99 protein-coding genes, 3 tRNA genes, 1 other RNA gene, 1 pseudogene and 1 riboswitch (2 of these 105 cut by a window edge) are annotated in these 112,890 nt (G+C 63.1%); of the genes and pseudogenes, 50 read left to right on the top strand and 54 right to left on the bottom strand.

What is annotated here, in order from left to right:
- The 7 genes from radA to ACT6QG_RS11375 form a co-directional block, all read right to left on the bottom strand.
- Positions 1–1,409 carry the 5' portion of a DNA repair protein RadA gene (gene radA / locus ACT6QG_RS11405; RefSeq protein ID WP_444977685.1) on the bottom strand. The gene continues 49 nt to the left of window position 1, outside the view, so only the first 1,409 of its 1,458 coding nucleotides appear in the window; the start codon lies at positions 1,407–1,409; the stop codon falls past the left edge of the window.
- Positions 1,410–1,498: 89 nt separating this feature from the next.
- Positions 1,499–1,762, bottom strand: coding sequence for a type II toxin-antitoxin system ParD family antitoxin (locus tag ACT6QG_RS11400; RefSeq protein ID WP_444977684.1), 264 nt, complete (start codon positions 1,760–1,762; stop codon positions 1,499–1,501).
- Positions 1,763–1,903: 141 nt separating this feature from the next.
- Positions 1,904–3,049 carry an alanine racemase gene (gene alr / locus ACT6QG_RS11395; protein WP_444977683.1) on the bottom strand — a complete coding sequence of 382 codons (1,146 nt, stop codon included), beginning with the start codon at positions 3,047–3,049 and terminating at the stop codon, positions 1,904–1,906.
- A gap of 67 nt (positions 3,050–3,116) precedes the next feature.
- Positions 3,117–4,598, bottom strand: a complete 1,482-nt coding sequence (locus tag ACT6QG_RS11390) for a replicative DNA helicase (protein ID WP_444977682.1) — start codon at positions 4,596–4,598, stop codon at positions 3,117–3,119.
- A gap of 181 nt (positions 4,599–4,779) precedes the next feature.
- Positions 4,780–6,183, bottom strand: coding sequence for a M20/M25/M40 family metallo-hydrolase (locus ACT6QG_RS11385; RefSeq protein WP_444977681.1), 1,404 nt, complete (start codon positions 6,181–6,183; stop codon positions 4,780–4,782).
- Between the two features lie 125 nt (positions 6,184–6,308).
- Positions 6,309–6,740 carry an ANTAR domain-containing protein gene (locus ACT6QG_RS11380; RefSeq protein ID WP_444977680.1) on the bottom strand — a complete coding sequence of 144 codons (432 nt, stop codon included), beginning with the start codon at positions 6,738–6,740 and terminating at the stop codon, positions 6,309–6,311.
- Between the two features lie 239 nt (positions 6,741–6,979).
- Positions 6,980–8,569: a helicase HerA-like C-terminal domain-containing protein gene (locus ACT6QG_RS11375; protein WP_444977679.1), complete on the bottom strand. Its 1,590-nt coding sequence runs from the start codon at positions 8,567–8,569 to the stop codon at positions 6,980–6,982.
- 199 nt (positions 8,570–8,768) lie between these two features.
- Here ACT6QG_RS11375 and ACT6QG_RS11370 point away from each other — a divergent pair, with 199 nt between their 5' ends.
- The 3 genes from ACT6QG_RS11370 to ACT6QG_RS11360 all read left to right on the top strand — a co-directional run bounded on the left by ACT6QG_RS11370 (position 8,769) and on the right by ACT6QG_RS11360 (position 9,888).
- Entirely contained in the window at positions 8,769–9,149 is a 381-nt protein-coding gene (locus ACT6QG_RS11370) for a hypothetical protein (protein ID WP_444977678.1), read from the top strand.
- Positions 9,150–9,243: 94 nt separating this feature from the next.
- Complete coding sequence (locus ACT6QG_RS11365) at positions 9,244–9,651, top strand: DUF4332 domain-containing protein (protein ID WP_444977677.1); 408 nt, start codon at positions 9,244–9,246, stop codon at positions 9,649–9,651.
- A gap of 161 nt (positions 9,652–9,812) precedes the next feature.
- A tRNA-Thr gene (locus ACT6QG_RS11360) sits at positions 9,813–9,888 on the top strand.
- Positions 9,889–10,217: 329 nt separating this feature from the next.
- On the opposite strand, the gene ACT6QG_RS11355 is transcribed toward ACT6QG_RS11360, so the two are convergent.
- Positions 10,218–10,448, bottom strand: coding sequence for a hypothetical protein (locus ACT6QG_RS11355; protein WP_444977676.1), 231 nt, complete (start codon positions 10,446–10,448; stop codon positions 10,218–10,220).
- A 104-nt stretch (positions 10,449–10,552) separates the two neighbouring features.
- On the opposite strand from ACT6QG_RS11355, the gene ACT6QG_RS11350 reads away from it, so the two are divergent.
- The 4 genes from ACT6QG_RS11350 to ACT6QG_RS11335 are packed head-to-tail and all read left to right on the top strand — an operon-like array spanning position 10,553 to position 13,832.
- Complete coding sequence (locus tag ACT6QG_RS11350) at positions 10,553–10,864, top strand: gamma-butyrobetaine hydroxylase-like domain-containing protein (RefSeq protein WP_444977675.1); 312 nt, start codon at positions 10,553–10,555, stop codon at positions 10,862–10,864.
- 4 nt (positions 10,865–10,868) lie between these two features.
- Complete coding sequence (locus ACT6QG_RS11345; RefSeq protein WP_444977674.1) at positions 10,869–12,611, top strand: fumarate reductase/succinate dehydrogenase flavoprotein subunit; 1,743 nt, start codon at positions 10,869–10,871, stop codon at positions 12,609–12,611.
- A gap of 10 nt (positions 12,612–12,621) precedes the next feature.
- Positions 12,622–12,855, top strand: coding sequence for a 4Fe-4S dicluster domain-containing protein (locus ACT6QG_RS11340; protein ID WP_444977673.1), 234 nt, complete (start codon positions 12,622–12,624; stop codon positions 12,853–12,855).
- 8 nt (positions 12,856–12,863) lie between these two features.
- Positions 12,864–13,832: a HEAT repeat domain-containing protein gene (locus ACT6QG_RS11335; RefSeq protein WP_444977672.1), complete on the top strand. Its 969-nt coding sequence runs from the start codon at positions 12,864–12,866 to the stop codon at positions 13,830–13,832.
- A 56-nt stretch (positions 13,833–13,888) separates the two neighbouring features.
- Here ACT6QG_RS11335 and ACT6QG_RS11330 read toward each other — a convergent pair whose 3' ends face one another.
- Positions 13,889–14,623 carry a Crp/Fnr family transcriptional regulator gene (locus ACT6QG_RS11330; protein WP_444977797.1) on the bottom strand — a complete coding sequence of 245 codons (735 nt, stop codon included), beginning with the start codon at positions 14,621–14,623 and terminating at the stop codon, positions 13,889–13,891.
- 400 nt (positions 14,624–15,023) lie between these two features.
- On the opposite strand from ACT6QG_RS11330, the gene ACT6QG_RS11325 reads away from it, so the two are divergent.
- The 3 genes from ACT6QG_RS11325 to ACT6QG_RS11315 are packed head-to-tail and all read left to right on the top strand — an operon-like array spanning position 15,024 to position 18,153.
- Positions 15,024–16,436, top strand: coding sequence for an ABC transporter substrate-binding protein (locus tag ACT6QG_RS11325; RefSeq protein WP_444977671.1), 1,413 nt, complete (start codon positions 15,024–15,026; stop codon positions 16,434–16,436).
- A 14-nt stretch (positions 16,437–16,450) separates the two neighbouring features.
- Positions 16,451–17,302, top strand: a complete 852-nt coding sequence (locus tag ACT6QG_RS11320) for an ABC transporter permease (RefSeq protein WP_444977670.1) — start codon at positions 16,451–16,453, stop codon at positions 17,300–17,302.
- A complete protein-coding gene (locus ACT6QG_RS11315) occupies positions 17,299–18,153 on the top strand; it encodes an ABC transporter ATP-binding protein (RefSeq protein ID WP_444977669.1) in 855 nt (284 codons plus the stop codon). The genes ACT6QG_RS11320 and ACT6QG_RS11315 overlap by 4 nt, the downstream gene beginning before the upstream one ends.
- A gap of 12 nt (positions 18,154–18,165) precedes the next feature.
- Here ACT6QG_RS11315 and hisI read toward each other — a convergent pair whose 3' ends face one another.
- On the bottom strand, positions 18,166–18,642 hold the full coding sequence (gene hisI, locus ACT6QG_RS11310) for a phosphoribosyl-AMP cyclohydrolase (protein WP_444977668.1): 477 nt from the start codon (positions 18,640–18,642) through the stop codon (positions 18,166–18,168).
- A gap of 64 nt (positions 18,643–18,706) precedes the next feature.
- A pseudogene (folE, locus tag ACT6QG_RS11305) lies at positions 18,707–19,279 on the bottom strand (GTP cyclohydrolase I FolE); the annotation flags it as partial.
- 424 nt (positions 19,280–19,703) lie between these two features.
- Between folE and ACT6QG_RS11300 the strand changes: the two are divergent.
- The 8 genes from ACT6QG_RS11300 (at position 19,704) to ACT6QG_RS11265 (ending at position 27,673) form a co-directional block, all read left to right on the top strand.
- Complete coding sequence (locus ACT6QG_RS11300; protein ID WP_444977667.1) at positions 19,704–20,171, top strand: iron-sulfur cluster assembly scaffold protein; 468 nt, start codon at positions 19,704–19,706, stop codon at positions 20,169–20,171.
- Positions 20,168–20,689, top strand: a complete 522-nt coding sequence (yidD, locus tag ACT6QG_RS11295) for a membrane protein insertion efficiency factor YidD (RefSeq protein ID WP_444977666.1) — start codon at positions 20,168–20,170, stop codon at positions 20,687–20,689. Before ACT6QG_RS11300 ends, yidD begins: the two co-directional genes overlap by 4 nt.
- Positions 20,680–22,152, top strand: a complete 1,473-nt coding sequence (locus ACT6QG_RS11290; RefSeq protein ID WP_444977665.1) for a hypothetical protein — start codon at positions 20,680–20,682, stop codon at positions 22,150–22,152. Before yidD ends, ACT6QG_RS11290 begins: the two co-directional genes overlap by 10 nt.
- A gap of 229 nt (positions 22,153–22,381) precedes the next feature.
- The gene (bioB, locus tag ACT6QG_RS11285) at positions 22,382–23,368 is read left to right on the top strand and encodes a biotin synthase BioB (RefSeq protein WP_444977664.1); all 987 of its coding nucleotides are present in this window, start codon (positions 22,382–22,384) and stop codon (positions 23,366–23,368) included.
- 2 nt (positions 23,369–23,370) lie between these two features.
- Positions 23,371–24,579: an 8-amino-7-oxononanoate synthase gene (locus ACT6QG_RS11280; protein ID WP_444977663.1), complete on the top strand. Its 1,209-nt coding sequence runs from the start codon at positions 23,371–23,373 to the stop codon at positions 24,577–24,579.
- 41 nt (positions 24,580–24,620) lie between these two features.
- The gene (gene bioD / locus ACT6QG_RS11275) at positions 24,621–25,292 is read left to right on the top strand and encodes a dethiobiotin synthase (protein WP_444977796.1); all 672 of its coding nucleotides are present in this window, start codon (positions 24,621–24,623) and stop codon (positions 25,290–25,292) included.
- The gene (locus ACT6QG_RS11270; protein WP_444977662.1) at positions 25,289–26,569 is read left to right on the top strand and encodes an adenosylmethionine--8-amino-7-oxononanoate transaminase; all 1,281 of its coding nucleotides are present in this window, start codon (positions 25,289–25,291) and stop codon (positions 26,567–26,569) included. Before bioD ends, ACT6QG_RS11270 begins: the two co-directional genes overlap by 4 nt.
- A gap of 99 nt (positions 26,570–26,668) precedes the next feature.
- Positions 26,669–27,673 (top strand): beta-ketoacyl-ACP synthase III, encoded by a 1,005-nt coding sequence (locus tag ACT6QG_RS11265; RefSeq protein ID WP_444977661.1) that lies wholly within the window; start codon positions 26,669–26,671, stop codon positions 27,671–27,673.
- Positions 27,674–27,763: 90 nt separating this feature from the next.
- Here the strand turns inward: ACT6QG_RS11265 and ACT6QG_RS11260 are convergent, their stop codons facing one another.
- Together ACT6QG_RS11260 and ACT6QG_RS11255 are read right to left on the bottom strand one after the other, a co-directional pair.
- Positions 27,764–29,755, bottom strand: coding sequence for a BCCT family transporter (locus ACT6QG_RS11260; protein ID WP_444977660.1), 1,992 nt, complete (start codon positions 29,753–29,755; stop codon positions 27,764–27,766).
- A 321-nt stretch (positions 29,756–30,076) separates the two neighbouring features.
- Positions 30,077–30,152, bottom strand: a tRNA-Ala gene (locus tag ACT6QG_RS11255).
- A gap of 311 nt (positions 30,153–30,463) precedes the next feature.
- Here ACT6QG_RS11255 and nth point away from each other — a divergent pair.
- From nth to ACT6QG_RS11240, 3 genes are all read left to right on the top strand, one after another.
- On the top strand, positions 30,464–31,282 hold the full coding sequence (gene nth / locus ACT6QG_RS11250; RefSeq protein ID WP_444977659.1) for an endonuclease III: 819 nt from the start codon (positions 30,464–30,466) through the stop codon (positions 31,280–31,282).
- Positions 31,283–31,913: 631 nt separating this feature from the next.
- Entirely contained in the window at positions 31,914–34,427 is a 2,514-nt protein-coding gene (locus ACT6QG_RS11245) for an alpha/beta hydrolase (protein WP_444977658.1), read from the top strand.
- A 16-nt stretch (positions 34,428–34,443) separates the two neighbouring features.
- Positions 34,444–35,310, top strand: coding sequence for an alpha/beta fold hydrolase (locus ACT6QG_RS11240; RefSeq protein ID WP_444977657.1), 867 nt, complete (start codon positions 34,444–34,446; stop codon positions 35,308–35,310).
- 87 nt (positions 35,311–35,397) lie between these two features.
- Here the strand turns inward: ACT6QG_RS11240 and aroB are convergent, their stop codons facing one another.
- Positions 35,398–37,191 (bottom strand): 3-dehydroquinate synthase, encoded by a 1,794-nt coding sequence (aroB, locus tag ACT6QG_RS11235; protein WP_444977656.1) that lies wholly within the window; start codon positions 37,189–37,191, stop codon positions 35,398–35,400.
- Between the two features lie 247 nt (positions 37,192–37,438).
- Between aroB and ACT6QG_RS11230 the strand changes: the two genes are divergently transcribed.
- From ACT6QG_RS11230 to ACT6QG_RS11210, 5 genes are all read left to right on the top strand, one after another.
- On the top strand, positions 37,439–38,395 hold the full coding sequence (locus ACT6QG_RS11230; RefSeq protein ID WP_444977655.1) for a site-specific tyrosine recombinase XerD: 957 nt from the start codon (positions 37,439–37,441) through the stop codon (positions 38,393–38,395).
- 18 nt (positions 38,396–38,413) lie between these two features.
- Positions 38,414–38,761 carry a VOC family protein gene (locus ACT6QG_RS11225; protein ID WP_444977654.1) on the top strand — a complete coding sequence of 116 codons (348 nt, stop codon included), beginning with the start codon at positions 38,414–38,416 and terminating at the stop codon, positions 38,759–38,761.
- A gap of 49 nt (positions 38,762–38,810) precedes the next feature.
- Positions 38,811–39,176, top strand: a transfer-messenger RNA (tmRNA) gene (gene ssrA / locus ACT6QG_RS11220).
- 127 nt (positions 39,177–39,303) lie between these two features.
- Complete coding sequence (locus ACT6QG_RS11215) at positions 39,304–39,906, top strand: SspB family protein (protein ID WP_444977653.1); 603 nt, start codon at positions 39,304–39,306, stop codon at positions 39,904–39,906.
- Between the two features lie 115 nt (positions 39,907–40,021).
- Positions 40,022–40,582, top strand: a complete 561-nt coding sequence (locus tag ACT6QG_RS11210; protein WP_444977652.1) for a dihydrofolate reductase — start codon at positions 40,022–40,024, stop codon at positions 40,580–40,582.
- Positions 40,583–40,609: 27 nt separating this feature from the next.
- Here the strand turns inward: ACT6QG_RS11210 and ACT6QG_RS11205 are convergent, their stop codons facing one another.
- From ACT6QG_RS11205 to ACT6QG_RS11175, 7 genes are all read right to left on the bottom strand, one after another.
- The gene (locus ACT6QG_RS11205) at positions 40,610–44,392 is read right to left on the bottom strand and encodes an AsmA family protein (protein ID WP_444977651.1); all 3,783 of its coding nucleotides are present in this window, start codon (positions 44,390–44,392) and stop codon (positions 40,610–40,612) included.
- A gap of 160 nt (positions 44,393–44,552) precedes the next feature.
- Positions 44,553–46,292 (bottom strand): D-lactate dehydrogenase, encoded by a 1,740-nt coding sequence (gene dld / locus ACT6QG_RS11200; protein WP_444977795.1) that lies wholly within the window; start codon positions 46,290–46,292, stop codon positions 44,553–44,555.
- A complete protein-coding gene (gene lldD, locus ACT6QG_RS11195; RefSeq protein WP_444977650.1) occupies positions 46,292–47,470 on the bottom strand; it encodes an FMN-dependent L-lactate dehydrogenase LldD in 1,179 nt (392 codons plus the stop codon). The genes dld and lldD overlap by 1 nt, the downstream gene beginning before the upstream one ends.
- Complete coding sequence (lldR, locus tag ACT6QG_RS11190) at positions 47,467–48,240, bottom strand: transcriptional regulator LldR (RefSeq protein ID WP_444977649.1); 774 nt, start codon at positions 48,238–48,240, stop codon at positions 47,467–47,469. The genes lldD and lldR overlap by 4 nt, the downstream gene beginning before the upstream one ends.
- Before the next feature lie 432 nt (positions 48,241–48,672).
- The gene (locus ACT6QG_RS11185) at positions 48,673–49,581 is read right to left on the bottom strand and encodes a 50S ribosomal protein L11 methyltransferase (protein ID WP_444977648.1); all 909 of its coding nucleotides are present in this window, start codon (positions 49,579–49,581) and stop codon (positions 48,673–48,675) included.
- A 176-nt stretch (positions 49,582–49,757) separates the two neighbouring features.
- The gene (locus ACT6QG_RS11180) at positions 49,758–52,070 is read right to left on the bottom strand and encodes an ATP-dependent helicase (RefSeq protein ID WP_444977647.1); all 2,313 of its coding nucleotides are present in this window, start codon (positions 52,068–52,070) and stop codon (positions 49,758–49,760) included.
- A gap of 286 nt (positions 52,071–52,356) precedes the next feature.
- Positions 52,357–53,142 (bottom strand): class I SAM-dependent methyltransferase, encoded by a 786-nt coding sequence (locus tag ACT6QG_RS11175; protein WP_444977646.1) that lies wholly within the window; start codon positions 53,140–53,142, stop codon positions 52,357–52,359.
- Positions 53,143–53,341: 199 nt separating this feature from the next.
- Here ACT6QG_RS11175 and gloB point away from each other — a divergent pair, with 199 nt between their 5' ends.
- Together gloB and ACT6QG_RS11165 are read left to right on the top strand one after the other, a co-directional pair.
- Entirely contained in the window at positions 53,342–54,115 is a 774-nt protein-coding gene (gloB, locus tag ACT6QG_RS11170; protein WP_444977645.1) for a hydroxyacylglutathione hydrolase, read from the top strand.
- A gap of 72 nt (positions 54,116–54,187) precedes the next feature.
- Positions 54,188–54,616, top strand: coding sequence for a cupin domain-containing protein (locus tag ACT6QG_RS11165; RefSeq protein WP_444977644.1), 429 nt, complete (start codon positions 54,188–54,190; stop codon positions 54,614–54,616).
- Positions 54,617–54,637: 21 nt separating this feature from the next.
- Here the strand turns inward: ACT6QG_RS11165 and ACT6QG_RS11160 are convergent, their stop codons facing one another.
- Positions 54,638–55,225 (bottom strand): sigma-70 family RNA polymerase sigma factor, encoded by a 588-nt coding sequence (locus ACT6QG_RS11160; protein WP_444977643.1) that lies wholly within the window; start codon positions 55,223–55,225, stop codon positions 54,638–54,640.
- A 225-nt stretch (positions 55,226–55,450) separates the two neighbouring features.
- Entirely contained in the window at positions 55,451–57,256 is a 1,806-nt protein-coding gene (locus ACT6QG_RS11155) for a sensor histidine kinase (protein ID WP_444977642.1), read from the bottom strand.
- Positions 57,257–57,422: 166 nt separating this feature from the next.
- Here ACT6QG_RS11155 and ACT6QG_RS11150 point away from each other — a divergent pair, with 166 nt between their 5' ends.
- Together ACT6QG_RS11150 and ACT6QG_RS11145 are read left to right on the top strand one after the other, a co-directional pair.
- Positions 57,423–58,265, top strand: a complete 843-nt coding sequence (locus ACT6QG_RS11150) for a response regulator (protein WP_444977641.1) — start codon at positions 57,423–57,425, stop codon at positions 58,263–58,265.
- Positions 58,249–58,539 carry a hypothetical protein gene (locus ACT6QG_RS11145; protein WP_444977640.1) on the top strand — a complete coding sequence of 97 codons (291 nt, stop codon included), beginning with the start codon at positions 58,249–58,251 and terminating at the stop codon, positions 58,537–58,539. Before ACT6QG_RS11150 ends, ACT6QG_RS11145 begins: the two co-directional genes overlap by 17 nt.
- Positions 58,540–58,636: 97 nt before the next feature.
- Here ACT6QG_RS11145 and ACT6QG_RS11140 read toward each other — a convergent pair whose 3' ends face one another.
- Together ACT6QG_RS11140 and ACT6QG_RS11135 are read right to left on the bottom strand one after the other, a co-directional pair.
- Positions 58,637–59,053, bottom strand: a complete 417-nt coding sequence (locus ACT6QG_RS11140) for a response regulator (protein ID WP_444977639.1) — start codon at positions 59,051–59,053, stop codon at positions 58,637–58,639.
- A 225-nt stretch (positions 59,054–59,278) separates the two neighbouring features.
- A complete protein-coding gene (locus ACT6QG_RS11135; protein ID WP_444977638.1) occupies positions 59,279–60,280 on the bottom strand; it encodes a 2-hydroxyacid dehydrogenase in 1,002 nt (333 codons plus the stop codon).
- 162 nt (positions 60,281–60,442) lie between these two features.
- On the opposite strand from ACT6QG_RS11135, the gene ACT6QG_RS11130 reads away from it, so the two are divergent.
- The 3 genes from ACT6QG_RS11130 to cysG all read left to right on the top strand — a co-directional run bounded on the left by ACT6QG_RS11130 (position 60,443) and on the right by cysG (position 65,787).
- Positions 60,443–60,970 carry an SH3 domain-containing protein gene (locus tag ACT6QG_RS11130; protein ID WP_444977637.1) on the top strand — a complete coding sequence of 176 codons (528 nt, stop codon included), beginning with the start codon at positions 60,443–60,445 and terminating at the stop codon, positions 60,968–60,970.
- A 191-nt stretch (positions 60,971–61,161) separates the two neighbouring features.
- Positions 61,162–64,164 (top strand): DNA polymerase I, encoded by a 3,003-nt coding sequence (gene polA / locus ACT6QG_RS11125; protein ID WP_444977636.1) that lies wholly within the window; start codon positions 61,162–61,164, stop codon positions 64,162–64,164.
- A 123-nt stretch (positions 64,165–64,287) separates the two neighbouring features.
- Positions 64,288–65,787: a siroheme synthase CysG gene (gene cysG, locus ACT6QG_RS11120; RefSeq protein WP_444977635.1), complete on the top strand. Its 1,500-nt coding sequence runs from the start codon at positions 64,288–64,290 to the stop codon at positions 65,785–65,787.
- A 129-nt stretch (positions 65,788–65,916) separates the two neighbouring features.
- Here the strand turns inward: cysG and ACT6QG_RS11115 are convergent, their stop codons facing one another.
- The 3 genes from ACT6QG_RS11115 to ACT6QG_RS11105 form a co-directional block, all read right to left on the bottom strand.
- Positions 65,917–66,699 carry an SDR family NAD(P)-dependent oxidoreductase gene (locus ACT6QG_RS11115; RefSeq protein ID WP_444977634.1) on the bottom strand — a complete coding sequence of 261 codons (783 nt, stop codon included), beginning with the start codon at positions 66,697–66,699 and terminating at the stop codon, positions 65,917–65,919.
- Between the two features lie 85 nt (positions 66,700–66,784).
- Positions 66,785–67,768: a magnesium transporter CorA family protein gene (locus ACT6QG_RS11110; RefSeq protein ID WP_444977633.1), complete on the bottom strand. Its 984-nt coding sequence runs from the start codon at positions 67,766–67,768 to the stop codon at positions 66,785–66,787.
- Between the two features lie 201 nt (positions 67,769–67,969).
- Complete coding sequence (locus tag ACT6QG_RS11105) at positions 67,970–68,185, bottom strand: hypothetical protein (RefSeq protein WP_444977632.1); 216 nt, start codon at positions 68,183–68,185, stop codon at positions 67,970–67,972.
- A 379-nt stretch (positions 68,186–68,564) separates the two neighbouring features.
- Here ACT6QG_RS11105 and ACT6QG_RS11100 point away from each other — a divergent pair, with 379 nt between their 5' ends.
- A complete protein-coding gene (locus ACT6QG_RS11100; protein ID WP_444977631.1) occupies positions 68,565–69,101 on the top strand; it encodes a L,D-transpeptidase in 537 nt (178 codons plus the stop codon).
- 261 nt (positions 69,102–69,362) lie between these two features.
- On the opposite strand, the gene ACT6QG_RS11095 is transcribed toward ACT6QG_RS11100, so the two are convergent.
- The 3 genes from ACT6QG_RS11095 to ACT6QG_RS11085 form a co-directional block, all read right to left on the bottom strand.
- A complete protein-coding gene (locus tag ACT6QG_RS11095; RefSeq protein ID WP_444977794.1) occupies positions 69,363–70,232 on the bottom strand; it encodes an extensin-like domain-containing protein in 870 nt (289 codons plus the stop codon).
- 294 nt (positions 70,233–70,526) lie between these two features.
- A complete protein-coding gene (locus ACT6QG_RS11090) occupies positions 70,527–71,441 on the bottom strand; it encodes an MBL fold metallo-hydrolase (RefSeq protein WP_444977630.1) in 915 nt (304 codons plus the stop codon).
- A gap of 108 nt (positions 71,442–71,549) precedes the next feature.
- The gene (locus ACT6QG_RS11085) at positions 71,550–72,266 is read right to left on the bottom strand and encodes an outer membrane protein (RefSeq protein WP_444977629.1); all 717 of its coding nucleotides are present in this window, start codon (positions 72,264–72,266) and stop codon (positions 71,550–71,552) included.
- A gap of 324 nt (positions 72,267–72,590) precedes the next feature.
- Here ACT6QG_RS11085 and ACT6QG_RS11080 point away from each other — a divergent pair, with 324 nt between their 5' ends.
- Entirely contained in the window at positions 72,591–72,947 is a 357-nt protein-coding gene (locus ACT6QG_RS11080; protein ID WP_444977628.1) for a hypothetical protein, read from the top strand.
- A 65-nt stretch (positions 72,948–73,012) separates the two neighbouring features.
- On the opposite strand, the gene ACT6QG_RS11075 is transcribed toward ACT6QG_RS11080, so the two are convergent.
- Positions 73,013–74,929: a propionyl-CoA synthetase gene (locus ACT6QG_RS11075; protein WP_444977627.1), complete on the bottom strand. Its 1,917-nt coding sequence runs from the start codon at positions 74,927–74,929 to the stop codon at positions 73,013–73,015.
- A 256-nt stretch (positions 74,930–75,185) separates the two neighbouring features.
- On the opposite strand from ACT6QG_RS11075, the gene ACT6QG_RS11070 reads away from it, so the two are divergent.
- The 3 genes from ACT6QG_RS11070 to ACT6QG_RS11060 all read left to right on the top strand — a co-directional run bounded on the left by ACT6QG_RS11070 (position 75,186) and on the right by ACT6QG_RS11060 (position 79,467).
- Positions 75,186–76,814 carry an acyl-CoA synthetase gene (locus ACT6QG_RS11070; RefSeq protein ID WP_444977626.1) on the top strand — a complete coding sequence of 543 codons (1,629 nt, stop codon included), beginning with the start codon at positions 75,186–75,188 and terminating at the stop codon, positions 76,812–76,814.
- A 258-nt stretch (positions 76,815–77,072) separates the two neighbouring features.
- A complete protein-coding gene (gene clcA, locus ACT6QG_RS11065; RefSeq protein WP_444977625.1) occupies positions 77,073–78,461 on the top strand; it encodes a H(+)/Cl(-) exchange transporter ClcA in 1,389 nt (462 codons plus the stop codon).
- A 178-nt stretch (positions 78,462–78,639) separates the two neighbouring features.
- Positions 78,640–79,467, top strand: coding sequence for a universal stress protein (locus tag ACT6QG_RS11060; RefSeq protein WP_444977624.1), 828 nt, complete (start codon positions 78,640–78,642; stop codon positions 79,465–79,467).
- Between the two features lie 115 nt (positions 79,468–79,582).
- Here the strand turns inward: ACT6QG_RS11060 and ACT6QG_RS11055 are convergent, their stop codons facing one another.
- From ACT6QG_RS11055 to ACT6QG_RS11035, 5 genes are all read right to left on the bottom strand, one after another.
- Positions 79,583–80,353 carry an ABC transporter ATP-binding protein gene (locus ACT6QG_RS11055; protein WP_444977623.1) on the bottom strand — a complete coding sequence of 257 codons (771 nt, stop codon included), beginning with the start codon at positions 80,351–80,353 and terminating at the stop codon, positions 79,583–79,585.
- Complete coding sequence (locus ACT6QG_RS11050; protein WP_444977622.1) at positions 80,350–81,384, bottom strand: FecCD family ABC transporter permease; 1,035 nt, start codon at positions 81,382–81,384, stop codon at positions 80,350–80,352. The genes ACT6QG_RS11055 and ACT6QG_RS11050 overlap by 4 nt, the downstream gene beginning before the upstream one ends.
- Complete coding sequence (locus ACT6QG_RS11045; protein ID WP_444977621.1) at positions 81,384–82,259, bottom strand: ABC transporter substrate-binding protein; 876 nt, start codon at positions 82,257–82,259, stop codon at positions 81,384–81,386. The genes ACT6QG_RS11050 and ACT6QG_RS11045 overlap by 1 nt, the downstream gene beginning before the upstream one ends.
- 119 nt (positions 82,260–82,378) lie before the next feature.
- Positions 82,379–84,385, bottom strand: coding sequence for a TonB-dependent receptor plug domain-containing protein (locus ACT6QG_RS11040; RefSeq protein ID WP_444977620.1), 2,007 nt, complete (start codon positions 84,383–84,385; stop codon positions 82,379–82,381).
- A gap of 124 nt (positions 84,386–84,509) precedes the next feature.
- Positions 84,510–84,718: riboswitch (cobalamin riboswitch) on the bottom strand.
- 122 nt (positions 84,719–84,840) lie between these two features.
- On the bottom strand, positions 84,841–85,641 hold the full coding sequence (locus ACT6QG_RS11035; RefSeq protein WP_444977619.1) for an enoyl-CoA hydratase: 801 nt from the start codon (positions 85,639–85,641) through the stop codon (positions 84,841–84,843).
- Between the two features lie 173 nt (positions 85,642–85,814).
- Between ACT6QG_RS11035 and ACT6QG_RS11030 the strand changes: the two genes are divergently transcribed.
- Complete coding sequence (locus tag ACT6QG_RS11030) at positions 85,815–86,621, top strand: proteasome-type protease (RefSeq protein ID WP_444977618.1); 807 nt, start codon at positions 85,815–85,817, stop codon at positions 86,619–86,621.
- Positions 86,622–86,672: 51 nt separating this feature from the next.
- Here the strand turns inward: ACT6QG_RS11030 and ACT6QG_RS11025 are convergent, their stop codons facing one another.
- From ACT6QG_RS11025 to coaD, 3 genes are all read right to left on the bottom strand, one after another.
- Positions 86,673–87,128, bottom strand: a complete 456-nt coding sequence (locus tag ACT6QG_RS11025) for a peptidylprolyl isomerase (RefSeq protein WP_444977617.1) — start codon at positions 87,126–87,128, stop codon at positions 86,673–86,675.
- A 164-nt stretch (positions 87,129–87,292) separates the two neighbouring features.
- Positions 87,293–87,859 carry a peptidylprolyl isomerase gene (locus tag ACT6QG_RS11020; RefSeq protein WP_444977616.1) on the bottom strand — a complete coding sequence of 189 codons (567 nt, stop codon included), beginning with the start codon at positions 87,857–87,859 and terminating at the stop codon, positions 87,293–87,295.
- A 42-nt stretch (positions 87,860–87,901) separates the two neighbouring features.
- Positions 87,902–88,423 carry a pantetheine-phosphate adenylyltransferase gene (gene coaD, locus ACT6QG_RS11015; protein ID WP_444977615.1) on the bottom strand — a complete coding sequence of 174 codons (522 nt, stop codon included), beginning with the start codon at positions 88,421–88,423 and terminating at the stop codon, positions 87,902–87,904.
- Positions 88,424–88,756: 333 nt separating this feature from the next.
- Between coaD and ACT6QG_RS11010 the strand changes: the two genes are divergently transcribed.
- Entirely contained in the window at positions 88,757–90,388 is a 1,632-nt protein-coding gene (locus tag ACT6QG_RS11010; protein ID WP_444977614.1) for a Na+/H+ antiporter, read from the top strand.
- 34 nt (positions 90,389–90,422) lie between these two features.
- Here ACT6QG_RS11010 and ACT6QG_RS11005 read toward each other — a convergent pair whose 3' ends face one another.
- The 3 genes from ACT6QG_RS11005 to ACT6QG_RS10995 form a co-directional block, all read right to left on the bottom strand.
- Positions 90,423–91,268, bottom strand: coding sequence for a DODA-type extradiol aromatic ring-opening family dioxygenase (locus ACT6QG_RS11005; RefSeq protein ID WP_444977613.1), 846 nt, complete (start codon positions 91,266–91,268; stop codon positions 90,423–90,425).
- Positions 91,269–91,514: 246 nt separating this feature from the next.
- Complete coding sequence (locus tag ACT6QG_RS11000; protein ID WP_444977612.1) at positions 91,515–92,444, bottom strand: histone deacetylase family protein; 930 nt, start codon at positions 92,442–92,444, stop codon at positions 91,515–91,517.
- Between the two features lie 147 nt (positions 92,445–92,591).
- Positions 92,592–93,611, bottom strand: a complete 1,020-nt coding sequence (locus ACT6QG_RS10995) for an L-threonylcarbamoyladenylate synthase (RefSeq protein ID WP_444977611.1) — start codon at positions 93,609–93,611, stop codon at positions 92,592–92,594.
- Positions 93,612–93,819: 208 nt separating this feature from the next.
- On the opposite strand from ACT6QG_RS10995, the gene ACT6QG_RS10990 reads away from it, so the two are divergent.
- Positions 93,820–95,616, top strand: coding sequence for an acyl-CoA dehydrogenase family protein (locus tag ACT6QG_RS10990; RefSeq protein ID WP_444977610.1), 1,797 nt, complete (start codon positions 93,820–93,822; stop codon positions 95,614–95,616).
- A gap of 90 nt (positions 95,617–95,706) precedes the next feature.
- Here the strand turns inward: ACT6QG_RS10990 and pdxH are convergent, their stop codons facing one another.
- Positions 95,707–96,348 (bottom strand): pyridoxamine 5'-phosphate oxidase, encoded by a 642-nt coding sequence (pdxH, locus tag ACT6QG_RS10985; RefSeq protein ID WP_444977609.1) that lies wholly within the window; start codon positions 96,346–96,348, stop codon positions 95,707–95,709.
- A 109-nt stretch (positions 96,349–96,457) separates the two neighbouring features.
- On the opposite strand from pdxH, the gene ACT6QG_RS10980 reads away from it, so the two are divergent.
- The 4 genes from ACT6QG_RS10980 to pap all read left to right on the top strand — a co-directional run bounded on the left by ACT6QG_RS10980 (position 96,458) and on the right by pap (position 100,214).
- Positions 96,458–96,868 (top strand): RT0821/Lpp0805 family surface protein, encoded by a 411-nt coding sequence (locus ACT6QG_RS10980; protein WP_444977608.1) that lies wholly within the window; start codon positions 96,458–96,460, stop codon positions 96,866–96,868.
- Between the two features lie 136 nt (positions 96,869–97,004).
- A complete protein-coding gene (locus ACT6QG_RS10975) occupies positions 97,005–97,946 on the top strand; it encodes a DnaJ C-terminal domain-containing protein (RefSeq protein ID WP_444977607.1) in 942 nt (313 codons plus the stop codon).
- 130 nt (positions 97,947–98,076) lie between these two features.
- Complete coding sequence (locus ACT6QG_RS10970) at positions 98,077–98,526, top strand: MaoC family dehydratase (RefSeq protein WP_444977606.1); 450 nt, start codon at positions 98,077–98,079, stop codon at positions 98,524–98,526.
- A 185-nt stretch (positions 98,527–98,711) separates the two neighbouring features.
- On the top strand, positions 98,712–100,214 hold the full coding sequence (gene pap / locus ACT6QG_RS10965; protein WP_444977605.1) for a polyphosphate:AMP phosphotransferase: 1,503 nt from the start codon (positions 98,712–98,714) through the stop codon (positions 100,212–100,214).
- 54 nt (positions 100,215–100,268) lie between these two features.
- Here pap and ACT6QG_RS10960 read toward each other — a convergent pair whose 3' ends face one another.
- Positions 100,269–100,445: a hypothetical protein gene (locus ACT6QG_RS10960; protein WP_444977604.1), complete on the bottom strand. Its 177-nt coding sequence runs from the start codon at positions 100,443–100,445 to the stop codon at positions 100,269–100,271.
- 283 nt (positions 100,446–100,728) lie between these two features.
- Between ACT6QG_RS10960 and ACT6QG_RS10955 the strand changes: the two genes are divergently transcribed.
- Complete coding sequence (locus tag ACT6QG_RS10955; RefSeq protein WP_444977603.1) at positions 100,729–100,890, top strand: hypothetical protein; 162 nt, start codon at positions 100,729–100,731, stop codon at positions 100,888–100,890.
- A gap of 129 nt (positions 100,891–101,019) precedes the next feature.
- On the opposite strand, the gene ACT6QG_RS10950 is transcribed toward ACT6QG_RS10955, so the two are convergent.
- Positions 101,020–101,094 (bottom strand) — tRNA-Gln (locus ACT6QG_RS10950).
- A 165-nt stretch (positions 101,095–101,259) separates the two neighbouring features.
- On the opposite strand from ACT6QG_RS10950, the gene ACT6QG_RS10945 reads away from it, so the two are divergent.
- Positions 101,260–101,835 (top strand): hypothetical protein, encoded by a 576-nt coding sequence (locus ACT6QG_RS10945; RefSeq protein WP_444977602.1) that lies wholly within the window; start codon positions 101,260–101,262, stop codon positions 101,833–101,835.
- Between the two features lie 155 nt (positions 101,836–101,990).
- Here ACT6QG_RS10945 and ACT6QG_RS10940 read toward each other — a convergent pair whose 3' ends face one another.
- The 6 genes from ACT6QG_RS10940 to folP all read right to left on the bottom strand — a co-directional run bounded on the left by ACT6QG_RS10940 (position 101,991) and on the right by folP (position 107,763).
- Positions 101,991–102,794 (bottom strand): enoyl-CoA hydratase-related protein, encoded by an 804-nt coding sequence (locus tag ACT6QG_RS10940; RefSeq protein ID WP_444977601.1) that lies wholly within the window; start codon positions 102,792–102,794, stop codon positions 101,991–101,993.
- Between the two features lie 474 nt (positions 102,795–103,268).
- Entirely contained in the window at positions 103,269–104,084 is an 816-nt protein-coding gene (locus ACT6QG_RS10935) for a TIGR02186 family protein (RefSeq protein ID WP_444977600.1), read from the bottom strand.
- Positions 104,081–105,007 (bottom strand): sulfite exporter TauE/SafE family protein, encoded by a 927-nt coding sequence (locus tag ACT6QG_RS10930; RefSeq protein ID WP_444977599.1) that lies wholly within the window; start codon positions 105,005–105,007, stop codon positions 104,081–104,083. The genes ACT6QG_RS10935 and ACT6QG_RS10930 overlap by 4 nt, the downstream gene beginning before the upstream one ends.
- Before the next feature lie 243 nt (positions 105,008–105,250).
- Positions 105,251–106,240, bottom strand: a complete 990-nt coding sequence (gene meaB, locus ACT6QG_RS10925) for a methylmalonyl Co-A mutase-associated GTPase MeaB (protein ID WP_444977598.1) — start codon at positions 106,238–106,240, stop codon at positions 105,251–105,253.
- Positions 106,241–106,357: 117 nt separating this feature from the next.
- Entirely contained in the window at positions 106,358–106,900 is a 543-nt protein-coding gene (gene folK / locus ACT6QG_RS10920; protein WP_444977597.1) for a 2-amino-4-hydroxy-6-hydroxymethyldihydropteridine diphosphokinase, read from the bottom strand.
- Complete coding sequence (gene folP, locus ACT6QG_RS10915) at positions 106,897–107,763, bottom strand: dihydropteroate synthase (RefSeq protein WP_444977596.1); 867 nt, start codon at positions 107,761–107,763, stop codon at positions 106,897–106,899. The genes folK and folP overlap by 4 nt, the downstream gene beginning before the upstream one ends.
- A 171-nt stretch (positions 107,764–107,934) precedes the next feature.
- On the opposite strand from folP, the gene ygfZ reads away from it, so the two are divergent.
- The gene (gene ygfZ, locus ACT6QG_RS10910; protein ID WP_444977595.1) at positions 107,935–108,849 is read left to right on the top strand and encodes a CAF17-like 4Fe-4S cluster assembly/insertion protein YgfZ; all 915 of its coding nucleotides are present in this window, start codon (positions 107,935–107,937) and stop codon (positions 108,847–108,849) included.
- Entirely contained in the window at positions 108,849–109,448 is a 600-nt protein-coding gene (locus ACT6QG_RS10905; RefSeq protein WP_444977594.1) for a DNA-3-methyladenine glycosylase I, read from the top strand. Before ygfZ ends, ACT6QG_RS10905 begins: the two co-directional genes overlap by 1 nt.
- A gap of 25 nt (positions 109,449–109,473) precedes the next feature.
- Here the strand turns inward: ACT6QG_RS10905 and ACT6QG_RS10900 are convergent, their stop codons facing one another.
- Positions 109,474–110,037, bottom strand: coding sequence for a nitroreductase family protein (locus ACT6QG_RS10900; protein ID WP_444977593.1), 564 nt, complete (start codon positions 110,035–110,037; stop codon positions 109,474–109,476).
- A 276-nt stretch (positions 110,038–110,313) separates the two neighbouring features.
- Here ACT6QG_RS10900 and ACT6QG_RS10895 point away from each other — a divergent pair, with 276 nt between their 5' ends.
- Positions 110,314–111,279, top strand: a complete 966-nt coding sequence (locus ACT6QG_RS10895) for an RgsD C-terminal domain-containing protein (protein WP_444977592.1) — start codon at positions 110,314–110,316, stop codon at positions 111,277–111,279.
- Between the two features lie 180 nt (positions 111,280–111,459).
- Here ACT6QG_RS10895 and thrS read toward each other — a convergent pair whose 3' ends face one another.
- A protein-coding gene (gene thrS / locus ACT6QG_RS10890; protein WP_444977591.1) for a threonine--tRNA ligase crosses the window boundary here: on the bottom strand, positions 111,460–112,890 show its 3' portion. Its footprint extends 546 nt past the window's final position; 1,431 of the gene's 1,977 nt are visible here — the last part of the coding sequence; its start codon lies beyond the right edge, outside the window; the stop codon is at positions 111,460–111,462.

Genomic DNA, 112,890 nt, shown 5'->3' with positions numbered 1-112,890 from the left:
ACCTGACGTGGGCCATCGTCACGCGATTTTGAACGGCGCGGGGCCTGCGCGGCGATGCTCGCGACAAGCTGGGCGAGGGACGAGACGGCATTCAGCTCCACCAGCCCATCCGCGCCATCATTGCTGCCGGCCGGAATGACAGCGCGGGCGAAGCCGAGTTTCGCGGCCTCCTTCAGGCGGGCAGGTGTCTGCGAAACGGGGCGCACGGCGCCGGTGAGGCTGGCCTCGCCAAAATAGACCGCATCGGCCGGCAGGGGGGCGCCCGTAAGGGATGAAACCAGCGCCGCCGCCACGGCAAGGTCTGCCGCCGGCTCGCCAATGCGCAGGCCGCCGGCCACATTGAGATACACATCATGCCCGCCCAGACGCACGCCGCAGCGCGCATCCAGAACCGCCAGAACCATGGAGAGGCGGGCCGGGTCCCAGCCCACCACGGCGCGGCGCGGCGTGCCGAGGGAGGAGGGGGCAACCAGCGCCTGAATTTCCACCAGCACGGGGCGGGTGCCCTCCATGCCGGCAAAGACAGCGGTGCCCGGCGCACCCAGATCACGATTCGAGAGGAACAGTTCGGAGGGGTTGGCAACCTCGCGCAGGCCACCGCCCGTCATTTCGAACACGCCGATTTCGTCCGTTGGGCCAAAGCGGTTCTTCTGCGCGCGCAGAATGCGGAACTGGTGTCCGCCATCGCCCTCGAACGAAAAGACGGCATCCACCATATGTTCCACCACACGCGGGCCGGCAATCTGCCCATCCTTGGTGACATGGCCGACAAGAATGACACACGCCCCGGCCTGCTTGGCATAGCGCACCAGAAGCTGGGCGGATGTGCGCACCTGCGTGACTGTTCCGGGGGCGGATTCCACGCTGTCCGACCACATGGTCTGGATGGAATCGATCACCACGAACTGCACCGGCGGCCCGGAGGCGAGGGTGGCGAGAATGTTCTCGGCATTGGTTTCGGCGGCAAGCCCCACATCCGCCTGGGCAAGGCCAAGGCGCTGGGCGCGCATGCGCACCTGATCCACCGCCTCTTCGCCCGAAACATAGATGACGCGCTGTCCGCGTTGCGCCAGAGCGGCTGAGGCCTGCACCAGAAGGGTGGATTTGCCAATGCCCGGATCCCCGCCAATCAGCAGGATGGAGCCGGGCACGAAGCCGCCACCGGCCACCCGGTCGAGCTCCCCGATTCCCGAGATCAGCCGGGGGGCGGCCTCGCCCGCGCCTTGAAGGCTTTGCAGGGCCACCGCGCGCCCCTTGCGGCTGGCGCGCTGGGCCGCGGGAACACTGGCGACAACGGCGGTTTCTTCCGAAACCGTATTCCACGCGCCGCACGCGTCACACTTGCCCTGCCAGCGGGAATAGACCGCGCCGCAGGACTGGCACACAAAACTATGATCACGCTTGGCCATGATGCGCTGTTGTTACGGCATCAGACCGTTTGAACGCAACTCCATGGCCTTGTGCACGGCGCGGGTTTTTCCCGCACCATGCTCCGCCCTCAGGCGCTGAGGCGGGTGATGGCCTGCGGGGCCAGACGCGGAAGCGGGGCTGCCGCCGCATCACCAGATGCATGGGCTGAGGAAAGCTCCGCGGCCAGAACCGCATGCAGGGCCGAAAGACGGGCGGCGCGCTCACGCTCCTTTTCCTGCAGCAGGGCCAGCGCAGCGGTGAGAACCGCATGCGGCCCCTCATAGCGCCCGGAGGAGACGAGGCTCTCCACAAGGTTCTGGTGTTCTGGCAAAAGCGCGGTCTGGTTCGCCATGGGTCCTCTCCGGCCGGTGAGAGAGCCGAGGGTGCGGATCAGGCGCACCCCGCGGCTCTGCGGTCATCAGATTTCACCTCAGGCTGCACCTGTTCTGGTTTCCAAAACCTTTATGGGTGTTCGCTTTTGGCGGGAGAGTGTTCAGGGCGCAAGGTAATGGCGCTGATAGCGCGCCCCAAGGGAGGTGAGTACCTCATAACTGATGGTGCCGGCCTTCTGCGCCAGTTCGTCCACATCTATGCACGCACCAAGGAAAATCGCGCCCATGCCACGGGCGACGGCATCTTCCGGCAGATCCGTGATGTCGACCGCGCACAGATCCATCGAGATGCGGCCGACAAGCGGGCAGCGCTGATCGGCGATAATGACCTGTGCGCCCTTGCGCGCGTCGGTGGAGCCGGCGGCGCGGAACAGGCCATCCGCATAACCGATGTGAAGGATGGCAAGGCGGCTGTCGCGCCGGAGATGTTCGGTTGCCCCATAGCCGACACTCTCGCCCGCCTTCGCATGACGGACCTGGATCACCGGCGCCTCAAGCCGCACCACCGGCCGCAGCGGGGGGGCATGCTCGATGGCCCGGCCGCCATACAGCAGGATACCGGGGCGCACGAGATCCATATGATAGGAGGCATCAAGCTGCGTGCCGGCGGAATTGGCGAGGGAGGCCCTCACATCCGGGAACAGCCGGGTGACAGCAAAAAACCTGTCGCGCTGGATCGGGGTAAGAGGGTGGTCCGGTGTATCGGCGCAGGCCAGATGGGTCATGATGAGGCTGGGCGTGAAGCGCAGCCCCGCGCGTTCCTGCGCGATATGCGCCGCCTCCTCCAGCGAGAGGCCGAGGCGGTTCATGCCGGTATCCACATGGAGAGCGGCGGGGAGATCCGCCTTCATGCTGCGGCACAGGCTGCTCCATTCGCCGATTTCCGGCAGAGAGCCGAGAACGGGGCGGAGCTGATGGGTGGCAAATTGTGCTGTTGTCCCCGGCGGCAGGCCATTGAGCACATAAATCACCGCTTCCGGCAACAGGGCGCGCAGGGTGATGGCCTCAGCCAGATGCGCCACGAAAAAGGTGCGGGCACCTGCCAGCCACAGGGCCGGTGCAACCTGCCCGATACCAAGACCATAGGCATTGGCTTTCACCACCGCTGAACATTCGGCCGGGGCGACGCGGGCGGCGATCGTTTTCCAGTTCTCGACAATCGCCCCCAGATCGATGGTGAGCCGGGTGCGCGTGTCGTGAAGGTCCTGCGGGGCGGGCTGGGTCTGCGCTGTTTGTGCGGCCGTCATGTTTCTCTCCGGGGGAGGCGGATTGTCGCCCGCCGCCATCATGGCGGCACATGATTCATCTGGTCTTTTATCTGCGATCCGGCAGGCGGTCATCCTGCGCGAGATTCGAGAAGCGGGTGAATTGCGGCTCGAAATGTACCTTCACCGTACCCGTCGGGCCGTGGCGCTGCTTGCCAATGATGATTTCCGCCGTGTTTTCGGCTGCCTTCATCTCGGTTTCCCACTGGAACCACTCCTCGGTGCCGGGCTTCGGCTCGCGGCTCTTGAGGTAATATTCCTCTCGATACACGAACATGACCACGTCCGCGTCCTGCTCGATAGAGCCGGATTCACGCAAATCAGAGAGTTGTGGGCGCTTGTCATCGCGCGATTCCACCTGACGCGAGAGCTGGGACAGCGCCATGATGGGCACCTGCAGCTCTTTCGCCAGCGCCTTGAGGCCGGTGGTGATCTCGGTGATTTCCTGCACGCGGTTCTGGGAAGAGCTCTTGGAGGAGCCGGACAGGAGCTGGAGATAGTCCACCACCATGAAATCCAGCCCGCGCTGGCGCTTCAGACGCCGCGCGCGCGCCACGAGCTGGGCGATGGAGATGCCGCCCGTGTCATCAATATAGAGCGGGATGACAGACATGGTCTGCGCCGCCGCCGCAAGCTTCGAGAATTCCGCTTCGGAAATGTCGCCGCGCCGGATCTTGTAGGAGGCGATTTCCGCCTGCTCGGCCAGAATACGGGTGGCGAGCTGCTCCGCGCTCATTTCCAGCGAGAAGAAGCCGACAATGCCGCCGGAAACCGTTTCCATTCCGCCATCCGGCCGCACTTCCCCGCGATAGGCCGCGGCGATATTGAAGGCGATATTGGTGGCCAGAGAGGTTTTGCCCATGGCGGGACGGCCGGCAAGGATGATCAGGTCGGACGGCTGGAGGCCGCCCATCTGCTGGTCCAGATCATCGAGCGCCGTGGCGATGCCGGAGAGGTGGCCATCGCGCTGGAAGGCCTTCGAGGCCATGTCGACAGACTGGTTCAGCGCCTCGGCAAAGCGCTGGAAGCCGCCATCATAGCGCCCGGTCTCGGCAATCTCGTACAGGCGCTTTTCGGCCTGCTCGATCTGCTGGTTGGGCGAGACCTCGACATTCGCGTCATAGGCTTCATTCACGATCTCCTCGCCGATCGCGATCAGGTCGCGCCGCACCGAGAGGTCGTAGATGATGCGCCCGTAATCCTGCGCATTGATGATGGTGGTGGCTTCGGCGGCAAGGCGGGCGAGATATTGCGGGCCGGTGAGGCCGGCCACGTCCAGATCCGCCGGCAGGAAGGTTTTGAGGGTCACCGGTGTGGCCAGCTTGCCGGCGCGCACCAGTGCGCCGATCAGCTCGAACAGGCGGGCATGCAGCGGCTCATGAAAATGGCGCGGTTCCAGAAAGTCCGAGACCCGGTAAAAAGCTTCATTGTTCACCAGAATGGCGCCGAGCAGGGCCTGCTCCGCCTCCATATTATGGGGGGCCTGGCGAAACTGGGGGTCAATTCCCCCCTTGTCGGGAATATCGAGCATGGTGCCGTGGGTCCATTGCCTTGAGGGGCTCCTCTAGCAGACAGAACCTTAATGACCTCCTCACGCTGCCGCCCCTGATTCCAGAAGCACAAGAGCGCTGAAAATATCCCCGTGGATGAATTGTGGGGATAGCGGCGATAACCGGGCCCTGACCGGCCGGTTATCGCCCCCATTGCCGCTCTCAGGCCAGTGCTTCGAGAATCCGCACCCAGCTGCGGGTGCCCTTGTGGAAGCTGCTGAGCTCATATTTCTCATTGGGTGAATGCACGCGGTCATCATCCAGCCCGAAGCCGATCAGCAGCGTATCCACGCCGAGCAGCGCCCGGAACTGCCCCACCACGGGAATGGAGCCGCCGGACCCCACCTTCACCGGTGCCACCCCCCATTCCTGCTCCAGCGCCGTGGCGGCGCGGGTGAGATCGGCGCTGTCCGGGGCAACCATGAAGGCGCGCGCACCATCGCCCTGCGAAAGGGTGAAGCTGCAATCTGCCGGAACACGGGCCTTCACAAAGGATTCGAAACCGGCGCGAATCTTCGCCGGGTCCTGATCCGCCACCAGACGGAAGGAGATCTTGGCCGTGGCCGTGGCGGGAATGACGGTCTTGGTGCCCTGGCCGATATAGCCGCCAAACATGCCGTTCACCTCGAAGGTGGGGCGGGACTGGACCTGCTCGATCAGCAGCCGGTCCTTTTCCCCCGAGGGTATGGACAGGCCAACGGGGCCCAGAAACGTCTCTGCGCTCAGCCCCAGCGCCGCCCATTGGGCATGCTGTTCGGCTGTTGGCTCCACCACATCGTCATAGATGCCGGGAATGGTGATGCGGCCGTTTTCATCATGCGCATCGGCAATGATCCTGGCGAGCACATGCAGCGGGTTCCGTGCGGCCCCGCCAAACAGGCCGGAGTGCAAATCCCGGTCGGCCGCCGTGATGGTCAGCTCGGTATGCAGGATACCGCGCAGGGAGGTGGTGATGGCCGGGGTATCCGCATTCCACATGCCGGTATCGCAGACCAGCGCGACATCCGCCTTCAGCTCATCGGCATGGGCGGCAAGGAAGGCCGGCAGGCTGGGGGAGCCGCACTCCTCCTCCCCCTCCAGCAGAACGGTGACATCCACGGGCAGGCGGCCGCTGGTGGTTTTCAGCGCGCGCAGGGCCTCGATGAAGGTCATCACCTGCCCCTTGTCATCGGCCGCCCCGCGCCCGACGATGATGCGCCGCCCCTGTGCGCTTTCTGCAAGACGCGGCTCGAAGGGGGGAGACTGCCACAGTTCAAGCGGGTCCACGGGCTGCACATCATAATGGCCGTAGAAGAGGACGCGCCGCGCTGCGTCCGTATCCGTGCGCCCCACCACCACGGGATGCCCGGGGGTGGCGTGTACGGTTGCCGTAAAGCCCAGCTCCACCAGCGCATGGGCAGCCCAGGCCGCGGCATTCTGGCAGGGCTGCGCATAGTCCGGGTCCGTGGAAATGGAGGGGATGCGCAGAAAATCGAACAGCCGCTCCAGCGCGGCATCCAGCCCTTCATCCACGGCCTGCAATGCGTTTTCGATCACAGGCGTGGTGGCGGCAGTGCGCGCGGTCATGGGGCTTATCTCCGGTCAGGCGGCGCACAGATGCGCCGATTCACCCGCATGGTCGCGCCCCGCCTCTCCTCTTTCAAGAGGGGAAGCGGAAGAGGAGCCCTGCATGCGCCGGTGCTCCGGGCGGTTCAGAGTCCGATCCGGTCTGCGGGGCCGGGAGCGGGCAGGGGCGTGGTGGCCCGCCGGGCCCGTCTGACGAGCTGGAGCACCGATCCGATCCGGCGATAGAGCATACGTGGCACCAGCGGCATGCCGAGGGCTGCATCATAGCCTGCCTGTGCACAGGCGCGCTCAAGGGCATGGGAGGGCAGATCGGCCACCAGAATGGCAGGCAGCCCGGCGCCATCACGACCGGGATTTTCAGGAATACGGTCCGCATCCTCTGCCTGCACGACGATCAGGTCCGCATTGTCGTACAGGTCCGGGGCCAGGGCGTCCTCAAGCGTATCCGCTTCCAGAAGAACACCGACACCAAACTGGCTGAGAGCCTTGCGCAAGTCTGCGCGCCGCTCCTGCTGGCCATCAACAAGAAGAATGCGGGAAACCGGCAACACCTTCATGAGGCGCTCCATCAAACGTGCATGTTGCGGTGCGTCGACAACATGACAGTTCAGGATCGACCGGCAGAACCCCGCATTTCCACCGGAACATGCGCAAATAATACGCATTCCGAAGATGGGAGGCAACAGAACCAAGGTTGAATATGTTGCAGGTGCGAAATACCTGCCGGATGGCGGGCAAAGGCCCGTCACCCGGGGGTGATGACATGGCTTCCGGCAGGATGCGCCAGCCCTGTCCGCTATTTGCGCATCGTGCCGAAAATGCCGCGCACGATCGCCTGGCTGATCTGCCGGCCGACCTGTGAGGCCACGGAGCGGGCCACCTGACGGACCATCACCTCCGTCGTCGTCATCCGCGTGGAGGTGCGCCCCTTTGTGGCTGTGCCGCTGCTGCCGGTGCCGAGAACCGAACCGAGAACGGAATCCAGAAAACCGCCACCGCCTTCCTGCTGCGGGGTCTGTTCGGCCACGGTCTTGCTCTCGGCCCGCGCCTGGAGGATCTCGAAAGCGGATTCACGGTCTACCGCCGTATCATAGCTGTGCCCCACCGGGCTTGTGGCCATGACAGCCGCACGCTCCTGCTCCGTCACCGGGCCGACCCGCGCCGCCGGCGGGCGCACCAGCGTGCGCTGCACGATGGAGGGCACGCCATTGCCTTCCAGCGTGGAGACCAGCGCCTCGCCCTTGCCAAGTTCGGTAATGACCTGGGCGGTGTTCAGTTCCGGGTTGGGGCGGAAGGTTTCGGCCGCCGCGCGCACGGCCTTCTGGTCCCGCGGGGTGAAGGCGCGCAGCGCATGCTGCACGCGATTGCCGAGCTGGGCCAGAACGGTATCGGGAACATCCAGCGGGTTCTGGGTCACGAAATAGACGCCCACACCCTTGGAGCGGATGAGACGCACCACCTGTTCCACCTTTTCCAGAAGCACCTTGGGGGCGGAATCAAACAGCAGGTGCGCTTCATCGAAGAAGAACACGATCTTCGGCTTTTCCGGGTCGCCCACTTCCGGCAGATGCTCGAACAGTTGGGAGAGCATCCACAGCAGCACGCAGGAATACAGCTTCGGGGAGGCGATCAGCTTGTCAGCGCTGAGGATGGAGATGACGCCATAGCCGGAGCGGTCAATGCGCATCAGGTCCTGAATGTTCAGGGCCGGTTCACCGAAGAACTTTTCGCCCCCCTGGTTTTCGAGAACCAGCAGGCGGCGCTGGATGGCCCCGACGCTCTGTGCGGCCACATTGCCATATTGCGTGCCGATGGCAGCTGCATTCTCCGCCACATAGCCGAGCATGGCGCGCAGGTCCTTCATGTCCAGCAGCAGCAGGCCCTGTTCATCCGCCACGCGGAAGACGATGTTCAGCACGCCTTCCTGGGTCTCGTTCAGGTCCAGCAGCCGGGAGATGAGCAGCGGCCCCATTTCCGAAATGGTGGTGCGGATGGGGTGCCCCTGCTCGCCGAACACATCCCAGAAAATGACCGGGAAACTGTCCGGCTGATAGGTGATGCCGACCTCTTCCGCACGCTTCACCAGAAAGTCTTTCGGCTCACCCTGCACCGCGATGCCGGAGAGGTCACCCTTGATATCGGCGGCAAAGACGGGAACGCCGGCGCGCGAAAAACCTTCCGCCAGCACCTGAAGCGTCACCGTCTTGCCGGTGCCGGTTGCCCCGGTCACCAGCCCGTGACGGTTGGACAGGCGCAGGGCCAGATATTCTCCGGCCTCGATCGCCTGCGCTTGCGCACCTTCCGCTGCCTGGGCCGCATCGGTACGCCGGCCGATGAAGATCCGACCATCGGTATCAGGATCGACGAGTGTGGCGGGCATGGACATTACGGACTCCTCGAAGCGGCGCGGCATGCGGCGAATCTGCTTTGTCTTTTGTCGCCCGCTCCCCCCTTGCGGGCAAGAGGGCTGAAGTCTTTTGAGAGGGCTTTCCGGCGGGGCGCGACATTGCCGGGGCTTGCGCTCGTGCCGCAGCGGCGGCAAGCTGTCAGTGCCTGCTCAATGAGATGCGGTGCGTGGAGGCCCCATGGATGACCTGATCGCCCGTCTTGTGGCGCGACACAAGGTGAATGAAGAAACAGCCCGCGCTCTGGTGTTGATTGTATTGCAATACCTTGTGCGTGAGGCGCCCGAAGACAAGCTCGCCCCCATCATTGCCGCCCACCCCTGGATTCCGGAAGTTCTGGCCGGTGCCGGGCCCGAGCAGGAGGCAACACCCGCCAGCCACCATTTCGGCGGCATGGCGCGCCTGATGGAAGTGGCGGACCGGATGATGACGCATGGCCTGACCATGTCTGAAGTGCAGTCCACCGTGCGCGATACGGTTGATTATGCCCGCGAGAATGCGGGTGATGAGGCGGTGGATGCGCTGGTGCGCGCCATTCCGGGTTTGAGGCAGGTGGTCTGAAGCTATTCTTATGTTGTCGCATGAAGACCTCAGGCCAACTGGTGTCTTCATCTCCTGTTCAAGGTTCATGCCGCTGGCATCGAGGGAGAAGCACATGTCTTATCCGATCATCAATATTGAAGGTATCGGTGCCATCTTCGCGGAAAAGCTGAAGGCGGTGGGCATACAGACAACGGCAGCATTGCTGGATGAGGCAAAGACCCCGAAAGGGCGGCGTGAGCTGGCCGAGAAAACCGGCATAGCGGAGCACAGCATCCTCAAATGGGCCAATATGGCCGATCTGATGCGCATCAAGGGGGTGGGCGAGGAATATTCCGAGCTGCTTGAGGCGGCCGGTGTGGATACGGTGAAAGAGCTGAAAATGCGCAATGCCGCCAATCTCACCAAGGCGATGGCGGAGGTGAACGCCACCCGCAAGCTGGTGCGTGCCTTGCCGGCGGAAACCGTTGTGGCGCGCTGGATCGAGGAGGCCAAGACCCTTCCGCCCATGCTGACCTACTGACGCATGCCTGCCGTGTGCGCGGCCGGCCTGTTGTGATCTGGCCGAATTTTCGCCTGTGAAGGCGTCAAAAGGGGCGGCTGCCATTCTTTCGCGGGGAAAAGAGCGCTCTCTTTGCGGGAGCGCTTGAAAATCTGCGCCACTGCCCTTAATAGAAGCCGCGTGCCGCGGTAGCTCAGCTGGTAGAGCAACGCATTCGTAATGCGTGGGTCGGGGGTTCGAATCCCTTCCGCGGCACCATTGCCTGATTCATTCGCCCACATTTCAAATGAACCGTGCTGCTGAGCGCTCTTCGTGTTTGTCAGCGCTGCTTGGCGACTGTAGCGCGCAAAATCGAATGTCAGTTAGCGCGTGCCGCTTTGAAATGTCATTCCAAGACGTTTAAATGGTTTGGGATGTACTCCATCGTCCTGCCTTATTCAGACGCTCCTGCGGGCGCAGATATAGCGTGCGAAGAGCCTGGCTTCGCCGGTTGATAGCTCTTTTCCCTCAAGGCACTGCCCAGCACCCTGCTGTCCGCGCTTCAGGGCTCAGCACGGAAGTGTTGGCTACGTAAAAATCAGGCCACTTCACCGGTAACCCAGTCGCGTCTCGCGCCCAATTGGCCAGTTGAGGCAGAATTCTTCCATGGAGTGAATCTGCAGGCCACCACTGGCCAGCCAGATGGCTGGAGCGAGCGTCATCTCATTTTCCCGGAAGTGCCGGTTGCCCAAGCGGTTCATGGTTTCATGAAACCGGATGGGCTCTCCTTCCGGTGAGCGCGCGATATTCAGGCCGATGAAGGCAGGCTGGAGATGCATTTGCCCTGTCCGGGGCCTTCCCTCGTCATGAGAAGGGTCCAGTCTGGAATCATCGCAGCAATTTATTGCGCGAGTTGCCTTCGGCCTTCTGCAATCATGAAGGCATGACACCACTGGAACTCAAACTGGCCGATGCCCGCCGCCTTCTCATCATCACATGGGATGATGGCGTGGTATCCCGCCTTTCCGCCCCGCAACTGCGCCGCCACAGCCGTTCCGCCACCGCAATCCGCGCGCGGCTGGATCATCCGGATGCGCCCGGGCATGGCGGGCTGGACGGGCTGAGCGTGACCGGCATCGAGCCCATTGGCGGCTATGCGGTGCGTCTGCATTTTTCTGATGGACATGACCGGGGCATCTACCCGTGGGCACATTTGCGCGCCATCGCGGACGGCCGCGCCGAAACGGCAGCGTGAGGATATGAGGATGGATGAAATCCGTGATGGCGTCTCGCAGGTGGAATGCGATGTGCTGGTGATTGGCGGCGGCACGGCCGGCCCCATGGCGGCGCTGAAAGTGCGCCAGAACAACCCGCAGGCCCGTGTCATTCTGCTGGAAAAGGCGAATGTGAAGCGCTCGGGCGCGATTTCCATGGGCATGGACGGGCTGAACAATGCCGTCATCCCCGGCTATGCGACGCCGGAGCAGTACACCAAGGAAATCACCATCGCCAATGACGGGATTGTCGATCAGGCCCCCGTCTTCAAATATGCTCAGCGCTGCTATGACATCATCCAGGAGCTGGACAGTTTCGGCATCCGTTTCCAGAGAAATGGCAATGGCGATTATGATGTGAAGAAGGTGCACCATATGGGCACCTATGTGCTGCCCATGCCCAATGGCGAGACGGTGAAAAAGGCGCTCTACCGCCAGCTTCGCCGCCAGCAGGTGCTGATTTCCAACCGCTATATGGCCACCCGCATTCTCAAGGGGCGCGATGGACAGGCGGCGGGCGCGATTGCGGTGAACACACGCAGCGCCGAGCTTCTGGTCATCCGCGCCAGGGCGGTGATCTTGTGCCTGGGGGCCGCCGGGCGGCTGGGCCTGCCCCATTCCGGCTATTTGTGGGGCACCTATGAAAACGCCGCCAATTCCGGTGATGGCTATGCGCTGGCCTATCATGCAGGGGCGGCGCTCGCGAACCTGGAGTGCTACCAGATCAACCCGCTCATCAAGGATTATAACGGCCCGGCCTGCGCCTATGTTGCAGGGCCATTTGGCGCATACACCGCCAATTCGGAAGGCAACCGCTTTATCGAGAGCGATTACTGGTCTGGCCAGATGATGCAGGAGTTCTACAACGAACTGCAATCCGGGAAGGGGCCGGTTTTCCTCAAGCTCAGCCATCTTCATCCGGATACGGTGGGCGAGATCGAGGAGATCCTGCACAAGGTGGAGCGGCCCACGCGCGGGCGTTTCCATGAAACGCGCGGCACCAATTACCGCACCAGGATGATCGAGATGCACATCTCGGAAATCGGCTTCTGCTCCGGCCACAGTGCTTCCGGCGTGTTTGTGGATGCCGATGCCCGCACCACGGTGGATGGCCTTTATGCCGCCGGAGACATGGCGAGCGTGCCGCACAATTACATGCTGGGCGCTTTCACCAATGGCGCGGTGGCGGGCGAACATGCGGCCGGCTATGTCGCCGAGACGGAGCTGGCGGAATTCGAGGCCGGGCAGGTGGAGGAGGAGCGCGAACGCGTGCTGGCCCCCACCCGGCGCGAGGATGGCATTCCCCCCAACCAGATCGAGTACAAGACCCGCCGTTTCGTGAATGACTATCTCCAGCCGCCCAAGGTCTCGGCGCGCATGAAGATCGGGCAGGAGCGCTTCGCCGAAATCCGCGAGGACATGACCTCCGCCATGGTGGCACGCGATGCCCATGAGCTGATGCGGGCGCTGGAGACAGCTTCCATTCTCGATTGCGCGGATATGGCGGCCCATGCCTCGCTGTTCCGCACCGAGAGCCGCTGGGGGCTGTATCACAACCGTGTCGAATATCCTGAAAAGGATGATGAAAACTGGTTCTGCCACACGCTTCTTTCCAAGCGTGACGGGCGGATGGTGTCGGAGAAGCGCGCCATCGAGCCCTATATCGTGCCTGTCGAGGATGACGAGCGCGGTGCTTATGACCAGTTGCGCGTGCGCAAGCAGGCCTGAGGATTTCACCATGCCCCTCGCATCAAACCCTTCCACCGTGCCTGTCGTGATTGATGAGGCCAAATGCATTGCAGACAAGGGCTGCACCGTGTGTGTCGAGGTGTGCCCGCTGGATGTGCTGCGCATCAGCGATCTCACCGGCAAGGCCTTCATGAAATATGACGAGTGCTGGTACTGCATGCCTTGCGAGACCGATTGCCCCACAGGCGCGGTCACCGTCAACATTCCCTATCTCTTGCGCTGAGGCTGGCTGTGCTGTTCGAGCCTTTCGAGGAATTTGGCGATGTGGACACCATCGCCGCCCGCCTGAATGATGCAGACGCGGCCGTGCGTCGCCTTGCCGTGCTGGAGCTGGCCGAGACGGCCAATGCCGATGCGGTGGCCCCGGTGCTGTCTGTGGTGGATGATCCCGATGCCGGTGTGCGCCTTCAGGTGGCGCAGGCGCTGGGCGAGTTTGTGGAAGAGGCGCAGGCGGGTGCGGTGACGCGCGCGCTGGTGCATCTGGTGCAGGATGAGGCCAGCGAGGTGGCGCAGGCTGCCGCCGCCAGCCTTGCCGAGCAGAAAGCCCCCACCGCCGGCCCGCCTTTGCTGGCTCTGGCCGATGACAAGCGCCCGTTTGTGCGCGCTGCCATTCTGCATGGCCTGCGCGGCCTGCGTTTGCCCGAGGCGCTTGGCCCCGCCTTGCTCGCCTTGCAGGACCAGAACGCCTCTGTGCGGGTGGAGGCCATTGGCGTGATTGCCTATCTCAAGCGGGAGGACGCCTTGCCCTCGCTCATTTCCGCGTCGCGGGATGAGGATGTGCAGGTGCGCGCGGCAGCCATTCAGGCTCTCGCCTTCACAAGGCAGGATGGCGCGGCGCTGGCCATTGGTGAAGCCTTGCAGGATGCCGACTGGCAGGTGCGGGCGACGGCTGCTGAAACGCTCGGGCGCATCGGGCTGGCCTCGGCCATTCCGGCGCTCACTGCCGCGCTGGCAGATCCGTTCTGGCAGGTGCGGCAGAAGGCGCTGCGCAGCCTTGGCGTGCTGCGGGCAAAGGGGGCGGTGGCCACCATCATTCCGCTGCTGGGGCATGATGTGGCGCTGGTGCGCAAGGAGGCTGCCGCGGCACTGGGCGAGATTGCCGAGCCGGTGGCGCAGGATGCACTGGCCGCATGCAGCGCCGATGTAGACCCGGAAGTGCGGAAAACCGTGCGCTGGGCGCTGGGCCGTATCGCGGCCTGAGGGGGTTAAACCAGAACAGCCGGCCTCCCGGGGCCGGCCGTTTGCATTTGCGTGGCTCAGATTTCCTTCGACACGAGATCCAGCAGCAGGTCCGGCCGGTCTATCCGCACGTAACGCGGGGTGACAGAGAGCACGCCATCCTTGTGAAAGCGTTTCAGCATCATGGTCACCCACTGGCGGGTGGAGCCGACCATGGCGGCGATCTGGTCATGGGTGATGCGCCGGTGGATGACAATGGCCCGCCCTTCCGCCTCGCCATACAGCTCGCCCAGATTCACCAGAAGCTGCGCCAGCCGCTCGATGACGGAGCGCGTGCCCAGCATCTGCGCCATGGCTGAATAGCTCTTGCCCTTGGCCACCAGCCCCTCGATCAGGCAGAGCGCAAAATTGGGTACCTGCGTGATCAGCGTGTGCAGGGCCGCGCTGGGAATGAGGGTCATCTTGCAGGAATCCAGCGCCTCGCCAGACCAGATATGCGTGCCGCGACCGGTGATTTCCGGCCCGCCGCAAAAGTGCCCGGGCGTCCAGTAGGCCAGGGTGATCTGGCGGCCGGAAGGTGCGGTATAGAACACCCGCACCCGGCCTTCCTCGATGATGAAAATGCCAGAGTGCGCCTCACCCTGCGTGAAGATGGCATCACCCGCCTGAAGCTCGATCTGCCGCCCCAGCTGGCGGATGCGGGCGCGCTCCTCTGCGGTGAGGCGGTGCAGGAAATGGGCGCCCTCATTGAGCCCATCCACGCCCTCGCTGAGAAACAGGGCATGTTCGCCCGGCAGGATGGCGGCGGGCATCGGCGGCTCACTCTCCACCCGGCGGGTACGGCGGGGAGATGCGCCGCTGTTCTTGATATCATGTCCCAGCAGCATCAACGCCTCCTGAAACCGGCGCGGAACAGGCCGGCGCCGGCAGGGTCCTGCCCGTGCCCTGTGGCGGGCCGGGCGCGCTTTTCAGCGCGGTTTATAAAACAAAGTTATTTTATTGATTTAATAAGAACAAGTTATTTTTGAGGCGTTCGCAACTGGCCTCAAGCTGTGATGCAAAGCGGCAACATGCTGCACACGCTGCAATTTATTGCTTCATCCCGCTGGCTGCACATGTAACCACATTGAACAAGCGGGGATGTTAATATTCACATGTGAAATGCGGATATGCCGGATGCCCGCCTGCATCACAAAAGCCATGAGGGATGACATGCGCATTCGCACAACGCTTGCTGCCGCGCTTCTGGCGGCCACCAGCCTGATCTCCGCCGCCCATGCCGAAACCATCCGCGTGGCCATTGGCACGCAGGACCCCACCATCAATACCGCCACCGGCGGCCTGCTGGTGCGTGAGCTCGGGTTGCTGGAAAAGTATCTGCCCAAGGATGGCAAGTACAAGGACGCAACCTATGAGGTGGTGTGGAAGAACTTCACCACCGGTGCACCCATCACCAATGAACAGGTGGCGGGAAAGCTTGATTTCGGCATCATGGCGGACTTTCCCGGCGCGCTGAACCGGGTGGCGCACCAGAAGGCCGGCAAGCAGAGCCAGTTCATCGCCGTGCTGGCCGGCAATGTGAACGGCTCCGGCAATGGCATTGTGGTGCCCGCTGTCTCGCAGGTGCAGTCTCTGGACGAGCTGAAGGGCAAGACCATCTCGGTACCCTTCGCCTCCACCGCCCATGGCCTGCTGCTGCGCGCCGTGGCCGCACAGGGCTGGGACCCGGAAAAGGATGTGCGCATCATCACCCAGGCCCCGGAAGTGGCCGGCTCTGCGCTGCGCTCCAACCAGATTGACGCGCACGCCGATTTCGTGCCCTTCGCCGAACTCTTCCCCTGGCGCGGTTTCGCCCGCAAGATTTATGACGGTTCACAGGCCAGGGGCGCGACCTTCCATGGTGTGCTGGCCGATGGTGAGTATGCGGAAAAATATCCGGAAGTTGTCGCCGCCTATATTCAGGCCGTGAATGAGGCTGACCGGCTGGTGAGCGCGGAGCCGGAAAAATATTCCGAGCTGATCGCCAAGCATTCCGGTGTGGAGCCGGAAGTGGTGTACCTGTTCCATGGCCCGCTGGGTCTGCAAACCCGCGGCACGGACTGGAAGCCGGAATACAAACAGGCGGTTGCCACCTCGCTGGAGACGCTGAAGCTGCTCAAGCGTGCCGATCAGGATGTCGATCTCGACAGTTTCGTGGTGGATACATACGCCCGCGCCGCTGCCAGCCAAGGCGGACAGGATTATGAGGCCGCTCTCAAAAACTATGCGCAAAGCCCGCTCAACGCCAAGGATGCCCTGACCGGAGAGGACATTACCGACCCGAAGCGCGTGGCGCAGATCTGGGTGCAGGGTGAGCCGAAGGTGCGCCATTACGCATCCGCCGAAAATGCCTTCAAGGCCCTGAAGGCGCTGGAAGGCGAGGAGAAGTCCGCCCGTGCCGTCTATGCGCAGGATCGTGAAAGCGGCATCAAGCTGCTGGCTCCGCAGGCGTGGTTTGTGGTGGCCGATAATGGCGAGGTCAGCGCCTTCCTGCTCCGGCAGAATGCCGAGAGCTGGGCGAAGGACAAGGGCGGCAAGGTGCTGGACTTCTCAGGCGTGAAGTCTGTCCAGCTCGCCAGCAAGTGATGGCGGCCGCGCGCATGGCTCATCTTTCCTCCGCCACCCCTTCACAGCCCATTCCCGCCCGGCAGGCGGGTGCGGGGCGCAGTTTCCGCACCCGTGGAAGCTGGCTGCTGCGCGCGGCATCTCTCGTCCTGTGCATCCTTCTGTGGCAGCTCTTCTCATGGCTGCCGCTGGATCTGGGCTTCATCACCTTCCGCAATGTGCCGCCACCGACAGAGGTGGCGGATGCGGCCCTGCATCTGTTCAGCTCCCCCAAGCTGTTCAACCATGTCTCCAGCAGCCTGTGGCGCGTGCTGTGCGGCTATGGGCTGGCGGCGGTGGCGGGCATTGCGCTGGGCCTTCTGGTGGGGCGCTCGCGCCTTGCCGGCCAGGTGCTGATGCCGCCGCTGGAACTGCTGCGGCCCATCCCCGCCGTGGCGTGGATTCCGCTGGCGATCCTGATGTTTGCCTCATCTGAACTGTCGATGATCTTCATCACCTTCACCGGCGCGCTGTTCCCCATTCTGCTCGGCACCATTCACGGGGTGGAGAGCGTGGACCCGCGCCTTGTGGCCTCTGCCCGCAGCCTTGGGGCCGGCCCGCGCGCCATATTGCTGGAGGTGGTGCTGCCCGCCGCCGCGCCCGGTATCGTGACCGGACTTGCCATTGGCATGGGCACATCATGGTTCTGCCTTGTGACGGCGGAGATGATCTCCGGTCAGTATGGCATCGGCTATTACACCTGGGAGTCCTACACGCTTCAGAACTACCCGGACATTGTGGTGGGCATGATCCTGATCGGCCTGCTGGGCATGGGCAGCAGCGCCCTGCTGCGCCTTGCCGGGGCGCGACTGATGCCATGGCATAAAAGCGGGGAGGCCCGTCGATGACCGCCCCCCTCCAGACCCCATCTGCCGCATCTGCCGCCGCACCCGGGCGCATTGATGCCTCCCACCTGTTCATCCGCCTTGGCGAAGGGCCTCAGGCCTTTGAAGCGGTGCGTGATGTGAGCTTCACCGTGCCGGGTGGGCAACTGGTGTGCATTCTCGGCCCCTCCGGTTGCGGAAAATCCACCCTGCTGGGGGCGCTGGCCGGCCATATTCCGGTGTCCGAGGGCGCGCTGCTGGTGGATGGCGCCCCCATCTGCGGCCCCCATCCCGAGCGGGGGATCGTCTTCCAGCATCACACGCTGTTTCCGTGGAAGAGCGTGCTGGAAAATGTCGCCTTCGGTCCGAAAATGCGTGGGGTGCCCAAAGAGACGCGCAGAAAACAGGCGCAGGATATTCTGCATTCCGTGGGGCTGGCCGATTTTGCCGGGCTTTATCCGCGCCAGCTTTCCGGCGGCATGCAGCAGCGGGTGGAGATTGCCCGCGTGCTGGTGAACAATCCCCGCCTGCTGTTGATGGATGAACCTTTCGGGGCGCTGGACGCCCTGACCCGCATGATGATGCAGGAGCTGCTTCTGGAGATCTGGAGCCGGGTGCGCACCACCATCATTTTCGTGACGCACGATATTGATGAGGCGCTGTTTTTGGCAGACCGCGTGCTGGTGATGAGCCCGCGACCGGGACAGATCATCGAGGACATCACCGTGCCATTCCCCCGCCCGCGCCAGAGCGAGATCGTCTCGGAGCCGGAGTTTGGTCGCCTCAAGCGCCATTGCCTGGAGCTGTTGCGCCCCAGTGTGCCGCGTGAGCCGCTGCCCCGCCTCAGCCCTATCGGCAATGGGCTTTCGGCTTGATGTGATGAGCGCCTAGTGGCCGTGGTCCTTGCCATAAACCGCTTTGGGGTCGAAGCGCGGCGTATCGCCCGTGAAGCCGAGGCGGGTTTCGGCGCTGGCCGCGGCCCCGAGCGGCACGGTGCGATAGAAGCAGGAGCGCCGGCCGGTGTGGCAGGCGGCGCCCGTGCCGCCCATCTCCACCTTGATCACCACCGCATCCTGATCGCAATCAATCAGGATTTCCCGAACCTTCTGGGTGTGGCCGGAGGATTCGCCCTTCTTCCAGAGCTTGCCGCGGGAACGGCTGAAATAGTGCGCCTCGCCCGTTTCCATGGTGAGGGAGAGGGCCTGCGCATTCATGTGCGCCAGCATCAGCACTTCACCACTGGCGGCATCCACCGCCACACAGGTGATGAGCCCGGCGGCATCAAAGCGCGGGCTGAGAAGGGTGCCTTCCTCCAGCGCCTCGCCGGTCTGCGGGGCAGGGAAGGGGGAGTGGGAATCACACATGGCGCAAGCCCGGTTGGGGAGGCCCGTCTCCGGCAGGAGGGGCTTGTCTGGATGAGTGCCGCGCTCAGCCTTTCGAGCGCAGCATGGTCATGAAACGCACCTGCTCGGCAGGGTTGTCGCGGAACATGCCGGTGAACTGCGTGGTGAGGGTGGTGACACCCGCCTTGGCCACGCCGCGCATGGTCATGCACATATGCTCGGCCTCGATCAGCACCGCCACGCCGCGCGGGCGCAGGCCCTCTTCGAGCGTGCTGGTGATCTGCGAGGTGAGATGCTCCTGCGTTTGCAGGCGCCGTGCGTAAATATCGACGATCCGCGCGATCTTGGACAGGCCCACCACCCGCTCCACCGGGAAATAGGCCACATGGGCCTTGCCGAAGAAGGGCACCATGTGGTGCTCGCAATGGGAGTGGAAGGGAATGTCGCGCAGCAGAACGAAATCGTCGAAATTGCCGATTTCACCAAAGGTGCGCTCCAGCAGTTCCTCGGCATCTTCCCGATAGCCGGAGAACAGCTCATCATAGGCCTTCACCACCCGCTTGGGGGTATCCAGAAGGCCCTCTCTGGCCGGGTTCTCGCCAATATAGGCCAGAAGCGTGCGCACCGCGGCCTCTGCCGCCTCCCGCGAGGGGCGAGGGGGCGCCTTGCCGGCAACAAGGGCTGCCGCCGTGGTCTTGTCTGAGCTGTCGCTGTGTGTCTTGAGCACTCTATTCACCGCATCCATGGCGTTCGTTTCTCGCCAACCCCGTCCGACCGCCTCGTTTCCGAAGCGGGAGTGTCACCGGTCGTCGGCCACGCACGCGGGAAAATCCGGTTGCGCGCCACTGGATGTGCCAGCGGTGTGCCGTCGTCCTCATACGCCTGTCTGACCCAGGCTGAACCTTGGTATGATGGGGACGAAGCCGACCCTTCGCAAGTGCGAATGTCCATAAGGCACGGCACATGCGAACGGGCCTTCATCATGCCCATTGCTGCGCTATATAAGACGATAAATCGCGACGGCAACTGCCCGGCCATTCTGGAGGGGCAGAAAAGCGGCCTCCTGCGGCTGGAAAAGGCTGATGATCAACGACGTTTACAATGCGCGCATTCTGGCTCTCGCGGCTGAAATCCCGCGGCTGGGGCGCCTTTCCGCCCCGGATGCGAGCGCGAAGGCCCATTCCCGGCTGTGTGGCTCCACGGTCACGATCGACCTGGTGATGGACGGGGACAAGGTGGCCGATTTTGCCCATGAGGTGCGTGCCTGCGCCCTCGGGCAGGCCTCATCCTCGCTGATGGCGCGTCATATCGTGGGCATGAGCGCGGATGAGCTGCGCACATTGCGCGAGACGATGCGTCGCATGCTGAAGGAGGATGGCCCGCCACCGGAGGGGCGCTGGGCGGATTTCGCGGTGCTGGAGCCGGTGCGCGAATACAAGGCGCGCCATGCCTCGACCCTCCTGACATTCGATGCGGTGGTGGACGCGCTGGACCAGATCGCGGCCGCCCGCGCGCAGGCTGCATCCGCGCCCGGCCATATCGCGCCATGACGAGCGACGGGCCGCAGGAGAAGTCCCCGGGCCCGCTCTCCGGCCTGCCATGGAAGGCCCCTTCACCAGCTCCCCGGCAAGAGGATGGGGCAAAGCGGCTTGTGCGCTTTGTGACCCATCTTCCGCGTTATGTCCTGCGGGTGCCGATATGGATATATCGCTATAGCCTCTCCGCCTTCATGGGGCGGCAGTGCAGATATCTGCCCACCTGCTCGCAATATGCGGATGAGGCCATCGCCCGGCATGGAGCATGGCCCGGCCTGTTCATGACAACGGCGCGGATCTGCCGGTGCAACCCGTGGGGCGGGCATGGCTATGATCCTGTGCCACAATGCCTGCCGGCGCAGGCGCGCTGGTATATGCCCTGGCGTTATGGCATCTGGCGCATGCCCCGGCGGGAGCATGCCGATGAGATGACCAGGTGCGAGGGGGAGGGCGCTGATATAGCCTGCCCCCAGGACAGGACAGACGTGAGCAGGCCGGCAGGCCGGGATGGGGAGATACGCGCATGGCGCTGATTTTCAGCGGGGCGGACGCGACGGATGCGCGTGGATGGGTCTCTCGCCTGTCTGGGGCAGAGCTGTTCATTCTGGGGCCGGAAGGGGCGGGCGCACCTGTTCTGGCAACGATTCGCGTGCCGGTGGTGGAGCCGTTCCGGCCCCTTTCGAATGGAGACTATGCTCCTGCCGGTGCCTGGCTTGGCACGGTGCTGCGTCCGGGTGTCGCGGAAAGCTTCCGCCTGAAGGCGCTGGAAGGCACGCTGGTCATCACCGGCGCCATCACGGCCACAGGCGGTGGGGGCGAGCTGGAGCTGGATAGTCGCACCCTGTCATTCGGTGACCTGATCACCTTGAGTTCCGGCCATCTGGCTGTGGATGGCAGTCATTCCCCATCGCGGTTGCACCTCAAGCTTTTGGGCGCCGCATCCCCGGCCCGGCCCGATGGACAGCGCTTCAAGGTGCATTGGGACAGCTGGTACGAGAAGAAGACGGTGACCTATCCCGAGATCTTCTATCTCACCAATCTGCCCGCTTATGTCCACACGGTCACATTGTGCATCCTGCACCCGCAGTTTCGTTATACGGGGCTGGACGACAATGTGTTCGAGACCACGGGGATGCAGTTTTATGGCTCCGGCCACCAGCTGCGCAATGCGCTGGATGTGCTGCGCCTGCGCCAGCCGAAGATCCGCATCGGCATGGGAATCCAGCAGGGCGGCGCGCTGGGGTTCGAGCCTTATGACCCGAAGGGCTGGGCGGGCATGACCAGCGCCCATCTGGCCTCCATGCGCCGCTTTGCGGATGACATGGGCATTCGCGAGATCGATGTGATCTGTGAAACCATCTCCTCCGTGATGGAGGAGCAGATGCACTGCGTCACGGGGGCGGATGGGGAGGTCTCGTGCTTTACGGATGCCGAGCTGGTGGGGGTGATCCGCGCCTTCCGCGAGCGTTTTCCCCGCCCGCATTATACGCTGGCTTTCGATGGCTATAATACCGGGGCCTATTTCGGCCCCTATCGCCGCCAGCGTCCGCTGGGATGGAACCATGGCTATGTCGCGGCACTGACGCGCAACCCGGAGACGCGGGATGCGCTGGATGTCATCAACATCATGTCGTTTGACGAGCAGGCCGGTTATGATCCGGTGCGGGCGCTGGAAGCCTACAGCTACGCCTTTCCCGGGGTCGAGATCTATCTGGGCCTGCGCTCGGGGCCGCCATGGCACGGCACAAGGAGCATGAGCCTCCTCAACTGCCTTGATTATATCAATGCCACCATTGGCCTTGGCACGGCGGGAATCTGGCTTTATTCGCTGTTGTGGGATGTGGGCGAATACAAGCCGCCCTACAGTGCGACCAAGCCGGACAGCAACATGATGGCCCGTCTGGTGGCGGAGCGCTTCAACCTGCCGGAGGCGGACAAACCCCTGGTCACAGGGCTTGCGGACCAGTTGCCGCCCTTGCCATGGTGGACACCGTGAGTGGGCCGCGGCCGCGTGCGACGCGCTGACCTGAAGGCGAGGGCGTTGACGAATGGGGCCGTTCGGGCGCACATGTTGTCTGTAGGAATACTGAACAGATGCCGGCTGAAGCCGGGGGTTCAGGCAAATGAGATGAGCGACCCCGGAGGGGATCGCACAGTGAGGGTGGAACGAGATGACACTTGCTGCGCTGGCAACGGAAACAGATGCGCATCAGGACAGCAGGGGCATGGCAGCCGCCATTCGCACCATTTCTGTTGATCCCTCGCGCAAACGCTGGACCCGTGAAGAGGCTGCAGCCCTGTATCGCGCGCCGTTCAATGATCTGCTGTTCAAGGCGCAGACCATCCACCGCGCGAATTTCGATCCCAATGCCGTGCAGGTGAGCCGTCTGCTCTCCATCAAGACTGGCGGTTGCGCCGAGGATTGCGGCTATTGCAGCCAGTCTGCCCGCAACGGGGCGGACCTGAAGGCCTCCAAGCTGATGGAGGTGGAGCGCGTCATCAATGAAGCGCGCAAGGCGCGTGAGGCCGGTTCCACCCGCTATTGCATGGGCGCGGCATGGCGCAGCCCCAAGGAGCGGGACATGGAAACCCTGCTCGCCATGGTGAAGGGCGTGAAAGAACTCGGCATGGAAACCTGCATGACGCTGGGCATGCTGAATGTGGATCAGGCCATGCGCTTCAAGGAAGCCGGGCTCGACTATTACAACCACAATATCGATACGTCGGAGAACCACTACTCCAACATCATCACCACCCGCACCTTCGCGGACCGGCTGGAGACCCTCTCCAATGTGCGCGAGGCCGGTTTGAAGGTATGCTGTGGCGGCATCATCGGCATGGGTGAGGGGGAGGTGGACCGGGTGGACATGCTGGTCACCCTCGCCAATCTGCCCGAGCCGCCGGACAGCGTGCCGATCAACATGCTCATTCCCATTCCCGGCACCCAGCTTGAGGATGCCGAGCCGGTGAACCCCATCGATTTCGTGCGCACCATTGCCCTTGCGCGCATCATGATGCCGAAATCGCATGTGCGCCTCTCCGCCGGCCGCACCGAAATGAGCGACGAGATGCAGGCCCTCTGCTTCTTTGCCGGCGCCAATTCCATCTTTGGCGGTGAAGTGCTGCTGACCGCCGACAATCCCGGCGAGGACAAGGACGAGGCGCTGTTCTCCCGTCTCGGCATCCGGCCGATGGAGTTCAGCGAGCTTTGAGCATGGGCGCGAATGACGATCATCCGGCCGGGATGCAATCCCTGCCGGACGGTGCGTCTGAAAGCCCTCTCAGGCGGTTTGAGGTCACGCTGCGCGGGCTGGAGCGCAAGGCCCGCCTGCGCACCCTTGCGCCCCGCACCGGGCTGGATTTCGCCTCGAACGATTATATCGGCCTTGCCGGTTCGGCCCGCATGGCCGATGCGGTGCGGCGTGCTCTGGATCATGGCACGCCTGTCGGCGCAGGCGGCTCCCGTCTGCTGCGCGGCAATACGCTGGAGCATGAGGCGCTGGAGCATGAGGCCGCCCGCTTCTTCGGGGCGGAGAAGGCTCTGTTCTTTGGTGGCGGCTTCATTGCCAATTATGCCGTGCTCACCACCCTGCCGCAGAAGGGCGATCTGCTGGTGATGGATGAGATGATCCATGCCAGCGCCCATGAAGGCGCGCGGGCCGGGCGTGCCCATGTGGTGGAAGCGGCGCATAATGATGTGAACGCTTTTGAGGATCGCATTCGCGAATGGCGCGCGGCCGGTGGGGTCGGTCGTGTCTGGATGACGGTTGAAAGCGTCTACAGCATGGATGGCGACACCGCCCCGCTGGCGGAGCTTGCCGCGCTGGCCGACAGGCATGACGCCTTTCTCTTTGTGGATGAAGCCCATGCGACCGGCGTTTTCGGGCCGGGTGGGCGCGGCCTCGCCGCTCCCTTCGAGGGGCGGGAAAATGTGCTGGTGCTGCACACTTGCGGCAAGGCGCTGGGGTCTTCCGGTGCGCTGGTGGCCGGGGCAAGGGTGTTGTGCGATTTCATGGTGAACAGGGCGCGCCCCTTCATCTATGCCACAGCTCCCTCGCCACTGGTGGCCGTGGCCACGCAGGAAGCGCTGGCCATGGTGCGGGATGAACCCCAGCGGCGCGAGAAGCTCGCCCGGCTCATTCGCTTTGCCGGGCAGGAGATGGAGCGCACGGGCCTGCTGGCGCGCGGCGTGGGCCTGAGCGGCACGCAGATCCAGCCGGTGATTGTGGGCGACAATGCCCGGACGATGCAGCTTGCCGCCGCGCTTCAGGCCCGCGGGTTTGATGTGCGCGGCGTGCGTCCGCCGACTGTTCCTGAAGGCACGGCCCGCCTGCGGATTTCGCTGACCCTGAATGTGGATGAAGCCGCCGTGACGCGCCTGTTCGACGCTCTGGCGGAAGAATGGGAAAGGCACGAGCCCTAGCCGGCGTGCGGCATCACGTCTGCTGGTTCGCGGAAAACATGATGAAGGCAAGTGAGCAGGCGGCCCCTGCTGTTTCCGGGCGGGCGCTGGTGGTGACGGGGACCGATACGGGTATCGGCAAGACAGTCTTCAGTGCGGGCCTCGCCGCATTTCTGGACGGGGCCTACTGGAAGCCGGTCCAGTCCGGTCTTGATGAGGAAACCGACACGCAGACCGTGGCCCGCCTTTCCGGTCTTGCGCCAGGGCGCCTGCTGCCGGAAGCCTGGCGCCTGAATATGCCGGCCTCCCCGCATCTCTCGGCCGCGCTTGACGGGGTGAGGATCGATCCCGCCCGTCTGGAACCGCCGCCGGCGGATCGTCCGCTCATCATAGAAGGCGCTGGCGGGCTGATGGTGCCGCTGACAGATGATGTGCTGTTTCTGGATGTGTTCGCCCGCTGGCAATTGCCTCTCGTGCTGTGCGCGCGGGCCGGGCTGGGCACCATCAATCACACCCTCCTTTCGCTTGAGGCATTACGCCGCCGTGCCATTCCCGTGCTCGGTGTGGCATTGATCGGGGAGTATGAGGCTGAAAATGCCCGCATCATCTCGCATCTGGGCGCGGTGAAGGTCCTGGGCTGTCTGCCTCCGGTTTCTCCACTGGATGCGCCCGCGCTGCGGACCGCATTCGAGACCCATTTCCGGCGGAACGATTTTCTGGAGGTGCTGACATGAGCCGCTCCGATACACCGGCATCGCGCCCGGCTTCCCCCATCTGGCATCCCTTCACCCAGCATGCCCTGCAAGGAGAGATGACGCCCATCGTGCGGGGGGAGGGGGCCTATCTCTATACGCCGGGGGGCGAGCGCATCATCGATGCCATCGCCTCATGGTGGGTGGTGACCCATGGGCACCGCTATGCGCCCATCATCAATGCCATCAAGGCGCAGGCGGATCAGCTCGATCAGGTCATCTTCGCCGGTTACACCCACCCCCCGGCAGAGGCGCTGGCGGCAGGCCTTGTGGCGGTGACGCCGGAGGGGCTGGACCATGTGTTCTTCTCGGACAGCGGCTCCACCTGTGTGGAGGTGGCGCTGAAGATGGCGCTGGGCTACTGGCGCAATATCGGGCAGCCCCGCAACGGCATCATCGTGATGGAAGGCAGCTATCACGGTGACACCATCGGCACCATGTCTGTCGGTGCGCGCGGGGTGTTCAATGCCGCCTATGCGCCGCTGCTGTTCGATGTGGCGCAGGTGCCCTTTCCGGAGAAGGGGCGCGAGGATGAAACGCTGAAGGCGCTGGAGACCCTGTGCGCGCAGGAGCCGGCGGCCTTCATCGTGGAGCCCCTCATTCTGGGCTCCGCCGGCATGAAGATGTACGGGCCGGATATTCTGGCTGCCATGAAGCGGATCTGCGAGGCCCATGGCGTTCTCTTCATCGCGGATGAGGTGATGACGGGCTGGGGCCGCACGGGCACTCTGTTCGCCTGTGAGCAGGCCGGCGTGGTGCCTGATATCGCCTGCTACTCCAAGGGGCTGACGGGCGGCTCCCTGCCTCTGGCCGTCACCATGTGCGGGCATGCGATTTTTGATGCCCATTATTCCGAGGACCGCACCCGCACCTTCTTCCACTCCTCCTCCTATACGGCCAACCCCATCGCCTGTGCGGCGGGCCATGCCAATCTTCAGGTGTGGCGCGATGAGCCGGTGCCGGAGCGCATCGCCACATTGCAGGCGCGGCAGGCCCGGCATCTGGAGCGGTTTCGCGCGGATGCCCGCTTTGATGACGTGCGCCAGTGCGGCACCATCACGGCGCTGGATCTGAAGGTCTCTGATGCCGGCTATCTGGCCGATGTCGGGCCGCGTCTGCGGGCATTCTTCGCAGAGCGCAACCTGCTGCTGCGCCCGCTGGGCAACACCATTTATGTGATGCCGCCCTATTGCGTGACAGAGGAGGATCTCGACCTGATCTATGGCGGCATTGCCGCCGCGGCGGACATGATCGGCTGAGGCCTCTCTCCTGTTTGATGCGTGCAGGCACATGGCCCTGAATGATATAAGCCCAGCTCAGGCTTCACCTGATGGTGTTGCGGTGAGGGAATGGAAGTCATGAATCTTGCGCTGAAGGGCCTGCGCGCCACCCAGATTGCCGGCACAGGCCGTTATGCGCCGGCGCGGCGTGTGGAGAATGCCGAGCTTGAGGCGCGGCTGGGGCTTGAGCCGGGCTGGATCGCCCGCCGCACCGGAATCATTGCCCGCCGCTATGCCGCTGATGGTGAGGCCCTGACAGATATTGCCCTCCATGCCGGGGAACAGGCCCTGCAAGCCGCCGGAATAGACCGCGCGGATGTGGCGCTGACCCTGCTGGCGACCTCGACGCCGGATCATCTCCTGCCGCCTTCCGGCCCTCTTCTGGCGCATCGTCTGGGCCTTTCCCGCTCCGGTGCCGTGGATCTGGCCGGGGCCTGTGCGGGCTTTCTTTATGCACTCTCGCTGGGTGACAGTTTCGTGCGCACGCAGGGCCGGCCGGTGCTGGTGGTGGCGGCCAATATTCTCAGCCGTCGCACCAATCCGAAAGACCGTTCCAGCGCCGTGCTGTTTGCAGATGCCGCGGGGGCGGTGGTGCTGGTGCCGGCCGGGCAGCCGGGCGCGGGTGTTCTGGGGGTGGATCTGGTTTCGGACGGGGCCTTTTATGACCTCATCCGCATACCTGCCGGGGGCAGCCGCGTGCCCTTCTCGCCGGATGTTTCTCCCGAGAGCCTGTTGATGGAAATGCCGGATGGCAAGGCGGTTTTCGCCAAGGCGGTGGAAATGATGACCGGCTGCTCCCGCATCGCCATGGAGCAGGCTGGCGTCACGGCGGGCGAGATCACCCGTTTTGTGCCGCATCAGGCCAATACCCGTATCTTTGAGCTGGTGCGCAGGGGACTGGATCTGCCAGAGCGGACTCTGGTCTCCAGCATCGAGGAATTCGGCAATTCCTCGGCCGCGACGATCCCCTTCTCGCTGGCCGCCAGTGTGGAGCGCAGTCCCCTGAAATCCGGCGAAAAAATCCTGATGACAGCGGTTGGCGCGGGGCTCACCGCAGGCGCGGTCGTTTTCGGCGTTCCCTGAGCGGCAGGAGGGGCAGGGCGCTCTTGCGCGCCGGTTGCTTCATGTGCAAGGCGCCGGCCCACAAGGCAAGGCTTGCGGGCCGGCGGATCATCAGCTTGCGCTCACATGTTCCGGCGCTTCGGTCGCCAGTTGTGAGGCCGGAGACTGGACCATCAGCAGATAGCGTTCCAGCTGCACCAGAATATCTGCGATGATCTGCTCGCGTGTCATGCCCATCACGTCATATCCGCGCGCGCCGTTTGAAAAATAGGTGCGCGCTTCAAAACGATAATCCGGATGTGCGGTTTCAAAGGGGGACAGGCTCGCCAGTGGCTGTGAGGTGGTGGTGACCCCATAGATGAAATCCCGCACCCCTTCTGCCGGACAGTGCAGGACGAGGCTGTCATCCTCTTCCACCACCTGGGCGGGGCGTCCGGTGCGGGTCAGCTCCCGCGCCACCTGCTCCATGGCCGGTTTCACATCATGGGCAATGAAGCGCTTCACCTCCTTTTCGCTGGGCGAATGAAGGATAAGGGCAAGGCGCCTTTGCCATGTCAGGCCGGAGGCCGGTGTGGCCGGCGGGGTCATCGGCAGGGCGGATTGCGCCTCCCGCTGCGCCAGATCGGCCCGCATGCCCTTGAACAGCGACCAGAGCAGGATAAGCATCACGACAGCAAAGGGCAGGGCGCTGGCAATGGTGGCCGATTGCAGGGCTCCGAGCCCGCCCGCGAGCAGCAGCCCGGCGGCCACAACGCCCGAAAGCGCGCACCAGAACACCCGCTGCACCAGGGAGGTCTGCGTTGCGCCACCTGCGGCAATCGAATCCATCACCATCGAGCCGGAATCCGCGCTGGTGACAAAGAAGATGGCGACAAGAAGAATGGCGAGCGAGCAGGTAACCGGCGCCAGAGGCAGATATTCAAAGAAACGGAACAGGCCAACCGAGACATCATTGACGACATTCGCCGCAAGGGCGCCATCGGCGATGGTCGTGTCAATGAAGATCGCCGTATTCCCGAACACCGTCATCCAGAAGAACGTGAACCCGGCCGGAATGAACAGCACGGCCAGAACGAATTCACGCACCGTTCTCCCGCGCGAGATGCGCGCAATGAACATGCCTACAAATGGAGACCAGGAGATCCACCAGGCCCAGTAGAACAGGGTCCAGCTGTCAATCCACGGGGTGGGTTCATAGGCATAGATATTGAATGTGCGCAGCAGCAGGCTATCGAGATAAGAGCCGATATTCTGCACGAAATCACGCAGCAGCAGGCTGGTGGGGCCAACAATCAGCACGAACAGCATCAGGGCGATGGCGAGCAGAAGGTTGGTTTCGGAAAGGATGCGCACGCCCCTGTCCAGCCCGCTGAGGACCGAGAGGGTGGCGCAGGCCGTGATGACCGCGATCAGCGGCACCTGGATCATCGGCCCGACAGGCGCATCCAGCAGATAGGCCAGCCCGGCATTGATCTGCATGACGCCCAGCCCAAGGGAGGTGGCCAGGCCGAACATGGTGCCCACCACCGCAAAAATATCCACCGCATGGCCAATAGCGCCGTTGATCCGGTCTTTCAGCAGGGGATACAGGCCGGAGCGGATGGTGAGCGGCAGATTGTACCGATAGCCGAAATAGGCCAGCGCCAGCCCCACCACCGCATAGGTTGCCCAGGCATGAATGCCCCAGTGGAAGAAGGTGATGGACATTGCCTCACGCATGGCTTCAACCGAGCGGCTTTCGGCTGCTGGCGGCTTCATGAAATGAGTAATGGGCTCACCAACCGCATAGTACATCAGGCCAATACCCATGCCGGCGGCAAACAGCATGGCGATCCACGATGTGAATTTGAAATCTGGCGTGGCATCATCCGGACCGAGCTTGAGGCGGCCGAAGCGTCCGAGGGCCAGAATAAGTACTCCGAAAAGAAAAATACCTACGGATAGAATATAAAACCATCCAAATAGTTCAATTATATTTTTATGTATGTGGCTAAATATATCTGCTGCACGATCTGGAAATATAACTCCGATCATGAGGAATAGAGCGATAATAATAACCGAACCAAAAAAGACAGGCGGATTAAGCGTAAGTTTCCCGAACATGCCACCCCGTGCGTTTGTGTCCATCTAAATCACGGCGATTAAAACGCATTTGCCATGAAATTGCCACCCTTTGGCAGGTTTGCTTGCTAAGCGCATGGGTTTCCTGAATTTTATCGAGGCGAGGAGGGTGCCGGAGGGGCAGGTGGTGGGCACATGCCAGGAGGTGCGCTGTATCCCGCATGCGGGTGGGTCATGCTGATAGGGCTGGCCGGAATGCTGTGGGGGTGCAGCGACAGATGCGCACGAGAGATCGCACACAGGATGCGCCGCTTGCTATCTGTCTGTCTGGAATTCAAGCCTGAACCGGCTTGCGCTTGGACATGGTGGAGCCGAGGGGAATCGAACCCCTGACCTCTGCAGTGCGATTGCAGCGCTCTCCCATCTGAGCTACGGCCCCGTGTCCATGGGAGGCGTCATTTAGTGTGGGATGGTTGATCCTGTCAAGCAGCCCGCAGGGGCAGAAGTGCGCGGACTGGTGAAGTTGTCCACTGCTTTCAGAAAAAAGCAGAGTTTTGCGGCTGGCGAGAGGGGCGATGCAGTCATGCCCCGGCACAACTCCCCTTCAATAACAATCGGTTGGAAATGTTTCCCGCCAAATGCGTGATGCCGGCTTCAGCATGGTCGGGACGTCTGCTCGGAGCCGCCGAAAGATGGGGCGCTCAGTGATCTGTGGGTGACATTCCGGGCTGTCCCAAGATATAGGCAGGCATGCCTCGCAAGATTTCCAAGAATCCACCGTCTTCGGAGCGTGCTTCACCCGCAGGCAAGGTGCCGCCGGCAAAGCCGCGCAAGGCCAGCCCCGTGGTGGCGCAGAAGGCGCCGCGCCGGAACAAGGCGGTTGCCAATGCCGCTGCGGCCTCTCATGGCAAGACGCTGGCGCAGGGCGCCGGAATCTGGAGCGAGGCCGAGATTTTCGAGGCATTCAGCCGGTTTGAAAAGCAGAACCCGGAGCCGAAAGGTGAGCTGGACCACAGCGATGCCTATACGCTGCTCGTGGCTGTCGTGCTTTCCGCGCAGGCGACCGATGTGGGGGTGAACAAGGCCACCAAGGGGCTGTTTGCGGCGGCCTCCACCCCGGCGGCCATGGTGGAGCTGGGTGAGGAGCGGGTGGCGAATTATATTCGCACCCTCGGCCTGTTCCGGGGGAAGGCCCGAAATGTGGTGGAGCTGTCCCGGTTGCTGCTGGAGCGTCATGGCGGAGAGGTGCCATGTGACCGGGCGGCGCTGGAGGCATTGCCCGGGGTGGGGCGCAAAACCGCGAATGTGGTTCTGAATATTGCATTTGGCGTGCCGACCATTGCGGTGGATACGCATCTCTTCCGTGTCGCAAATCGCACCGGCCTCGCGCCCGGCGCAACGCCGCTGGCGGTGGAGGAGGGACTTGAGGCGCGGGTGCCGGACCGCTTCAAGCTGCACGCCCATCACTGGCTCATCCTGCACGGGCGTTACATCTGCAAGGCACGCCAGCCGGAATGCGCGCGCTGTATCATCGAGGATCTGTGCCGCTGGCCGGAGAAGCATTTCTGATATCTGCCTGAATACAGGCATGGCCCCTGTGCTGCGGCCGGCTTTCGGGCCGGATGGGCCTTTGCTGGCGCGGTTCGGGTGGGGCGAAAGTCAGACGGCGGATCTGTCCGCGCCTGTTCCACTCAGCCACTTGCCCGCCTGGGGTGGATTATTCTTATGGATGACCTTTTCTGTTATCCAGCACTGTGGGGGGTGTCCCACTCAAAAAGGATCGGCACATATTTATATATTCATGAATCTGTTTTGTATTTTCGGGATTGTGAAGATTATAAATATATCAAGTGCAATCCATCCGAGGAAATCGCCGGCCTCTTCACTTGCAACCGGTTCGGTTCTGCACCGGTGATGCGGGATTGGCGGGCGCATATTGTGCGTTTTCCACCATCACCTGAAATGCAAGGCTTCTCCTGCGCGTGAGACTCTGCTTCAAATTGCAGAATGAAGGGCGAAGTTGTCATGGGTGGAGATGCGGGCGGGGTGGCCCATGCTCGGGGTGGTCCTTTTACCCTCCTGTCAGCAGTGCAGATCACCTGATGGTCTGAAGTCCTCCATGTGGTGTGGTTGCGCATGACGGGGGCTTCATGTCCTGATCATCAGGACATGAAAAATGCAGAACAGCAGGAGGAGCGACATGCGGCACAAACTGATCCTGGCGACGCTGTTCATCATGGCGGCAAGCCCGGCTGTGGCCCGTGAGGCAGCCCGGGAGGTGGCGAAGGCGCCATTGACCGCATTGTGCGCTCTGGAAAAGCTGTGCCATCTGAAGAAATATTATGAGGTGCCGGAATTCCGCCTCGGCGGAAGCTACGACCTCGATGCCCCTGCCAAATGGGAAAATGGCGGAGAGGGCGGCGTGACGCTGGAATCCCTGGGAGGGGACAAGCTGCGCACAGCCTATATTGCCATTGGCACCCCCCGTTACAATGATGCGGGCGAGATCACCAATGCCATCATCATCAATTCCTATTATTCCGGCGATGCCACCAATATGTATGCCCAGTGGGTGGAGGGCACCTCCCTTTCGGGCGGCCCTGTCATCGGCCCGAACCGGCTGCTGGATACCAACCAGTATTATGTGGTGATGGTGGATGCGCTGGGCATGTGGGGAGCCAGCAAGCCATCGGACGGGCTGGGGCAGAAATTCCCGCAATACAGCTTCATGGACATGGTGCAGGCCAATTACCGGATGCTGCGCGACCATTTGAAGATAGGTCGCGCGGCTCTTGTCAGCGGCGTGTCCATGGGCGGCACCCAGAGCTATGTCTGGGGTGTGATGCATCCCGGTTTCATGAATGGCCTCATGCCCATCGGCGGCTCCACACAGGGAGATGGCGAGGATCCGGTGGGGAGCTGGACCTTCCAGCTGATGTCCTCGGCCATCGAGTCCGATCCCAACTGGCGCGCCACCAATGGGAATTACTATGACCTGCCGAAGGAACAGCACCCCAATCAGGGCGTGGCCTTTGGCTGGTCATTGCTCGGCCTCACCGGTTTCGATCTCAGCTATCGCTCCACGCAGGACTGGGCGAAGGTGGAGCCCGATGTGTTCTACTGGAACCCGCCCAATGAGAAGGCCGGTTCCGCTGTCGCCGCGATGGCGCAGAAATTCGATGCGGTGGACCTGCTGTGGCGCAACCGCGCCGGGCAGAGCTACAATATCAACAAGGATCTCGGTCGTATCAGCGCCCGCACGCTGGTGATGCATATCGAGAACGACCAGTGGCAGATGCTGGATCTGGCCCGGCGCGCGGTGAAGCGCGTGCCGGGGGCGGAGCTGGTTTCGGAGCCAAATCCGCTGGCGCATTATGGCGTGTTCTCCATCCTCAACAACAAGGCGTTTGAGCCCACCGTCGTCCGCTTTCTGGATGATGTCTCGCGCTCCACCCGCAATGCCCGGATGGTGGCGAAGAATTACCGGACACCGGGCATTTCCCCCGATGTTTCGGCCAAGAAGTCCTTCTGGAATGACTTTGTGACCTATCCCTTCCCGGTGAAGAAGGTCACGGTGAAGGACAACCAGGGCGTGGCCTGGGATATTGGCTATATTGACGAATATAATGGAACGGACCCCAACCCGGATGTGCTTGTCATCGTCCATGGCAAGGGCGCGTTTGCGGGCCAGTATGGCAATGTCATCCGCATCGCGCTGGAACGTGGCCTGCGGGTGATCGCGCCGGATCTGCCACATTATGGCATGTCCGCGCCCGGAAATCTGGACAAGACCCGCGCCCGCACCATGCAGGACATGCGCGAGGTGGTGCATGGGCTGGTGGTGGAGCATCTGGGCGTGAAGAAGGCGGCCTATATGGGCCACTCGCTCGGTGGCCAGCTGGTGATGGGCTATGCCCTGACATGGCCGGATGCCGTCTCCCGCCTCATACTGGAAGCCCCGTCCGGGCTTGAGGAATATCCGCGCGAGGTCGCCATCGGGCCGGACAGGAAGCTGGATCTGTTCAACCCGGAATTTGCCCGCAATTTCGACAAGTGGGCCGAAACCTGGGACAAGCTGGGGATGCGCAAGGCCGAGCGTGACAAGACCGCCCAGCAGGTGGAGGATTTCTACAATTTCCGCCAGCGGGATCCGGTCACGGGTGTCACCTCACCGGCCCATTCGGGTTATTTCGTTCGCGACAGTGAATATGCCCGCCTGCATACCAGCCAGCGCGTGGGCATGATCAAGGGCAATCCGCGCGAGCTGGACCAGTGGGTGGATGTCTTCATCTTTGATGTCTATGGCATGGTGTCCGAATTGCAGGAGAGTGATCCCGACAATCTGTACCGCCGGCTCACGGAACTGAAGATTCCCATCTTCCTCTCGTTCGGAGACCGGGAGCCCTTCATTCCCGGCACGCCGATGAACGGGAAGGCGGATCTCAGCCGCGACATCATACTGCCCTTCATGCAGCGCATGGACAGGGCCGGAAATGCCGTGCAGATGAAGCTCTATACCGATACCGGACACTTCATCCACACCGACAACCCGGTCGAGTTTGCCGAGGATGTGGTGGACTTCATACAGACCGGGCAGGTGAACACCACCTCGCCCGGCGTGATTGACCGGCTGATCCATGGCGGACCTGCGGCAAGGGGGGCGGCTCCTGCGGTTGCCGCGCCTGTCGCCCGGCCCGCCGCCCTGAACAAGTAGAACAGTGGAGACGTGAATGGCTCGCATCAAGGCCGGGGATCTTTCCCTCGGCTGGCGCGAATGGGGCAAGGGTGATGTCACCGTTCTGTTCATCCATGGCAATCTGGCCAGCAAGGACTGGCTGGATCTGGCCTCCCCCTATTTCCCGCCCGACATTCGCACCATCGCGGTGGACTGGCGGGGCTGCGGGGAGAGCGACCGGCCGGTTGCCGACCCGGATTATGGCAATTACAGCATGCAGCAGCATGCGCAGGACATGATCGCCGCGCTCGATGCGCTGGGGGTGGGGTTCTGCCATCTGGCGACCCATTCCACCGGCGGCATCATCGCCATGCGCATGCTGCTGATGCAGCCGGAGCGGTTTGGCCGTGTGCTGCATCTGGACCCGGTCTCGCCGGCAGGTATTGCCTTCGGGCCGGAGCAGGTGGCGGTGTTCGACGCCATGAGCCATAGCCGGGACATCACCCGCACCGTCATGGCCGGCGCGGCCTCGTCATTGTTCGATGCCGCTTCTCTGGTGCCAGGGCAGATGCCGCGTTTCGTCCATCCCGTTACGGATGTCAGCCGGCTCGCCTTCGACCGGTTCATTGACCAGACATTCGGCGTGGCCAATGGCATCTGGCTGGGGACGCCGATCAATCTGGACCGCGAATATAAAAGCGGCGAGCTGGTCGCGCGCATGAAGGATATTCCGCATGAGCAGCTCATCCTGTGGGGGCAGCATGATGGCTGGATCCAGCGTGCGGATCTGGAACGCATGGCGCGGGAAATGCCGCATTGCCGGCTGGTGACGCTGCCATGCGTGGGTCACTCCGCCAATATCGAGGCCCCGCAACTTTATGCCGGCTATTTCGGTGCCTGGTTTGGCGGGCTCGACCGCTAGGGCGCGATACTGCTGAAGACAGAACATAAAAGGCCGCGCCGGAGAAATCCGGCGCGGCCCTTTTGCTTCCAGGGAAATGTGGAGGGTTCAGCGCATTTCGGCGAGGAAGGCGCGCACGGCGCCCGGGTCCACATCCCTGGCCACATAAGCCTCGCCGATCCCGCGCACCAGAATGAAGGTGAGGGCGCCACGGCTGACTTTCTTGTCCTGGGCGATCAGGTCCATCAGGCCATCCGTATCCGGCAGCTCGCCCGGCACATCCGAGATGCGGGTGGGCAGGCCGGCGGCTTCCAGATGGCGCACCACGCGGGTGACGTCCTGCCCCGGGCACAGGCCGAGCCGGGCGGAAAAGGCAAAGGCCAGCGCCATGCCGATGGCAACGCCTTCTCCATGCAGCAGACGGCTGGAATAACCCGCACCCGCTTCCAGCGCGTGGCCGAATGTATGGCCGAGATTGAGCAGCGCCCTGTCCCCGGTTTCCTTCTCGTCCCGCGCCACAATGGCGGCCTTGGCCCGGCAGCTCGCGGCCACGGCGGCGATGCGCTCCGGCCCGCCATTCAGCACGCCGGCATAATCGCGCTCCAGCGTCTCGAACAAAGCGCGGTCGCCGAGCAGGCCATATTTCACCACTTCGGCATAGCCGGCGCGCACTTCGCGGGCGGGCAGGGTGTCCAGGGCGGCGGTATCGGCCAGAACCAGAACCGGCTGATGGAACGCGCCCACCAGATTCTTGCCCTGAGGGGAATTGATGCCGGTCTTGCCACCCACGGAGGAGTCGACCTGCGAGAGCAGGGTGGTGGGGGCCTGCACCACATCCACACCGCGCCGCAGCACCGATGCGGCAAACCCGGCCAGATCGCCGACAACCCCGCCGCCCAGCGCCAGAACCAGGTCCCGTCGCTCGATACGGGCGGAGATGAGCCCTTCCACCACATGCTGGAGCCCGGCCCAGCACTTGGTCTGTTCTCCCGGCTCCACCAGAATGGCCGTGTGCTCAATCCCCGCCTGAGTGAGCGAGGCCTCGACCGTGGCCAGATGACGCCCGGCAACATTGCGGTCGGTCACGATCGCCACCCGTGCACCCGGACGCAGCGCCCGGATCTGTGCGCCGGCTTCGGCCAGCAGGCCGGGGCCGATGTGGATGTCATAGGGCCGCCCGGCCAGATCCACATGCACAGTGCTGCGCGCCTGAGAGGTGGTGTTGGCGGGGTTGGGAGACATGTCAGACACTTCCGGTGCAGGGATGGGGGACTGGCCCAGATACTGGTCCAGTGCGAGAACGATTTCCTCCACCACGGTGTCATGGAGCACATCGCGCGAATCCACGACCACATTGGCGAGAGCATAAAAGGGGCCGCGCTGTTCCAGCAGGGCGGCGAGCTTGGCGGCAGGATCGCCCTGCGCCAGCAGCGGGCGGTCATTGCGCTTTTTCACCCGGCGGAGCAGGGTGTGCAGATCCGCGCGCAGCCATACGGAAATGCCGTTTTCGGCGGCCGCGGCGCGGGTTTCCGCATTGATGAACGCGCCACCGCCTGTCGCCAGCACCAGCGGACCGGACTGGAGCAGGCGGGTGACCACGCGCTTCTCGCCCTCCCGGAACTCCGCCTCGCCATGCTGGGCGAAAATCTCCGAAATGCTCATGCCCGCGGCACGCTCGATTTCCTCATCAGCATCGACAAAGGGCAGGTTGAGGCGGCGGGCAAGGCGGCGCCCGACGGATGATTTGCCTGCGCCGGGCATGCCGACCAGAACCAGTGCCCGCGTGCCCAGCCGCTCCAGCATCCGCGCCTGTGGGGAGGCATGGTGCGTTCCGCCCCCATGCTCGCCGGAAGACGTGCCCGCATCACGCGCGCTGGCATCTGCTGCTGGGCTATCCTGCAAAGGGGAATGGTTCTTGTCGTTCTGCACCCGCAAATTCCCTGGCTCTGGCTTCCGGCTCCGGCGGCGTCACATCGGGTGCGCCAGAGGTCTGGTGGCACCGGAACGTGGCGTCTACCATTGCAGGTGACACCCGGCAATGGAGTTGAACGCTGCCGGGCCGCATGGCACCTCTTGCGCGCTTCCATGGTGGCGCGATTCATCGGCAAAAGCACGCGTGCACCCGCCATGATGTGGAGAAACTGTTCTGATGAGCGAATCCGGCCCTCTCGCCCTGTTTCTGGACATGCAGGCCGTGGAGCGCGGCGCCAGCGCCAATACGCTGGAAGCCTACAGGCGCGACCTGACGGATTTCGAAACCTTCCTCACCGGCCGGAAAAGAAAGCTGGCCGAGGCGGATACGGATTCCATCCGCGCCTATCTTGCCGATCTTTCCGTGCGCGGTTTCAAGGGGGCGACAGTGGCGCGTCGGCTTTCGGCCATTCGCCAGTTTTATCGTTTCCTCTTTTCGGAAGGGGAGCGCGATGATGACCCCTCCGCCGTTCTGGAAGGGCCGAAGCGCGGCCGCCCGCTGCCCAAGGTGCTGAGTGTGGCGGAGGTGACGCGGCTGATCGAGACCGCCCATGCCCGCGTTCTCGAGCTTCAGAACCCGTCGCCGGAAGATGAGGGCGCAAGGGTAAAGGGTGACGAGGTGCTGCGCCGTCTGCGCATGGCCTGCATGGTGGAGCTGCTTTATGCCAGCGGGCTGCGTATTTCCGAGCTTGTCGCGCTGCCATCTTCCGCAGCCCGGACCCGGGGCGATGCCATCATGGTGATGGGCAAGGGCAGCAAGGAGCGGCTGGTGCCGCTTTCCGGCCCGGCCCGCACGGCGATGGGGGCATGGCTGGAGGCCCGCAAGGTGGCGGGCATGGAAGCCTCCCGCTGGCTGTTTCCCTCATCCGGCGAAAGCGGACATGTCACCCGTCAGCAGGCGGCGCGGGATCTGAAGGATCTGGCCATTGCGGCCAATCTCGATCCTGCCCGGCTTTCCCCGCATGTGTTGCGCCATGCCTTTGCCAGCCATCTGCTGGCCCACGGCGCCGATCTGCGTGTGGTACAGACCCTTCTGGGCCATGCGGATGTGGCGACGACACAGATCTATACCCATGTTCTGGATGAGCGGCTGAAGAGCATGGTGCGCGATCTTCATCCGCTGGCGGACGAATGAGCCCCCGGGAGCACAGGCATGAGCGGGCAGAATGGCAGGATCGACAATATCGAGTTCAATGTGACCGATATCGAGCGCAGCAAGGCTTTTTATGGCGCGGTCTTCGGCTGGAGCTTCACCGAATATGGGCCGACCTATACCGAATTTTCCGATGGCCGCCTGAAAGGGGGCTTCACCACCGGCGAGGCGGTGCGCCCGGGCGGGCCGCTGGTCATTCTGCATGCGGATGATCTTGAGGACACGCAGCGCCGGGTGGAAGCCGCCGGGGCCTTCATCTCCCGCCAGATCTTCGCCTTCCCCGGCGGACGACGCTTCCATTTCATCGATCCGGATGGATATGAGCTGGCTGTATGGAGCGCTGAATAGGCAAAGTGCGGCAGATGGATGGGGGAAAGGCCGGGTTTGTGCGCAAAGCCCCCTTTCATCCATCCGGCAGCGGCCCTATATTCAATGTGCCGGAGCAATCCGGCTATGGCGATAAATGGATGTCGAAATAAGCCATTCGGACCCGGGGGCGGTACCCGGCGCCTCCACCAGAGCCCATCATGCCAGTGTTGCAGGGTGGGCTCCGGCGGGGGCGAAATAGGATCGACGAGGGTGTAAAGGGCTTTCTTTCGCTCGGCATTGTACCACCGTTATCGGGCTAACCCTATAGTTGCGAATGACAACTATGCTCCGGTAGCTCAGGCCGCGTGAGCGGTTTGAAACACCGAAATAAAGTCCTGATGGGTAGCACCATCTAGGCGGGGTTCGGAGGCACCTGGCAACAGAAGCCTCCACTTTCCTCCGGCATGGCTGGAACGGGGGAGAGTTGGCGGCTTGCCGCACCGCTTCCACACTGGCGCCGTCTGCGGGGCTTTGCAGGAGCGGACCCGGGCCAGCCAGGGTTTCAGGAACAAGCGGGCTTCATGTCGGTCGATCACATCCGCTACGATCTTCTCGCGCAGGAGGCCCTGCGTTCCGTGGTTCGGCGCGTTCTCGCCGATGTGGGCCGTGATGGCCTGCCGGGAGACCACCACTTCTATATCTCCTTCGATACACGCGCACCCGGTGTGCGCCTCTCCCCGCGCATGATGGAGAAGTATCCGGAGGAAATGACCATCGTTCTCCAGCACCAGTTCTGGGATCTGCTGGTCAGCGACACCCATTTCGAGGTCGGCCTTTCCTTCGGCGGTGTGCCGGAGAAGCTGGTCGTGCCTTTTGCCGCCCTCAAGGGCTTCTTCGATCCTTCGGTGAAGTTCGGCCTTCAGTTCGAACTGGCCACCGATGAGGGTGAGGATGACGCCTTTGGCGATGATGATGCGCCGGAGCAGGCCGGGAATGAGGGCGCGACCCCCTTTCCGCGTGCCGCCACGTTGCGCGCCTCTCGCGGGGCCGGTTCGGAGCCGGAGGTTGCGCATGCGGCGGATGAAGCCGCGGACAGCGCTGCCCCCGATGATGACAAGGATGGCACGGCACCGGATGAGGGCGCCAAGGTCGTGCAGCTCGATGTCTTCCGGAACAAGAAATAAGACCTAAGAATGAAGCCATTGAAGATGTGGCTGTCGTGGTGATGATGCGGGGCTGGGCAACCAGCCCCGTTTCTGTTTCCGTGCCAGCTCCGGGATCATGAGGGGAGAACTTGCAATGACAGCAGAAATGGACAGCCCGCAGGCCGGGCATGCTTTTTCCCTGCCGCTCGCCCTCGTGGTGGCCGTTGGCGAGAATGGGGTGATTGGCCGTGATGGTGACCTGCCCTGGCATCTGCCCTCGGATCTCAAGCGCTTCAAGGAACTCACCTGGGGCAAGCCGCTCATCATGGGCCGGCGGACCTTTGAATCCATCGGAAAGCCTCTGCCGGGGCGGGTTTCCATCGTTCTGAGCCGTGATCCGGCCTTCCAGCCCCCGGAAGGGGTGGTGAAGGTCTCCTGCCTTGATGAGGCCCGCATGGAGGCCGAAAAGGCCGCCCGCAGCATGGGGGCGGATGCCATCATGGTGATTGGCGGCTACCATGTCTTTCAGGAAACACTGCCTCTGGCCCGCACGCTCCATTTCACCCGCGTGCATCTGAGCCCGGAGGGGGATGTGCATTTCCCGGCCTTCCATATGGATGAATGGGAGGAAACCGGTCGCGCCGGCCCCATTCAGGGCCCGCGTGATGATGCCGCCTTCACCGAACTCACGCTGACGCGCCGTCCCTCCGCCTGAGCCTGCTGCATCTGATGGGCGACCTGCTCAGTGCAGGCCGATGGAGCCGGGCGGGCGCAGGATCATGTCCTCATCATCCGGCAGGGCAGGCGTTGCCGCGCCGGAGCCTGCAGGCGGTGCGGGTTCCAGGCTGTATTTCGGCTGATAATTGGGCAGCGGCGCGGGAAGCGGCTCCACCTGCGTTTGGCCGGGCGGGGGCAGGCTCAGGCGTTCGATCCCATCGCCATGAGGCTGAGTGCTGGGAGGCTGGGTGCCCGGCGGCGTAACCGGGCGAGGCGGGGTTGCGGGCTGGGCAGAGGGAGCCGCAGGCCGGGGGCGTTGTGTTGGTTGTGCCGGGGGGCGCGCTGGAGCCGGTGTTTCCGCTGGCTTGCCAGGCGATGTCGAGCCTGCCGGGGGCGAGGGTGTACGGACAGGGGGCTGAGGGGGCTGATGTTGCTGAAGCGGCTCCTGCACCTTGCGGCGCGCGCCCTCCAGCCTCTCCTGCTCCAGCCTTTGTGTTTCCCTTTCAATGGTGCGCATGGAAAGGGCGCTGGCCAGAGGCACGGCGGTGACCTTGCGCTTGAGTGCTTCCAGTGGTCCATCCCAGATCACGCTGCCGCCGGCCACCCCGAATGCACCCACGGGCTTCTCAAGATCCAGCCGCGCATCCAGATCCATATCGGCAAGATCCAGCGTGCCGCCCAGCATCACGCGGGTCGTGTCAATGCTGGCATGGGCCGGAGAAAGGCGCACCGTGCCCTTGTTGACGGCCAGCGTCGAGGCCATGGCCGGAAGGGTCAACACCCCGCGCCGCAGCGCTGCATCCAGAAGGCGGGCCGTTGCGGCTTCATCCGGAGGTGTCTCCAGCTTTTCAGTCTGGGCCATCACGTCCTGAAAGGCATGGGGCGAGGTCGCGGGAATGGTGAGGCCATTTACGGAGACGGTCCCTTGCCCCGAAAGGCTCTGCACCAGCGCGTTCACACTGTTCCCTTGGCCGCCCAGATCGACAGACAGGCTGATTTTCCCATCCGGCGGGGATGATGCACCCACAGGCTGGACCAGAGCGGCAAGGGAGACGCCTTCCAGCATCACGCGGCCATTGGCCTCCATCGCATCATTGCTGTGGCGCAGGCGCGCGCCCACCATGATCCGTCCGCCGCCGAACGCGCCGGAAAGATCGTGGATCTGCGTCTCTTCCGGGCTGACCTGAAGCCGCATCCGCCCATCCGCAAGCTCATTCTGCGGCAGCAGGGAAAGGGTGCGGGCAGAAAGCTTCATGTCCATCTCCACGCTGGTGAGGCGAGGAGGCATGAAGGGCGTTTGGGGCCAGATCTGCCCCTGCGGGGCATCTGTGCTGTCTGCCGTGAAGAGCGCAAGCAGATGGGGCAGGGAAAGCGTATCCAGAGCGAGATGGCCACCAAGATGCAGCCTTTCGGCCTGATTGATCTCAAGCGCGCCGGAAAGCGCATTCCCGCCTATCCGGCCGGAGATGTCGTCCAGCCGCCATGATGGCGCAAGGCCGGTGAGGCTGAAGCGGAGCGATGCGGGAACAGCCTGCCCGGAAATGACAGAGAGGGAGGGAATGAGCTTTCCCAGATCCTCTCCCTCAATCTGCATGCCCAGCCGGGGGCGGAAGGTCTCGTTCTCCCAGCGGCCCTCGCCCTTGCCCTCAATCTTCACGCCAGCAAGGGTGAGGTGCCCGGCAAGCTCGGCGGTATCCTGCGGCTTGGGGGTGAGGGTCAAGCCGAGTTCCGCCGGCCCCGGGGAGACAGATGCACCGGGAAGCTGCAGGGCCTCCAGCAGTGCGCTCGCATCCGGCATCCGGGCCGAGAGCGAGAGAGCGGGGCGTTGCTGCCCGGCATCATGGCTGAACCGCGCTTCTCCCTCCATGCCTCCAAGCGTGCCGGAGAAGCGGGCCTCCCGGCCTTCCAGCCCGAACCAGACAAGGGTGGCCTTCAGATCCACCGGAGCGGCCTGTGGCTCGAAATATTTCAGCGCCGCTGCCGCTTCCGGGCCGGCCAGAATATCCGCAATGGTGGGCAGACCCTGTGCGGATGGGCCCTGGATGGAGAGCTCGAACGTGCCGCGCGGGGGCGCGGTTGCCTGTTTCAATGCGCCATGGCCTTCCACATGCAGGCCACTCGGGTCATCCAGCATGAGGCGGGAGATGTCGAGGCCGCCATTCTTCGCGCTGGCATCCAGTTGCAGGCGGGCGACAGGCGCCCCGGCAAAGGAGAGGTTCTGCCCGGAAAGCTGGAGCCCCGCTTCGATATGGCCGGCAAAAAGGGCTGCATTCTGCGCTGCCGGGATGAGGGTATCGAGCGCAAAACCTTCCAGAGAAAGAGACGCATCAAGGCGGGGAGCGGCCGGGTTCTCAAGGGAGAGGGCCAGCTCGCCCTTCATCCGCGCCTCGCCTGTCACCCCCTCCATGTTTTGCAGGGTGATGTGGCCGGGCGTGGTGGATATATCGGTCTCAAGGCGGAAAGGACCGGACAGGGCCTGCGCATAGGCGCGCGGGGCAGAAGGTGCGGCCCAGCGCAGAAAGGCGACGGGATCTTCGGAGGCCAGAACCATATGGCCTTCCAGCCGTTCCGTGCTTCCAGGAACCGCACGGGCAGATGCCGAAAGGGTCGCGGCACCGGGCATGGCGGCTTCCAGCGCACTCAGATGCCAGCCCGCCTGTGTGCCGGCGATCTGGAGGCTGACATCATGGATGAGAGACCCGCCCACAGAGAGTTGCCCGACATCCAGCTTCACCAGCGAGGGATCATCCGGTGCCGGCAGGCTGGACAGGCGCGGCAGAAGCTGCCGCAATGCCGAAACCGCGCGCAGGGCAGGAGATTCAGCCTCATCCGTTACAGTGCCGGCAGGCCGGGGCGTGGTGAGGGACACGGCATCAAGATCGAAAGCACGGGCGCCGAGTTCAGCCTGCAGGGCAATGCGGGGCTTCAGGCTCAATTGCCCCGCGCCGGTGAGCTGCGCGGTGGTGGCCAGCGCGCCGAAGCTGAGATTCAGGCCGGTGGCATCAATCTGCGTGGTCGAGGCATCCACATTGCTGGTGAGCCGCCAGTCCACCCCGTTCCCCTCATCGCGGGCCGCGACATGGGAAAGGGTGAGGCTGCCCTTGAAGCCGGGCAGCGCATCCGCCATCTGGAAATTGCCATCCAGCACGAGATCATAGGGTGTGTTCCGCCCTTCCAGTGAAAGGCGCAGGCGTCCGCTGCCCTTGCCATTCAGTTCCCCGAGGCTGGAGCGCAGGCCATAGGCGCCTGCCTCTGTCACGAAGGAACCATCCAGCCGGAAGGGCCCGGAAAGAGAGCGTGCATCACCATTCAGGGCCAGTTGGCCAAGGGTGAAGGTGGTGCCGGATGCTTCATCACGCAGATCCAGCGTGCCGCCCTGAACCTGCATGCGCGCAATGCTGATCGCGGCGGCCTGTCCGCTGCCCCCGGGCAAGGCGATGCGGCCGGTCTCGTCCACCACAAGGCGCAGATAGGGGCGCAGAAGAGTGACGCCGGTGGCCTGGATCTCGCCGCGAATGAGGCCGCCGAGCGAGAGTTCGGCATCCAGTTCCTGCACGGTTCCGCCAGTTGTGGCGGAGCGGGCGTCTGCGCCGCTTCCAAGCGTTACATTGCGCAGCACCATGCGCGGGGCGGGCAGAAGCTCGGCATCGATCTTGCCGCGAATGGAAACGGGAACGCCAAGGGCGGCGCTGATCTCACGCTCGAATGTGCCGCGCCAGTTATTCCAGTCCACCACGAAGGGGGCCGCAAACGCCCCCGCAATGGCCAGAATGATGGCCGTGGCGAGACTGATGAGAATACCCTGCACGCGACTCTCCCCGCACCTGTCCGCGTGGACTATGGCCCCTCAGGGCACATCCGCAAAGGCCCGTGCGCCGCAATGCGGTTGCCTGCCCCTTCTGTCCGGAAGGGGTTCGGGGGCAGCCCCGTGTGCCGGAAAGGCACATGGGCTGTCCCCGGTCCTGTCATCAGGCCGAAGGTTGTGATGGCTTGCGGTTTGCGGCCGGCTCATCCGCCCAGCAATGGAACTTGGAGGTCTGTCCGATGCCGGGGTTCATCGTGTTGGTCGGGTCCAGCTTGCGGTAGAACCGGGCCAGATCGGGCTTGGCGCAATACAGGTGCCCCACATTGTGCTCTGCCGGATATTCCGCCCCGCGTGCATCCAGCAGGTCCCACATCTCATGCTCGATGGCGATGGGGTCATTGCCCTTGCGGACGATGTAGTCCTGATGGAAGACATGGCAGAAGAAGTGCCCGTAATAGAGCTTGGCGATGAGCTTGTCCTCGATGCTCTGGGGGAGCTTCTCGAACCAGTCGTCATCATTGCGCCGCAGGGCGATATCCAGTGCCACGATGTCCTCAACCGTATCGCGATTGGTGTCGCGATAGCGAATGGCGGCGCTGGCGATGGCGAAGCGGTGGAGGAAGGCCTTGCGTCCCTCCTCGGCGTCGCACTCAAAGAAATCGCCCTCATGGGTGGCGAAGAAGGACTTCAGGAATTCGCGCGTTTCATCCGCACTGTCGATCGAAACCTTCACCAGCAGGTGGTGCTCATAGAGGTCCCGATACTTCTTCATGCGCGGCGGCAGATGGCTGGGCAGAATGGAGCCCGCCCCCTGCAGCACCTTGTCTGTAAAGCCGCGCATGCCGATCCCTTCAAAGAAGGCATCGAACCTGCTCTTCGCGGCAAAGGCGCGCGGCACATATTCGGTGCCGAACTTGTCGATGACGAGGAACAGGTCCTTGCCATGGGTCTCGCCGATATCGAACGCATCCCGGTGAATATATTCGCCGGAGATGGGCAGCTTCTCGAAGGCGGTGAGCATGTGGCGGCGCACCCCGGTGAGGCTGCGCGTGTCATTGCTGCCAATATAGAAGACCTTCGCCTGCTCCATCGGGAAGGTATCGAGCCGCACCGCGAACAGCACCAGCTTGCCGGCCGAGCCGGAGGCCTCGAACAGGCGTGAGGGGTCTGCATTGAAGCGGGCGGGAGTATCGGCATCCACCTGCCGCACATGTGCGCCATAGCCATGGTCGGAGGCAGCGCGGCTGTCATCGGCAATCACATCGTCGGGCTTGTAGTCACCGCGCTCCAGACGCGAGAGGATATCCTCCGGCTCATTGCCGAGCTGGACGCCCAGATGGTTGACAAGCTGCAACTCGCCATTCTCGTCCACGCGGCCATAAAGGGCGAGCTGGGTGAAGGCCGGGCCGCGGCGCACCAGCGCACCGCCCGAATTGTTCGACACCCCGCCCAGCACCGATGCCCCGATGCAGGATGAGCCGATGACCGAATGGGGCTCGCGCCCGAACGGCTTCAGGGTCTTCTCAAGCGTATCCAGCGTGGCGCCGGGCAGGCAGATGACCTGTCGGCCATCCTGGATGACCTGAATACCCTTCAGCCGCAGGGTGTTGATGAGCACGATATCGCGGTCATACGCATTGCCGTCGGGGGTGGAGCCGCCGGTTAGGCCGGTATTGGCGGCCTGCATGATGATGATCTTGCCGGCCTTCACCGCCGCCTGCGCCACCCGCCACTGTTCCACCAGCGTGCCGGGCTGCACCACCGCGAGAACCTTGCCATCACCGAAGCGATACCCCTTGCGGAAGCGGCGGGTGTCACGCGGGTCTGTCAGCACATGCGTCTTGCCGACAATGGAGGAGAGTTGCTGAATCAGGTCCTGATTGTTCATCTGTGCGGCGCTCATCATGCCTTCTCCGAAGCGATGGCGCGAACTTCGCTGGCCAGATTGTCAATGGCGAGGGAGTCGCGGGTGATTTCGGAAATGGACTTCTTGCTTGTCAGCGTCATGGCCACCTGCATTTCCTTCTTGAACAGGTCCAGCAGATTGGCGACGCCGGCTTCCCCGGCCGTGGCCAGCGCATAGACAAAAGCGCGGCCGATCAGCACGGCATCGGCCCCCAGCGCCACCATGCGCAGCACATCCAGCCCGTTGCGGATGCCGCCATCGACAAGAATCTTGATGTCGTTCTTCACCGCATCGGCAATGGCGGGCAGGGCGCGCACGGAGGAGAGCACACCATCGAGCTGGCGGCCGCCATGGTTGGAGACAACGATGCCATCGGCGCCGAAGGAAACGGCGTCACGGGCATCCTGCGGGTCCAGAATGCCCTTGATGATGATCGGCCCCTTCCAGGATTCGCGGATCCATTCCAGATCCTTCCAGGAGATGGAGGGGTCGAAATTCGCGCCCAGCCAGCCGATATAGTCCTTCAGCCCGGTGGCCTTGCCCAGATAACGCGAGACATTGCCCAGATCATGCGGGCGCCCCATCACGCCCACATCCCACGCCCATGAGGGATGCGTCATGGCCTGAAGAACGCGACGGATCTCGCCATAAGGCCCGCTCATGCCCGAATGGGCATCGCGATAGCGCGCGCCCGGCACCGGCATGTCCACGGTGAAGACCAGCGTCTTGACCCCGGCCGCCTTGGCGCGGTCCAGCGCATTCTTCATGAATCCGCGATCACGCAGCACATAGAGCTGGAACCACATGGGCCGCTTGATGGCCGGCGCAACCTCCTCGATCGGGCATACGGACACCGTTGAAAGGGTGAAGGGAATGCCCCGGCTTTCCGCCGCCCGCGCCGCCTGCACCTCGCCCCGGCGGGCATACATGCCGGTGAGGCCCACAGGGGCGAGAATGACCGGCATGGCCAGCTCGTCATCCCACAATCTGGTGGCGGTGCTCAGTTCCGACATGTCCCGCAGAACGCGCTGGCGCAGGGCGATCTGTTCAAGATCCGACACATTGTGGCGCAGCGTGTACTCAGCATAGGCGCCGCCATCCGCATAATGGAACAGGAAGGGCGGGAGCTTGCGGCGGGCGGCTTCGCGATAATCAGTGGAGGCGGAAATGATCATGGCTGAGACACTTTGGCTGGAGGCAGACGGAAGGCGCGGGCCTTGCGTGCTTCATCCTCATCAATGGTTTTGAGGGAGGAACGAACGAAATCGATATGAATGCAGGCGGCCCTTCTGGCCCGCTCGGGCTCGCCGGCAATGATCGCGTCCATCAGTTCACGATGCTGCTCGGAAAGGGGCTCGAACACCCGCGGCAATGTGTAAAGCTTTTCGAGATTGTGGGAGATATTGGCCTGCAACAGGTCAAACAGCCCGCGCATGATCTGGTAGAGAACCAGATTGTGGGAGGCGGCGGCGATGGCCAGATGGAAAGCGGCATCGGCATGCGCTTCATCCATCGGGTGGGGGCTGCCGTGAAGGCTGATCATGCTCTCGAACTGTTCGAGCAGATTGCGCTTGTCCTCTTCCGTGGCGCGGATCGCGGCATGGTAGGCTGCCGCTCCCTCCAGCGCATCACGGATCTCCAGAACATCGAAACGATATTCCGGGTTGTCACGGAACAGGGTGGACAGAGGATCGACAATGGCGCTCTCGGTCCAGTTGGTGGTCACATCCTGCACATAGGTGCCGCCACCGGGGCGGCTGATGAGCAGCCCCCTGCTGGCCAGCTTCTGGATCGCCTCCCGCAGGGAAGAGCGGGACACCTGCATTTCCAGCGCCAGCTTGCGCTCGGCCGGAAGGCGCTCGCCCGGCTTGATGCCGCGCGCATGGATCATGACTTCAAGCTGTTCCGCCAGCTCATCGGCAAGGCGTGCATTGCGCGGCTTCATATGGGGCGTTCCATATCGTGGCCGGACCAGTCGCGCCCCTGAGAACCGCAGGCGCCATGACGCAGGCAAGCGCACGCGGACACCAAACGCATTGCGGGCACAATGCGGGCGCGGATGTGTGATGCATTCCCCGTGCAGGATATGGCGATCAGTGTTCCTCTCCCGATCTTTTTGTCTTGGCCTGTATGTTTGGTCTGTTGATCTTGTTTGGGATCATTCTGGTCGGACCAGACGGCCATTGGAATAGACAGAACCTAAAAATCAGAGAGGAGTCAATAAGGATAAGGCAGGTGGAGAGGTGTATGAAAGCCTGAGACGGGATCTATTGGTCTGACCGCGCGTGAGCGGGTGGAGCGGCGGGGCAGGGCGCAGGAAAAAGGGCCCGCCCCATTGCGGGGGCAGGCCCTTTTGAATCAATCAGGTCTTGCGTTTTCAGCCGTGGTGACGCTGCAGGGTGAGGGTCGCCCAGCCCTCGATATGCCGCTGGCGCACAAGGTGAAAACCCTGGGTCCGATAGGCGGCGAGAGCGGCGGGCACCTGCGAGACCAGCAGCCCGGAAAGCACGATGGTGCCACCGGAGGCCAGCAGGCCGGCCAGAGGACGCGCCAGCCGCTTGAGGGGCGCAAGCAGGATATTGGCCAGAATCAGGTCATAAGGCCCGCCCGTGCGCAGCACATGGGCATCCGCCCCTGCGGCATGATGGAAGCTCAGCAGCGGGCCGGCCTGATTGGCGACCGCATTGGCGCGGGCCGTGCGGACAGCCACAATATCGATATCGCTCGCCACTACATGGGTGCGGAACAGGCGCGCGGCGGCAATGCCAAGCACGCCGGTGCCGGTGCCGATATCCAGAATGCGGCGCGGCTTGCCCAGACGGGCGGCATCGGCAATGGCGGCAAGGCAGCCCTGCGTGGTGCCATGGTGCCCTGTGCCGAAGGCCAGCGCCGCCTCGATCTCGATGCCGATAATGGAGGGGGGAACGCGGTCCCGGTCGTGCGATCCATGCACCATGAAGGGGCCGACCTGCACCGGCTTCAGCCCTTCAAGGCTGGCGGCCACCCAGTCCTTCTGCTCGATATCCTCAAAGGTGATGGCGGCGGCGATCTCGGCCCCGGCCGCGACAGTCACCAGCTTTGCCAGCATCTCCGGATCGAAGGCCGAGCCGGCGAAGACTTCCACCACCCAGATATTCTCGTCCTCGGGAGATTCAAAGTGCGTCACGGCGACATCAGCCGGATCGAAGGTTTCGGAAATGATGTCGGAGATGCGCGTCGCCTGAATCCTGGAGGCGCTGACGCGCATCACATGGGCGGCATCGTTGGGGGGAAGACCTTCGAGCATGGGGCGGCGGATCCTGAACGGCCGGAGAGGGGGAGCAAGGCGCGGGCGCTGCCGCATGGGCAGTGTCTGCACTATTTCTGGTGGCGCTTGTCCGCCAAGCAAGGCGCATCCGTCAAGCGCCCCGATAGATGGCGGGCCGGGCCGGGGGAGGGGAAGGGGGCCGGGGGAAAGACCCCTCAGACCTTTTCGACAAAGGTTTCCAGCACCTTCTTCTCCCCGGCCTTCTCGAACTGCACGGTGAGCTTGTTGCCATCAATGGCGCTGACATGGCCATAGCCGAACTTGAGGTGGAACACCCGCTCCCCCATGGCATAGGCCGATTGCGAGGCGGTGGAGCTGGCCAGAAGCGTGCCCTCTATCACCATGGGGCCATTCCGGCGCCCGCCGCCAGAGGTGCGGCCGGAGGTGAAGCCCTCTTCCCCGCCACCGCGCTGTTTCTGGGCGCGCTGCCAGCCCGGAGTGCCGTAGGACGAGGCGGCGAAGGGCTCGGCCTTGTCAAACCGGCTTGCGCCATAGCTGCCGCCACCGCCATAGGATGAGCCGCCCCAGCCGAAGCCGCCCTTGCTCTCTTCCACCCGCACATGGGCATCGGGCAGTTCATCAAGGAAGCGACTGGGCACGGTGGAGTTCCACAAGCCGTGGATGCGCCGGTTCGAGGCCATATAGATCCGTGCAGAGGCCCGTGCGCGCGTGATGCCGACATAGGCGAGGCGGCGCTCTTCCTCCAGCCCCGCCTTGCCCTGCTCGTCCAGCGCGCGCTGGTGGGGAAAGAGCCCTTCCTCCCAGCCGGGCAGGAACACGGTATCGAATTCCAGCCCCTTGGCCGAATGCAGGGTCATGATCTGCACTGCATCCTCGCCGGGGCCATTATCGGTATCCATGACAAGGGAGATATGTTCGAGAAAACCGGGCAGGTTCTCGAAGGGCTCCATGGAGCGGACCAGTTCCTTCAGGTTTTCCAGCCGCCCGGCGGCTTCGGCCGAACGGTCCTTCTGCCACATCTCGGTATAGCCGCTCTCGTCCAGAACGATTTCGGCCAGCTCCGTATGGGGCAGGGTGCGGGCCTGCTCCCGCCAGCGGGCGAAGGAATCCAGAAGGCCACGCAATGTGCCGCGCACCTTGGGCTTCAGCTCCTCGCTCTCGGTCAGCGCGCGGGCGGCCTCCTGAAGCGGCACGCCGGCGGCGCGGGCAACATCATGGATCTGCTTCATCGTGGCATCGCCAATGCCGCGCTTGGGCACATTGATGATGCGCTCGAAGGCCAGATCATCAGATGTGGAGACAACGCTGCGCAGATAGGCCAGCGCATCGCGGATTTCCGCGCGCTCATAAAAGCGCGGGCCACCGATGACCTTGTAGGGCAGGCCGAGCGTGACGAAGCGGTCTTCAAACTCGCGCATCTGGAAGGAGGCGCGCACCAGAATGGCGATTTGGGAAAGCTTGTGCCCCGCGCGTTGCAGCGCCTCGATTTCATCGCCAATGGCGCGGGCTTCCTCGCCGCTGTCCCATGCCCCGGTGACACTGACCTTCTCGCCATCCTCACCTTCGGAGAACAGGGTCTTGCCGAGGCGGCCCTCATTATGGGCGATGAGATGGGAGGCGGCGGCAAGAATATGCCCGGTGGAACGGTAGTTGCGCTCCAGCCGGATGACCTTCGCGCCGGGAAAATCGCTCTCGAAGCGCAGGATGTTGTCCACCTCCGCCCCGCGCCAGCCATAGATGGACTGGTCGTCATCACCCACGCAGCACACATTGCGCGAGCCCTGCGCCAGCAGTCGCAGCCACAGATACTGGGCGACGTTGGTGTCCTGATACTCATCCACCAGCAGATATTTGAAGCGCTGGTGATATTCGGCCAGCACATCCGGATTCTCGCGGAACAGGCGGATGCCTTCCAGCAGCAGGTCGCCAAAGTCCACCGCGTTCAGGGCTTTCAGGCGGGCCTGATAGGCGGCATAGAGCGCGCCGCCCTTGCCATTGGCGAACACCGCACCCTCTCCGGCCGGCACATCCTTCGGGGAGAGGCCGCGGTTCTTCCAGCCATCGATGATGGAGGCCAGCATGCGCGCGGGCCAGCGCTTCTCGTCGATATTGTCGGCGGCCAGAAGCTGCTTGAGCAGGCGGATCTGGTCATCCGTATCCAGAATGGTGAAGCCGGATTTCAGCCCCACCAGCTCATGATGCCGGCGCAATATGCGTACGCCGATGGCATGGAAGGTGCCCAGCCAAGGCATGCCCTCCACCTGGTCACCCACCATGGTGTGGATGCGCTCCTTCATCTCCCGCGCGGCCTTGTTGGTGAAGGTCACGGCGAGAATCTGGGAGGGATAGGCGCGGCCGGTGGAGAGAATATGGGCAATGCGGGTGGTGAGCACGCGGGTCTTGCCGGTGCCCGCACCGGCCAGAACCAGCAGTGGGCCATCCAGCGTTTCCACGGCGTCGCGCTGTTCCGGGTTGAGGCCGGAGAGATAGTTGGGCGCCGCGGCCATGCCGGATTGCCCACGCAAGCGCGCGCTGATGCTGCCGGGGCGCGGTGCGGGCGCTTCGGGGGCAGGCTGGTGTGGTGATGCAAGGTTACGGCGCGGATCTGCGGGAGTGCTCAAAACGGAAATCTCTTCTCGCCCCTGATTCTCTGGGCGGAACAAAATGGCACTCAATGACGGCAAAGGCGAGAGCAGGGCGCAAATCGGCAGATTCAGGGCGTCTTTTGCAGGCGGCCTTGCCGGGCTGTTTGGCAAGGCGGACAGGCCCGTGGCATGAGTTCCCGGAGCGGGCCTAGCGTTCGGTCTGCTCCGGCTGGGGTGGTGTGCTGAAGCTGGTCCCCTCATGCGGCACCCGGCCGGCCGCGATGGTGCCGGGCACCAGCGCCGGTTCCAGCACCGGGGCAAGACGGGGGCGGCGCACGGGAACCGGGCGATACATCTGTTTGGTGGCCTCCACGACAATCGCGCCGGAAAAGGGCAGGGAGAGCTTGCCGCCTATACGCTCCAGCGCCACCGCAGTGCGCAGGAACCAGCGGCTGGGTGGGGCATAAAGCGCATCATCCCAGCCGATGGGGGTGAACAGGGCCTCACGCATCAGGCTCACCAACTGCCCGCGGGAGAAGGGGCGGCCATTGCCGAAGGGCGTGGTATCCAGCCGCGCCCACACGCCGCGCCGGTTGGGCACCACCGCCAGAAGCCGCCCGCCGGGGGAAAGCACCCGCCACACCTCGCGCAGCATCTCCTCGGCCTGTGAGGTCATTTCCAGCGCATGCACCACCAGCACCCGGTCCATGCTGGCGGTTGGCAGGGGCAGCATCATCTCGTCCACAAGGGCGGTCTGCGATCTTTCGCCAATGGGCCAGTGCACCACCCCCTGTGCGGCCGGCATCATGGCGATGCAGCGCTCCGCCTCCTCGCGGAAGACATTGAGATAGGGCGTGGCATAGCCGATGCCGAGAACGGAGAGGCCGGTGACGTCATGGAACCGCCGCCGGATGGTGCGGCCCAGCAAACGGCGGGTCATCACGCCAAGGGGCTGGGCGTAGAAATTGCGCAGGTCAACAACGTCCAGATACATCCACTCGCCTTTGTACCTTGGAAACGGCGGAACGGGCAGGCGGGCCTCGCCCTTCCGCTCTTTCAAGCCATCCATCTCTCCGGCGGGGCAGACTTGGCGGTTTGCCTGATCCGGATATGATAGGCCAGCCTGCCGGCACGGATGTCTGTTTTCGCCGCAGCCACCATCTTCATGCCAGTTTGAACCCCGGGAGAAAAACATGCCAGCCCAGATCCGTCTTGTGCCATGCCTGAGCGACAATTACGCGGTGCTGCTGCATGACCCGGAAACCCTTTCCACCGCCGTGATCGACGCGCCCCATGCCGCGCCCATCATTTCCGCGCTGGACAAGGAGGGCTGGACACTGACCCATGTGCTGATCACCCACCATCATGCCGATCATATCCAGGCCATTCCTGAGCTGAAGGCCCGTTACAGGCTGCACGTGGTGGGGCCGGAGGCGGCGGGCACGCATATTCCCGGGGTGGATCTGGTGGTTGAGGAGGGCAGCGAGGGGCCGGTGGGGGCGCTCTCGGGGCGCGTGCTGGCGACACCCGGCCACACGCGCGACCATGTGGCCTATGTGTTCGATGAGGACAAGCTGCTGTTCGCGGGCGATACGCTGTTCAGCCTTGGCTGTGGCCGCGCCTTCGAGTGTGAGCCGGCGGTATTGTGGCATTCGCTGCTGAAGTTGCGCGCCCTGCCGGATGATCTTCAGCTCTATTGCGGGCATGAATATACCCTCTCCAACGCCCGGTTTGCCCTTTCTGTAGACCCGGACAACAGCGCCCTTCAGGCCCGCATGGCTGAGGTGGAGCGCCTGCGGGCAGCCTGCCAGCCCACATTGCCTGTGCGGCTGGGGGAAGAGAAGAAGACCAACCCCTTCCTGCGGGCGGATGATCCGGCGCTGGCCGCGCGGCTGGGCATGGCCGGGGCATCGGCCGAGGATGTGTTTACCGAGCTGCGGGAACGCAAGAACGGTTTCAGGGGCTGAACCATGGCCCGGATACCCTCGCTTCCCGTGCCGGCGCCCCTCCCGGAGGCCGCTTGCGCAGATGTGGGCAGCATGGCGGCCGATGAGGTCATCACCCTGCTCGGCCTCTCGCCGCACCCCGAAGGGGGCTATTATCGGGAAACCTTTCGCGATGTGGCCGCAGATGGCGGGCGCGGGGCATCCACGGCCATCTATTTCCTGCTGCGCGCGGGGGAGCGCTCGCACTGGCACCGTGTCGATGCGGTGGAGATGTGGCACTGGCATGCCGGCGCACCCCTCAACCTGCATATCGCCGAGGGCGAGGCAGGGGAGGACGCGCGCCGAACCATCCGGCTGGGGCCTGCGCTGGCGCGGGGCGAGCGGCCGCAGGGCATCGTGCCCATTCACGCCTGGCAGGCGGCAGAAAGCCTTGGGGCATGGACGCTGGTGGGCTGCACCGTGGCACCCGCCTTTGAATTTGCGGGCTTCGAGCTGGCGCCAGAAGGATGGGAGCCGGGCTGAGGCGTCTTGTGCCGGCCCTTCTCAATCACTCCCGGCAGATACGCTCTGTGCGGTGGAAAGGGTGATGGCATCTGCCCCCACCACATCCATGGCCGCATCCGCCCCCATCAGGGTGAGCAGCTTGGTGCGGGCGCGATTGACGCGGCTCTTGATGGTGCCGACAGCGCAATTGCACACATTCGCCGCCTCCTCATAGGAGAGGCCGGCCGCCCCGACCAGAACCACCGCCTCACGCTGGTCATCCGGGAGGTGCTTGAGCGCCTCCTCCAGCGATTTCAGGGTCAGCGCCCATTCCTGTTCCGGCCCGGCATTGCTGCTTTGCAGCCCGAGCATGGACAGGCCCTCGCTCTCCCGCTTCCGCTTGCGGATATCGGTATAGAAACTGTTACGCAAAATGGTGAAGAGCCATGCGCGCAAATTTGTGCCGGGCTCGAACTTGTCGATATTGGAGAGCGCCTTGAGCAGGGTTTCCTGCACCAGGTCATCCGCCTCGGAGCGGTCGCGCGTCAGGGCGCGGGCGAAGGCGCGCAGGGCAGGCAGAAGCTCAACCACCCGGTTGCGCAGCTCCAGCCCTTCATCGGCTGTCGAATTACGGGGCGCGTGCGACATCTGTCCATGGCCCTCCCTATGCGTCTTCTCAGGGCGCTCCATTGTGCGTGTGGCACGTGGCGGAGGCATGACCGAGGCCATATTCCCGCCCGTCATCCATGGCGCGATGCTACGAGAACGCGCATTGGCGCGGAATGCAAGCGAGATTTATGAGGAACGGCAACCGCATGGCGTCTCTGGGTTGAGTTTGCGCCCCGGCAATCTCCTGCCCCTTCGCGGGCAAGGTCATGTTTCCTGCGGGGAAATGGCGGGGCAGGGAAAGTCACCACGGACAACCTGCTCGCCTTCCTCCAGCTGTACATTCAGCCCGCCGCCAAGCTGGCTGGCAAAGCCATGGGCCAGATCCGAGAGGATGGCGGGCGCCTGCTCCTCGCCGGGCCGGGTGCGGATTTCGAGATGGAGCCTGCCATCACATGTCTCGCCATCCAGCGTGATCTGCATGGGGGGGGCGGCTCCGGACTGATCGAGAGACAGGCTGAGAATGGCCTCTGCCACCATCAGGGCGAGGGGCACCGCCATGTCGGTTGAAAGAGGGGCATCCTGCGTCTCCACCCGGATGCGCAATGGACGCTCTCCCGCGCGTTCCAGCAGGCGGGCCAGTTCGCGCAGCAATTCGGCAAGCTGCACCTGCGAGCCCTCCGCCACCTCGTACAGAATGCGGTGGACCAGTGCGAGCGTATTGATGCGCAGGCGCAACTGCTCGAACCGCCGCCGGTCCTCTCCCTTCTCAAGCCTTGCCCCGTAAAGGCTGAGAAGGCTCACCACAATCTGCAGGCTGTTCTTGATGCGGTGGTGAATCTCGCGGACGAGCGCTGTCTTTTCCGCCAGGCTGGCGCGCAGGCGGGCATCGCGCAGGCGCACGGCGGAGGCCATTTCCTCCACGGCCTGCCCCAGTGCCCGGAATTCGCTGGGGGCCTCTTTCAGCCGGTTGGGGCGGAAACGGTAGTGCCCCTGCGCATAAACCGCCGTGACCCGGCGCAGATACAGCAGCCAGCGCAGAACGATATTATCCACGGCCAGCCACAGGGCCAGCAGGCTGAAGGCGATGATGAGGCCCGGCAGGGCGAAGCTGGCGGCCAGCGTCAGCGGGCTCCAGCGAAACAGGTTCTGTTCCGGCATGGCGAAGGCCACACGCAGGCCGCCCTGTGCTGTGGCCGCCAGCGTGTAGATCCAGTCCGCATTCTCCCCGCCGCGAAACTCCATCAGGTCATTGTCCGGAGACAGGGGCGAGGGGGCGGGCAGATTGCTGAACAGGGCAGCGCTCTGTGCCGGGTCATTGCTGGCCAGTTCCCGCCCATCCGCGGTGAACAGGGCCGTGATGTCCTCGCCGGATGGATTCTTGTTCTGCATGAGCTGGCCGAGCCAGATGACGGAGATCTCCATGGCGAGGATCTGTGCCCCCGCCTGCGGCGTGGCGGCCAGTGGCAGGGTGGCGATGATGCGGGCATCATCCGGGAGCTTTCCCCCTTCACGCAGGCTCAGATGGAGGGTGGGTGCGCTGTTGGTGCTGTTCCCGTCCGGGGCGGCCTCTAGGGGCGTTTGCGTGCCGGCCTGAAGACCGCCCGGCCCGGAGAGGGCATCGCACAGCACCTGCCCCTGCGCATCCATCAGCATGATGTTGGTGGTGAAGGGCAGGGCGGCCGCGACACCGCGCAGCATGGGCGTGCAGGCCGGGCCAGCCGCGCGCATGTCATCCAGCTTCCCCAGCCGGTCGAGCGCCTGCCCGGCCAAAGCGAACATCCTGTCCACCCGCGCGGCCGCGTTCTTGGCGCCCTGCGCCAGCTTCTGCTGCGCGTCCCGGGTCTGTATGTCGATCTGCATAAAGCCCTGCGCGAAACACAGGGCGGCGATCGGCGTCAGGGCAAGAGCCAGAACCAGAATGAGGCGACGGCGCACACTGTCCAGCATATGGCGCGGCTGGCCGGCGGCTGTCGCGAATATGGTGCTGCGCTCATGGTGGCGTTCGGTCCTGTGGGCCTGTTCATCAGGGCTGACCGGCGCAGCCTGCATGGGGTCCATATGCAACTCCACCTGCCTGTTTCCTGTTTATAATCATAATTGTTGCGGTGGAGTTCCCGGCTTTGGACATGATGTGGAACTTTTCTGCCGCAGTGGTGTTACATCATTGCCGGATGATGGTCCGGGCCGGTGTGAGGTGCCTTTCAAGGCTTCACACAGGGCATGAAAGGGAGCGTGCATGCCTCATACCCCACTGGTGAAACAGTTGCCGGCCCTGCGACGCTACGCCCGAGCGCTTCTGGGCGCGCAGGCTGCTGGCGACAGGGCTGTGAGGGAAGCGCTTCAGGCGATGATTGAGGGGCGTGTGACCACGGAGGCCGATGCCTCGCTGCGTGTCGCGCTCTACCGCGCTTTCCATCAGGTGCTCGGCCCGCGCCCGACAGCCGCCATTCCCGCGCTGAAGGCAGACCAGCGGCTGCAGGCGCTGGATGTCTCATCCCGCACGGCCTTCCTGCTGACGGCCATGGAGGGGTTCTCCTATGCCGAGACCTCCCGGATTCTTGGCATCAGCATGGAGCAGGTGGAAAAGCAGGTGGTGGCGGCACAGGGCGATATTGACCGGCAGACCCTGACCCGGGTGCTCATCATCGAGGATGAGTGGCTGATCGCGCTCGATCTGAAAACACTGGTGGAAGAACTGGGCCATGAGGTGGTGGGCGTGGCACCGACACGCACACGCGCTGTGGATCTGGCCCGACAGGGCGGTTTTGGCCTTGTTCTCGCCGATATTCAACTTGCAGATGGGTCATCCGGTATTGATGCGGTTTCGGATATTCTGGCCGCGAACAATATTCCGGTGATCTTTATCACGGCTTTTCCTGATCGCCTCTTGACGGGCGAGCGTCCCGAACCAACCTATCTGATAGCCAAGCCGTTTCTGTCTGAAACCGTGAAGGCGACCATTGCACAGGCCCTGTTCTTCCACGAGGCGAGCCGTGCCCTGGGCAATGAAGGCGCACAAGAGGCGAAACAGTTTTCTATTCCCGACAACAGTGGAGAGACCCATGGCCGACAATTCTGACAGCAAGGCGGGCGCAAATCTGGATGCACTGCGCCAGGAGCTTGACCAGATGCGTTCGGAACTCTCGAAGTTCCTCGACAATGCCGGCGAAACGGCGCGCTCCAAGGTGAAGGAAGCTGCCGCGAGTGCAGAAGAGGCCGCACATGAGGCTTCCCGCATCGCAGACAAGGGCTGCACCGTTCTGCGCGATACCGTGCGCGAGCAGCCTGTGGCATCTCTGGCCGTTGCGGCGGGTCTTGGCTTCATTGCCAGCCTCCTGCTTCTGCGCCGCTGAACGCATGTGAAGGCGCCATCCATCAAGACATGTGATGGCCCATGACACTTTGCCCCCGTACCCTGATTCAGGGTGCGGGGGTTTTCATTTCCGGCTCTCAGTCATCCAGATCCCGCACCGCAAACCCGATGCCGCGCAAGACATGCTGAAGGCCCGCGCCATCATAGGGCTTGCCGAGAAAGGCGAGGCTTGGAACAGCGCTGAAGGCCTCTTCCAGCTCATCCCGCGCATGCCCGCTGGCAATGATGATGGGGAGTGCCGGGGCAAGTTCCCGCAGGCTGTTGACCACGACAAGGCCCGGCATGTCCGGCAGGCCCACATCCACCATGGCGAGCACAAAGGCTTCCGGAACGGATGAGAAGGCGGTGCGGGCGCAGCTCAGCGCGGCTTCCCCATGGGGGGCGACTGTAACGGTGAAGCCATATTCTTCCAGAACCTGCCGCGCCACCATGGCCACGACAGGCTCATCCTCCACCAGCAGAACCGCACCCGGTTCCAGAGCTTGTCCTGTCACAGCCCTCTCCTGTGGCATGCCCGCACGGCTGCGCGCGACGCGACGTCCCGGCCATTTTCCTGTGTGATGGCATCATGGCACAGATGAAGCAGGGTTGGGGAGAAGGGGATGAAGCTAAAACCATGAAGAAACATGGCAGGAGTGAGCCGCCTGAAAAGAAAAAGGGGCGGCACATGGCCCGCCCCTTTCAGAATAGTTTCAAAAATCATGCCTTGCCCGGAGGCATCACAGCATTGCGGGCAGAACACGGTCCGGCGGACGGTGGCCATCCATGAAGGTCTTGATGTTGACGATGACCTTCTCGCCCATGTCGACACGGCCTTCCAGCGTGGCGGAGCCGAGATGCGGCAGCAGCACCACCTTGCCCTGCCGGGCAAGACGCACCAGCTTCGGGTTCACGGCCGGCTCCTGCTCGAACACGTCAAGGCCCGCACCGGCGATGTCGCCGGACTCAAGCAGACGCGCAAGGGCGGATTCGTCGATCACCTCACCGCGCGCGGTGTTGACCACATAGGCTTCCGGCTTCAGCAGCTTGAGGCGGCGGGCGGACAGCAGGTGGAAGGTGGCCGGCGTATGCGGGCAGTTGACCGAGATGATGTCCATCCGGGCCAGCATCTGGTCGAGGCTGTCCCAGTATGTGGCGTCCAGCGTCTCCTCCACACCGTGCGGCAGGCGGTGGCGGTTGTGATAGTGGATCTGGAGGCCGAAAGCCTTGGCCCGGCGCGCGACGGCCTGACCGATGCGCCCCATGCCGATGATGCCGAGACGCTTGCCCCAGATGCGCCGGCCGAGCATCCATGTGGGAGACCAGCCCTGCCAGTCCTCGCCTTCATTGGTCATCACCTGGGCGCCTTCCGCGATGCGGCGCGGCACGGCCAGAATGAGGCCCATCGTCAGGTCGGCGGTGTCTTCGGTCAGCACGCCGGGCGTGTTGGTGACAGTGATGCCGCGCGCGAGTGCGGTGGAGACGTCGATATGGTCCACGCCATTCGAGAAGGAGGCGATGAGCCGCAGATTCTCGCCAGCCTGGGACAGAACGGCCGAATCAATCCGGTCCGTCACCGTCGGCACGAGGACATCCGCGGTCTTGACGGCTTCCACCAGGGCCGCCTGATCCATGGGGGTGTCATCGACATTCAACTTCGCGTCGAACAACTCGCGCATGCGGGTTTCGACAGACTCGGGCAGCTTGCGTGTGACGACAACCAGCGGTTTGCGGCGCACCATGAGCTCTTCCCCATTCCCCATTTCTTAACTGTTCGTTCCGTCTATCAGAGAGGCGGGGAAACACAAAGACCCCTCTTGAGGGGGATGACTGGCGGAATGATGTGACGAACACATTCCCCCGCAGCGGAATTCTGGTGGGAAAGGAACGAAACGATGCAGCTTATGGCGCGACCTTTTGGTCTGCAAAGCCTTACTGTCATTGCACTTGCGCTTGTATCTACCCTGGCGGTGCACCTGCCGGCGCAGGCGCAGAGCGTGGATGGAACCGGCCTGCCGGTGCCCCGCTTCGTTTCACTAAAGGCTGATAAGGTGAATGTGCGGCAGGGGCCGAACAGGAATCACGATGTGGCATGGGTCTTCTCCCGCGCCGGATTACCTGTGGAAGTTACGGCGGAATTCGAAACCTGGCGCCGCATTCGCGATTCTGACGGGGCAGAGGGCTGGGTTTACCATGCCATGCTTTCCGGTCGCCGCACGGCGCTGGTCGCGCCCTGGAAGAAGGAGGGCACCGTGGCCCTGCTGAGCGAGCCGCAGGAAGGGGCGCGGGTTGTGGCGCAGCTTGAGCCCGGTGTTCTGGGCGTTGTGAAGGAATGCGATGGCAAGTTCTGCCGTCTGGATGGCGACCGCTTTGATGGATTCGTCCCGCAATCCGAGCTGTTCGGCGTCTATCCGGGCGAAAAGCTGGACTGACAGGCCCCTTTGAAAAAAGCCGTGCCCCCGAAAGGCGCGGAAAACGTGCTGCCTGCCGGAGCGCGTTGAGGGGGGAGGCTTGTTCCCACCGCCTCCCTCGGGCATCGTGCCCTTCATCTGCGGAAGGGCGCGCTGCCCCGGCGTGCCTCTCGTGAAACGCGCCCTGCCGGCGCGGCATACTGGATTGCGTCATGGCCCCACATTCCCACCCCATCAAGCCCGGTGACCATGTGTTCCTGGTGGATGGCTCCTCTTTCGTGTTCCGGGCCTATTTCCAATCCATAAACCAGGACCGGAAATATAATTTCCGCTCCGATCGTCTGCCCACGGGGGCGGTGCGCCTGTTCTGCAACAAGCTGTTCCAGTTTGTGCGCGACGGGGCCATGGGCATGCGCCCGACCCATCTGGCGATCATTTTCGACAAATCGGAAAACTCGTTCCGCAAGGAGCTGTACCCGGATTACAAGGGCAACCGCCCCCCGCCGCCGGAAGAGCTGGTGCCGCAGTTTCCGCTGATGCGGGAGGCCGTGCGCGCCTTCGGCCTCATCCCCGTGGAGCAGGCGCGCTATGAGGCGGATGACCTCATCGCCACCTATGCCCGGCAGGCGGTGGAAGCGGGGGCCGATGTGCTGGTCGTCTCCGCCGACAAGGACCTGATGCAGATCATCGGTCCGAAAGTGTCGATGTATGATCCGGCTTCCGGCGAGAATGGCCGGGCGGGTGCGCGGCCGGAACGGCGCATCGGCGTGGCCGAGGTGGAAGAGTATTTCGGCGTGCCGCCGGAAAAAGTCACCGACGTGCAGGCGCTGGCTGGTGATTCCACGGACAATGTGCCCGGCGTGCCCGGCATCGGCATCAAGACAGCGGCTGCTCTCATCAATGAATTCGGGGATCTGGAAACCCTGCTGGCGCAGGCTGAAACCATCAAGCAGCCCAAGCGCCGCCAGTCCCTCATCGAGAATGCGGATGCCGCCCGCATCTCCAAGCAGCTCGTGACACTGGTTCAGGATGTCGATGTCGAGGTGCCGCTTGAGGATCTGGTTCTGGCTGAGCCGGACCCCAAGCGGCTGATCGCCTTCCTCAAGGCCATGGAGTTCACCACCATCACCCGCCGCGCCGCCGAAATCTATGGCATGGAGGCCAGCGCCATCGAGCCGGATGCGAATCTGGCGCCGGCCGGGGATCTGTTCACCCCCGGAAAAGCCGATGATGAAGGCGGCAGCCCCCATGCGGGCGATGCCCCTGAAAAAGGTGTGGCGCCTGCCAGTGGCGGTGAGGCGGAGGCCTCATCCGGAGCGACACCCGGCGCGCTTGCCCGTTCACGCGCGAACGCGGCCAAGGCCCTGCCGGTGGACCGCAGCGCCTACAAAACCCTCACCTCCGCAGCAGAGCTGAAGGAATGGTGTGCCCGCGCGATTGATCAGGGGCTGGTGGCGTTTGATACGGAAACCACCTCGGTCAATGCCATGTCGGCGGATCTGGTGGGTGTGTCGCTGGCGCTTGCGCCGGGCGAGGCCTGCTACATTCCCCTGCGCCATACCGGGGGTGAGGACCTGTTCGGCGAGGGATTGCTGCCCGGGCAGATCCCGATGGACGAGGCGCTGGCCATTCTGAAGCCGATGCTGGAAGAGAGCGGCACGCTGAAGGTTGGTCACAATGTGAAATATGACCAGCTCATCCTCGCGCGCCATGGCATCGAGGTGGCGCCGGTCGATTGCACCATGTGCATCTCTTACGATCTGGACGCGGGCCTCAACGGCCATGGCATGGATGAGCTTTCCGTGCGCCATCTGGGCCACACACCCATTCCCTTCATCGAGGTGGCGGGCAAGGGCAAGGCGCAGGTCACCTTCAACAAGGTGGCGATTGACGCCGCAACGGCCTATGCCGCCGAAGATGCCGATGTCACGCTGCGCCTGTGGCAGGTGCTCAAGCCCCGTCTTGTCGCCGAAGGCCGCACCACGGTTTACGAGACGCTGGAGCGCCCGCTCATCCCGGTGCTGGTGCGGATGGAGGCGCGGGGCATCTCCATCGACAAGGCAATGCTGGCGCGCCTTTCTTCCGAATTCGCGCAGAAGGCGGCGGGGATCGAGGACGAGATTGGCGAACTGGCCGGCGAGAAGATCAATGTCGGCTCGCCCAAGCAGATTGGCGACATATTGTTCGGCAAGCTCGGTATGCCCGGTGGCACCAAGACGGCGACAGGGGCATGGTCCACCAAGGCGGATGTGCTGGAGGATCTGGCCGAGCAGGGCCATACCCTGCCACAGAAAATTCTGGAATGGCGCCAGCTCTCCAAGCTGCGCTCCACCTATACCGATGCCCTGCCCAATTTCGTGAATGCGCAGACCGGGCGGGTCCACACCTCCTATGCCTTGGCGGCGACCACCACGGGCCGGCTGTCTTCATCAGACCCCAACCTGCAGAATATCCCCGTGCGAACGGAGGAGGGCCGGCGGATCCGCAAGGCCTTCGTGGCGCAGCCGGGCAATGTGCTGATCTCGGCGGACTATTCGCAGATCGAACTGCGCCTGCTGGCGGAAATCGCCAATATTCCGGTTCTGCGTCAGGCTTTCAGGGAGGGGCTGGACATTCATGCCATGACGGCTTCCGAGATTTTTGGAGTGCCGGTGGAGGGCATGCCGGGAGAAGTGCGTCGGCGCGCCAAGGCCATCAATTTCGGCATCATCTATGGCATTTCCGCCTTCGGCCTGGCCAACCAGCTCGGCATTCCACGCGAGGAGGCCGGGCAATATATCAAGCGCTATTTCGAGCGTTTCCCGGGCATCCGCGATTATATGGAAGAGACGAAAGCCTTCTGCCGCACGCATGGCTATGTGGAAACCCTGTTCGGGCGGCGCGCGCATTATCCCGATATCGCGGCGAAGAACCCCTCCATCCGGGCCTTCAATGAACGCGCCGCCATCAATGCCCGCCTCCAGGGCACGGCGGCAGACATCATCCGTCGCGCCATGATCCGCATGGAGCCGGCGCTGGCGGCAGCGCGGCTGAATGCGCAGATGCTGCTTCAGGTGCATGACGAACTGGTGTTCGAGGTGCCGGAGGATGAGGCGGAAAAGACCATTCCCGTGGTCCAGAAGGTGATGGAAAGCGCTGCCGAACCGGCGGTACAGCTTGCCGTGCCCCTGAAGGTGGATGCCCGCGCGGCGAAAAACTGGGATGAGGCCCATTAAAACCCACAAGGAATGTGGATTGATATAATCTCATTTTTTCATGTTGAATTGGGTGCGTTGCAGATCTAGAATGTGAAATAGGCGGACAGCTGCTCTCGCCTGTCGTATTTCTGGAGTTCTGCCATGGCCCCGGCCAGCATCGAAATCTCTCCCAGGCCCCTGCGGGAAACGCCTCGTGGCCGCATGGAGCCGTTGGCGCGTCTGCCGGTGTTCTTTGGCCTGAAAGGGCGGCGTGTGCTGGTGATGGGTGGCGGTGCCGCAGCGGCGTGGAAGGCCGAGCTGGTTTCCGCCGCCGGGGCGCAGGTGGATGTGGTTTCACCCGATATTGGCCCGGAACTGCGCCAGCTTGCCAAGGCCCCGCCGGAAGGCGCCGTGGTGCTGCATGAGCGCTTCTGGACGCAGGAAGATCTGGAAGGCGCCACCCTCGCCATTGGGGACAGTCCGGATGCGGAAGACGTCGCCCGTTTTGTGGCGGCGGCCAAGGCTGCGGGTGTGCCGGTCAACATGATCGACAATCCCGAACCGAGCGATTTCACTTTCGGGGCCATCGTCAATCGCTCCCCGCTGGTGGTTGGCATTTCCACGGATGGTGGTGCGCCTGTCTTCGGGCAGGCGGTGCGCGGGCGTATCGAGGCGCTCCTGCCGGCTGGTTTTCGGGGCTGGGCGCAGGCGGCCAAGGAATGGCGCAGCGCCGTGACGGATCTCCCGAACCGCGCCCGTCGCAATTTCTGGGAGCGGTTTGCCCAGCGCGCCCTGCGCATGCCGGAACGGAGCCCTTCGGCGCAGGACCGTGATGTTCTGCTGGATGGCGTGAATGCGCCTGCGGCGTGCTCTGGCGGCTCCGTGGTGCTGGTGGGGGCAGGGCCGGGCGACCCTGAGCTTCTGACGCTGAAGGCCGTGCGCGCGCTGCAATCAGCCGATGTCGTGCTTTATGACAATCTCGTCTCTTCCGAAGTGCTGGATTTTGCCCGGCGCGAGGCCAAAAAGATGCTGGTCGGGAAGACCGGCCACGGCCCATCCTGCAAGCAGGATGACATCAACCGCCTGATGGTGAGTCTTGCCCGGGAAGGCCGCCGGGTGGTGCGCCTGAAGGGCGGTGAGCCGATGATTTTTGGCCGGGCGGGAGAGGAAATCGCCGCCTGCCTGAAGGCCGGCATTCCGGTGGAGTCCGTTCCCGGCATTTCCGCGCCACAGGGGGCCGCGAACCGGCTTCTGGTTTCGCTGACCCACCGGGACCATGCCCGCCGCCTGCAATTCATCACCGCCCACGGACGCGATGGCCGCTTGCCGAAGGATCTGGACTTCCGGGCCCTGAGCGATCCGGCGGCAAGCACCGTGGTCTATATGCCCAAGCGCACGCTGGGTGCACTGATTGGGGAGCTGGAGCGGGCCGGGGTTGATCTGTCCATGCCGGCCCTCGCGATTTTCGGGGCGACGCGGCCAGAGGAGAAGGTCGTCGCTGCCCCGCTGGGCGGGCTGGTGGCGGCAGTGGAAAGCGCGATCAGCGATGGAGCTGATGGTCCCTGTCTGGTCCTGTATGGGCATGCCATGGCCGAGGCGGCAGCGCTGGCGCTGGGGCCGGCAGATGAAGCCGATGACCGGCTGGCGGCCCGGGCCGTGTAAGCGGCGCCTGTTTCAGGCTGGCGAACATGGAGAATGCAAAAGCTCCGGCACAGTGCCGGAGCTTTTCTGTTTCAGATGTCTGATGAGCGCAGGACAGGATGGCGCATGCGCCTCACCCGCCAGAAGGCATCAGGCCGGCATCTGGTAATCCAGCCACTTGCCCTGGGGCAGGTCATAGAGGCGGCCGGTGCATTCCAGAGCGGGCAGGCACAGGGGCAGAATGGCCTGGGCGGCGGCCTCGGCCGTGGGCAGCGTGTCCGGGTCCTCACCGGGGAAGGCCTTGGCGCGCATGCGGGTGCGGGTGGGGCCGGGGTTGAACATGTTCACGCGCAGGGCGCTCTTCATCGCCTCTGCCGCCCATGTGCGGCCCATCACCTCAAGCGCCGCCTTGGTCGCCGCATAGGGGCCCCAATAGGCCTTGGCCTTGTGCGCCGCGCCGGAGCCCACAATGACCGCCCGTCCATGCGGCGAGAGGCGCAGCAACGGATCAAACGAACGGATGCAGCGCCACTGGGCGGTGAGATTGGAAGCGACCACATCATCCCAGTCCTTCGGGAGCACATGGCCAAGGGGGGAAAGCGGCCCGAGCACGCCGGCATTGGCGACATAAACATCCAGCCGCTGGTAGCGTTCAAACAGCGCGCCGCCGAGACGGTCTATCCCGTCACCATCCTTCAGATTGAGCGGCACCAGCGTGGAAGAGCTTCCAGCGGCCTTGATGGCGTCATCCAGTTCTTCCAGCCCGCCTTCGGTGCGGCCGACGGCCACCACATGCGCTCCGGCCCGTGCAAGCTCCACGGCGGTGGCAAAGCCGATTCCGCGTGTCGCACCCGTCACGAGGGCAACCTTTCCGTCCAGCGGGCGGGTCGAATCGGCAGGGGTGGCGGAAGGGCGGGCAGAGGGGTCTGTCATCGATACTCTCATTCATGGTGACGCGGGCAAGAGAGCCGCAATCGGCGGCCCTGTCCAGCCACGCAATGCCGCGCTGTGATTCAGGCTAGAGCCAGCCGCGCCATTTGAAAAAGACATAGGGCAGGATACCGGAAAGGATCATGCCGGTAACGGTGATGGGGTAAGAATAGGTCCATTGCAATTCCGGCATATGGGCAAAGTTCATGCCGTATATGGATGCAATGAGGGTGGGGGGCATCAGTACCACGGAGAGAACCGCGAAAATCTTGATGATGTTGTTCTGCTCCAGCCCCACAAGGCCAATGGTCGCATCCAGCATGAACTGCAGCTTGCCGCTGATGAAGGCGGCATAATCGGAAAGGCCGGACACATCCCGGCTCATGGATTTGACGCTGGCTTTCGATTCCTTCGTCACGCTCAGCCCGCCGGTATCGGCCCCGAGAAATGAGACCAGCCTTTGCAGGGAGGCAAGGCTTTCACGCGTTGCGGAAACAAGCCTCTCCTTCCGGCCGATTTCGGAAAGAATCTCGCGGTGGCGCTGGCTGGAGTTTCCCCCCTTTTTCTCCGGCTTCTGGTCGAAGACACGGCGGGAGAGCTGGTCCACCTCAAGGCCGATCTGCTCCAGCATGTCGGCGCTGCGGTCGATCACCGCCTCAAGGATTTCAATCAGAATCATCTCGCCGGAAATGCCGGCGGGGCAGGCGCGGGCCAGATGGGTGGATACGGCCTGAAAGGCCCGCGGCTCCGTATAGCGCACCGTGATGAGGCGCTTGCCCGCAAGAATGAAGGTGACAGCCGCAGCCTCCGGGCTTTCATCGCTGGCGCGCGAGAGCAGGGATGCTGTCATGTAGCGCGCGCCATTCTCGATATAGAGACGGCTGGACTGCTCGATCTCCACCATTTCCTCGCGGGTGGGAATGCCAATGCCGGTGGCTTTCTCCACCAGTGCATCCTCCTCCGGCGTGGGGCTCAGCAGATCCACCCACACCGCATCGGGCGGAAGGGGCTGGCGCAGGTCTGCCTGCTCGGCATGAAGGCGTCCGGGAGCGGGGATATAGGAAACGATCAAGGCCAGTCTCTTCCGCAAGGCTTGGAAACAGCGCTGCACTGTGTGGCAAAGCCGCAAAAGACGGAAGGGGCGGCAGATTTCAGCTCAACATAAAAATACGGCCCCGCTGACGGTTTTATACCGCAGCGAAGGCCGCCAGAACACCATCGCCTCTGCTGGAGAGGCGGCTCCTCCTTCGCCCGTTCGCGAGGGAGGAGGGAATCAGCTCACGACGAAATCAATATCCCGCAGGGTGACAATCCGCTTGCCGAGCTGGGCGGGCGTGGTGGCGGCTGTGGTGGTGGCCTTCTGGCTCGCCTGGCGTGCTGCCGCGGCGACGGCGGAAATGCCGATTTCACGCCACTGCTGGTCCTGCGCCTGACGCTTGTGATCCGCTTCCTTGCGTGCCTGAAGCGCCTGCGACTGTTCGGTAGACATGTCCTTCTCCTTCGCGACGCCGCATCTTCATATGCGGCACCTGCCTAAAGACGCTCCTGATATGGACAACAACTGCGTCAAAACTATGCAGAGGATCTGTCTTCTCTGGGGTCTAAAGATGAGAAAGCACGGTATTTCTTGAGAATGTCCAAAAGGACATGGTGAAAGATTGGTCACTGAGACATTTATGCAACTCTTTCCGAGAAGCGAGGCGCATAGTGCGGGTAGGGCCTTCTAGCGTGCCGGACATTGGGTTAATTCACACTTTAACGGAGGTTCGTTCCTCCTTGTGATGCCTGTGGAAGGGGCGGAAATGATGTGGCGAGCGGCCGGGGCGTTACTGCTCGGATTGACTCTTGGCGGTTGCATGAATGCGACGATGTCTCCGACACCGGACAGCGTTCTCAACCCGCGTGACAAGCAGTTGCTGGCGAATGCGCCTTACACGAAGGTACGGCCGCAGAACCAGTATGCGCGGCACTTTGTGGACTATAAGACCAACAAGAAGCCGGGCACGGTTATTGTCGATACACCCAACAAGTACCTCTATCTCGTCCAGGAAGACGGCAAGGCCGTGCGCTATGGCGTGACAGTGGGTGAGGAAGCGCTTGCTTTCAGCGGTACGGCAAAGGTTGGCCGCAAGGCGGAATGGCCGGGCTGGACCCCGACGCCTGCGATTCACTCGCGCATTCCCGGTCTGCCGGCCTATGTCACCCCCGGGCCGCATAACCCGATGGGGGCCCGCGGTCTCTATCTCTACCAGAACGGGCGCGACACCCTCTATCGCATCCATGGCACCAACCAGCCGGAACTGCTGGGTCAGGCAATCTCCTCCGGCTGCATCCGCATGCTGAATGAGGATGTCATCGATCTCTATAATCGCGTGCCGGTCGGCGCTGAGGTTGTGGTGCTCTGATCGATATTTGGGTTGCTTGTTGATCCTGAAAGGCGTCGCTCCATGGGCGACGCTTTTTCTTTGTGTCATGCCATGTGGAAGACAGCCGGACACAAGCAAAAGCGCGCCTCGGGGTGAGAATTCCACGAGGCTTGTCCTTTTCACCATGAGATGGCTCAAAGTCCGCGCATTTTCCGTAGGGGCATGGAAATGCCGCCCTGTGTCAGGGCAGGGCAAGGCTTCAGGGGGCCGGTTCCGGTCTATCGGGAGCCTGAGGCTGTCTCAGTCTTCCGCCTCCCGGGCGGGAATCTCCGGCCGAGCGGGTGGAAGCGGGGCGGATTTTTCGATCTGATTGCCGTTGCGGGCGGGTTCAGCCGTGGGGGTGCCCATTTCGGTTGCACTGGCCCGCACATAGCGGCGTTCCGGCGTCGTGCTGCCCGGCAGACGCCATCTGCACAGCTTGAAACCATTGCGCCTCTTGGCCAGATCCACATGGATATGGTCTTCGTGATAACCATCAGAGCCCGGCCCGAGAACTGTGGTGAAGCGGCGGCAGGCGCTTTCCTTCATCGCGAGGGCAAAGGCATTCGGCATGCCGCGCGGTGAGACGGAGATGGAGCGTCCGTCACTCAGCACAAAGCCGCCCACATCCATGGCATTGCCATATCCGTGTTCACTGACGCGGGCGCCCGACTTGCGGTTCTGGCCGCGGCATGAAAATGACGATGCCACACGCAGGGTTTCAAGTCTGGCGCCCAGCTTCTCAATGTCCGGGGCCAGATCCTCGCGGGTCCAGTCGGCAATCGCCACCACCATTTCGCAGCTCATGAGGGCTGCCGGCTTGAAGCTGATGCTTGATCCATCATCCAGCTGCACGGCCGTGAGACTGACAGCTTCACTCAGGGCGCAGGGGCGGGGAACTCTTGGGGAGGCAACGCGCCGGGCCGTGATGATTCCGGCCTCGGCCAGAGCCGCACACGCACCCGGAAGGCCGGACGCGCTGGCGCGCTGGGGTTCGGGGGGCTCAGGAGTCGGGGTCTGAGTCGGGGCAACGGCTGGAGTTTCCGCCTCTGCCACATCATCTGCCTGTTGCTGCAACTCTGGCGGCCGCGTGGGCGGCAAGGGCGCCTGCGCTGCCACACTGCTTCCCATCATGCCCAGCAGGGCTGTTGCAACAAGTGCAATATGTCCGGGCCGCGCTGAGTCGCGAATCTGGCGGGATGGGGGTGTCTGGCGATTCTGATGGGATGGCTCAAGCATGGCCATCATTCATAAGGTGCTCTGGCTGGTCGGTCGATCTTCTGATCAAGGGCAGGGGGCGCTAATTTGCCTGATGGGCAAGGTTCGCATGCCGCGTGGCCGGGATGCCACTTCTGAAGATGGGAGGTCTGGCTGTAACCGCCCGCAGATACACGCATGACGCGCGTCTCTATTCGGCGGCAGCCCTCAACGGGTGAGACGGTAGAGACCCGCCATGGAAGGCGGCCCTTCCGTGAACACCTCATTGCGCTCGACCAGATATTCAAGATGCGCAAGGACGGTGAGCGAGGCAGCATCAAATAGGCGTGGGTCAAGCCCGATATAAATGCGGCGGACCAGATCGGGGATCGTTTCCGGTGCGCGATTCAGGCTGCGTAGAATGGCGGCCTGCCGCGCCAGCCTGTGGTCCAGATAATCGCGCACAAAGGAAGGGGCCTCACGGACAGGGCCGCCATGACCGGGCAGATAGATCTTCTCGGGGCGTGCACCGAGGATCTCCAGTGAGCGAATATAGTCACCCATGGAGCCGTCTGGCGGGGCGACAATGGATGTGGCCCAGGCCATGACATGATCACCGGAAAACAGCAGCTGGTTTTCGGGCAAAGCAAATGCAAGGTGATTGGCGGTATGGCCGGGGGTGGCGATGGCCTGCAGGGTCCAGCCCGGGCCGGTAATCGCATCACCATCCGCCAATATGATGTCGGGATGGAAATCGGTATCCGCGCTGGCATCGAGCGGATTGACTTCGCCAATATAAAGGGGCCGGGCCGCGATATGGGGACCCGCTCCAACCGTGCGCGCACCGGTGCGGGCCTGAATGGCGGGGGCTGCGGGCGTATGGTCGTGGTGCGTATGGGTGGCAACGATATGCGTCACCTCTTCCCCGCGCACGGCGTGCAGCAATGCCTCGATATGGGCAGCGCTATCCGGGCCAGGATCGAGGATCGCAACCTTTCCCTGTCCGATGATGTAGCTGCAGGTCCCCGTATATGTGAAGGGGGACGGATTGGGCGCCACGATGCGGCGAACCAGCGGTGTGATCTGGTCTACCCGGCCGGCGGGGGCGTCAAAGTCACGCTGGAAGGCAATCTCTGCACTCATGGGGGCAGATTAAGATGGATTGGAGGCCATGGAAACCTCCAAACGGTTCAGACAAAGAAAAACCCGCTGCTTTCGCAGCGGGCTTTCCCAACAAGGTGATCTTTAAGATCAGAACTTGTAGTTCACACCAGCCTTGATGGTGTGGAACTTGTTGTCGTGCTCGTAGGAAGGAGCGCCGAACAGCAGGGCAGAGTCGTCAGCCTTGGACTTGCCGAGGTCGACATACAGGTACTCAGCCTTGAAGGTCCAGTTGTTGGTGATCGCGTACTCGGCGCCACCACCGATCGTCCAACCCCAGCGGGTGCTGGACTCGCTGACGCCAGCGAAGTTGTTGGAGATGCCGTTGAGGCCGTTCTCGAACTTGGTCTTGCCGTAGGCGGCACCACCGGTGATGTACGGCAGGAAGCGGTCATAGGCATAGCCGAGACGGGCGCGGATCGTGCCGAAGTAGTCGAGCTTCACGCTGGCGCTGTCGCCGCCCAGCCAGTTTTCCTGGTACTTGGCTTCGATGTCGGACCACTGCAGGTCAGCCTCGAGGCCGACAACGACGTTGTTGGCGAGCTGATAGTTGTAGCCGATCTGACCACCGACGAAGAAGCCGGAGCTGTTCAGGTCAACGCCCGGCAGGGTCGTCGGAGCCAGGGTGCCGTAGCTGACGTCGGTCTTGCCGCCGCCGAAGCCGAAGTTGGCACCGATGTAGAAGCCGGTCCAGGAGAACACGGGGGCCGGGATGGCCTTGACCGGGTACTTCACCGCCAGGTCGGCGGCAGCAGCCGGAACAGTGAGCGCAGCCACAGCGACAGTGGCGAGAAGAATCCGCTTCATAGTAATCCCCTTATGGATTAACCGACCGAGATCGGGGTCTTGAAAAGTGAACGCTGCCCGCTGGGGCCCGTTCAGTGAGATTGTTGTAGCAGGGCCCGATGCACCTGTCCGTCGCTTTCATGCAACAGTGGAGGGAAATGAGAATGCTCAAACCCACATTTTCCCCACCTGAGTACCGTTCAGTCTGAAAAGGCTTTGGTGCGTTATAATGTACGCGCTGCGAGGCCGCGTATTGTGTAAATGAATTGTAAATATTGGCGGGATGAGCGTGCCACTTTCTTGCCACGATACGGTCAAAAACGGACCCGGCCCTTGGGGAGATCCATGATGAAGCGGTTGGAAGGCTTTTATTTGATGAGATTCTGCCAGTCATTTCTTGTCACAATTGGGGCTTTGATGAGCATAGTTCCCGCAGAAATGATGATTAAAAGTGAGGCGCTTGCATCGGAAATGCCGCGAACTCTCTCCATGAGTTGCAATCAGACGGTAAAGCTTGTGGCAAAGAGTGGTGCGATTGTGCTGAGAACTGGAGAAAACACCTATGACCGGTATGTGAGGGATCTCCAGTTCTGCGACCTGGGGGATTCGCTGCGGCCTGAATGGGTGCCGACTCGCGATAATCCTCAATGCTTTATCGGCTATACCTGCTACTTGCCCCACATTGACAACTGGCCGAACTGATCTGTCGGCACCATGAAAAAGGCCCGCCATTGGCGGGCCTTGTCATTTGTGCGGTCTGGAATCGCTCAGCCAATGCCGCGCTGCTTCAGGATGATCTCGATTTCTTCCAGAACCGTGGGGTCATCAATCGTTGCGGGAACCGACCATGAGTCGTGATCGGCAATCTTTTTCATGGTCCCACGCAGAATCTTGCCGGAGCGGGTCTTGGGCAGGCGATCCACGGTCACCGCCAGCTTGAAGGCCGCCACGGGGCCGATGCGGTCGCGCACAAGGCCCACCAGTTCCTTCTCGATGGTCTCGGTCGGGCGGCGTTCGCCAGCCTTCAACACCACGAATCCGCAGGGCACCTCGCCCTTCAGCGCATCCTTCACGCCAATCACGGCGCATTCGGCCACATCCGGGTGGGAGGCGATGACCTCTTCCATGCCTCCAGTGGAGAGGCGGTGGCCGGCGACATTGATGATGTCATCCGTGCGGCCCATCACGAAGATATAGCCATCCTCATCGATGAAGCCGGCATCCGCGGTCTTGTAGTAGCCGGGATAGTCCAGGAGATAGCTTTCCTTGAAGCGCTCATCCTGCTGCCAGAGAGTCGGCAGGCAGCCGGGAGGGAGCGGGAGCTTCACGACGATGGAGCCCATCTCGCCAGCCGCAACCGGCTTGGAGGCTTCATCCACCACCTGCACGTCATAGCCGGGCATCGGCACGGTGGGCGAACCGAGCTTGATGGGCAGAAGGCCGAGGCCGACAGGATTCGCGGCAATGGCCCAGCCGGTTTCCGTCTGCCACCAGTGATCGACAACCGGAACGCCGAGTCGCTCCTCGGCCCATGTCACGGTGTCCGGGTCCGCCCGCTCGCCGGCAAGGAAGAGTGTGCGCATGGAAGAGAGGTCGCGCCCTTCCTTGTATGCGCATTCCGGGTCTTCCTTCTTGATGGCGCGCAGGGCCGTGGGCGCGGTGAAGAGGGCGGCAACCTTGTGCTCCTCGATCACGCGCCAGAACGCGCCGGGATCAGGCGTGCCGACAGGCTTGCCCTCATAGACGACAGTGGTGCCGCCAATCAGCAGGGGCGCATAGACAATATAGGAGTGCCCGACCACCCAGCCGATATCGGAGGCCGCCCAGAAAACCTCACCCGGCTTGATGCCGTAGAGATTCTCCATGGTCCAAGTCAGCGCCACCATATGCCCGCCGGTGTCGCGCACCACGCCCTTCGGCTTGCCCGTCGTGCCGGAGGTATAGAGAATATAGAGCGGGTCGGTTGCCGCCACTTCCACGCAGGCGGCGCGCCGGCCTTCCGCCTTCATGGCCGCACAGGCCTGCGCCCAGTCATGGTCGCGCCCTTCCACCAGAGTGCCCGGCCCCTGCTCGCGCTGCAGCAGCAGGCAGGCTTCCGGCTTCACGGCAGACATGCTGATCGCCAGATCCAGCAGCGGCTTGTAGGCGACAACGCGGTTCGGCTCGATGCCGCAGGAGGCGGCCAGAATCACCTTGGGCTCGGCGTCTTCTATGCGGGTGGCCAGTTCCTTGGCGGCGAACCCGCCAAACACCACCGAGTGGATCGCGCCGATACGGGCGCAGGCGAGCATGCCCACCAGAGCTTCCGGCACCATCGGCATATAGACAAGGACGCGATCGCCCTTGGTGACGCCCAGTCCCTCAAGCACGGCGGCGAGCGCGCTCACATCATCCAGCAGCTCATTATAGGTGATGGTGCGCGTGGTGCCGGTGACGGGGCTGTCATGGATGATCGCAACCTGCTCGCCGCGCCCGGCCGCGACATGGCGGTCAACGGCATTGTGGCAGGTATTGGTGGTGGCCCCCACGAACCAGCGGCCATAGACGCCCGCATCCGCATCAAAAACCGCTGTGGCGGGCTTGATCCAGTCCACTTTCCTGGCCGCCTCTCCCCAGAAGGCGGTCGGGTTTTCGCGCCAGTTGGCGTAGGTCTGCCAATAGCGGCTGGTCGATGTCTGTTCCATTGGCGCTTCCTCTTCCCCGCAGTGCGTTTGGTGTTCTTAGAGCCACTCGCCGGGGGGTGGTGCAAGTACGCACTAGTGCGTAAGACCTTTGTATGACATATCATTGTCTTATTTCGGGTCCCCGGCGCGGTTCTACTATATTGCTGATTGCAATGCCCTTTTCTGCTGGATAGTGTCACGCCGGATTTCAAGGCTCTGGCCTCTCGTCGGGTCCGGCGGGGTGCTATGACAAGCTCATGTGATATTGAGGGGCATCATGGTAGGCAGCATCTATGATCTGTATCTTGATCGTAACGCGGCTAATTTCCGGCCATTGACCCCGATCGGGTTTCTGGAGCGCTCCGCCAGTGTGTTTCCGGAGCATACTGCCATCATTCATGGCAGCCTGCGTCGCAATTATCGCGATTTTTATGCCCGCAGCCGCCGTCTGGCCTCGGCCCTGACAAAGCTGGGCATCGGGCGGGGCGACACGGTTGCCGTCATGCTTTCCAATGTACCGGCCATGCTTGAGGCGCACTATGGTGTGCCGATGACCGGAGCGGTGCTCAACTCGCTCAATACGCGGCTGGATGCCGCCATTCTGGCCTTCACGATCGACCATGGCGAGGCCAAGGTGGTGATTACCGACCGGGAGTTCTCCCCGGTGATGAAGGTCGCGCTCGCCATGAGTGTGCGTAAACCCATTGTCATTGATTATGACGACCCGGAATATGACGGGGCGGGAGACCGCATCGGGCGCATGGAATATGAGGAATTCCTCGAAACCGGAGACCCCGATTTCGACTGGCAGTCCCCCTCCGACGAGTGGGATGCGATTGCGCTCAATTACACATCCGGCACCACGGGTGATCCGAAGGGCGTGGTCTATCACCACCGGGGCGCGCACCTTCTGGCCGTGGGCAATGTGGTGACCTGCTCGCTGGGCAAGCATCCTGTCTATCTGTGGACGCTGCCCATGTTCCATTGCAATGGCTGGTGTTTCCCCTGGTCCATCACGCTGGTGGCGGGCACCCATGTGTGTCTGCGGCAGGTGCGTGCGAAGGCGATGTATGATGCCATTGCCGATTATCGGGTAACGCATATGTGCGGCGCGCCGATCATCATGTCGACCCTGCTGGGCGCGCCCGAGGAAGACAAGCGGGCGCTGCCGGGCAAGGTGGAGTTCATCACCGCCGCCGCTCCGCCTCCGGAGGCCGTGCTGGCCGCCATGCAGGATGCCGGCTTCAATGTGGTGCATGTCTATGGTCTCACGGAAGTCTATGGCCCCTCCGTGGTGAATGACTGGCATGCCGAGTGGGATGCTCTTCCGGCCAATGAGCGCGCGGTCAAGAAGGCCCGTCAGGGTGTGCGTTATGCCGCCATGGATGCGGTGGATGTTCTGGACCCTGAAACCATGCAGAGCGTGCCTGCCGATGGTGTGACGCTGGGTGAGGTGATGTTCCGCGGCAATGTGGTGATGAAGGGTTATCTGAAGAACCCCACCGCTACGGATGCCGCTTTCGCCGGCGGCTGGTTCCATTCGGGCGATCTGGGTGTGAAGCACCCCGATGGCTATATCCAGCTGAAGGATCGCTCGAAGGACATCATCATCTCCGGTGGCGAGAATATCTCGTCCATCGAGGTTGAGGATGCGCTTTACAAGCATCCGGCCGTGAGTGCGGCGGCCGTTGTCGCCAAGCCCGATGAAAAGTGGGGTGAAACGCCTCTGGCCTTTGTCGAGCTGCGGGATGGCGCCGAGGTGACGGCCGAGGAACTCATCGCCCACTGCAAGCTGCATCTGGCGCACTACAAGTGCCCGCGCCACATTGTTTTCGAGGAAATTCCGAAGACATCCACGGGCAAGATCCAGAAGTTCCGCCTGCGCACGCTGGCGCAGCAGCACTAGAACGCAACGCCTTTTGGGCGGACGACATGCAAGGCGCAGGCTCCCTCTCAAGACGGGCCTGCGCTTTTTCTGTTCCGGGGCATGCTGGCGGTGCCTGTCAGGCCACATGACATCCGGGCGGTGAGACATCCCAGAGGTGATCCTGCCAGGGCAAGCGCCTGAAAATGGGCCGCCTCTCTTGCGGTAATACTTTGCGCTCCGTTATGTGGGTGCAGCATCCCCAAAGGTGCATCCGTGCTCTCCAGAACGGGATAGAACGTGACATCTCCTCCTTCCGGCAAACCCGGCCAGATTACTGATCTCACCTATTATGTCATCGCCGCCTTTATCGGTGGACTGACTGGCGTTCTGGGTTCTGCCTTTCATCTGATCGTGGGGCGCTCCTATGAATGGTCGCGCCACTTGCCGGAGGTGATCGGGCTGGAGGGGCTGCCACTTTATGTTGCGATGGCTGTTTTCGTTGCCGCCATGGTGTGCGGAGCCGTTGCCCTGGTGCGCAATTTCGCGCCGGAGGCCAGCGGTTCGGGGGTGCAGGAAATCGAGGGTGCTCTGGTCGGTGTGCGCGAGGTGCGCTGGACACGTGTCCTGCCGGTGAAGTTCGTGGGCGGGATCATGTCTCTCGGCTCCGGCATTGTCGGCGGGCGTGAGGGGCCAACCATCCATATGGGAGCGTCCATCGCGAAGGCGTGCAGCTCCCTTTTCACCATGAGCGTGCGCGAGATGCGGGCGCTGCTGGGGGCAGGCGGCGCGGCCGGGCTCACGGCGGCCTTCAATGCGCCGATCGCCTCCATCATTTTCGTCATAGAGGAAACGCGCAAGGAGTTTCCCTATACCTTCCGCACCTATAGCGCCGTCATCATCGCCTGCACCTGCAGCGCGCTGGTCACCACGGGCATCACCGGCACCGTGCCCTATATGGCGCTGAGCGCGCCGCATATGCCGGTTTATTTCATGCCGGTCTTTCTGGTTCTGGGGTGTGTGCTGGGGGTTGTCGGCGTCCTGTTCAACCGCTGCATCCTTTGGGGGCTGGATTATGCGCAGCACATGTCGCTGAAGGTCTCGCCCTATCTGCTGCCGGCATTGCTGGGCTGTGCCGTTGGCCCGCTGCTGGTGATCTTTCCCGAGGCAACCGGGGGTGGAGAGCCGCTGGCGGTTGCCATCGCCAATCATCCGCTGCCTTTCGGCATTCTCGGCCTTGTGGTGCTGGCGCGCTTCTTCATGTCTGTGGCCAGTTATTCGGTCGGTGCGCCGGCTGGTATCTTTGCCCCCATTCTGGGGCTGGCCACCTGTATCGGCGTGTTTCTGGGCTGCATGCTGGAGTTTGTGATGCCCCTGCCGGAAGGCGCCATCATCGCCTTTGCGGTGGCGGGCATGACAGGGCTTTTCTCCAGCACCATCCGCGCGCCGCTGGTGGGGGTGGTTCTGGTTCTGGAGCTTACCGGCACCTATTCCCTGGCGGTGCCTTCCCTTGTGGCGGCGTTCAGCGCGAGCATCATGTCGCGGGCGCTGGGCGGGCGGCCGATTTATGAACTGCTGCTGGAGCGCACCTTGCGCCTTGCCGGCCAGAGCACCGTGCTGCCGCCTCCGGATGAGGCCGAGGCGGAAAATCCTGAAGATGAGGGAACCAGGGGGCGGCCGGCGCGTTGATCCCGCAAGCGCGGTCATCGCCCCTCCTCCTGGATCGCGCATAGGCGCGGTCGCCTCCCCCCATGGCGGCCGCGCCGTTGTTCACCGCCCGTGCAACGTGACAACTGGCATGCGGACAGGGCTGCCACATTCGGCTATGAATGCGCCGGCTGTCAGGAACAGCACAAGGGGAACGCAGATGATTCGCGATATTCTGGTCAATCTATCCCAGGGTGTGGAGAAGGATGCTGCCTGCACATTTGCGGCAAGTCTTGCCACGCATTTCGGCGCGCATCTGACTGCTGTTTCCATTTCCTATGAGATTGATGTGCCGCCCTTCTATATGGGCGCACTGCCGACAGACTTCATTGAAGCCCAGCTCAAGGAAAATGAGACCGCAGCGCATAATGCCGAGATGCGCTTCCACAAGCTGATGGCAGAGCGGAACCTGCCGCACGAAATTCGCACGCTAGGAGCCTCTCTGGGGCTGGCGGCGCAGCAGTTCACCTATATGTCCCGTCTGTTTGATGTGACCGTCGTGTCCCAGCCCAACCCGGACAGGCCGGGCCCGGAGGAGGTGATTGCCGAGACGGTTCTGCTGGAATCCGGCCGGGCCATTCTGGTCATCCCCCATGCCTATGAAAAGCCGTTCTCCAGCTCTCATGTGATGCTGGCCTGGGATGGCGGGCGCGCTGCGGCCCGTGCGCTGGCAGAGGCATTGCCGCTGCTGCATCAGGCCAATACGGTCGACATCATCCGCATTGGCGCGGAAGAGGATGAGGACCCGGAAGCGCAGGAGGTCATCCGCCATCTGGCCCGCCACAAGCTGAAGACGGAAGTGCGCTGCCTGCCATTGGCGGCGGGGCAGTCCGTCTCCACCGTACTTCTGGATGAAGTGCGGGCGCGGGGGGCGGATCTGCTGGTGATGGGCGGCTATGGCCATTCCCGCCTGAAGGAAATGGTGATGGGCGGGGTGACGCGGGAAATCTTCGCCACCATGACCGTACCGGTGCTGATGGCGCATTGAGCGCCTGATGGCTGATTGCGCGGGGTGCTGGCCATTTCAGGCCGTGCGCCGCGTGGTCTGTTGCGAAGGCGGGGCTGTTTCCCGCCTTCATGCCCAGCCGAGCTGTGCCGCCTTATCAGGATGATGAGCTGGCGCGGCTCCAGGGCAGGATGAAGGGCTGGCCGTGGCGATGGCCGCTCTCGATCTCGATATTATAGATGGCGCGCAGCCGCTCCGCTGTCAGGACATCCTCAGGGGTGCCAATGGCGGCAAGATGGCCCTGATGCGCCAGTGCGACATGGTGGCAGAAGCGCGCCGCCAGTGTCAGATCATGCAGTACCACCACCACGGTCACTCCCGCCCGGGCCTGTGCGGCCAGAAGCTCCATGACATGGAGCTGGTGGTAGGGGTCCAGCGCAGCCACAGGTTCATCTGCCAGAAGCACCCGGGCCTCGACAGCCAGTGCCCGAGCGAGCAGAACGCGCATCCGCTCGCCACCGGAAAGGGTTCCAGTGGTGCGCCCGGCAAGGTTGCCCACCTCCGCCGCTGCCATGGCGCGGGCTATGGCCGCGGCATCTTTCTGCGGGTTGTGGTCATGCGGCAGGCGCCCCAGCGCAACCACATGCTCCACCTTCAGCGGCCAGTGAATGTTCCCGCTTTGCGCCAGATAGGCGACAGAGCGGCCCATTTGGCGGCGGCCGAGATTTTCTGCCGAGCGGCCATCATAGAGCACCTCTCCGCCAGCCGGCGCCTCAAGCGCGCTCAGCGTGCGCAGAAGAGTTGTCTTGCCAGCCCCGTTTGGTCCCAGAAGACCCAGCATTTCACCGGGGCGGGCAACAAGGTTCACCCCGTCCAGTATCGTCCGGCCGCCACGCACGACGCGGACATCGCGTGCCTCGACAATCATTCCGCCTCCCGCCGCAGGCGCAGCAACAGGGCAAGGAAGAAGGGCGCGCCGATCAGTGCTGTGACCACGCCTATTTTCAGCTCCGGCCGGGTTGGAATCAGGCGGACCACTATATCCGCACCCAGAACAAGGGCCGCCCCGGCAAGCCCGCTCACCAGCAAAAGCCGGCCGGGGCGATGGCCGACCAGCGGCCGCAACAGATGCGGCACGACAAGCCCCACAAAACCGATGGTGCCGGAAACCGCCACCGCCGCCCCGACCGCCGCCGCCGTGCCGGTGATGACCAGCAGGCGGATACGATGGAGGGAAAAGCCAAGGCTCACGGCGGTATCCTCACCCAATGTCAGGGCCTCCAGCCCACGCCGGGTGGAGAGCACCAGCACGGAGCCGATGATGATGAAGGGCAGGGCAAGCGCCACATGATCCAGGCTGCGATCGGCCAGGGAGCCCATGAGCCAGAACACGATTTCGAGCGTGGCATAGGGGCTGGGCGAAAGGTTCAGCGCCAGCGCCGTCAGCGCCCCGGCAAGGCTGTTTATGGCGATGCCGGCAAGGATGAGTGCAGTGGTGGAAATGCCCCGCTGGGCCAGAAGCAGCAAAATGGCGGTTGACAGCCCTGCACCCGCGAGCCCGCCAAGCGGCAATGCGAGCGGGAACAATGCCGCCGCGCCAAAATAGAAAGCGCCCACCGCCCCCAGCGCCGCGCTGCCGGAAACGCCGATAATGCCGGGATCCGCCAGCGGATTGCGGATCAATCCCTGCAAGGCCGCTCCCGTAAGCCCAAGGCTGAACCCCACAAGCATACCCAGCAGGGCGCGCGGCAGGCGCAACTGGAGGAAGATGAGGCTTGCCAGCCCCTCTTCCCCGGTGCGCAGTTCATGGCCTGCGGCGTGCCAGTCAAGAGGCGCATAGCCGACGGCGAGGGAGATCACGAACAGCACGGCGACCAGCAGGCACAGAAAGCCCACGAGCACAGGCAGGGGCAGGCCGGATGTGGCCGGAGCAGGGGGAAGGGAATCAGCCTGATTCATCACTTGTGCCCGCTGCCCTGCTGCGCCATTGCGCTGCGCGCTGCTTGCGCACCGGCTGCAAGCCTTTGATAAGCCTCTGCCAGCTGCGGGCCGACACAGGCCCACATGCGCGAGGGCAGGGCCACTGTCTGCGCCTCTCCGGCCGAATGGGCAAGGGCCGGATGCTGCATGATGGCCCCGGCCATGGAAGGCGGGGCATTGGTGTCCTTGTCCAGAACCAGAACCTGCGGGCGTGCGCTCACAATCTCTTCCAGTGGCAACTGGCCGAGGCGATCAGGAGAGAGGCGGGCGGCCACATTGTCCAGCCCGGCCCGCTGCATCAGGTCATCTGCCAGCGTGTCGCGTCCGGCGGTGAAGCCATTGGGACGGACGACAACCGTGCGTGGGGCAGGGCTTTCCAGCTCTGTCCGCGGGGGGATGACAGCCTGAAGGGAACGGATCATCTCCTCTCCCTTTTGCGGAACACCGAGGCGCCGGGAGACGGTGCGGATCTGCGCATAGGCTTCATCCATGGATTGCGGGACACCCAGATCCAGAACCTCGATACCGAACCGCTGCAGGGTCGCGACCGTATTGCGGGTGGTGAAAGCACCGGCGATGACCAGATCCGGTTCAAGCGGAATGATTTCCTCGGCCAGCCCGCGATTCGAGGGAATCCCCTCCGCCAGCTCCACCACATTCGAGCTGATCGGGTCATGCGCCAGCGATGTGACGGAAACGATGTGTTCACGCGGGGCAAGCTGAAAGACCAGCTCATCCGCGCACAGATTCAGGGAGACAATGCGCCGGGGCGGAGCGGAGGGCTGCTGCCCGGCGGCCTGTGCGTTTGCGGCAGGTATCAAGGTGACGATCACCGCGAGAAGCGCGGCAAACACATATCCCCGCATCATGAATGCGGGGATATGTCTGAACAGACGAAGGGGCATGCCGACATGTGCCGCGCGGCACCTGAAGCGTGTAGAGCCTTCTGGCCGGCATGCCATGATGTTGCGCCTCAATAGGTGACGCGCACACCCGCATAGGCTGCAAAGCCCGGCGCGAGATAGCCGCGCGGCTCCTCGTAGCCTTCATCAAACAGGTTGTCGAGGCGACCATAGACCGACAGATTCTGGTTCACCTCGTAATTGGCGGCAAGATTCACGAGCGTATAGCCACTCTGCTTGACGATCGGGCCACCGGAACGGCCGGTATCCCACCAATCGGAGAGGTAGACCAGCGTTGCGGCCAGGGTGAGCTGGTCCATCGGCTGCCAGTTCATGGTCACGCTGAACTTGTTGTCCGGGCGACGCAGCAGGTAGCAGGAGCCATCGCCGCGCTGCTTGCAGCTTGAGGATGACATCTCATAGCCAATGGCCTTGGTGTAGGTGTAGTCCGCCCGCACGGAGAACTGGTCGTTCAGCTCAAGGGCGGCAAAGGCTTCCACACCATAGGTCTTGGCGCGCTGGGCGTTCTCATAGCCATTCGAGGTGAAGGCGATGAGGTTCGTCAGGTCATTGCGGAAGTAGGTGGCGCCGAAGCTCACGCGGTTGTTGAGCGCCTGCTGCTCGAAGCCGACATCCCAGCCCTTGCTTTCTTCCGGCTGAAGATTGGCATTGCCGATGGGGCCCCAGGAGGAGGCCGGCGCATAGAGCTGATACAGCGAGGGCGCCTTGAAGCCCGTGCCATAGGTGAACTTCAGCTTGGTGCCGGTTTCCGGAATGAGCAGGGCAGGGGCGATACGCCAGGTGGTGTGATCGCCATAATCGTCATCGCTGTCATAGCGAATATTGGCGGCCACGAACAGGCGCTCCCAGAAGGAGGACTGCAGCTCGGCATAGCCGACCGTATCACCGGTGCTGATGCCCCACGGCCCGTCCGGCGTGTTCGTCATCTTCTCGTTCTTGCGCTCCACACCAACGAGAAGGTTCTGACCCGGCATGAAATTATAGTTGGAACGCCAGTAGTAGGTCTGGCGGTCACCATCATAATCGTAATCGTTGTAGTAGCCGGAATTGTCACGTGAATAATTGGTGGAGGAAATGCCGAACGTGCTGATCAGCTTGTCATCCAGCGCCTTCCAGATGCCTTCACCCTTGTTGATGAAGAACTTGCCATGGGCAAAGCCCACACCCTCGGGCACGGAGGTCGAGGTGGTGAAGTTCAGGCGGGTGTCGATATAGCGCGCGGTATAGTTCAGCGTCAGATTGTCGGTCAGGTCGAAATCGAAGCGGCCGGAGAGGGTCCAGTTGTCATTGGCATTGTCATAAGCCGGAACGCCGGGAGAAAGCACATAATCCGGCGTGACCTTGATGGCGCTGCTTTTGAAATGCCCGAAATTCAGGTTGTACGAGAAGCGGTCCACCGCGCCGTTCAGGGTCGCGCCCTGGTTGAAGGTGCGCATCGAGCCACCTTCCATGAAGCCGGAGATGGTGCCCGGCCCCTGGCCGCGTGCGGTGGTCATGGCAATCACACCACCAATCGCATCGGAGCCGTAAAGGCCGCTCTGCGGACCGCGCAGCACTTCGATGCGGGCGAGGTCATTGGTGAACATGTTGCCGAGATTGAACGCCCCGTTCGTGCTGGAGGGATCGCCAAGGTCGATCCCGTCCATCATGATCTTCACCTGGCCGGAATCCGTGCCGCGGATGAAGACGGAGGTCTGGCCGCCGGGGCCACCGGTCTGCACCACGTTCAGGCCGGGCGTTGTCTGAAGCGCATCGGGGAGGCTGCGCCACTGCTGCCGTTGGATTTCCTGCTGGGTGATGACCGTGACGGAGCTCGCCACATGGCTCTCGGGCGTGGGAATGAGGGTGGCGCTGACCACCACATCCGGCAGGTTGATCGCCTCGGAGGATGAGGTCTGGGTGCTCTCTTCCTCAGTCTGCGGCGCAGATTGGGCCAGGGCGGGCTGCACGAGTGCGGGCGCGGCTGCCACGAGGGCGAGCAGACTGGCGCACATCAGCGCGTTGCCACGGCGCGCGCGATAGGGCTGAAGGGAAAAAAGAGACTGGAAGACCGGCATGAAGACCTCTGGCGGGACGCCTTGTGGACACGTCACCGCGAGAGAGGAATGCCTGCCTGGCCGCCGGAGCATCGACCACAGCACGTTCTTCCACCATCAGGGAACCCCGCCTGACAGGCTCGCGTGTGACCACGACTCGACGGCAGGTTTCCTGGCTTGCAGCTCATTCTCGTTTTTCGCCTTCCCAGGCATCCCATGCCCAGTGGCTGTGTGAAAAACGAAGCGCCGCTCACAGTTGCGGGGGCAGCTGCAGATTGGATGCGCCAGAAGGCGAATCGCACTGCATTCCCTTTTCATCCTTGCGGGAAGGACACCGTCATGGCGGAAATTAGGCGAGGTGCTGCTGATGCGTCAATGCATCTATGGTTCATATGCAACAACTGTTGCCGGATTGCCACGAAAGGGCAATCCGGTTGCAGTTTCTTCAAGCCTGCATGCCCTGATGGGCAGCCAGATCAGCGATGCTTGAAGGTTGCAGCGCGCTTTTCGGTGAAGGCGCGCATGCCTTCCTTCTGGTCCTCTGTGGAAAACAGGGCGTGGAATGTGCGGCGCTCGAACAGAATACCCTCGTTCAGGCCCAGTTCCAGCGCCCGATTCACCGCTTCCTTTGCGGAAATGAGCGAAGGCTTGCCGAAATTGGCGATGGTGCGGGCGGTTTCAAGCACCTCTTCCATATGGCGCTCGGCGGGCACAACGCGCGAGACGAGGCCGGCGCGCTCTGCCTCATGGGCATCGATCATGCGCCCGGTCAGCACAAGGTCCATGGCCTTGTATTTGCCGATGGCCTTGGTGAGGCGCTGGGAGCCGCCCATGCCGGGAATGACGCCAAGCTTGATTTCCGGCTGGCCGAAACGCGCCGTCTCGGAAGCAATGATGAGATCGCACATCATGGCCAGCTCGCAGCCGCCGCCAAGGGCAAAGCCGGAAACGGCGGCAATCAGAGGCGTGCGGCAGCGCCCCACGGCATCCCAGCCGGCGAACCAGTCCGCCAGAAGCATTTCCACGGAGCTGCGCTCGGCCATTTCCTTGATGTCCGCCCCGGCCGCAAACGCCTTTTCCGAGCCGGTGATGACAATCGCGCCCACATCCACATCGCTGTCGAGAGCGGTGATGACCTTGCTCATCTCTGTCATCACGGCAAGGTTGAGGGCGTTCAGCGCCTTGGGACGATTGAGACGGACAATCGCGACCCGGCCCTCCCGCTCGACAAGAACGATATCTTCACTCTGGGACTGCGTTTCCGGTGTCTTGGACATGGAGCCTCCTCTGAACGCTGACAGGAGAGTGGCAGCGATTCTTCTTATATGGGCCAGTAGTGCCAGCCCTGTGTAAAGGAAAGATTGCACCGCACCGTGAAGCCGCTGCATGTGCGCATTGCAGGATACAGTTTGTCCTCGTTATAATCATCTCCCGTCATGAGGGCCTTGTGATGACATATTGCTGCGGATTACTGGTGCGTGAAGGGCTCGTGCTTTTGGCAGATACCCGCACCAATGCGGGGCTGGACAATATCTCCACCTTCCGCAAGCTCCATGTTTTCGAGGAGCCGGGCCATCATGTCATCGGCCTTGCGACCGCGGGCAATCTTTCCGTCAGCCAGTCTGTCATCAGCCTCCTGCGGGAGGGGTTCCCCTCGGAAGAGGGAGGTGAGACCCACCAGTTGCGCGATTGCCACAGCATGTTTCAGGCCGCGCGGCTGGTTGGCGAGGCCATCCGCCATGTGAACCGGGTGAACGGTGCCCTGAAGGAAGAGAGCGGCGGCATCAATTTCGAGGTGTCATTCCTGGTCGGCGGGCAGATTCTGGGTGGGCCCTCGCGCCTGTTCATGGTTTACAGCGCGGGCAACTTCATTGAATGCACGCCGGATACGCCCTTCTTCCAGATTGGCGAGCACAAATATGGCAAGCCGATCCTCGACCGGGCGGTGCATTATGACATGCCGCTCGCCGATGCCCTGAAGATTGCGCTCATCTCCATGGATTCGACCATGCGCTCCAATCTGGGCGTGGGGCTGCCGCTGGATGTGCTGGTGGCTTATGACGACAAGCTGCAGGCGGAGCTGATCCACCGCATAGAGGCAGGTGATCCCTATTTCCATGATTTGCGGGAACGCTGGGGCGCGGCGCTGCGGGCGGCGCACAGTTCCATTCCGCGCCCGCCCTATCTCAAGCAGATCCGTCCGACGGTCGTGTCCGGTGCGGCTGTCGGGTGGGATGAGGGCGCCGGGGGCGAGTAGGAAAGAAAAAGGGCGCCGGAAGGCGCCCTTTCCATATGGTGTGCGGCAGACTCAGGCCTTGGGCTGGAGCTTGGCGGAGATGATCTGGTCCGGGTCCTTCACGGGCTCGCCACGCTTGATCTGGTCCACATTTTCCATGCCGGAAACGACCTCGCCCCACACGGTGTACTGGCCATCCAGGAAGCGGGCATCGGCAAAGCAGATGAAGAACTGGCTGTCGCCGGAATCAGGGTTCTGGGCGCGGGCCATGGAAACGGTGCCGCGCTTGTGGGGAACGGCGTTGAACTCGGCCTTCAGCTTCTTGCCGGAGCCGCCCATGCCGGTGCCGGTCGGGTCGCCGGTCTGGGCCATGAAGCCCTCGATCACGCGGTGAAACGGCACACCATTATAGAAGCCGTCAGCCACCAGCTCCTTGATGCGCGCCACGTGGCCGGGCGCGACATCCGGGCGGAATGCGATGGTGACCGGGCCCTTGGTGGTCTCCAGAACGAGCACTTCCTCACTCATGTCGAAATCCTTAAGCATGTGTAGGGGCGGCATCCTGTCCGCCCGGTTTTGGTAAAGCCATCGTCGCGCAGATCCCGGGACCTTGATGCGCAAGACAGGTGGAAACAGCCTTTAGCGGCGGAAAGCCTGCGCTTTCATGAAGGCAGGCTTTCCGGCTGCGGGGCTCACTTCTTGGCGTCGGCCGCCACCTGCATCTTCACGATGCGGTCCGGGTTCGCCACCGAGCCATTCTGCGCGGCGGAACCCTTCTTGATCTTGTCCACATTCTCCATGCCGGACACCACTTCCCCGATGACGGTGTACTGACCGTTCAGGCTGGGGGTTTCATCAAGCATGATGAAGAACTGGGAGTTGGCGCTGTTGGGCGAAGACGAGCGGGCCATGCCCACCACGCCGCGCTTGAACGGCACGTTGGAGAACTCGGCCGGCAGATCGGCATATTTGGAGCCGCCGGTGCCATTGCCATACTGGCCATCACCGGTCTGGGCCATGAAGCCGTCAATCACGCGGTGGAACGGCACATTGTCATAATAACCCTCGCGCGCCAGGGTCTTGATCCGCTCGGCATGCTGGGGGGCGATATCCGGGCGAAGGGCGATGACGACACGGCCCTTGTTGGTATCCAGATAGATGGTGTTCTGCGGATCGGGCTTGCCCTGCGCTGCGGCGGGCAGGGCAAAGGCCAGAGCCAGCAGCAGGCCGGCACACAGGCGGCCGAGTACGCGCATCATGAAGGTCTCCTCGGAATGGCCCTCTGGCGGAGGGAATGCAGGTTATGTCGCGTCTTGCCGCGCGAACTTGGCTTTCAACCGTGCCAGTACGGGGGCTGGCACGAAGGCGGAAACATCTCCGCCCATACCGGCTATCTGCCGGACCAGCGTGGCGGTGATGGGGCGCACCATGGGGGAGGCCGGCAAAAAAACGGTCTGGATGGCGGGAGCCATGGCACCATTCATGCCGGCCATCTGCATTTCATAATCCAGATCCGTGCCGTCGCGCAGGCCGCGGATCAGCAGGGTGGCACCAATCTCGCGGGCGGTATCGATGATGAGCCCGTTGAAGGTGATGGCTTCAAGGCGGGTGTGTTCCGCCCGGGCAATGGGGCCGCACACATCCATCAGCATGGAGAGGCGCTCTTCGGCCGTGAACAGGGGCGTCTTGCCGGGATGGATGCCAACCGCAAGCACCAGCCGGTCCGCCATGCGACAGGCGGAACGCACGACATCAAGGTGCCCGTTGGTCAGCGGATCGAAGGAGCCGCCATAGATCGCGGTGCGGAATGCGGTGTCGCTCATGCCCAAAAGGGGTAGCGGGGACAGGGGCGGGATGCAACGGCCAAGTGCACGCCCTCACCGGCTTCAGGCATATTCATGATGACCGGCCGGGCCGGACAGGCCTGTTCCGGCGATTTATCGCAGGGATGAGCAGGATACGGGGCTGAGGATGCTAGCCACAAATATATGCCGGTGAATCAGGCCATCCGCTTTTGGGAATGCGAATCTCATATAGGAAGGCCATGCTGATCGCATTATCGCCGTGAGGATCATTTAGCGGCATTTCACGCGCTTTCCTCCATTCCACCATTTTAGTCTTGCCCTGCCTGACGCTTTCCCCCATCGGGTACCATCATGGAAACGATCACGACTGCCCTCGTTCTGCTGCTTGCTGTCGTTCTCAGTGGCTGGCTCACCCGTGCTCTCCCCATCGGGGTGCCGATTCCGCTTGTGCAGATCGCCCTGGGCGCGGTCATTGCCCTGGGGGCGGATCTGGCGGTTGAGTTGCACCCGGATATTTTCTTCCTGCTCTTCCTGCCGCCGCTGCTGTTTCTGGATGCCTGGCATATTCCCAAGCAGGGGCTGCTGAAGGACAAGTCGATGATCTTGTCCATGGCGCTGGGACTTGTGGTCTTTACCGTGGTCGGGGTCGGCTATTTCGTGCACTGGATGATTCCGGCCATGCCGCTGGCGGTCGGTTTCGCGCTGGCGGCAATTCTCTCGCCCACGGACCCGATCGCCGTGTCGGCGATTTCCGAGCGCGTGACGGTTCCGCGCCGACTGATGAACGTGCTGTCCGGGGAGGCGCTTCTGAATGATGCCTCCGGCCTCGTCTGCATGAGCTTTGCCGTGACGGCGGTGTTGACGGGCGCCTTCTCGCTGCTGGATGCGATGGGCACCTTTGTCTGGCTGGTGGTGTGCGGTGTGAGTGTGGGCGTGACCACCACGCTGGCGACAACCTATGTCAAGCAGCAGATGAACCGCCGGTTCGGTTCTGAAGGCGGCTCGGAAGTGCTGATCAGCCTTCTCATTCCCTTCGGAGCCTATCTTGCCGCGGAACATCTGGGCGGTTCGGGTATTCTTGCCGCGGTGGCAGCCGGCATCACCATGAGTTACGCGGAGCTGGGCGGCCAGATCGTCGCCACCGCACGGGTGCGCCGCAGCACGGTGTGGGACACAGTGGGGTTCGTGGCCAATGGTGTCATCTTCGTGCTGCTGGGGGAACAGTTGCCCCGCATCGTGGAGGGGGCGACGTTCGCCCTGCGCGAGGCCGGCCAGCATAATCCGCTGTGGCTGATCATCTATGTGTTCGCCATCAATATTGCGCTGGTCCTGCTGCGGCTGGTGTGGACATGGGTATCCATGCGGCTGACCATGTCGCGCGCCAGCAATGGCGCGGTGAAGACCAACTGGCGGCTGCTGCTGGTCATCTCCATCGCCGGCGTGCGCGGGACCGTGACCCTTGCCGGCGTGCTCTCCCTGCCGCTCTTCATGGATGACGGCTCACTGTTCCCGGTGCGTGATCTGGCCATCTTCCTGGCCGCGGGCGTGATCATCCTGTCGCTCATCACCGCCAGCATCGGCCTGCCTTTCCTGCTGAAGGGGCTGCAATTGCCGCAGGTGGAAACCGGGCTGAAGGAAGAGGAGCATGCCCGTGTCGCCGCAGCGCAAGCCGCCATCAGCGCCATCGAGCAGGCCCAGCATGCCCTCAGCGAAGGCCGCCACGATGCGGACCTTTATGCCGAGATCGGCGCGCGGGTGATGGATCTCTACCGCCAGCGTGTCAGTGGCCGTTCCGGTTCCGGCGAGGATGCGGACCGCTATCGCGCTTCCGAGCGTATCGAGCGCGAGCTGCGTCTGGCCGGCCTGCGGGCCGAGCGGGAGGAGTTCTACAGGCGTGGCCGCCGCCTTGGACTGTCGGATTCCGTTGTGCGCAAGCTCGTGTCCGAGGTTGATCTCGCCGAGGCGCGCCTGACCGCCGAATGAAGGGCGCGCCTCGCTTGATCTGTCTGGTCTGCACTCAGCCGAAGCGGAAGCCGGAATTGGCCTTGCCAAAGGTCTTGTTGGCATAGGTGCGCACGGCTGTATCCGTTCCCGCTGCTCCCGCCGCGACAAGGAGCGGGATGAGATGTTCGCTGGTGGGGTGGCACAATCGGGCGGATGGCGCCTGCGCCCATGCACAAAGCCGTGCAGCGCGCCTTTCGGCATCCGGCTCTTCCACGGCTTGTGTCAGCCAGGCATCAAAGGCCGCCGCGCCTTCGGCAACCTGCGCATCGGCAGACCAGAAGTGGCGCAGATTGTGGAAGGACAGGCCACTGCCTACGATCAGCACATCCTCATCCCGCAGCGGGGCAAGGGCGCGGCCAATATCGAGATGGGTGCGCGGGTCGAGTCCTTCTTTCAGGGAAAGCTGGACAAGGGGCACATCAGCCTGCGGGTAGATCAGCATGAAGGGAATGAAGGTGCCATGGTCGAAACCGCGCGCATCATCTTCCCCGCTTTCGATCCCCGCCTCGGCCAGCAGGTCCCGCGTGCGCCGGGCAAGGGCGGGTGAGCCGGGGGCAGGATAGGACAGCTGATAGGTGTGCGGGGGAAAGCCGTAATAATCATAGAGCAGGCCGGGGTGCGGATGGGTCGTCACTGTCGGCTTTTCCGCTTCCCAGTGGCCGGAAACCACCAGCACCGCACGCGGACGGCGGCCGATTTCCGCATCCAGTGCGCGCAGATGGGCGGCCAGAGGCGCCCATGGATCGACCTGTCCCGCGGGTGGTTTCAGAAATGGCCATGGACCGCCGCCATGGGGAATGAAGAGGGTGGGCAGGCGCGGCTTGTTCTGCGGGGTATCGCCTGAAGTCGGGCTGGTCATCGGGGTGATCCTGTCAGTGCAGGATGAGAGCGCATCCTGCTTCCCCCTCAATATGGTAACCGGCTCGCGCGGAGCGAGAGGCACGGCGGAGGCCAGATGTCCGCCATGTTCCAGCTCACACTGGAGAATCTCTTCAACGCATTGAAAAATAACAGATTTTTTCGCGCGCGCGGCAATGTTGCGCCAATCCGCATCTGTGCTTGCACTGTTGCAAGCACAGATGTCTGGCTGAACTGGAAGGGCTCTCTAGCCGCGCATGAGTGCCGTGACATGGGCTGCGGCAGAGGTGGCGAGGGAATTGAGGTCATATCCCCCCTCCAGCAGGGAGACCACGCGCCCGTCACATGTCTTGTCTGCCAGCGCCATGAGACGCTGGGTCACCCATGTGAAGTCGCTCTCCACCAGCCGGATATCGCCCATCGGGTCATCCTTGTGGGCATCGAAACCGGCGGAGATGATGACCAGATCCGGGCTGAAAGCCTCAAGGCGGGGCAGGATGCGGGTGATCATGGCCTCACGGAATACCGAACCATCATCACCTGCCCGCAGGGGGGCGTTGACGATGGTGTCTGCCTCGCCGGTTTCGCCGAGCTCCCCGGTGCCCGGAAACAGGGGCATCTCGTGGGTGGAGCAATACATCACGCTCGGGTCATTCCAGAAAATGGCCTGCGTGCCATTGCCGTGGTGCACATCGAAATCGATTATGGCGACCCGGTCAGCCCCATATTTGGCCTGTGCGTGGCGGGCAGCGATGGCGGCCTGGTTGAGCAGGCAGAAGCCCATGGGCTTGCGGATCTCGCAATGGTGGCCGGGCGGGCGCATGGCCACAAAGGCATTGGCGACCTTGCGCTCCATCACCTCATCCACGGCGAAGCAGGCTCCGCCAACCGCACGCAGGGCCGCCTCCCAGCTTCCCGGCGACATGACGGTATCATCATCGATACGCACGATACCCTCGGCGGGAACCGCCGCGCCCAGCGCATCGACAAAATCCTCAGGGTGAACGCGAATGATGTCCCGGCGCTCTCCGAGCGGGGCAAGATCCCGCGCGAGAAGGGAGAATTTCTCCTGCTCCAGAATGCGATCCAGCACACGCAGGCGATCGGCCCGCTCGGGATGACCGTCCGGTGTGAGATGTTTCAGGCCAGCCGGATGGGTGACGAGCAATGTAGACATGGACGTGGGCGCCTCCCCGGGGCACTGGTTTTCTTTGAATCATACCATATTCATATCCCCGGCACCTGAATTTGAGGCGGCTCAATTGGTCGGATAGTGCTTTCGTCCTGCCCGCACGGCCTGTACGGGAGGGGTTGAAAGCAGAATTTATGTATTGATCATAAGGTCTTCTTGCGGACGGGGGGCGGCAGCGCGGCCCAGCCTGTCGGCAATCGCCTCGCCAAGTCCGGTCCGGGGCAGGGGCACGACAGCAATTGCACGGGCGCCCGAGGCATCCAGCGTGCGCAGGGCATCATACAGGCGCGCTGCCGCCTGGGTGAGGTCTCCTTCCGGGCTGAGGTCGAATATCGTCGCCGCCTGTTCAGCGCCCGGCGGAGTTGCTCCGGCAAAAGTGAGCAGCGCCTCTCCGGCCTCGACCCCGGATGCATCAAGCCGCACATGCGCGCGCGGCGCATAATGGGAGGCAAGACGGCCGGGAGAGGCCGGGCGGGTGCTGTCATCCACGGCGGCCGCCGTGATCGCAAAGCCGAGAACGGATTCGATCGCCTCCCGCGTGATCCCGCCCGGGCGCAGAAGATAGGGGATGGGCCCCGTGGCATCGATGATGGTGGATTCCACGCCGACTTCCGTCGGGCCGCTGTCGAGAATTCCATCGATGCGCCCGCTCAGATCCTCCATCACATGGGCGGCGGATGTGGGCGAGACATGGCCGGAGCGGTTGGCGCTGGGGGCAACCACAGGGCATCCACAGGCCGCAAGCAGGGCCTGGGCAACAGGATGATCCGGCACCCGCAGCGCCACCGTATCCAGACCCGCCCGTGCCAGATCGCAGATCGCGCCTCCGGCGAACGGCACCACCAGAGTCAGCGGCCCCGGCCAGAAGGCAGCCGCAAGCTTTCGTGCGGCATCGTTGAAAATACCATTCTGGATTGCATCTTCCGCATGGGGGAAATGCGAAATAAGCGGGTTGAAAGCCGGTCGCCCCTTCGCGGCATAGAGATCCGCAACCGCCTGTGGATTGGTCGCATCCGCCCCAAGGCCATAGACGGTCTCGGTCGGGAAGGCGAGGAGGCCACCGCTTTGCAATATGGATGCAGCAATTTTTATGGCATCCTGCTGCTGTATGTGCAGAAGTTGTGTGGGGCGGTGTGAAATTGGCTGGGCCATTCTGGTTGCGTCATCTTGCAGCCCCCGTCATAAGAGGCTTCCGTAAACGGAAGTCGCGTTCCTGATGGGGCATAATCAGAAACAGGCGGCGCGCACATGAATGTCGCGCACGGACACTTCCGCGAGCGGGCCGGCATCGGCGCTTAGAGCGCGGACGGCCGTTTGGGTCAAGCTGCACGCATGGGGCGTGCGTCGCAAGGAGAGAGTGATGACGTATCGTGCTCCCGTGGAGGATGTTTCCTTTTTCCTGAAGACCTGTACGGCCCTGCCGCGACTGGCGGATGAGGGTCTGGTCGACCTGACCCTTGATCTTGTCGAGCCGGTTCTGGAAGAGGCGGGCAAGTTTGCCTCGGCCGTCGTCGATCCGCTGGATCGCGTGGGAGACCAGCAGGGCTGTGTGCTGAAGGATGGTGCGGTCACCACTCCTGCGGGCTGGAAGGCGGCCTACAAGAGCTGGACGGAAGCCGGATGGGGCGCCGTGGCGGCGGAAGAGCGCTTCGGCGGCCAGAATCTGCCCCTGTCGGTGACATCGGCGCTGACAGAGTTCTGGAACTCCGCCTCGCCTTCTTTCGGCATTGGCGGCGTTCTGACCATGGGGTCCGTTGAGGCGCTCACCGCCCATGGCTCCGAATATCTCCAGAAGACCTATCTGGAAAAGCTCGTCTCCGGCGTATGGAGCGGCACCATGAACCTGACGGAGCCGCAGGCCGGTTCCGATCTGGCCGCCCTGCGCGCCAAGGCGGTGAAGCAGGATGACGGCACCTACCGCATTTTCGGCACCAAGATCTTCATCACCTATGGTGAGCAGGATGTGTCCGAGAACATCATCCATCTGGTGCTCGCCCGCCTGCCGGATGCGCCCGCGGGCGTGAAGGGTATCTCGCTGTTCGTGGTGCCGAAATATCTGGTGAATGAGGACGGCAGCCTTGGCGCGCGCAATGATGTGTGGTGCACCGGGCTGGAGCACAAGCTGGGCCTGCATGGCTCCCCCACCTGCACCATGACCTTCGGTGACAAGGGAGAGGGCGCGATCGGCTGGCTGGTCGGCGAGGAAAACCGTGGCCTCGCCTGCATGTTCACGATGATGAACAATGCGCGTCTGGCTGTCGGCATTCAGGGTGTGGCGGTGGCCGAGCGCGCCACCCAGCGCGCCCTGGCCTATGCCAAGGAGCGCCGGCAGGGCAAGGCGCCGGGCTGGACCGGGGAGGGCATGGCCCCCATCATCATGCATGCCGATGTGCAGCGCATGCTGATGACCATGCGCGCCGAAACGGATGCCGCCCGCGCCATCTGCCTGATGACCGCAGACGCCCTTGACCGCTATCACCGCCTGCCGGATGCGGATGCCCGCAGCGCCGCCCACGCGGAGGCCAGCGTTCTCACCCCGGTCGCCAAGGCCTTTTCGACGGATGCCGGCATCGAGGTCACCTCGCTTGGCGTGCAGGTGCATGGCGGTGCAGGCTATATCGAGGAGACCGGCGCGGCACAGCATTATCGCGATGCCCGCATCTTCGCGATTTATGAGGGCACGAACGGCATTCAGGCCATAGATCTGGTGACCCGCAAGCTGCCGCTCGAAGGCGGCGCGGTGGTGGATGCGCTGATCGACAGCTACCGCCAGACCGCCGATGAGCTGAAGGCACAGGACAGCGCCCTGTTCGGCCATGCCGGTGAGCGGCTGGCAGAGGCCGTGGAGGCGCTCGGCCGTGCAACGGCGAAGGTGAAGGATTGGCTCGGCGAGGATACGGGCAAGGTGCTGGCCGGGGCGACCCCCTATCTGCGCCTGTTCGCCCGCGCCGCAGGTGGTGCCTATCTGGCGCGCACGGCCATCGCATCCGCCCGGCTCATCAGCGAAGGGGACAGCGATCCGCGTCTGCACTCCCGCATCGCCATTGCGCGTTTCTTTGCGGAGAATCTGTGCCCGCAGGCCGAAGGGCTGGAGGAGATCGTCATTGGCGGGTATCACAGCCTTGCCGGTGCATCTGCTGTGCTGAATCTGGATTGATGAATGCGTGGCCATCAAGGCCGCGCATGCCGGACCAAAAAGAAAGGCGGCCTTCCGGGCCGCCTTTTTTCATGCATTGAGGGCCAGCGCTCAGGGAAACAGGCGGGTGGTTTCCCATGAAGCTTCCGGCGAGGGGCGGCGGAAGACCACACGGTCATGCAGGCGGAAGGGCCGGTCATGCCAGAACTCGATGGAGACGGGCAGCAGGCGGAAGCCGGTCCAGTGCGGCGGGCGTGGCACGGTGCCGATGGCATATTTGGCCGTGGTCCTGGCCACTGCGGCCTCCAGCGCGAAGCGCCCTTCCAGAGGGGTGGATTGCTGGCTGGCCCATGCGCCGATCTGGGAGAGGCGCGGGCGCGAGGCGAAATAGGCGTCCGCCTCGGCATCGCTCACATTTTCCACGGGGCCGCGCACACGCACCTGCCGGCGCAGTGATTTCCAGTGAAACACCAGTGCGGCCTTGGGGTTGCCCGCCAGCTCGCGCCCCTTGGCGCTGCCTGTATTGGTGTAGAAAACGAATCCCCGGTCATCCACCCCCTTCAGAAGAACCATGCGCGCATCCGGCAGGCCGGTTTCATCCACAGTTGCCAGTGTCATGGCATTGGGATCGTTAACCTCATTCTTCTCTGCATCCGCCAGCCACTGCTGAAACAGGCCAAACGGGTCTTTGGCCTGCGTGAAATCACCAGATGTTAAGGGGTCATGGGCTTCCTTTGGGTTCTGCGTCGTCATGTGGGAGCCCCTTGTGCCTCGTCGAATCCCGACCGCGCCCGAATGGGAGCGGACACCTTCTTATAGAAGTCCCGTCCGCTTTCGCGAAGGGCTCCGCGCTGGAGCCGGCGTGGTTTTGCTTGCGCTTGTTGCCGCATGCGGGGGCTGCTCGGGCATGGGCGCGGCGCTGGACGACGCTGATCTGGAGACCGGCTCCATCTCATCGCGCCCCTCCACTGCGCGTGACAACCTGCCCGAACCGCCGCAGGGCATTATCGTTTCAGACTGGCGCATGGCCACCCAGGCGCTGGATGAGGCGCTGGAAGCCGTGGATGATGACGTCTCGGTGGAATGGCAGAATATGGAAACCGGCGCGCGTGGCACCGCAACTCCCATCGGGGCGGCGCGCAGTGGCGGGTGCCGTGACTTCATGATCGCCATACTCATGGAGCAGGTGGCGGATCGCTGGGTGCGCGGTGAGGCATGCCGCAAGTCCGGCAAAACGCAGTTCTCCCAGGTGCGGGTGCTGGACCAGACCTAGAAAATGGTCGCAACCGGATATTTTGGCCATGATTTTGCCGGTTGAGGCAGGGGGAGGCGTTGCATTTTTGTCTCTCCGGTCCCACATGCTGCCTGCGGTTGGTGTATGAAAATGCTGGCCGGCGAGGTGATGATTGATGCGTGATCCATACGAAGTTCTCGGCATTTCCAAGACAGCCGACGAAGCGGAGATCAAGCGCGCCTATCGGCGGCTGGCGAAAAAGCTGCATCCTGACGCGAACGCGTCTGACCCGAAGGCGCAGGACAAGTTCGCGGAACTCAATACCGCCCACGAAATTCTGGCCGACAAGGAAAAGCGCGGCCAGTATGACCGTGGCGAGATTGATGCCGAAGGCAAGCCGCGCGCGCCCGAATTCTCCGGCTTTGGTGGCGGACGCGGGCCAGGCGGCTTTTCCGGCTTCGATGGCGATACGATTTTCGAGAGCTTTTCTTTTGGTCCGGGTGGCGCGCGCCGCGGCGGCTCTGCCCGTGGTGGCGGCTTCGAGGATATCGGAGATATTTTCGGCTTTGGGCGTCAGCGCCGCTCTGCCGGTGGCGGTTTCCAGCCCTCGCCCGGTGCGGATGTGGAGCTTTCCCTTGCCGTGAGCTTTGAAGAGGCCACGGAGGGAGCGAAGAAGCGCGTCACTTTGCCGAATGGCAAGCAGATCGAGATCAAGATCGCGGCAGGTACCCGCGAGGGTCATCGCATGCGCCTGAAGGGGCAGGGCCATCCCAGCCCGATGGGCGGGCCTGCGGGTGATGCCTATGTCACCATCTCCTATGCCACCCATGGCGTGTTCGAGCGCGATGGCGATGATCTGCGCCAGAATGTGGATGTGCCACTGGCCGATGCCGTACTGGGCGCGAAAGTGCGCGTGCGCACGCTCACGGGTGCGGTTGAGCTGAATGTGCCGGCCTGGACCTCGGGTGGGCGCACATTCCGCCTGCGCGGCAAGGGGCTGCCCAGGGAGGGCGGCGGTCATGGCGACATGAAGGTGCGGATCAACCTGATTCTGCCGGATGAGAAGGACGAGGCTCTCGTCGAACTCGCCCGCAAATGGCGCGGAGCGGCTGAGTAAGCCGCTCCTTGCACCGCATCACGCATCAAGGTGCTGATCTTTCAACTCCGGTTGTTCGGTATTTCGCGTTTGAATGCGGTGCAAAACGCCCTACAGTCCGTCATCTGACCAAAGAAGTCGGTGGTGGATCATGTTTCTTGAACTCCAGAACCTGTTTTTCGAAGATCTTTCGGTCGGGAGGACCGAGCGTATTTCCAAGACGATCTCGTCTTCGGATATTGTCGGCTTTGCCGAGCTGACGGGGGATCGTAATCCGATCCACCTTTCCCAGCATTTTGCAGCCAAAACCCCCTTTGGCGGGCGTATCGCACACGGGCTTTACACGGCCGGGCTGATTTCCGCCGTTCTGGGCACGCGCCTGCCGGGGCCGGGGGCGATCTATATTTCCCAGACACTCAATTTCCGCGCGCCCGTGCGCATTGATGACACGGTGGATGTGGAAGTGCAGGTGGTGGAGCTGATGCCGGCCAAGTGTCGCGCGCGCCTGTCCTGCGTCTGCTCCGTGAATGGAGAGGTGGTGCTGGATGGGGAGGCCTGGGTGAAGGTGCCTTCGGCCGAAACGGTGCGGGCGCCGGCCTGAGGGCGGTCCTCATGCTGCGGAAGAGGCGCGCCTTCTCCTGATGAGGGGCAGCGCTTGCAAAACGGCATGTCGAGGGTTTTCCTCGGGTATTTCCCGGAGGCGTCCCTTCTGTAACATTCGTGTTATGCCTCCTGGCGGCCGGATCATGCTATCCGGCCCCATTCTTTCGGAAGGGAACTTACTGGATGTTCGAGTCGGCCAAGGTTGACCATACCCTCGACAAGGCTGCCTTCAAGGCGTTGGCGCCCAGCCTGCGGGAAGAGCTGCTCAATGTTCAGTTCCAGTTGATCGAGCAGAACCGCCGCAGCCTGCTGGTGCTCATTCATGGTCCTGATGGCGCGGGCAAGGGCGCGGTGCTCAACCAGTTGTACAACTGGCTGGATATCCGCAAGCTCGATACGCTGACCTATAATACCGAAGACATCGGCCATGATGATCGCAAGCACCCGACCATGTGGAAATACTGGCGTGGCCTGCCTCCCTATGGCGATATCGGGCTGATGCTGGGGTCCTGGTATCACAAGCCGATCAATGACTGGATTCTGGGGCGCGCGGATGATGACATGCTGGCCCGCAGCATGGATCGCATCCGCCGCTTCGAGGCGATGCTGGATGCCGAAGGCGTCAGCATCCTCAAGATCTGGCTGTATCTGGACCACAAGGAAGCACACAAGCGCCTCAAGGCGCTGACCGATGGCAGCTACAAGCGCCCGGTGGTGCGGGAGTGGAAGGAACTCACCAAAAAGACGGATCGCGAGCGGCTGAAGAATGTGGCGGAAGAAGTGGCCCGCACCACATCCACCGATTTCGCCCCCTGGCAGGTGGTTCCGGCCAGCGATTCCCTCTATCGCGATGCCACCATTGGTGGGGTGTTGCTGGAGAAGCTGCGGCGCATAACGACCCTGCCGCAGACGGAGGCCGAGCCTCTTCCAAAGCCCACCATCCCGAGCATTGATGCCGGAATTCTGCCGCGCTTTTCCATTCTTTCCACGCTTGATCTGACACAGAAGCTGGAGAAGAGCGATTATGATGCCCAGCTCGCACGGGAGCAGCATCGGATTACAGCGGCGACAACTTCTTCCGCCTTCGAGAAAAGGGGCCTTGTGCTGGCTTTCGAGGGGAGCGATGCGGCCGGCAAGGGATCTGCCATCCGCAGGGTGCGACAGGCTTTGGACCCACGCTATTTCCGGGTCTATCCCACCGCGGCGCCAACCGATGAAGAGCTGGCGCGCCCCTATCTGTGGCGCTTCTGGCGCTCCATTCCGTCTCTGGGGCAAACCGCGATCTTCGATCGCTCATGGTATGGGCGCGTTCTGGTGGAGCGCGTGGAAGGGCTCTGCTCGCCATCCGATTGGGGGCGCGCCTATGGCGAGATCAATGATTTCGAGGCAGAGCTTTCCCGCTCGGGCCTGATCGTGCTCAAATTCTGGCTGGCGATCAGCCAGGAAGAGCAGAAGCTCCGCTTCGAGGCGCGCGAGGCCATTCCCTACAAGCGCTTCAAGCTGACACCGGAAGACTGGCGGAACCGCGCCAAGTGGCCTCTTTACGAAGAGGCGGTGACGGAAATGGTGGATCGCACCTCTACCGCGCTTGCCCCGTGGACACTGGTGGAGGCGGAAGACAAGCGCTTCGCCCGGGTGAAGATTCTGCGCACCATCGCCAACCGGCTGGAGGAAGAGCTCTCTTGAGGCCGATGGCGGGTCTGTGAAGGCCCGGTGCAGGACTAGGCTGTTTCCGGCTGTTCAGACGTCTTTCTTCATCTGGAAGACGACCCAGCCGGAAAAGCCGAGCACAAGGCCGCCAAGCACCAGCCCGCCCACACCGCCCCAGAGCAGGCCGGTATTGCCGGCCAGCCAGTGTCCGCCCAGTGCGCCCATGACGCCGAGGATGAGAGGGGCAAGGCAGCCGATTGCAATCATGTGAGGGGCTTCACCAGTGTTGTTTCCGGGGCAGTCTGCATGTGCAGTGCAGCATGCTTGTGCCAAATGCCGCAGAGACAGACAAGGGTCGTGCGGTTTTCGGCCGCGTGTGAAGCGTCGATATGGAGCGGTTTCAGAAAAGCGTCATGCTGGGCAATAAGGGGTGTTTTGAAGCCCTCCTCTTGACTGTGGCGCCCTGCTGCCGCACTTGCCAGAGCCAATGTGCCGGATGATCTGCTAGATTGGCGGGAAATTCATCTGGATTCGTCGATGCGAGGGAAAGATGCGGATCTTGCTGGGTGTGATGATTATCGTGGCGCTGGCGGGCTGGGTGGCATTTGCCTATGCCCTGTGCCTGGGCGATGCCGAAAAGGCATTTGATTATGTGCTGTGGGCTTTGATGTTCACGACATTCTCATGGCTGAGCATCCGCGAAGCGGCCTGAATTGCCTGCAAACCTGAACCATGCATAACCCCGCTGCGGCGGGGTTATTCGTTTTCCGCTTCTGCCATCCCTCGGGGCGCATTGTGCCGGGATGTGCTGTGGCCGTTCGGGCATGTTTTCAGGAAAAACTGGCTGGGGCGGGAGGGTTCGAACCTCCGAATGGCGGAATCAAAATCCGCTGCCTTACCACTTGGCTACGCCCCAATCAGGAGGCCGGAACATATATGTGGTGAGCGCATCTGCCAATACCAGCTTGTGGATGAACCGGTAAGAATGAAAGGGGGCCGCAACTCGTGATGCTGGTCTGCTACGCGCCATGTATAATGCGGTTGCGGTTCGATATCTGAAAAATACAGGCGGGGGATGAGCATGAGCAGGTCTCGGGGGCAGGGCGAAGGCACAGTCTCGTGCGGGCGTAACAGGCCCGGGGCGGCGCATATGGGCCGCAAGGGGGCACGGATCGCGAGCTGGAAAAGCGCGTTCGGCCTTGGGCTCGCTCTGGGCGCGGCGTTCATCCTGTTTCCGGCGACGGCCGATGCCGCGCCGCCCAGCCGCATGAAGCTCTGTGGTGATGAATGGACCGCTGCCAAGAATGCCGGAAAGGTTCCGGCCGGCCAGACATGGCAGGACTTCTATAAAGGCTGTAGCGCCAGGCTGAAGGCGAGCGACACTTCAGGCGCTGAGCGGAAAGGCGCCAAGGAGCGGCCGCCGCGAAACCCGGAAGATGCGAAGCGCACCCGCCCCCAGTCCGCACAGGATGGCGCGCCCCACAGGAACAGGGATGCCGCCGGATCTTCCGGGCAGGGCCGGGATGCATCCCGCGCCCGGCAGAAGCAGTGTGGGGAGGAATGGCGCAAGCTGAAGGCCGCCGGCCAGGTGCCGGCGGACCAGAAGTGGCCGCAGTTCTGGAGCGCCTGCAATGCAAGGCTGAAGACATCCGGCTGAACCGGACCTGTTTCTGGCGCGGCTGCCTTCTCCTTCAGGGGGCAGCCCGCCCGGCCACATGTATCTGCAACAGGAAGAAGGCCGCATCCTTTGCGGTTTGTCCCATTGTACTGAAGCGGTAGCGGGACAACCTTCGGGCGTCGCCTCTTTTGCTTCTATGCCGGCTTGTGCGGGCGGGTCACGCCTGTAAAGCGGGGTGCGCGCTTTTCAGCAAAGGCAAGGCGTCCCTCGCGATAGTCCTCACTGCTGTTGGCAAGTGCGGTTGCCCGGCGCGCCTCTGCCAGAACCGCATGCGGGGCGCCTTCAGCGGCACGGATGGCCAGCTTGGCCGCCTTCAGGGTCAGCGGGGCATTTTCCGCAATTCTTTTCGCCAGCTTTTCAGCGGCGGCTTCCGCTTCAGAGGCTTCTGTCAGAAAATCGACGCCGCCAAGCTCAAAGGCGCGCTGGGCGCTCAGGCGGTCTGCCGTGAAGAAAAGGGTGCGCGTGCCCTGGCTTCCATAGGCGCGCAGAAGACGCGGCAGGCCGCGTGGATCATAACCCAGCCCCAGCCGGGCGGCCGGAATGGCAAAGAAGGCATCCGCCGCAGCCAGACGCAGGTCACAGCTTGCCGCAAGCGCTGCACCGGCGCCCACGCAGGCGCCCCGGATGAGGGCCAGAGTGGGAAAAGGCAGCGCCTCGACTGCCGCGCAGGCAGCCTCGACGAGATCATCATAGGATTGTGCGCCGGAAGCATCTGCCCGCGCGCCATTGAAATCTGAAATATCCGCGCCGCCAGAGAAGGCCAGTTCCCCTTCACCCCGCAGAATGGCAATGCGAATATCGCCCCGCTGGCTGGCAGACTTGGCGAAATCGGCAATCTGCTGCCACATGCCGGCGGAAATGGCATTTCTGCGTTCCGCATTGGAGAGCACAAGGCGGGCGACGCTGTTCTCGACGCTGACGGAGATGGTACCTGCCACATGAGCCTCCCTGCCGGGCCGGACATTTGCTGGAAGAGCCGGGCCGATGCGTGACGCAAATGGCGGCCTGCCAGTCTCTCGGCAGGTTGCAGCAGAACCCGGGGGCTGGCCACCGGCTCTTATATGCCTGAAAATCACAGCCATAGCCACCAGAACCCGCCATCCCCGCTCTGGCGGATCTGTAGCTGAGGCCCTTGCTGAACGAGAAACGGGACGGTGCTTGGAGCACCGTCCCGTCTCAACGGGTGCCGGTCAGGGCTAGGCACCCGAAGCTCTGTGTCAGCAGGCGGGAGAAAATACCCGATTCAGTTGCTCTTGTTTGCCGCCTGGGGCGGTGAACTGCAAGAGCAGGGCTGATGAAAAAATAAGCGATATGCCGTTTCTGCTCTTGATACGTGTAAAAACCGGGTTTCGACCCATGAGCAGGTTGTAAAATCTGTCGGGAACTCTTTTTGAGATGGAATATGACTCATCTCATTCCTTCCGGAATACAATGCTACCTATAAAGCCAACCAAAAGGCTGCCGACTGCAACTATGACACCATAAACAACACCATTGTTTTGTGCCAGGGTTGCAACCTCCTGTTCAAAACCGCTGCGCTCCACATCGAAACCACCCACAGCCTGCGCGATCACATTGCCATCCCGCAGCAGTTTGGCTGTCACCTCATAATGGCCCAGGGGCGCGCGGCCGGGAATCTTCACTTCCGCCCGGAACACGCCGGGTGCGATGAAGCGCACCCCTTCCGGGTTCTCCTGATAGAAATGCTCGCTTTCCTGAATGCGCAGAAAGGCGGCGCGGAAGGGGTCTGTCGGCACCACATCGGCAAAATCCGGCCCCACCCTTTGCAGCAGCAGATTGCGGATCAGGCCGATCTGCTCCAGACGCAGGGTCTGCAGGCTGGCCATCTCCTCCGGCGGGCGGCTGGCCTGTACACTCAGGAATGATGGCGCGGCAACAAAGGTCCGGCTGGCCGTATTGATCCACAGCCCCATCACCCGCGCCTTGCGCCAGGTGACAAAGCTGGCATTGGGCCCGCGCACCGTGATGACGACATCCGGGTTCAGGTCCAGATCCTCATCCTTTTCGGCAACGCCGAAAATCACCAGCTCCGCCCCGGTGAAGTTGGACGAGATGCGCACTTCCGGCTGGGAAATGGAGAGCACGACCTTGTTGCGGGAGGGCTCCGGCATATCGGCGGATGCAGGCGAGGCGGGCAGGAACAGCCCCGCGCCAGCCATGCAGCACAGCAGTTTCAGAAGAGGCCGGAGGGGATGAGGAGCGCTCATTCCGGCGTCTCCACATGGGTCACCACGAAACGGTCCGCTGGCGTGCGCACCAGATCGAACGCCACACGCAGGCCCACCGAGAGCACCAGCAGGGCGAGCAGCAGGCGCAGATAATCGGGGCGGATGGTCTGCCCCGTGCGGGCGCCGAACTGCGCACCCATGGTGCCGCCGATCATCAGTACAAAGGCCAGAACGGCATCCACCGTGCCATTGCTGGCGGCATGCAGAACGGTCGCTGCGGCCATGGTGGCGACCGTCAGCACGGATGAGGTGCCAACCGCAGTGGTTGTGGGCACCCGCAGCAGATAGATCAGCGCCGGCACGAGAATGAAGCCGCCGCCCACGCCCAGCACCGCGCCCAGCAGGCCGATCATCCAGCCCAGCGCCACGACGGGGATGGTGGACACATAGATGCGGGCGCGCCGGAAACGCATTTTCAGCGGCAGGCGCATCACCCAGCTGTGGGTTCCCGGCCGCCGCACCTGCGCCTTTCCGCCATGGCGGGTGCGGATGATGGCCCGCACGCTTTCCGCCAGCATCATGAAGCCGATGCCGCCCAGCAGGACCGTGTAGGAAAGGCGGATGATGAGATCCACCTGCCCGATGGTATCGAGCCATGTGAACAGGGCCACGCCACATACCGTGCCCACCCCGCCCCCCGCGAGGAGAATGCCGGCAAGGGGCAGGTCAACCATCCCCTTGCGCAGATAGGACAGCGCGCCGGAAAAGGAGGATGCAGCCATATAGGGCGAAACGCTGGCCACCGCGACTGCCGGGGGAATGCCGGTAAAGATCAGCAGCGGCGTCATGAGAAACCCGCCGCCCACGCCAAACATGCCGGAGATAAACCCCACGGCAATACCCATGGCGAAGATGCTGAAAATCGCCACCGGCAGTTCGGCAATCGGCAGATAAATGGTCACGGCACCCACCCGTTGCAGATCAGGGGGACTTCATGGCGTTTAAGCCATCAGCCTGAGGAGTTGAAGAAGACACAAGTATAAACCGGCATTGCCGGCTGATGCGGGCCAGATCCGTCCATAAGGTGCCAAGGATGGAGGACAAACGCCAGCTTTTCCAGCCCGTGGCGGGCAAGGGCGGGGCAGGGCGGCGCAGAAACCCGGTCTGGTCTTCCTGCCTGTCCCCTGGCCCGCGAGGAGAAGCTTCTAGAGCCCGATCAGCCCGGCAATTTCAGCCGCGGCCATGGAGGGCGCCAGCGTGCCAGCCGCAACCGCCCGCTCCAGCCCCGGCAGGCGGGCCTTGACGGTGGGGTCGTTCGTCACCCGCTCTGTCAGCTTTTCATTGAGGAGGGTCCACATCCAGCGCACCTGCTGGGCCTGCCTGTTTGCGGCGAAATGGCCGGCCGCCTCGCATTTCTGCCGGTGCAGCTCCACCTGCTCCCACACCTCGGCCATGCCATCACCCGTGAGGGCCGAATAGGTGAGCACGGGCGGGGACCAATAGGATTGGCGCGCACCCAGCAGATGCAGGGCAGCGCGATATTCCCCGGCCGCGGCGCGCGCGCGGGGAATATTGTCGCCATCAGCCTTGTTGACGGCAACGATATCCGCCAATTCCAGCACACCCTTCTTGATGCCCTGAAGCTCATCCCCCGCGCCGGGCAGCATCAGCACCAGAAAAGTATCGGTCAGCTCGGCAACCGTGGTTTCGGATTGGCCGACGCCAACGGTTTCAACCAGAACCACATCGAATCCGGCGGCCTCGCACAGCAGCATGGTTTCACGGGTCTTGGCCGCAATGCCGCCCAGTGTGCCACCGGAGGGAGAGGGGCGGATGAAGGCCCTGGGGTCCACCGCCAGCTGCGACATGCGGGTCTTGTCCCCCAGAATGGAGCCGCCGGTACGGGTGGAGGAGGGGTCCACCGCCAGCACGGCCACCTTGTGCCCCCGGGCGGTGAGGAGGCTGCCCAGCGTATCTATGGTGGTGGACTTGCCAACGCCGGGCACGCCGGTAATGCCGACACGAAAGGCCTTGCCGGTGTGCGGCAGAAGCTTCTGCAACATGGCATGGGCACGCTGGCGATGATCGCTCCGGCGTGATTCCACAAGGGTGATGGCGCGGGCAAGAGCTGCGCGCTCTCCCTTCAGCACGCCTTCCGCAAGCTTGGCATCATCCAGATGGTGCTGGCCCGTCATGCCCCTCGTCCCTCCCGCGCCATGTGCCGGCACATGTTCCGATTGCATATGGGGAAATCGTCATGCCCGGGCCGTAAAGTCCAGCCCTATTTCAGTCGCAGCCTGTGCCGGGCCATTTCAGGCCGCATCAATCCTGACGATACCCGATCTGTCGAGCCCGGCCAGTGCGTCATCCGCCCTGCGGCCCTGTATGATGATCTGCGGGGCGATTTCGACAAGGGGCACGAGAACGAAGGCCCGTTCCAGAATGCGCGGGTGCGGCAGTTCCAGATCCGCATCCGTGCTGTGCACATCGTCATAGAGAAGAATGTCTATATCGATATGGCGCGGGCCATAGCGCATCTCTTTCGCCCGGTCGCGCCCCAGCGTGCGCTCGATCCGCAGGGCCAGAGCCAGAAGGGTGTGGGGAGAAAGGGTGGTGCACACCGCCACGACCTGATTGAGATAGGGGCCTTGCGCAATCGGCCCCCATGGCGGGGTTTCATAGAGGGAGGAGCGGGAGCGGATCTCCACACCCGCCAGCTCCAGAAGCTCCAGCGCCTGCTTCAGGGTCTGCTCCCGCGCGCCCACATTCGCGCCCAGGCACAGATAGGCCAGCGCGCGCTTTTCCGCATCTACCGGAAGGGCTTGTGCGGGCAGGGGCAACGGATCCGCCATCATGCCAGCCCCCGAATGGCTTCAGTGACGCGGGCTGCCTGTACATGGGCAGCCACATCATGCACACGGATGATCTCGACCCCGGCCATCAGCCCGATGACATTAGAGGCGATGGTGCCGGGCAGCCGTTCGGCCGGGATGCTTTCCACCACCTTGCCGATGAAGGACTTGCGGGAGGTACCCAGCAGAAGGGGCAGGCCCAGCATGCGCAGCTCGGCGAGCCTGCGCTGGGTTTCCAGATTCTGCGCGAATGTCTTGCCGAAGCCTATACCGGGGTCCAGCACCAGTTTTGAGCGGGAAAGGCCAGCCGCTTCCGCCTGCCTGATGGCGCGCTCGAAAAAGGCGATCATGTCCGCGATGATGTCGATCTCCGGGTCGATCTGCTCGCGATTGTGCATGATGATGGCGGCGGCGTCGAAATCAGCCACCACATGGGGCATGTCCGCATCGCGCATGAAGCCCCAGATGTCATTGATGATGTGGGCCCCATGTTCCAGCGCCAGCCGGGCCGTGCCGGCCTTGAAGGTATCCACCGAGACGGGCAGGGCGCTGTGCCGGGGTAGGGCCTTCAGCACGGGGGCAAGGCGGGCCCATTCATCCTCTGCGGAAAGCGGGGTGTGGCCCGGGCGCGTCGATTCCGCGCCGATATCCAGCATGTCCGCGCCTTCAGCCTCCAGCCGCGCGGCATGGGCCAGCGCATCCTCCACAGCCAGGCTGAGGCCGCCATCCGAGAACGAATCGGGCGTCACATTGATGATGCCCATGATCTGCGCGCGCGGGCCGAGCGTGATGGCGCGCTCACGCGCCTGCAGGGTCACCACCGGTGGCAGGGGGAGAAAAGGCGTGGATGGAGAGGAAACAGACATGACGCGCCGGAATGCTTGAAAGGGCGCACTCAACTCCGTAGAGGCGCACAAGGCAAGCGGTCACATGCAAATGCTTCAAAATTCACTCTTGTTCCACCCTGCTTGCCTGCTCTTGAGGCGCAGGGCGCGCGGGCCTAGGGTAAGCTCCCTTCTGGAATGAGGACCGGCCCCATGTCCGCCATCCAAACCGCCGCCATCCAAACCGCCGCTGTCTATCTGCCTGATCGCATTCTTGCGCGGGCGGCAGGTGTGGATGCAGCCCATTTCCTTCATGGTGTGCTCACCTGTGATGTCGAGCATCTGGAAACCGGTGCATCACGCTATGGCGCCTTGCTGACACCGCAAGGCAAGATCATCTCCGATTTCCTCCTCTATCGGGAGAGCGGGGAGAGTTTCCTGATCGATGCGCCGGAAGAGGTGGCGGCAGATCTGCTCAAGCGCCTCACTTTCCTGCGCCTGCGGGCGAAGGTCACGCTGGAGCGGCTGGATGACCTGGCGGTTGCCGCCCTTGCGCCGGAACATGATGTGCCAGCGGATATCGCGGCATATGCGGACCCGCGCCTGCCTGCTCTTGGCCATCGCCTCATCCTGCCGCGTGAACAGGCGCTGGCGCTGGGTGGGGATGCGCAGGCCCATGAAGCCCGGCGCATCATGCTGGCCGTGCCAAAGGGCGGGGTGGACTTCGCCTATAATGATGCCTTCCCCCATGAGGTGGACATGGACCAGCTGGGCGGGCTGGATTTCAACAAGGGCTGCTATGTGGGGCAGGAGGTGGTGAGCCGCATGGAGCACCGCACCATGGCCCGGAACCGTCTGGTGCAGGCGCTGTTCCCGCATGTGGCTATTGCCGGAGTCGAGATCATGGCCGGCGAGAAGGCTGTGGGGCGCATCACCTCCGCCGCGGGGCGCCATGCCATTGCCAGCGTGCGACTGGACCGGACCGGTGCCGCGCAGGCGGCAGGCACCCCCCTGCTTGTCGATGGGGTGGAGATCAAGCTTGCCCGACCCGAATGGGCCCATTTCGAGATGGAGTGGACGCGCAAGGAAAGCCCGCTGGATCTGCTGGACAAGGTCCGGAAAGGCTGATGGGCATGCGCTCCGATATCGCAATTCTTCACGAGGACGGACTGTGCCGCTGCCCCTGGTGCGGCACGGAACCGCTCTATGTCGCCTATCATGATACGGAGTGGGGTGTGCCGGAGCGGGACAGCCGCGCCTTGTTCGAAAAGCTGCTTCTGGACGGGTTTCAGGCCGGCCTTTCGTGGATCACCATCTTGCGCAAGCGGGACAATTTCCGCCGGGCATTCGACGGGTTCGATCCGGACATAATCGCCCGTTATGATCAGGAGCGGGTGGAGGCGCTGATGCAGGATGCCGGCATTGTGCGCAACCGGGCCAAGATCGAGGCTGCCGTGACGTCGGCTCAGGCCTATCTGAACCTGCGCGAGAAAGGCATCGCCTTCGCTGATGTGATGTGGGATGCGGTGGATGGCGCCCCACTGGTGAACCGCCCCCTGCGCATTTCGGATGTTCCGGCGGAAACGGACCGCTCACGCGCCCTGTCCAGGCGGCTGAAGGGCTACGGGTTCAAGTTTGTCGGCCCCACCATCGTTTATGCGGCCATGCAGGCCTGCGGGCTGGTGGATGACCATCTGGCTGACTGCCTGTGCGCGCAGGCGCGGTGATTCAAGCCCCGCGCCTGCCTTGTCCTCAGAACCGGGTGACGATGCTGGCAAGGTCCGGCCGCGGGCGCTCTTCCAGCACCTGAAGCGGGGTGCCGATATAGATGAAGCCGGCGATACGCTCATGTTCGGCAAGGCCCAGAGCCGCACGGGCGCGCGCATCAAAGGCCGGCCATTCGGTAATCCATGTGCCGCCAAAGCCGAGGGCGGCGGCCGCGAGCAGCGTGTTCTGGCAGCACGCCGCGGCAGACATCAGCTGCTCCCACTCCGGTATTTTGGGGTGGGCAACCGGGCTTGTCACGACAGCGAGAACCAGCGGCACCCGTGCAAAGCGCTGGCGCTCCTCGTTCAGTCTTTTCTCATCGGCATCCGGGTGGTCTTCGGCATAAATTCTGGCAAACGCCTCGCCCGCGCGGTTGCGCCCCTCACCCTCGAAAAGCACGAAGCGCCAGGGCACGAGGCGGCCATGGTCCGGCACACGTGAGGCGATGGTCAAAAGGGTTTCCAGTGCCTCTCCTCTCGGGCCGGGTTCCACAAGGTCCATCAGGCGGAATGAACGGCGGGTGCGCAACAGGTCGAGGGCGTCGGGCATGACAAACACCTTATGAAAATCACATGCAGACAATGCCCAAAGCTATAGCGCAGATGCGGGGGAAAGGAACCTTGGGGGGCGGGCCATTCGCGCCAGCGGTGGACAGAGTGACGCGATCTTTTCGGAAGCCGACAAGATTGACTTGAAACTGCCTCGAATTTTGTGCACCTCAGGAGCATGATGGAAAAGCGATGCGTGCGGGTGGTCAGCCCATCCTGTGCAGTTGAATCGTCGAACGCCTCTCGTCACACAGCACGGCTGTGCAGGGCGCTGGCATTGGTCGCACTTTCTGCCCAGCTTATGATTGCGCCATCTTCAGCGTTCGCGCAAGGGTTGCAGTTTCTGGGGGTGACGCCGCCATCCCAGCAGCAGGCCGGGCCTTTTTCGGGTGAGGCGGGCCGGGTGCTGCAATCGCCATCGGGCGGCGGCCGCCAGCCGCATGAGGTGCTGCCCACCCCGCCGGAAGGCAAGGTCACGCTGGGCGTGTATGCCGCTTATGGCGCGGATCGCAAGCCGATTTCACGCGGTCTTGTCTGGCGTGTCTTCTCGGCCCAGCCGGACCCGGCAACGGGTGCATTCCCCCTTGTGGCGGAGAAGGAGGATGAGGCGATGCCTGTCCTCTTCCTCACACCGGGCAAATATATCATCCATGTGTCCTATGGTCTGGCCAGTCTTGCCAAGGAAGTGACGCTTGGGCAGGTTTCCCAGCGTGAAGCCTTCGAGCTTCCCGCCGGCGGTCTGCGTCTTCAGGGCGATGTGGAGAAGGTCGCGATCAATTCGGACAAGCTGAAGTTCGACATTTTCGAGGGCTCCTTCCTGCAGGGCCGCACATCCAGCCAGCCTTATTACAAGGGTGCCACGGCGGGGGAGGTGCTTTTGCTGCCGGAGGGCATCTACCATGTGGTTTCCAGCTATGGTGATGCCAATGCGGTGGTGCGGGCGGATGTGAATGTCTCGCCGGGCAAGCTCACCGATGCAACCATGCACCATCGCGCTGCCGAGGTGACGCTGAAGCTGGTGAAGACCCGTGGGGGCGAGATGGTGCCCGATACCCAGTGGACCATCATCACGCCCGGTGGTGACACGATTCAGGAATCCATTGGCGCACAGCCCACCGTGGTGCTTTCCGAGGGCTCCTACACGGCCATTGGCCGCAATAATGGTGTGAACTACAGCCTGGAGTTCAAGGTGGAGCCGGGCCAGAACCAGCAGCTCGAAGTGCTGATGAACCGGGCCGGCTAGTTTCCGGCCCTGTCATCTCTCATCAGGCAGCGCCGCCGCAGGAGCAGATCCGCGGCGGCTTTTTTGTGCCGCTCCATGCCTGAAAGGGAGACATGCGGCAGGGGCCTCTGACAAGAAAATGGCCGCGGCACATGATGCCGCGGCCATTTCCAAATATTGAGGCGCAGGGCCGGAAGATGATCAGGCCGCCCTCGTGGCCTGATCCTTCTTCTTCAGATCCGGCGGCACGGCTTCATCCAGCAGTGCGGCGATGACATCATCCAGCGCGCCGCTGGTCTGGTCCTTGGAGCCGAGGCGACGGATGGAGAGGGTCTGCTCGGCCGCCTCCTTCTTGCCCGCCACCAGCAGCACCGGCACCTTGGCCAGCGAATGCTCGCGCACCTTCAGGTTGATCTTCTCGTTGCGCACGTCCAGCTCGGCCCGCAGGCCGGCGGCCCGCAGCTTCGCGACCACCTCATGAGCATAGTCATCGGCATCCGAGGTGATGGTGGCGACCACCACCTGCGTCGGGGCAAGCCACAGCGGGAAGTGGCCGGCGAAATGCTCGATGAGAATACCGGTGAAACGCTCCATCGAGCCGCAGATGGCGCGATGGATCATCACCGGGGTCTTCTTCTGCCCGTCCGCATCCACATAGAAGGCGCCGAAGCGCTCTGGCAGGTTGAAGTCCACCTGAGTGGTGCCGCACTGCCATTCACGGCCGATGGCGTCCTTCAGCGTGTACTCAAACTTCGGACCATAGAAGGCGCCTTCACCCGGCAGAATGCCAGTGGTGATGCGGTCGCCATATTTCTCCTCGATCTGCTTGAGCACGCGCTGCATCACGTCCTCGGCGTGATCCCACACGGCATCAGAGCCCACACGCTTTTCCGGGCGGGTGGAGAGCTTCACGATGATCTTGTCGAAGCCGAAATCGGCATAGGTGGAGAGGATGAGATCATTGATCTTCATGCACTCTTCCGCCATCTGCTCCTCGGTGCAGAAAACGTGGGCATCGTCCTGCGTGAAGCCGCGTACGCGCATGAGGCCATGCAATGCGCCGGAGGGCTCATAGCGGTGCACCACGCCGAACTCCGCCATGCGCAGTGGCAGGTCGCGGTAGCTTTTCAGGCCGTGCTTGAAGATCTGCACATGTCCGGGGCAGTTCATCGGCTTCAGCGCAAAAATGCGCTCGTCGCGCACCTCGTCACCGGCAGACTCCACCTTGAACATGTTCTCCTTGTACCAGCCCCAGTGGCCCGAGGTTTCCCAAAGAGCCGCATCCATCACCTGCGGAGCGTTCACTTCCTTGTAGTCGGCCTTCAGGCGGCGGCGCATATAGGCCACCAGCTCCTGAAACAGCGTCCAGCCCTTGGGGTGCCAGAATACCGTGCCGGGGGCTTCCTCCTGGAAGTGGAACAGGTCCATCTCGCGACCGAGCCGGCGATGGTCGCGCTTCTCGGCTTCCTCAAGACGATGGAGATAGGCGTCCAGCTCCTTCTGGTCGTGCCAGGCGGTGCCGTAGATGCGGGTCAGCATCGGGTTGTTGCTGTCACCGCGCCAGTAGGCCCCGGCGACCTTCATCAGCTTGAAGGCAGTGCCGATCTTGCCGGTGGAAGGCAGATGCGGGCC

This window comes from Haloleucobacter ellipsoideus, from assembly GCF_052491725.1.
This window is presented reverse-complemented; position numbering and strand designations above follow the sequence as displayed.

Bases quoted from the DNA above. Each gene is read 5' to 3' on its own strand.
- ACT6QG_RS11400 (WP_444977684.1), bottom strand. From the start codon at position 1,762: ATGGCGAACCAGACCGCGCTTTTGCCAGAACACCAGAACCTTGTGGAG.
- alr (WP_444977683.1), bottom strand. From the start codon at position 3,049: ATGACGGCCGCACAAACAGCGCAGACCCAGCCCGCCCCGCAGGACCTT.
- ACT6QG_RS11390 (WP_444977682.1), bottom strand. From the start codon at position 4,598: ATGCTCGATATTCCCGACAAGGGGGGAATTGACCCCCAGTTTCGCCAG.
- ACT6QG_RS11385 (WP_444977681.1), bottom strand. From the start codon at position 6,183: ATGACCGCGCGCACTGCCGCCACCACGCCTGTGATCGAAAACGCATTG.
- ACT6QG_RS11380 (WP_444977680.1), bottom strand. From the start codon at position 6,740: ATGAAGGTGTTGCCGGTTTCCCGCATTCTTCTTGTTGATGGCCAGCAG.
- ACT6QG_RS11375 (WP_444977679.1), bottom strand. From the start codon at position 8,569: ATGTCCATGCCCGCCACACTCGTCGATCCTGATACCGATGGTCGGATC.
- ACT6QG_RS11370 (WP_444977678.1), top strand. From the start codon at position 8,769: ATGGATGACCTGATCGCCCGTCTTGTGGCGCGACACAAGGTGAATGAA.
- ACT6QG_RS11365 (WP_444977677.1), top strand. From the start codon at position 9,244: ATGTCTTATCCGATCATCAATATTGAAGGTATCGGTGCCATCTTCGCG.
- ACT6QG_RS11355 (WP_444977676.1), bottom strand. From the start codon at position 10,448: ATGCATCTCCAGCCTGCCTTCATCGGCCTGAATATCGCGCGCTCACCG.
- ACT6QG_RS11350 (WP_444977675.1), top strand. From the start codon at position 10,553: ATGACACCACTGGAACTCAAACTGGCCGATGCCCGCCGCCTTCTCATC.
- ACT6QG_RS11345 (WP_444977674.1), top strand. From the start codon at position 10,869: ATGAGGATGGATGAAATCCGTGATGGCGTCTCGCAGGTGGAATGCGAT.
- ACT6QG_RS11340 (WP_444977673.1), top strand. From the start codon at position 12,622: ATGCCCCTCGCATCAAACCCTTCCACCGTGCCTGTCGTGATTGATGAG.
- ACT6QG_RS11330 (WP_444977797.1), bottom strand. From the start codon at position 14,623: ATGCCCGCCGCCATCCTGCCGGGCGAACATGCCCTGTTTCTCAGCGAG.
- ACT6QG_RS11325 (WP_444977671.1), top strand. From the start codon at position 15,024: ATGCGCATTCGCACAACGCTTGCTGCCGCGCTTCTGGCGGCCACCAGC.
- ACT6QG_RS11320 (WP_444977670.1), top strand. From the start codon at position 16,451: ATGGCTCATCTTTCCTCCGCCACCCCTTCACAGCCCATTCCCGCCCGG.
- ACT6QG_RS11315 (WP_444977669.1), top strand. From the start codon at position 17,299: ATGACCGCCCCCCTCCAGACCCCATCTGCCGCATCTGCCGCCGCACCC.
- hisI (WP_444977668.1), bottom strand. From the start codon at position 18,642: ATGTGTGATTCCCACTCCCCCTTCCCTGCCCCGCAGACCGGCGAGGCG.
- ACT6QG_RS11300 (WP_444977667.1), top strand. From the start codon at position 19,704: ATGATCAACGACGTTTACAATGCGCGCATTCTGGCTCTCGCGGCTGAA.
- yidD (WP_444977666.1), top strand. From the start codon at position 20,168: ATGACGAGCGACGGGCCGCAGGAGAAGTCCCCGGGCCCGCTCTCCGGC.
- ACT6QG_RS11290 (WP_444977665.1), top strand. From the start codon at position 20,680: ATGGCGCTGATTTTCAGCGGGGCGGACGCGACGGATGCGCGTGGATGG.
- bioB (WP_444977664.1), top strand. From the start codon at position 22,382: ATGGCAGCCGCCATTCGCACCATTTCTGTTGATCCCTCGCGCAAACGC.
- ACT6QG_RS11280 (WP_444977663.1), top strand. From the start codon at position 23,371: ATGGGCGCGAATGACGATCATCCGGCCGGGATGCAATCCCTGCCGGAC.
- bioD (WP_444977796.1), top strand. From the start codon at position 24,621: ATGAAGGCAAGTGAGCAGGCGGCCCCTGCTGTTTCCGGGCGGGCGCTG.
- ACT6QG_RS11270 (WP_444977662.1), top strand. From the start codon at position 25,289: ATGAGCCGCTCCGATACACCGGCATCGCGCCCGGCTTCCCCCATCTGG.
- ACT6QG_RS11265 (WP_444977661.1), top strand. From the start codon at position 26,669: ATGAATCTTGCGCTGAAGGGCCTGCGCGCCACCCAGATTGCCGGCACA.
- ACT6QG_RS11260 (WP_444977660.1), bottom strand. From the start codon at position 29,755: ATGTTCGGGAAACTTACGCTTAATCCGCCTGTCTTTTTTGGTTCGGTT.
- nth (WP_444977659.1), top strand. From the start codon at position 30,464: ATGCCTCGCAAGATTTCCAAGAATCCACCGTCTTCGGAGCGTGCTTCA.
- ACT6QG_RS11245 (WP_444977658.1), top strand. From the start codon at position 31,914: ATGCGGCACAAACTGATCCTGGCGACGCTGTTCATCATGGCGGCAAGC.
- ACT6QG_RS11240 (WP_444977657.1), top strand. From the start codon at position 34,444: ATGGCTCGCATCAAGGCCGGGGATCTTTCCCTCGGCTGGCGCGAATGG.
- ACT6QG_RS11230 (WP_444977655.1), top strand. From the start codon at position 37,439: ATGAGCGAATCCGGCCCTCTCGCCCTGTTTCTGGACATGCAGGCCGTG.
- ACT6QG_RS11225 (WP_444977654.1), top strand. From the start codon at position 38,414: ATGAGCGGGCAGAATGGCAGGATCGACAATATCGAGTTCAATGTGACC.
- ACT6QG_RS11215 (WP_444977653.1), top strand. From the start codon at position 39,304: ATGTCGGTCGATCACATCCGCTACGATCTTCTCGCGCAGGAGGCCCTG.
- ACT6QG_RS11210 (WP_444977652.1), top strand. From the start codon at position 40,022: ATGACAGCAGAAATGGACAGCCCGCAGGCCGGGCATGCTTTTTCCCTG.
- dld (WP_444977795.1), bottom strand. From the start codon at position 46,292: ATGAGCGCCGCACAGATGAACAATCAGGACCTGATTCAGCAACTCTCC.
- lldD (WP_444977650.1), bottom strand. From the start codon at position 47,470: ATGATCATTTCCGCCTCCACTGATTATCGCGAAGCCGCCCGCCGCAAG.
- lldR (WP_444977649.1), bottom strand. From the start codon at position 48,240: ATGAAGCCGCGCAATGCACGCCTTGCCGATGAGCTGGCGGAACAGCTT.
- ACT6QG_RS11185 (WP_444977648.1), bottom strand. From the start codon at position 49,581: ATGCTCGAAGGTCTTCCCCCCAACGATGCCGCCCATGTGATGCGCGTC.
- ACT6QG_RS11180 (WP_444977647.1), bottom strand. From the start codon at position 52,070: ATGGCCGCGGCGCCCAACTATCTCTCCGGCCTCAACCCGGAACAGCGC.
- ACT6QG_RS11175 (WP_444977646.1), bottom strand. From the start codon at position 53,142: ATGTATCTGGACGTTGTTGACCTGCGCAATTTCTACGCCCAGCCCCTT.
- gloB (WP_444977645.1), top strand. From the start codon at position 53,342: ATGCCAGCCCAGATCCGTCTTGTGCCATGCCTGAGCGACAATTACGCG.
- ACT6QG_RS11165 (WP_444977644.1), top strand. From the start codon at position 54,188: ATGGCGGCCGATGAGGTCATCACCCTGCTCGGCCTCTCGCCGCACCCC.
- ACT6QG_RS11160 (WP_444977643.1), bottom strand. From the start codon at position 55,225: ATGTCGCACGCGCCCCGTAATTCGACAGCCGATGAAGGGCTGGAGCTG.
- ACT6QG_RS11150 (WP_444977641.1), top strand. From the start codon at position 57,423: ATGCCTCATACCCCACTGGTGAAACAGTTGCCGGCCCTGCGACGCTAC.
- ACT6QG_RS11145 (WP_444977640.1), top strand. From the start codon at position 58,249: ATGGCCGACAATTCTGACAGCAAGGCGGGCGCAAATCTGGATGCACTG.
- ACT6QG_RS11135 (WP_444977638.1), bottom strand. From the start codon at position 60,280: ATGGTGCGCCGCAAACCGCTGGTTGTCGTCACACGCAAGCTGCCCGAG.
- ACT6QG_RS11130 (WP_444977637.1), top strand. From the start codon at position 60,443: ATGGCGCGACCTTTTGGTCTGCAAAGCCTTACTGTCATTGCACTTGCG.
- polA (WP_444977636.1), top strand. From the start codon at position 61,162: ATGGCCCCACATTCCCACCCCATCAAGCCCGGTGACCATGTGTTCCTG.
- cysG (WP_444977635.1), top strand. From the start codon at position 64,288: ATGGCCCCGGCCAGCATCGAAATCTCTCCCAGGCCCCTGCGGGAAACG.
- ACT6QG_RS11115 (WP_444977634.1), bottom strand. From the start codon at position 66,699: ATGACAGACCCCTCTGCCCGCCCTTCCGCCACCCCTGCCGATTCGACC.
- ACT6QG_RS11105 (WP_444977632.1), bottom strand. From the start codon at position 68,185: ATGTCTACCGAACAGTCGCAGGCGCTTCAGGCACGCAAGGAAGCGGAT.
- ACT6QG_RS11100 (WP_444977631.1), top strand. From the start codon at position 68,565: ATGTCTCCGACACCGGACAGCGTTCTCAACCCGCGTGACAAGCAGTTG.
- ACT6QG_RS11095 (WP_444977794.1), bottom strand. From the start codon at position 70,232: ATGGGAAGCAGTGTGGCAGCGCAGGCGCCCTTGCCGCCCACGCGGCCG.
- ACT6QG_RS11090 (WP_444977630.1), bottom strand. From the start codon at position 71,441: ATGAGTGCAGAGATTGCCTTCCAGCGTGACTTTGACGCCCCCGCCGGC.
- ACT6QG_RS11085 (WP_444977629.1), bottom strand. From the start codon at position 72,266: ATGAAGCGGATTCTTCTCGCCACTGTCGCTGTGGCTGCGCTCACTGTT.
- ACT6QG_RS11080 (WP_444977628.1), top strand. From the start codon at position 72,591: ATGATGAAGCGGTTGGAAGGCTTTTATTTGATGAGATTCTGCCAGTCA.
- ACT6QG_RS11075 (WP_444977627.1), bottom strand. From the start codon at position 74,929: ATGGAACAGACATCGACCAGCCGCTATTGGCAGACCTACGCCAACTGG.
- ACT6QG_RS11070 (WP_444977626.1), top strand. From the start codon at position 75,186: ATGGTAGGCAGCATCTATGATCTGTATCTTGATCGTAACGCGGCTAAT.
- ACT6QG_RS11060 (WP_444977624.1), top strand. From the start codon at position 78,640: ATGATTCGCGATATTCTGGTCAATCTATCCCAGGGTGTGGAGAAGGAT.
- ACT6QG_RS11055 (WP_444977623.1), bottom strand. From the start codon at position 80,353: ATGATTGTCGAGGCACGCGATGTCCGCGTCGTGCGTGGCGGCCGGACG.
- ACT6QG_RS11050 (WP_444977622.1), bottom strand. From the start codon at position 81,384: ATGAATCAGGCTGATTCCCTTCCCCCTGCTCCGGCCACATCCGGCCTG.
- ACT6QG_RS11040 (WP_444977620.1), bottom strand. From the start codon at position 84,385: ATGCCGGTCTTCCAGTCTCTTTTTTCCCTTCAGCCCTATCGCGCGCGC.
- ACT6QG_RS11035 (WP_444977619.1), bottom strand. From the start codon at position 85,641: ATGTCCAAGACACCGGAAACGCAGTCCCAGAGTGAAGATATCGTTCTT.
- ACT6QG_RS11030 (WP_444977618.1), top strand. From the start codon at position 85,815: ATGACATATTGCTGCGGATTACTGGTGCGTGAAGGGCTCGTGCTTTTG.
- ACT6QG_RS11025 (WP_444977617.1), bottom strand. From the start codon at position 87,128: ATGAGTGAGGAAGTGCTCGTTCTGGAGACCACCAAGGGCCCGGTCACC.
- ACT6QG_RS11020 (WP_444977616.1), bottom strand. From the start codon at position 87,859: ATGATGCGCGTACTCGGCCGCCTGTGTGCCGGCCTGCTGCTGGCTCTG.
- coaD (WP_444977615.1), bottom strand. From the start codon at position 88,423: ATGAGCGACACCGCATTCCGCACCGCGATCTATGGCGGCTCCTTCGAT.
- ACT6QG_RS11010 (WP_444977614.1), top strand. From the start codon at position 88,757: ATGGAAACGATCACGACTGCCCTCGTTCTGCTGCTTGCTGTCGTTCTC.
- ACT6QG_RS11005 (WP_444977613.1), bottom strand. From the start codon at position 91,268: ATGACCAGCCCGACTTCAGGCGATACCCCGCAGAACAAGCCGCGCCTG.
- ACT6QG_RS11000 (WP_444977612.1), bottom strand. From the start codon at position 92,444: ATGTCTACATTGCTCGTCACCCATCCGGCTGGCCTGAAACATCTCACA.
- ACT6QG_RS10995 (WP_444977611.1), bottom strand. From the start codon at position 93,611: ATGGCCCAGCCAATTTCACACCGCCCCACACAACTTCTGCACATACAG.
- ACT6QG_RS10990 (WP_444977610.1), top strand. From the start codon at position 93,820: ATGACGTATCGTGCTCCCGTGGAGGATGTTTCCTTTTTCCTGAAGACC.
- pdxH (WP_444977609.1), bottom strand. From the start codon at position 96,348: ATGACGACGCAGAACCCAAAGGAAGCCCATGACCCCTTAACATCTGGT.
- ACT6QG_RS10975 (WP_444977607.1), top strand. From the start codon at position 97,005: ATGCGTGATCCATACGAAGTTCTCGGCATTTCCAAGACAGCCGACGAA.
- ACT6QG_RS10970 (WP_444977606.1), top strand. From the start codon at position 98,077: ATGTTTCTTGAACTCCAGAACCTGTTTTTCGAAGATCTTTCGGTCGGG.
- pap (WP_444977605.1), top strand. From the start codon at position 98,712: ATGTTCGAGTCGGCCAAGGTTGACCATACCCTCGACAAGGCTGCCTTC.
- ACT6QG_RS10960 (WP_444977604.1), bottom strand. From the start codon at position 100,445: ATGATTGCAATCGGCTGCCTTGCCCCTCTCATCCTCGGCGTCATGGGC.
- ACT6QG_RS10955 (WP_444977603.1), top strand. From the start codon at position 100,729: ATGCGGATCTTGCTGGGTGTGATGATTATCGTGGCGCTGGCGGGCTGG.
- ACT6QG_RS10945 (WP_444977602.1), top strand. From the start codon at position 101,260: ATGAGCAGGTCTCGGGGGCAGGGCGAAGGCACAGTCTCGTGCGGGCGT.
- ACT6QG_RS10935 (WP_444977600.1), bottom strand. From the start codon at position 104,084: ATGAGCGCTCCTCATCCCCTCCGGCCTCTTCTGAAACTGCTGTGCTGC.
- meaB (WP_444977598.1), bottom strand. From the start codon at position 106,240: ATGACGGGCCAGCACCATCTGGATGATGCCAAGCTTGCGGAAGGCGTG.
- folK (WP_444977597.1), bottom strand. From the start codon at position 106,900: ATGATGGCGGATCCGTTGCCCCTGCCCGCACAAGCCCTTCCGGTAGAT.
- folP (WP_444977596.1), bottom strand. From the start codon at position 107,763: ATGTCTGTTTCCTCTCCATCCACGCCTTTTCTCCCCCTGCCACCGGTG.
- ygfZ (WP_444977595.1), top strand. From the start codon at position 107,935: ATGTCCGCCATCCAAACCGCCGCCATCCAAACCGCCGCTGTCTATCTG.
- ACT6QG_RS10905 (WP_444977594.1), top strand. From the start codon at position 108,849: ATGGGCATGCGCTCCGATATCGCAATTCTTCACGAGGACGGACTGTGC.
- ACT6QG_RS10900 (WP_444977593.1), bottom strand. From the start codon at position 110,037: ATGCCCGACGCCCTCGACCTGTTGCGCACCCGCCGTTCATTCCGCCTG.